Raw genomic sequence first — 115,343 nt, forward strand, 5'->3', positions numbered from 1 at the left:
GCGCAGTACGCCTCGATCAAGCCGTGGATCCGCACGCAGACCCCGGCGCCGCCGGACCGCGAGCGCCTGCAGTCGCCGGAAGACCGCAAGAAGCTCGACGGTCTGTACGAGTGCATCCTCTGCGCCTGTTGCTCGACCAGCTGCCCGAGCTACTGGTGGAACGGCGAACGCTACCTCGGCCCGGCAATCCTGCTGCAGGCCTACCGCTGGATCATCGACTCGCGCGACGAAGACACCGGTGCTCGCCTGGACGACCTGGAAGATCCGTTCAAGCTGTACCGCTGCCACACCATCATGAACTGCGCGCGCACCTGCCCGAAGGGCCTGAACCCGGCGCTGGCGATCGCCGAGATCAAGAAGCTGATGATGGCGCGTCGCGCCTGATCGCATGACCGGCGCACCTGCCACGGCGATCCTCTGGCCCGCGGTGGCCATGGCCAGCCTGACCTTCCTCGTGTGGGTCAGGCTGTACCACCTGCGGCTGGGTGAAATGGCACGCAAGCGCATCGACGCACAGGCGCTCGCCAGTGCTGCCGATTCGGCCCGCCTGCTGCTCGACACCCGTGCTTCCGACAACTTCCGCAACCTGTTCGAGCTGCCGGTCCTGTTCTACGCCGGTGTGCTGCTGGCCGCGCAACTGGGCGTATCGGATAGCGCATCGCTCGCGCTGGCATGGGCCTTCGTCGGCCTGCGCGTGGTGCACAGCGTGGTCCACTGCACCTTCAATCATGTGATGACCCGCTTCATCGCCTATGCGCTGGCGACGCTGGTGCTGATCGCGTTCTGGATGCGGCTCGCCATCGCCCTGGCCGCCGCATGACGGACGATCCCGAACTCAAGCGCATCCGCTGGCGCTGCCGGCGCGGCATGCGCGAACTGGACCAGTTGTTCGGACGCTATCTCGACCGAAGCTGGCCGACGGAATCCGAGGCGCAGCGCGTGGTTTTCCTACGCCTGCTCGATTGCGAGGACGATAAGCTCTGGCGCTGGTTCATGGGCTATGAGCAGTGTCCCGATGCCGAACTCGCCGCGCTGGTCGAACGGATCCGTCAACTGCCGGCTTGAGTGGCAGCCGTCGCGCCTGCTGCAGGCGTTGCTGATCCTGCTGGGACTGCTGGGCGCGATGTCGGTGCTGGCCAGCGAGATGCCGCGCATGTTCGCCTGGCCGCTGGCCCTGGCGGCGCTTGCCTACGGTGTGTGGCGCGCCTGCCGCGAAAGCCGAAGCCCCCGCCTCGCGTTCTGGTTTCCCGGAAACGGACGCATGCCCACGGTCGATCGCGTGCCCCTGCATCAGGCCCGCCTGCATTGGCGCGGGCCCCTGGCGTTCCTGCGGTGGCGCGAGGCCCCCGGCGGCCGCTGGCGGCACGTGTCGTGGTGGCCCGACACGCTGCCGGCGGCATCGCGGCGTGAACTGCGCCTTGCTGCGGACGTGGAGGGCGCTGGGCGGCGTCAGGGGGATCGGGCACCATAGGGTCCTATGTTCAAGCCCATTCCTGTCGCCATCGGCCTGCGCTATCTCCGCGCCAAGCGCCGCAACGGTTTCATTTCCTTCATCTCGCTGGCCTCGGTCGTCGGCATTGCGCTGGGCGTGATGATCCTGATCACCACGCTGTCGGTGATGAGCGGATTCCAGCGCGAGATCCGCGACCGCCTGCTGCAGGCCACCGCGCACGCTACCGTGATGGGGGCGGGCGAGGCGATGCAGGACTGGCCGCACGCCACCCGGATCGCAATGGACGATCCGCGCGTGGCCGGGGCCGCGCCCTTCATCCACGTGCAGGCCATGTTGACCGGCAATGCCGATCCGCAGGGCGCCCTGGTCACCGGCATCCTTCCGGGCGAAGAGCCGAAGGTCTCGGTGATCGGCGACAAGATGAAGGCCGGAACGCTGGAATCGCTGCAGCCGGGCGAGTTCCACATCCTGCTGGGGCAGGAACTGGCCGCATGGCTTCGCGTGGGCGTGGGCGACAGCGTGGTCGTCACCGCGGGTGATTTCCAGGGTACGCCGATGGGGGCGATGCCCAAGATCAAGCGGTTCATTGTCACCGGCATCTTCTCCGTCGGCCACAACGACGTCGACCGCAACCTGGCGCTGGTCCACATGGGCGATCTGCAGCGCGTGTTGCGGATGGGCGAGGGTGTCACCGGCGTACGCATGAAGCTGCACGACATGTATCAGTCCTGGGAAGTGGCGCGCGACCTGGCGTTGCGTCTGCAGGGCCCGTACCGCATCAGCGACTGGACCAGCGAGAACGCCAATCTCTATCACTCGCTGAAGATGGAAAAGACGGTGATGGGCATCCTGCTGTCCTTCATCATCCTGATGGGCGCCTTCTCGCTGGTGAACTCCCAGGTCATGCTGGTGACCGACAAGCAGGCCGACATCGCCATCCTGCGCACCCTGGGCCTCACCCCGCGCGGTGTCATGCAGGTGTTCATGGTGCAGGGCGTCCTGATCGGCGTGATGGGCACGGTGCTGGGCGTGGTCGGCGGCATTCTGCTGACCATCAATCTGGAATACATCCTTGCCGCCATCGAAGCGGTGTTCAAGGTGACGTTGCTGCCTCCCGACGTGTACTACATCACCGGCCTGCCGTATGAGCTCGATGCGGGCGAGGTCGTGCTGATCGCCGCCGTCGCCCTCACCATGAGCTTCCTGGCCACGCTGTATCCCGCATGGCGCGCCGCCCGCACGCAACCGGCGGAGGCGCTTCGCTATGAGTGAACCGAACCGCATGAACGATGCCATCCGCACCGCCGTCATCCACGCCGAGGCCCTCGGCAAGACCTACGCGGAAGGCAAGCTGCGCACACCCGTGTTCGATGGGCTGGAGCTCAACGTGCAGCCCGGCGAGACCGTGGCGATCGTCGGGGCATCCGGTGCCGGCAAGAGCACCTTGCTGCATCTGCTCGGCGGACTGGATACGCCCACCTCGGGCGAGGTGTACGTGGCCGGCCAGAAGATGTCTTCATTGTCCGATGCCGCGCGTGGCCAGCTGCGCAACAGGGCATTGGGCTTCGTCTACCAGTTCCATCATCTCCTGCCTGAATTCACTGCGCTGGAGAACGTCATGATGCCGGTGATGCTCGGCGGTGCCGCTACGGACGACGCGGGCAGCAAGGCCAGGTCGCTGCTCGAAGCGGTGGGGCTTGGTCATCGTCTGGCGCACAAGCCGGGTGAGCTGTCAGGCGGCGAGCGCCAGCGTGCGGCGGTGGCGCGGGCGCTGGTGAACCAGCCCGCCTGCGTGCTGGGCGACGAGCCGACCGGCAATCTTGATGAAAAGACAGCCGCGACGGTGTTCGACCTGATGCTTGAACTCAACCGTGCGCAGAAGACCAGTCTCGTGCTGGTGACCCATGACCGCCGGCTGGCACGCCGGCTGGACCGTGTGCTGGAACTGCACGAGGGCAAACTGCGCGAACTGGCCCACGACGCGATCTGACCTGTGCAGAAACCGTTGGGTCATTCCATCTGACCGCTGGCTGGAAGACAGTTGCTGAATTAAGCCGACCCGCGAAGCGGGTCCGGCTTGAATGAATTGTTAGGCGATAGTGCCGCCCAATCTGCGACGAGACACTACTCCAGCCATGCAGAGCGCAAGCCCTGCCGCGAGAATGACATAGGGCGGGTAAACGTCGTCCTGAGGCTCGGCGGGGACCGCGCGCCAGTATCGAGAGCTCTGGCTGTCGAGCGGCGAAACGAGGTCAGCCGGCAGCAGATATTGGATGAAAGGCACGCTGAGTAGGCCATGAGCTGCGAGGGCTATGCCAAGAACTAGAGCTAAGTTCGCGAGAAGTTTCTTCATGCAGCCTGGCGCCTGAGTTAAACCGGCCCGCCCGATGCGGTCCGGTTACGCCCGAGACCGCGAAGCGGGCCCGGCTTGAGCGAATTGTTAGGTGTCGCTCTGAGGAAACGTATCAAATTCCTGGATGGAAGCGAGGTTCTTGTCCCAAGCGGCTTTGCTGCCAGAAAAAATATGTGCGTCAGGCGTCATGGTGAGATCCGTGTCGAGGCAACCAGCCGGTACGACAATGAACTCGTGCCCGACGTGGGGCATTGCAGAACCGCAAACAGAACAGAAGCAGCGTGTATGGCGGGTGCTTGGAAGGTTGTACGTCTGCACGTTCTCCCCACCAGAGAGCCATTCGAGCTTGGCGACCGATGAGAACAGGTTTGCGGCATGCGCTGATCCGGTGTCTTTGCGGCAATGAGAGCAATGGCAAAGGAAAAAACGTTCAAACGCGCCGTCTATCTTGAAGGTGACGGTTCGACAAAGGCAGGAGCCGGTGTGTTGTTGGTTCATGTTCTTCCTTGCGTAGGCGAGATAACTTGATGGCACCTAACACCGGAATTAAGCCGACCCGCGCAGCGGGTTCGGCTTGAATGAATTGTTAGCCCGCACGCGACGCACAATCGTCACCGGGATCAGTGCAGACAAACTCAACATTCGCCATGCCGTGGATCGTTGGAACAGCAACAAACGAAATTGGGGTGGGGAGCGTTGTCTCTTGCACCCCAATCCATGTGTCGCCCTCCCAGATGGAGATTGCCTCAAGTTGATCGCTCTGTGAGTTGTAGCTGGCAGAGCCAATGATGTTGCTGCCCTTGACCATGAGGGCAATGACCGGCTCAGTCATCGCTTCAGAGACATCTGATGTTTCAAGAACAGGGCATTGCCAAGTCTCATCGTCGGCCTCTCCCTCTAACCCAGCCTCCCAGACCCAGAGCCAAATGGGATGCGTCTGCACGTCTTGTGCAGAGATATCATCGAGTGCTTTTGGGGTTCCTACCTTGAACGCCATGAAGGCTCCTATGCGGGCTAACACCAGAATTAAGCCGACCCGCGAAGCGGGTTCGGCTTGAATGAATTGTTAGGCCGCTCACCGATAAGAGTGAATTGCCACCTTGGAGCCATATACAGTCTCTCCACTCGCAACTCTCTCAGCAATGATGTCGATCTGTCCAAGTATGCTGCGGTAGTGCCTCCACCAACGAATAACAACTAAGGCGCCAAGCACGAGAAACAGTGAAGCGACAAAGATTGAGGCGGAGACGCTATTGAATTTGAAGTAGTACGCAGCAAGTCCGATAACGACTGTGGCGACTAGGGAGGCTGCCGCAGTCCCGAGGAGAACTCTACGACGAATTTGCAGAACTGCGATTCGCACATAGGCAACATCCTCTGATCTCAGAACATCATCATTGTCCATAGCGGCCTAACACCTGAATTAAGCCGACCCGCGAAGCGGGTTCGGCTTGAATGAATTGTTAGGCCCCGTACTTGAAGAACGATAGGCCGACGATGACAACGATGCAGCCCAATACCAGCCGGTTGATCCACTTGATCTCAGTGGCGCCAGGCTTTGAAACCAGAGCTGAAAGTGCGGCTATGGCTAGAAGTATGAATGACGCGATGGTGTGAAATCGGCTGTACTGAAAGATGGCGGCGCTGACCTCGGTTAGCTTGCCATGCCACGAGAGGTAGTAGTGCTCATCAGCTACATGGCCATTCAATGCATCGCCGCCCAAGAAGACCATGCCAAGTACGAGTGCTGTGAAATTGAGAACAGCCAGATAGCGAACGGCGACTGCAAGACGCGTCATAGAAGTCTCTTTAGGGGCCTAACACCAGAATTAAGCCGACCCGCGAAGCGGGTTCGGCTTGAATGAATTGTTAGGCTGTGGCGCGATAGTACGAACGGCGCGAAAGAATGTTGATGCGACCAACAGGAGTAACAAGCCAGGAACAATGATCTCGGAAGAAATTACTACCCAGTTGTTCAGCATGGTTGGTTTGCCAGGCATCTCGGGACTGCTGTAAGTAAGCACTAGAAACGTCACGATCGACGAAACGAAAGGCAATATCAGCAAGGCAAACACAGACAGAAGAAAGTGAAGGCTGCTGCGATTGCGCAAGCGCCTATGAAAGAGCCAAGCCGCTACTGCAAATATGAAGAATGAGAGCAGAGCAGCTATAGCCAGCCAAGTGTTTGGATTGGTCAACAAAGAACTTTCTCCACAGCCTAACACCAGAATTAAGCTGAGCCGCGAAGCGGCTTCGGCTTGAATGACTTGTTAGGCCCTATGTCCATCAAACCAAGGCACGGCGTGGTCTTTGACGACTCTCTCAAGATCTTGTAAGCAGCGATCATAGGTGCTCCACGTCAGTGCATTGAATCGTAAGTGATAGTGGTAGCCGTTAGAGTTTTTTAGCTTGTCGCTATCCAGCCATGCCTTTGATGAGGGGCTATCCGGTGCCTTAATAATGAACTCTGCCCTGATGCTTACAGAATTGTTGATTGGGGCACCATAGCTGCTGCCAGATCGGTGGAGATGAACTATCTCTACAAGCGCTCCATGTGGCCGGTGCCAAGATCTACTGCCAGAGCGCGTGCGAGTAAACCCAAGAGCTTCAGCTACAGGGTTGAAGTCCTTGCATAGGCGCTGCATCCCGGCCTTGACGAGTTGAGATGAGGATGGCTCTGTACTGTCCATAGGGCCTAACGCCTGAATTAAGCCGCGCCGCGAAGCGGTGTCGGCTTGAATGAATTGTTAGCCCCCGTGGCGATTATTTGCGATTGCATGCCGGGTAAGCCCCATGCTGCTGAACATACGACCAAAGTAGAGCGCGCTCAGCGTAGCGTATGAACGCTGAGGTGTGAGGTTCTTCTAGGTCAACGGCCATTACCGATATGAAAAGCCAAGCCGGATCAGATTTGGCATTGTAGGTGCGGGCGAATGTTGCGCCGCCAGAGTGTCCAAGCTTGCCGAGAAAGCCAGAGCGATTGAATTGGTAGAGGCGGCCGTGCAGAGATTGGCCGCAAGTCTCACCGATGTAGATGAGTTTTGTAGATAGCTCGGGCTTGCCTTTGGGCGCTTGATCCTTGAACTCGGAGAGCATGTATACGCCGGGCAATTCCAGTGGCAGGTTTGCACGCTGCGACCAAGGCGTCCATGCGGTGAACTTGGCGAGAATGTCGGTCAAGGGGGCTAACGCCTGAATTAAGCCGCGCCCCGAAGGGGCGTCGGCTTGAATGAATTGTTAGGCCCCGCTCCGATACAGAATGCAATGCCAGCCGCAAGTCCGAAACCGGCTCCATACAGCAGTTGCGCCAGTTCAAATTGGTGACCCCAACGAATGGCTATTGTGAGCAGCGTGAAGGAGGCTGCTCCGATTAGTACGGAGCCAATGCATACGGACAGGATGTTTAGCATGTTGTGCGAGCGGAGCCAAAGCACAAAGGGCAGGCCGAGTGTCAGCATTGCGACGAGCGCAATGGGAAATGCGACTAGGTAAGCCAAGGACACCGTGCTGAGCACTTCGGTGAAAGAAGGGAGATCGGTGCCAGTGAAGAGAATGATGCCAATTAAACAAACTGGAGGGGCGAGAGATGCTAAGAGCATGCCAAGCCAGAGAGGTCGTTTGTGTTGTGAAACTTCCATAAGGGGCCTAACGCCTGAATTAAGCCGACCCGCGAAGCGGGTTCGGCTTGAATGAATTGTTAGGGGCAGCTCCGCGAGAGTTCGGCATATTGGTCCCTAGAGATGTCGCTGATCTTAGATGAGCTCTCTCCGGAACTGCCCTCTGGAACGAGTGTAACCGTTGCCTGGTATGAGCCAGGAACAGCCTCGGTGATGATGGGCTTATAGCCCGGAGCCGAGACGCCAAACTCGAACGGGAGTGCATCAGATCCACCAATCGAGAAGCAGCCGGACTGAGCCGTGCGGATCTCGTGGTTATAGAGGCGAATGGAGACATTCTGGACTGGTTGATGCGACACCGCGTCAGTAACTGTTCCCGAAATGTACGTGCCGAGATGACATGGCGTGAAGTGGCAGCAGCCGCTGAGGAGTAGCGGGATGCCAACGAAAAGTACCTTTGAGAACGATGATTTCACTAGCGGCCCCTAACACCAGAATTAAGCCGACCCGCGAAGCGGGTTCGGCTTGAATGAATTGTTAGGCCGCTCACCGATAAGAGTGAATTGCCACCTTGGAGCCATATACAGTCTCTCCACTCGCAACTCTCTCAGCAATGATGTCGATCTGTCCAAGTATGCTGCGGTAGTGCCTCCACCAACGAATAACAACTAAGGCGCCAAGCACGAGAAACACTGAAGCGACAAAGATTGAGGCGGAGACGCTATTGAATTTGAAGTAGTACGCAGCAAGTCCGATCACGACTGTGGCGACTAGGGAAGATGCCGCAGTCCCGAGGAGAACTCTACGACGAATTTGCAGAACTGCGATTCGCACATAGGCAACATCCTCTGATCTCAGAACATCATCATTGTCCATAGCGGCCTAACGCCTGAATTAAGCCGCGCCGCGAAGCGGCGTCGGCTTGAATGAATTGTTAGGCACCGCCCCGCAGACCGGAAAAGCCTGCGCCCAACAGAGCGATGCCTACGGCAAGATGCAAAAGCAGCAGGGTCCAGTCTCGGCGGTCCCAGGCGGATAGGTAAGTAAGGCTGAAACTAAAGTCATCAGCCGTACCCAGCCTGGTCCGCACGCGAGTCCGAACTCTGTAGCCACCGACCACAATCATAGTGAACCCCGCCAGCACTAGTGCGGTGGTGAGCACTGACTCGCCGGAGGCAAGCATCATGCCGCCGGTGAGAAGGCAGAACATGAGGATGAGTGCGGTGCGTGCAGCCTTGATCACAGGAAACTCCGTGTCACTTGCATAGGTGCCTAACACCAGAATTAAGCCGACCCGCGAAGCGGGTTCGGCTTGAATGAATTGTTAGCTGCCATTGGGGCGCCAATGGAGCAAGAGTTTTTGGATTGGATGGATTGCAGCGTGCTCCCCGGGCCCACAGGAGAACAATTGCCAGCCACTGCCGGAGGAAAGGTCAGCCGGCCACCAATCCCTATCAAACGGAGCAGTTGGAACCGAAGCGACTGCTTGGCATGGAGGGCGCCACGATGCGTCCCCGAAACTGGCGGCAAGCATGCTCTGGTTTGTGTCCATGTCATGCGCCTCGCGGATGTCGCGTGATGAGGCGGGTAGCCAGGATGGAAACCAGCCGCTTTGAAGAGCGTCGCGCTGCACTAGCTCGTCGTATGTTTTGAAGGATTGGCTAGTGCGATCGCAGCTCGCAAGAGCCAAGAATGAAACGGCAACGAGTAGAAAAACTCTCATGGCAGCTAACGCCTGAATTAAGCCGACCCGCGAAGCGGGTTCGGCTTGAATGAATTGTTAGGCCGCTCACCGCAGGAGTGCGGCAACGGCCTGTCGGAACTGACTAATCTTGGCATGGTTTTGCGGAACACTCTCGAGATCTCCCTCAGTTAGGAAGTCTGTGGCGTCTGCCCAATTCCCGTCAGCGCGATGCTGCTGCACGAAGCCCCAGCCATCTTTACCATCCCAAACAAGTCGGATGAGATTGCTGCCGTTGGCATAGGTCGCTACATAGCTACCAAACACGTCTGGCCGCAAATCTTCAGAGGTCAGCTGGGCACCAAGCTCTTGCAGCAACTCTTTGAGCATTGTGTAAGGGTGCATGAGCGGCCTAACACCGGAATTAAGCCGACCCGCGAAGCGGGTTCGGCTTGAATGAATTGTTAGGCCGCAGCCAACATTTTCTGCTACTCATGCTCAAAGCAGACCCCCGCGACTTATGTGCAATTGGCCCACAGCAATGAACGCTAAGGTAAACCATACAACGGAAAAGGCTACTCCGACCAAGATGCCTCGCGACACTGAGACTCCTGACCGTCTAGATAGCTGAGCATTGAGAGCTGCAAAAAGCAGGAGCGCGAGTCCAGCAAAAGCGAGATGGAAAGGCCAATAGAGCAATAGGCTCAGACCAACACCAGGACCTTGATCAAGACCAGCTGCCACTAGCTCAGCTAGCACGGGAACGAACAAGAGGCCGATACCAAGGGCTACATTTGCTCGGAGCATCTGCATGTCTCGATCTGCGGCCTAACACCAGAATTAAGCCGACCCGCGAAGCGGGTTCGGCTTGAATGATTTGTTAGGCCTCATGGCTAGTAGCCTCCGAGAGCCTCGCCTGAAAATTGGTTGCCAGCATCCGATCTACTGCGCTAAGAGCCTCGGCGGCCTGCTGCGGATCAAACGTGCCACCGTGCAGAACAGCATCAGCCTGATTGTGAAGCGAATATGCAAGATGCGCTGCAGCGCGAACGGCCGGATCAAGAGTGTCACCGCTACCTAAGTGGTGTGCGAGCAACAGCCGAATCTCGTAGACGGCGAACGCCAGTACTTGGTCCTGTGTGAGGGTCATTCGGATGTCGCTCCTTGAGGCCTAACACCTGAATTAAGCCGACCCGCGAAGCGGGTTCGGCTTGAATGAATTGTTATACCTCGAGCAATGATGCATCAAACCACACATCCTCGTAGTCAGCCCCGTCAACCAGGAACCGATAGCCGGGTGGTAGAGCAAGGTACTCGATTGCCGCGGGAAGATACTCGGCGAGATGCTGAACATGCAGCGGAGAGAAGAAGTCATCCGCCTCGGATAGCTCTCCGCACCAGATATACCAGCCACTCGCTCCATCCGAGGGTGGATGGCGTAGCCCATGGATGGGGCCCGTCGTCAGACTCCCGACGGCAAGGCCGAGTTTGGAGCCGAGAGCTGGAGGTGACGGCTCTGCTCCGATCCACTCACATACGGTTTGATGCTTGGCTATGCGCATGCCGGGCTGAGGTATAACACCTGAATTAAGCCGACCCGCGAAGCGGGTTCGGCTTGAATGAATTGTTAGGCCGCGCCCGATAAGTCATACGGCCACTCCGATTGCGCGCAACCGCTCAACAACCTGCGCCAATGCCTGCGGATGAGGCTGAAGCTTACGTAGAAAACGGGCACGCCACTTGGACCAGTTTGCAGCAACTGATGGATCTGCCTCTGCCGAGGCGCCTGGATCGTCGTCGAACCCGAACTCAAAGCCACAGCTACACATAGCGAATGAGGGGCTACTGTCGCTGTAGTAGGGCTGCTCGGTCAGCTCAACACTGCCGCAAATAGGGCACGCCCAGAGCCCAAACTCCGAGCGGTACAAGTCAGCCGAGGTGCCGTCTCTGAGAGTTACGCGATGAGCTTCCATAGCGGCCTAACACCAGAATTAAGCCGACCCGCGAAGCGGGTTCGGCTTGAATGACTTGTTAGGCCCCGGTACCGTAGGGGCCCGGTGGGGATTGTGCTGCTACAGCCCTGGTTGACTCAAGGAAGTCGTGGATGGCAGCCGGATCGGTTGTTTGGCCGGGAGCAGTAAGGCCCGCGTAGCAGAACAGAAAGTCCGACACCGACGTATCGCCGCGCGCGAGATATGCGCTGACGAAGTGCTCCATGACTCGGTATGCATCTTGGACCGAGATCACTTGTCGTAATGAGTTCTCCAGATCGGGAAGATCTTTCATACGGGGCCTAACACCTAGTAGACCCCATTCCAGGGTAATAGCGCGGAGTATTCAGGCTTGCCTCGTGGGCGTCAATCGGGGTTTTCCTATGCTGGATCAATCGCTTGGCTGATGGCCTTGGTGCAGCTCGGATGCGACGTTGCCTGCGTTAGTCGCATGGAATGCAGGGGCTATGGAATATCAGTCGGGAGACGGGGCGGTATCGGGTTCGGGGGCGGTGGGGCGTGTGGGGTTGATGGAGGAAGTCACGCGAAGGTTGCGCGTGGGTCATTACAGCTTGCGCACCGAGCGGGCTTACCTGGGATGGATCCGCCGGTTCATTCTGGCCAATGGCAAACGTCATCCGCGCGAGCTCGGGGCGGTGCAGGTCGAGGCATTCCTGACGAATCTGGCAGTCGAGGGCAAGGTGGCGGCGAGTACGCAGAACCAGGCGCTGTCCGCAGTGCTGTTCCTGTATCGCGAGGTCCTGGGCCTGAAGCTCGCATGGATGGACGATGTGGTGCGTGCCAAGCGGCCGCTGCGGGTCCCCACGGTGCTGTCGCACTTGGAGGTAAGGGCCTTGCTGGCCCACATGGACGGACGCATGGCGCTGCTCGCCCGGCTGCTGTATGGCAGCGGCATGCGATTGATGGAAGGCGTGCGTGTGCGTGTGAAGGACGTCGATTTCGCCCGCAACGAGATCACTGTGCGGGAGGGCAAGGGTGGAAAGGATCGCCGGACGGTGTTGCCGGCGTCCCTGGTGCCGACGTTGCAGGCGGAGGTGGAGCGCGTGCACGTCCTGCACCAGCAGGACCTGGCGCAGGGTGCGGGAGAGGTCTGGCTGCCGCATGCGCTTTCGCGCAAGTATCCGAGCGCCGGGCGCGAACTGGGGTGGCAGTACGTGTTCCCCGCGCGGAACCTCAGTCTGGATCCGCGCGATGACCGGTGGCGACGCCACCACCTGGACGAGGCGATGCTGGCGCGGGCGCTCAAGCGGGCGCGGGTGTCGGCGGGCATCACCAAGCCGGTGACTGCGCACACGCTGCGCCACTCCTTCGCCACCCATCTGATCGAAAGCGGCTACGACATCCGCACCGTGCAGGAACTGCTCGGCCACAAGGACGTCGCGACTACCCAGATATACACACACGTCCTCAATCGGGGCGCTGGTGCGGTGCTCAGTCCCCTGGACCGCTGACATGGAACCGACGCGCATGCGGAAGCTGCCGTTGCCGCCGTTCGGGATGGCGTGCACGGCTGCCTTGCTGCTCGGCATGGTCGTCATGCTCTGGCGTCCTGCGCTGCCCACGATGACGATCCTGTGGTGCGCGCTCGCGCTCGCGCTCGCGCTCGGGCTCGTCGGTTGGTTGTCTCCCTCCCGGTGGCGTTGGCTGGGCGCCGCGTTGGCGGGTATCGGTTGGGCAGGACTGCATGCGGCGTGGAGCCTGGGTTCACAGCTGCCTGCGGCATGGGAAGGGCGTGACGTGGTAGTTAGCGGGCAGGTGGTCGGCCTGCCTGACCCACAGGCGCGGCGAACCCGCTTCCTGCTGCGCGTTGATGACGGGGAACGCCAACCCGCGCCATTGCGCGGCAGGCAGATCCGGTTGGCGTGGTACGACGATTTCGGTGCGACGAAGCCTGGACCACGCATGCAACTGGGTGCGGGCGAGCGTTGGCAGTTCGAGGTTCGCGTGCGAGCACCGCGCGGGCTGGCCAACCCCGGCGGCGTGGATGCGGAACGCCATGCGGCGGCCCAGCGCATCAGCGCCATGGGCTATGTGCGCGATGCCACGCGTGCGCGTCGGCTGTCGCCGGGAGGGGGTATTGATGCGTGGCGCAGCGACATGGCCGACAGGATCGGACGTGCGACGCCCGGTCCGTCGGCGCGCTTCGTGCGGGCGCTGGCACTGGGAGACACGCGGGCGCTGGAGGATGCCGACTGGCAGGTGCTGCGCGCCACGGGCCTGACCCACCTGATCGCCATCTCCGGATTCCACGTGGGGCTGGTGGCGGGATTCTGTGCCTTGGGTGGGGCGGGGGTGTGGAGCTTGTTTTCCGCGCTGTCGAGGAGGATTCCGCGTCCGCAGGCGGCAGGCGCATTGGCGTTGTCCGGCGCGCTGGGATACGCCGCCGTCGCCGGCTTCGCGCTGCCGACGGTACGCACCGTGCTGATGATCGCGGTGGTGGTGATCGCGCGGCTGGCACGGCGCCATGTGCGGCTGGTCGATGCCTTGGCGCTGGCGATGCTGGCGGTGCTGGTGTTCGACCCCTTGTCGCTGCTGGCGGCAGGTTTCTGGCTGAGCTTCGGCGGTGTGGCGTGGCTGGCATGGTGCCTGCCGGCCTCACAGCATTGGGCGAAGGCGTTCCTGCCGGCCCAGGGTGTGGCCACGGTGGGTCTGCTGCCCTTCACCGCCGTGTTGTTCGGCCAGGCTTCGCTCGCAGGCCCGGTGGCCAACCTGATTGCTATTCCATGGTGGAGTCTGGTGGTGGTGCCGCTGTCATTGCTCGGGACAGGGCTGGAAACGGTGCACGTGGGTGCGGGCGCATGGGCATGGCGTGCCGCTGCGGCGTGCTTCGAGTGGAGCTGGGTGCTCTTCGACGGCATGGCGAAACAGCCCTATGCGTTGTGGTGGCTGCCCGAAAGCCGCGCCTGGGCGCTTTGGCTGGCGCTGGGGGGCGGGTTCTGGCTGCTGCTGCCGCGTGGCGTACCGGGGAAAGCGCTTGCGTTGCTGTTGTGGTTGCCACTGCTGTGGCCGGATCGCGAGTTGCCGCGCGAGGGTGAAGTCGAACTGGTGGTGATCGATGTGGGGCAAGGGCTGGCGGTGCTGGTACGCACGGCACACCACGCCTTGCTGTTCGACGCAGGGCCTGCCGTCGAGGAAGGTTTCGATGCGGGCGAACGGGCCGTTGTACCGGCTCTGCGTGCGCTGGGGGTGTCGCGCCTGCACGCGATGGTGATCAGCCATGCCGACAACGATCATGCCGGCGGCGCCGATGCCGTCCGCGATGCCTTTCCGGTGCAGGCGGTGTTGGCGCCGCCGGGCAGCCCGCTGGATGCGCGGGCGCCTTGCGTGGCGGGCGCGTCGTGGATGTGGGATGGCGTGCGCTTCAGCTTCCTGCATCCGGGCCTCCACTTTCCGTACCTGGGCAACGAGGCGAGCTGCGTACTGAAGATGGACACGCCGCATGGGGGCGTCCTGCTGCCGGGCGACATCGGCACCATCGTCGAGCGCGGACTGGTCCATCGCCATGCGGGCTCGCTCAGGTCGGAGGTCGTCGTGCTGCCGCATCACGGCAGCGCCGGCTCCTCCGATCCGGCATTCGTGGCCGCCACATCGCCCCGGCTTGCCGTGAATTCCAGCGGGGCAGGCAACCGCTTCGGGCATCCACGGGCCCAGGTGGTGGCTCGCTGGCAGTCGCGGGGCGGTGAATTGCTTGACACGCAGTCCGGTGGCGCGTTGCGCGTATGGCTGGGTGGCGATGGACTGCGCGTACGTGAACGGCGTCACGACCGGCCACGCTGGTGGGATGCCGTGCGGCGCCAGCGGGCCGGTGGGCTATCCTATCGGCTGGAAGAAGGACGGCCCGATGTGCCGGAGGACTGAACGTGCTGGAACTGGTGAAGGCCGGCGGTTGGCCGATGATCCCGCTGCTGCTGCTCGGCATACTGGCCCTGGCCATCGTGGTGGAACGCTTCTGGTCGCTGCGCCGCAAGGAAATCCTGCCGCCCGGCCTGGGTGAGGAAGTGCGCGCGTGGGCCGGCCGCGGGCAACTGGAGGCGGCGCACATCGATTCGCTGCGCCGCAACTCGCCCCTGGGTGAAGTGCTGGCGGCGGCGCTGGATGTGCGCAACAAGCCGCGCGAGCAGATCCGCGAGCGCATCGAGGACACCGGCCGGCATGTCGTCCACCGGATGGAGAAATTCCTCAACGCCCTCGGCAGCATCGCCTCCGCCGGTCCGCTGCTGGGCCTGCTGGGCACCGTAGTGGGCATGATCCAGATGTTCCTGGGCATCCAGGACAGTGGCGTGGGCGACGTCAACGCGCTGGCGGGGGGTATCGGCAAGGCACTCGTGTGCGCCGCCGCGGGCATGATCGTGGCCATCCCCGCGCTGCTGTTCCATCGCTATTTCCGCGGCAAGGTCACGGGTTACGTGATGGAGATGGAGAAGGAAGCCACGGCGCTGGTCGACGCGCTGGAAGCCCGCCATCCCCGCCCGGTGGCGCGCCCGTCCGGCGTGGTCGCGCCGGCACCCGCCAGCGCCTGAGGCCAACCGCATGCGCATCCGCGACGACCGCGCGCAGGAAGAACCCGAGATCAACCTCGTGCCGTTGATCGACGTGATCCTGGTGCTGATCATCTTCTTCGTCATCACCACCACGTTCGACGCTCGCTCGATGCTGCAGCTCCAACTGCCCAGCGCCCATGGCGAGCCGGTGGCGGCGCAGGTCAAGGCGCTGAGCGTGCTGGTCAATGCGGACGGGCGCTACTTCGTGGACGAGCATGAAGTCCTCCGCCCCGACATCGACGCCCTGAAGCAGACGCTGCAGCAGGTGGCGGGCAGTGACCGCAGCCGCCCCGTGCTGTTGCGCGCCGATGCGCGCACGCCGCACCAAGCGGTGGTGACGGCGCTGGATGCGCTGGGCCAGCTGGGTTTCCGGAAAATCAACATCGCCACCGCGCCGGAGGCGAAGAAGTGAGCCGCGACGGCTCTGCGTGGCAGGTCTACAAGCGGCTGATGGGCTTTGCCAGGCCGTACCGCGGGCTGCTGGCGCTGGCCGCTGTCGGCATGCTGATCGAGGCAGCGGCGGGTGGCGCGTTCAGCAAGCTGATGGAACCGGTGGTCAACGAGACCTTCATCGATCGCGACAAGGCCAAGAGCCTGTTGCTGCCGTTGGCCATCGTGGGTCTGTTCGTCATCCGCGGCATCGCCGGCTACATCACCGACATGGGCATGGGCAAGGCAGCGCGCAGCATCGCCCGCGACGTGCGCGTGAACGTGCTGGGCAAGTACCTGCGGTTGCCGGGCCTGCGTTTCGATACCGAACCCGTGCCTGCCATGCTGGTGCGCCTGGGGTCCGATGCCGACCAGATGGCGCAGGCCGCCGTCGATGCGATGAAGGTCATGCTGCAGCAGGTGCTGCAGATCATCGCGGCACTGGTGGTGATGTTCATCACCAGCTGGCAGGTCACGCTGGCCATCCTGGTCATGGCGCCGCCGCTGGCCTGGATCATGGACAAGGTGGCCAAGCGCTACCGGCGCATCAGCCATCGCATCCAGGAAAGCGGCGCCGAGATGATGCAGGCCGCCGACCAGACCCTGTCCAACCAGCAGGAGGTCAAGGTCTACGGCGCGCAGCAGAGCGAGTTGACGCGATATGCCGGCCTGGCCAACGCGAACCTGAGGCTGGCGATGAAGGTGGAAGCCACCCGCAGCATATCGTCGGCGATGGTGCAGTTGATGGGCTCGGTCGGACTGGCCCTGCTGCTGTTCTTCGCCGGGCGCGAGGCGATGGCCGGGCGCTTGACCGCAGGTGGGTTCGTCACGCTGATGATTTCCATGATGGCCATCATCCCGGCCCTCAAGCAGCTGACCAACGTGCAGAACATGCTGCAGCGGGGCGTCGCCTCGGCACAGCGCCTGTTCTCCGTGCTCGATGCCGAGGACGAGCGGGATGGGGGCAGCCGCGCGCTCGAGCGCTCGAAGGGACTGCTCGAATTCCGCGACATCACCACGCGCTATCCCGGCCAGAGCCGGCCGGCGCTGGAGGGCATCAGTTTCACCGCGCGCCCGGGTACCGTCACCGCCATCGTCGGGCGTTCCGGCAGCGGCAAGTCGACGCTGATCAAGCTGATCCCGCGCTTCTACGAGGCCGAATCCGGCCAGATCCTGCTCGACGGCCATCCGCTGCAGGACTACCGCCTCGCGGACCTGCGCCGGCAGATCGCGCTGGTGGGGCAACAGGTGATGCTGTTCGACGGTACGGTCGCCGCGAACGTGGCGTATGGCGAACTGCAGGGAGCCGAGGCCACGGCCATGGAAGAGGCCGTGCGTGGCGCCAACGCGATGGAATTCGTGCAGGAGATGCCCGAGCGCATGCAGGCGCCGATCGGCAACAAGGGGGGCCGCCTGTCCGGTGGCCAGCGCCAACGCCTGGCGATCGCCCGCGCGATGTTGAAGGATGCGCCGATCCTGATCCTCGACGAGGCCACGGCCGCGCTCGACAACGAATCCGAGCGGCTGGTGCAGAACGCCCTGCAGAAGTTGATGCCGGACCGCACGACGCTCGTCATCGCACATCGCCTGTCGACCATCGAGCACGCCGACCAGGTGCTCGTGCTGGACCAGGGCCGCCTGGTCGAGCAGGGCACGCACGCGGAACTGCTGGCACGAGGCGGGCTCTACGCACATCTTCACCAGATGCAGTTCCGCGAGGGTGAGGCGGGGTGAGCCAGCGCGCGATGCCGCAACCGCCGGATTACTGGTTTGGCAACGGGCGGGTGCCCCTGTGGGCCCGTGCGCTCGCGGGCGTGTACGGGATGCTGGTTGCCCTGCGCAGCTGGCTGTACGGGGTCGGTCTGCTGCGTCAGCAACGGGTGGGCGCGCCGGTCATCGTGGTGGGCAACATCACGGCCGGCGGCACCGGCAAGACGCCGCTGACCATCGCGCTGATGGAGCGATTGCGCGCGGCGGGTTTCAGGCCGGGCGTGGCGAGCCGCGGTTACGGCCGTCGCGACGAGGCGCAGGCGCGCTGGGTGGATGCGGCGACCCCGCCGGACGAGGGGGGGGACGAGCCCGTCCTCATTGCGCGGCATACCGGCACGCGGGTGCGCGTGGACCGTGATCGTGTCGCAGCCGCCAAGGCCCTGGTGGCCGCAGGTTGCGACGTGGTGATCTGCGACGACGGACTGCAGCACTACCGCCTGCAGCGCGACGTGGAGATCGAGGTGATCGATGGCGCGCGCCGCTACGGCAATGGACGGCTCATGCCCGCCGGCCCGCTGCGCGAGCCCGTGGCGCGCGCGGCGACGTGCGGGTTCCGGGTGGTGAACCTGCCGTCATCCGAAGACACGGCCGCCTTCGGTGAATGGCCGATGCAGTTGCAGGCCGATGACGCGCTGCCGTTGCGTGGCGGCCGGCCGAAGCCGCTGGCGGGTTTCGCCGGCCAGCGCGTGCATGCGGTGGCGGGCATCGGCAATCCGGCCCGCTTCTTCGCCATGTTGCGGAGGCAGGGCCTGGGCGTGGTGCCGCATGCGTTCGCGGACCATCATGCGTACCGCGCGGAAGATTTCGCGTTCGGCAGCGAACTGCCGGTCCTCATGACCGAGAAGGATGCGGTGAAGTGCGCCGCATTCGCCAACAACTGGTTCTACAGCGTGCCGGTGGCGGCGAAGCTGCCGGAGGCGTTCTGGGTCGCATTGCTGGACCGGTTGGGTCGCGCGCGTCCGCCAGCGGCCGATCCGAAGTAGATCGTTCCCTTCATCCCTGACCCGAGCCGGATCCCGATGACCGATTTCATCGTCGCCATTCCCGCCCGCTATGCCGCGTCGCGGCTGCCCGGCAAACCGCTGCGCCTCCTTGGCGGCACGCCGCTGGTCGTCCATGTGGCGCGCCGTGCGCTGGCCGCCGGTGCGCGCGAAGTCTGGGTCGCCACGGATGACGCCCGCATCCGTGACGCATTGGTGGCCACCGAGGTGCGTGTGGCGATGACATCCGAACGACATGCCTCAGGCAGCGACCGCCTGGCCGAGTGTGCCGACATCGCCGGATGGGCCGACGACGCGCTGGTGGTGAATCTCCAGGGCGACGAACCGTTCGCACCGCCGGCCGGCATCCGGGCGGTTGCCGACACGCTGGCGTCCAGTGGCGCGGAGATGGCGACGCTGGCGGTACCCGTGGACGACGCGGCCACCTTGTTCGACCCGAACGCGGTCAAGCTGGTGCGTGCCGCCAATGGCGATGCGCTGTACTTCAGTCGCGCGCCGATTCCCTGGCACCGCGATGCCTTCGCGCAGTCGCGCGATGCCCTCCCGCCCGGCCAGTGGTTGCGCCACATCGGCATCTACGCCTATCGTGCCGGCTTCCTGCGCCGGTTCTCGCAGATGCCGCCCGGCCGGCTGGAGCAGGTCGAGTCGCTGGAGCAGTTGCGGGCACTCGAAGCCGGCCACCGCATCGCCGTGGCGCTGGCGCCCGAGCCGTTTCCGCCGGGCGTGGATACCCCCGAAGACCTTGCCCGCGCGGAGTCCATCCTGCGGGGCGCGGACCAGTGAAGCTGCTGGTCGTCTGCCTGGGCAACATCTGCCGCTCTCCGATGGCCGAAGGCGCGTTGCGCGCCCGGCTGGAGGCATCGTCCCTGGCCGGTCAGGTGGAGGTGGATTCGGCCGGCACCGGTGGCTGGCATGCCGGTGAATCGCCGGATCGCCGCGCCATCGCCTGCGCCCGCAGCCATGGTGTCGATATCGGCATGCAGCGCGCACGCCAGCTGTCCGCACGTGATTTCGATGCCTTCGACTGGCTGCTCTGCGCCGACCGCGCGAACCTGCGCGACGTGTTGCGGATCGCGCCTGCAACCCGACGCGACCGGGTGGCGCTGCTGCTGGAATGGGCCGGCGTGCAGGCCGGAGGCGAAGTGCCGGACCCCTATACGGGCGGGCCGGAGGACTTCCAGCGGGTCTGGCGACTGGTCGATTCCGCCGCACAGGCGGTCGTGGCCCGGCTCTCCCCGGAATGAGACTTGGGCATAATCAGGGAAGATGACGGACATGACCTTGGCCCCCGAACTGCCGCGTGCCCTGCAGTGGCTGAATGCACCAGCGACCACGCTGCACGAGCAGCGGGGTCGCATCGTGGCGCTGGCCTTCGTCAACAGTGCCTCGGCCTGGTGCGCGCAGCGGCTCAATGACCTGGCCGTACTGCAGGCCCGCCACCTGGGCCGGCTGCAGGCATTGGCCATCCACGTGCCGCGCTTCGACAGCGAGCGCGACCCGCAAAGCGCCCTCAAACGCCTGCGCCGGCACGGCAACGTGCTGCCGCTCGCGCACGACGCGGACTGGGTGGCGTGGCAGCGCTTCGGGGTGGAATCGTGGCCGACGGTCCTGCTCATCGATGGCGAAGGCCAGGTCCAGCACCGGATCGTGGGTGCGGATGGACTGGCCGAACTGGAGCGGCACATCGCGCGCCTGTGCGACGGATTGCATGTGCCACCGGACGACGACCTGCGGGCGTTCCGCGAAGCCCACCCGGAACCCCGGATGCCGCTGTGCTTCCCTGCCGGACTGGTGGCCACGCCTGATCGCCTGTTCGTCGCCGACAGCGGCCACCACCGCGTGCTGGAGTGCAATCACCTGGGGCGGGTGATCCGGCAGTTCGGCATGGGGACACCCGACCTGGCCGATGGCGAGCTCAACCACGCCGCGTTCCGCCGGCCGCAGGGTCTGGCCCTGGTGCGCGAGTCGCTGTACGTGGCGGACACCGGAAACCATGCCCTGCGGCGCATCAATCTGCCCACCAGCACCGTGGATACGCTCTGCGGCAACGGCCGTGCAGGCGAACCGACCGAGGGCGTGGTCGCCGCGCCCCGCAACGTGGCGCTCAACCAGCCGCAGGCGCTGGTGGTGAACAACAACCATATATTCCTCGCGATGGCGGGCGACAACCGCGTGTGGAGCTACGACCTGGGCACGCGCGAGATCCGCCCGCGGGCCGGCTCCGGGCAACTCGATGTCCGCGATGGCAGCGGGCCGATGGCGGCCTTCGCGCAGCCGGCCGGGCTGGCTGCGGTGCTGCAGACGCTCTACGTCTGCGATGCGGTCGGTTCGGCGGTGCGTTCGATGCAATTGCGTGGCGATACCGTGCAGACACTGATCGGGCAGGGCGCGTGGACGTTCGGTGCCGAGGATGGTCCACGTGACCGCGCGCGCCTCCAGCATCCGCAGGCCATCGCATTGAGTCCCGATGCACCGGTCATGTGGATTGCCGACAGCGGCAACGGCAGCCTGCGCACCCTGCGCCTGGGTGGCGGCGAACTGACCACGGTGGCGCTGCCCCGGACCCTGCATGGTCCGGCGGGTCTTTCCGTCGCCGCAGGCGCGGTATGGATCGCGGAGACGGATGCACACGCAGTGCTGCGCTACGATATCGCCACCGGCGAATTGAGCCACGTTCCGATCGACGAATGAGCGGCAGTCCCCAGGCGGAATTCGACGGCAAGGCGTTCGCTGCCGGCTTGAGCACGGCGCCCGGCGTGTATCGCATGTACGCCGCGGACGACGCCCTGCTGTACGTCGGCAAGGCCGGCGCGCTGCGCAAGCGCGTCGCCAGCTACTTCAACAGTTCGCCCAAGTCGCCGCGCATCCTGTCGATGCTGTCGCAGGTCCTGCGGATGGACGTGACCGTCACCCGCACGGAAGCCGAAGCGCTGCTGCTGGAGAACCAGCTGATCAAGTCGCTGACGCCGCGCTACAACGTGCTGCTGCGCGACGACAAGAGTTATCCCTACGTGCTGCTCACGCGCGAGGAATGGCCCCGTATCGCATTCCATCGTGGCGCCCGTGCGGTGCCGGGGCGCTATTTCGGCCCGTACCCCAGCGTGATCGCGGTTCGCGAAACGCTGAACCTGATGCAGAAGCTGTTCCGCATCCGCAACTGCGAGGACAGCGTGTTCCGCAACCGCTCGCGCCCGTGCCTGCAGTACCAGATCGGGCGCTGCAGCGGGCCGTGCGTGGGGCTGGTGGAAGAGGCGGACTACGCGGAATCGGTACGCCGCGCGGCATTGTTCCTGGACGGGCGCAGCGACGAACTCACGCGCGAGCTCGGCACGGCGATGGAGCAGGCGAGCGCGGAACTCGAATTCGAGAAGGCGGCCCGCCTGCGCGACCTGGTGGCGTCGATCCGCACATTGCAGGCGCGCCAGTACGTGGATGGGCATGCCGCCGACCTGGACGTGCTCGCCTGCGCCATGCAGGGCAGCCACGCCTGTGTGCTGCTGCTGGCCTTCCGCGACGGTCGCAACCTGGGCACGCGCACGTTCTTCCCGAAAACCAACGGCGAGGACAGCGCGGAAGAGGTGCTGGGTGCGTTCGTGTCGCAGTACTACGCCGAGCAGCCCGCGCCGCAGGAAATCGTCCTCGATCGCGAGATTCCGGAAGCGGAACTGATCGAGCATGCGCTGGCCTCGGCGGCGGGTCGCAAGGTCCAGTTGAAGTGGAGCGTCCGCAGCGAACGCGCCGGTTACCTGGATCTCGCGAAGCGCAACGCCGAAATCGCCCTGGTGACCGAGCTGGGCAGCCGCAACGCCCAGACCGCGCGCAGCGAAGCGCTGAAGGAGCTGCTCGCGTTGCCCGACGTCGCCAAGCGCATCGAGTGCTTCGACATCAGCCACACGATGGGTGAAGCCACGGTCGCTTCATGTGTGGTCTTCGATGCCAACGGTGCGGTGCGTTCCCAGTACCGGCGCTACAACATCACCGGCATCACGCCGGGGGATGATTTCGCGGCCATGCACCAGGCCATCGAGCGCCGTTTCCGGCGTGCGGTGGAGGAGGGCGGGGTACTGCCCGATGTCCTGCTCATCGACGGCGGAGCGGGTCAGCTGGCCCAGGCCCAGGCCGCGCTCGCCGACCTGGGTGTGGACGGGGTGGTGCTGGTGGGCGTTGCCAAGGGCGTCGAGCGTCGGGCCGGCCACGAGACGCTAGTGCTGCCTGACGGCCGGGAAGTACGGCCAGGCGCCGCGTCGCCGGCGTTGCAGCTGATCCAGCAGGTGCGCGACGAGGCGCACCGTTTCGCGATCATCGGTCATCGCGGCAAGCGACAGAAGGCGCGCATGACCAGCAAGCTGGAAGACATTCCCGGCATCGGTCCGCGGCGGCGCGCCAGCCTGCTCAAGCATTTCGGAGGATTGGCGGGCCTCAAGGCCGCCGGTGCCGACGAGATCGCGCGCGTGGAAGGCGTGAATGCCGCACTGGCCGAGCGAATCTACGCTAACCTGCACGGGCTGCCGATGCCCGAGGCCGGAACCGAGTAAGCCTGCGATGAAGTTGACCGTCCCCACCTGGCTCACGTTGCTGCGGATCGTGCTGATCCCGGTGCTGGTGCTGGTGTTCTACCTGCCGTATTCGTGGACCAATTTCGCGGCTGCGTTCATCTTCGTCCTGGCGGCGGTCACCGACTGGCTGGATGGCTGGATCGCGCGCCGCTACCACCTGTACTCGGCCTTTGGCGCATTCCTCGATCCGGTGGCCGACAAGCTGATGGTGGCGGTGTCGCTGTTCCTGATCGTGCAGGACAATCCGACCATGTGGATGGCCATCTGGGCTGCCGTCATCGTCGGCCGCGAGATCGCGGTGTCCGCGTTGCGTGAATGGATGGCCGAACTCGGCCAGCGCGCCACGGTGAAGGTGGCTGCCCTCGGCAAGATCAAGACCATCGTGCAGATGGTGGCGTTGTCCTGCCTGCTGTATGCGTCCACCCCCGGCAAGCAGGTGCTGGGCGACATCTGGATGGGCCGCTGGGTGTTCCTGCTGGGCGACTGGTTGCTCGCCATCGCGGCCCTGCTGACACTGTGGTCGGGCATTCAATACCTGCTCGCGGCGTGGCCCATCCTGCGCGACGGCGAGGAAAAGAGTGTTGACATGCCGAAACAAGACGCTACAATTTCGACCTTCTCGACGCGGGAATAGCTCAGTTGGTAGAGCACGACCTTGCCAAGGTCGGGGTCGAGGGTTCGAGTCCCTTTTCCCGCTCCAGATTTCGTCCTGAGAAGGATGGTTCCCAAAGCCCCGTTCGCGGGGCTTTGTGTTGCAGGACGCTTGAAAAGGCGTCGTGATTGCGCCAGTCTGGCGCGGTCGCCACCGGCCTGGTGGCAGAGTGGTTATGCAGCGGACTGCAAATCCGCGTACGCCGGTTCAATTCCGACCCAGGCCTCCAAATCCGGGGATCGCCACGATCTCCCAACGCGGGAATAGCTCAGTTGGTAGAGCACGACCTTGCCAAGGTCGGGGTCGAGGGTTCGAGTCCCTTTTCCCGCTCCATATACGCTCCCTGGTGAGCACGGAAGAAGCCCCGCATGCGGGGCTTCTTCTTTTCCGGTCTGTCCATCGGCACATTCAGGCGCTTTCCAATGCGGCGTGACTGAGGCAGGCTATCCGCATGCCCGGATGGCGAAACTGGTAGACGCATCGGACTTAAAATCCGCCGGCCGCGAGGCCATGCCGGTTCGATTCCGGCTCCGGGCACCATCGCGCTGCTGTTGCCTCAGCGCTGCCGCTTCTTCTCTTCCTCGCGCACCTTGCGGCGCACGAACAGCGCCACGAAGACGCTGATGCCCACCATGATGATGCTGCCGCCGATGGCCAGCCAGCCCACCGGCTCCATCAGGATCTCGCGCAGGATCGGATGCATGTCGTGTTCTCCCCGGTTGTGGTGGCGCCAACGTCGCACCGTGCGTTTCGGCCGGCATTGATCCGGATCAACCCTGCGCGGTGGCTGCGGCATGCGGTCGCAGGGCATGGCATAGAATCGTGGCTGGCCCACGGGAGACTGCCGGATGCAGCGTTACCTCGCCTTTGCTGTCTGCGTGTTGCTGGCTGCCGCTTCACTGGCGTTCGCGTCGATGTGGCCGGGAGCGTGGTGGGGTGTCGCGGTGTTCGGTGCGCTGGCACTGCTGGGCACGTGGGACGTCCTGCAGACGCGCAGCACGCTGCGGCGCAACTATCCGGTACTGGCGCACTTCCGTTACGGGCTGGAATCGGTCGGTCCCGAGATCCGCCAGTACTTCATCGAGGGCGACACGGCGGAAGTGCCGTTCTCGCGCCAACAACGCGCACTGGTCTACCAGCGCGCGAAAGGCGTCAGTGACGTGGTGCCGTTCGGCAGCCAGCAGGACGTCTACGGCGTCGACTATGAATGGATCAACCATTCGATGGCGCCGGCGCACGTGGATTCCCACGACTTCCGCGTGGTGATCGGCGCCGGCACCGCGCAACCGTATTCGGCCAGCGTGTTCAATATTTCGGCGATGAGTTTCGGTTCGTTGTCGGCCAATGCCGTGCGCGCGCTGAACGAAGGCGCGCGACGCGGCAATTTCTACCACGACACCGGCGAAGGTTCGATCTCGCCCTATCACCGCGAGAAGGGCGGGGACCTGGTGTGGGAAATCGGCTCGGGCTACTTCGGTTGCCGCGACGAGCAGGGGCGCTTCAGCGAGGCGCGCTTCATCGAGAACGCGCATTCGCCGCAGGTGAAGATGATCGAGCTGAAGCTGTCCCAGGGCGCCAAGCCGGGTCACGGTGGCGTATTGCCGGCGGCCAAGGTCAGCGCGGAGATCTCTGCGACACGCGGGGTGCCGATGGGGCACGACTGCGTCTCGCCAGCGAAGCACTCCGCGTTCTCCACGCCGGTCGAGCTGCTGCAGTTCGTCGCCCGCCTGCGCGAACTTTCGGGCGGCAAGCCGACGGGTTTCAAGCTGGCGATCGGCCACCCGTGGGAATGGTTCGGCATCGCCAAGGCCATGCACGAGACCGGGCTGCTCCCGGATTTCATCGTCGTGGACGGTGCGGAAGGCGGTACCGGCGCGGCCCCCGCGGAGTTCATCGACCACGTTGGCGTGCCGATGCACGAGGCGCTGCTGCTGGTGCACAACACGCTGGTCGGGCTGAACCTGCGTGACCGCATCCGGATCGGCGCGGCAGGCAAGATCATCAGTGCCTTCGACATCGCCCGCACCATGGCGATGGGCGCGGACTGGTGCAACGCCGCGCGCGGCTTCATGTTCGCGCTGGGCTGCATCCAGTCGCAGAGCTGCCACAACGATCGCTGTCCGACCGGCGTAGCCACCCAGGATCCCGCGCGCTGGAAGCACCTGGACGTGGGCGACAAGTCGGTGCGCGTGCAGCAGTTCCACGACAATACCTTGAAGGCGTTGCGCGACATGCTGTGCGCGGCGGGGCTGGAGCACCCCCAGCAGCTGGGGCCGGAGCACATCCTGCGGCGGGTGTCGCCGATCGAAGTGCGGTCGCTGGCGGCGCTGTACCGCTTCCTGGAGCCGGGCGAACTGCTGGACCGCGTGCCGTCCCACGCGGTGTTCCGCGATTTCTGGCCGGAGGCGCGCAGCGACGCCTTCGCGCCGCCCAGGCGGGTCAGTGCGCTGTGCGATACCAAGGATCGCTGAAGGCGGGCGCGTTGACCGGGCGCCCGGTCCGCGCTTATCATTCGCGCCCCGATGATTTCGGGCGGTTAGCTCAGCGGTAGAGCACTGCTTTCACACGGCAGGGGTCACAAGTTCGAAACTTGTACCGCCCACCAGTTCCATCGGAAAAGCCCGGCCTTGGCCGGGCTTTTCCGTTTCCGGTCCGCCACGGTCCGGGCAGTCGTCGCCCCGGCGCTCCCGCGCGCTGGCAGGTGCAGCCATAAGTGCTTGTTTCTCTGGGTGAAACGGTCCGCTGGATGGGGTGTCTGTGATACACTCCGCAGGCTGCAGAACCTGCCGGAATCCCCGCCCGATCCTGCCCCGCCGGACTTGTCCCGGCCGGGAAGGTGTGGGCCCGGATTCGGGCCCGAGACAACCAAAGAAACACGGAACCCGAATGGCCGATACCGCCAAGGAAATCATCCCCGTCAACCTCGAAGACGAGATGCGACGCAGCTATCTCGATTACGCGATGAGCGTGATCGTGGGGCGCGCGCTTCCGGATGTCCGCGACGGTCTCAAGCCTGTCCACCGGCGCGTCCTGTTCGCGATGAACGAACTGGGCAACCACGCCAACAAGCCGCACGTGAAGTCCGCCCGTATCGTCGGCGACGTGATCGGCAAGTACCACCCGCACGGCGACCAGTCGGTCTACGACACGCTGGTGCGCATGGCGCAACCGTTCTCGCTGCGCTACATGCTGGTCGATGGCCAGGGCAACTTCGGTTCGGTCGACGGCGACTCCGCGGCCGCCATGCGTTACACCGAAGCCCGCATGGCCAAGCTTACCCATGAGCTGCTGGCCGACATCGACAAGGAAACCGTCGATTTCCAGCCCAACTACGACGAGAAGGAACAGGAGCCGACGGTCCTGCCGACGCGCTTCCCGAACCTGCTGGTCAATGGCTCGGCCGGTATCGCGGTGGGCATGGCGACCAACATCCCGCCGCACAACCTGTCGGAAGTGGTCAACGGCCTGATCGCGCTGATCGACAATCCGGAACTGGATGTCGACGGCCTGATGCAGTACATCCCCGGCCCGGATTTCCCCACCGGCGGCATCATCAATGGCACCGCCGGCATCATCGCCGGCTACCGCACCGGCCGTGGCCGCGTGCGCATGCGCGCCAAGGCCGATATCGAGGTCAACGACGACAACGGCCGCGAGTCGATCATCGTTACCGAGATCCCGTACCAGGTGAACAAGGCACGGCTGATCGAGAAGATCGCCGAGCTGGTGAAGGAAAAGAAGCTCGAAGGCATCAGCGAGCTGCGCGACGAGTCCGACAAGGACGGCATGCGCATCTACATCGAGGTCAAGCGCGGCGAGTCGGCCGAGGTCGTCCTCAACAACCTGTACCTGCAGACGCCGATGGAATCGGTGTTCGGCATCAACATGGTCGCGCTGGTCGATGGCCGCCCGCAGCTGCTCAATCTGAAGCAGATGCTGGAAGCGTTCGTGCGCCACCGTCGCGAAGTGGTGACCCGTCGGACCATCTTCGAACTGCGCAAGGCGCGCAACCGCGCCCACATCCTGGAAGGCCTGACGGTCGCGCTCGCCAACATCGACGAGATGATCGAGCTGATCAAGACGTCGGCCAACCCGCAGGAAGCGCGCGAGCGCATGCTGGCCAAGACCTGGGAGCCGGGCCTGGTGGGCTCGCTGCTCGCCGCTGCAGGCGCGGAAGCGTCGCGTCCGGAAGACCTGCCCGCCGCCATTGGCTTCGTCGACGGCCGCTACCAGCTCAGCGAGGCGCAGGCCACGCAGATCCTGGAAATGCGCCTGCACCGCCTGACCGGCCTGGAGCAGGAAAAGCTGACCGAGGAATATCGCCAGTTGCTGGAGGTCATCGCCGGCCTGATCCGCATCCTCGAGAACCCGGACGTGCTGCTGCAGGTGATCCGCGACGAACTGCTGAACGTCAAGGCCGAGTTCGGCGACGAGCGCCGCAGCGAGATCCGCCACAGCGAAGAAGACCTGGACATCCTCGACCTGATCGCGCCGGAAGACATGGTGGTCACGCTGTCGCATGCGGGTTACGCCAAGCGCCAGCCGGCCAGTGCCTATCGCGCGCAGAAGCGTGGCGGCCGTGGCCGCAGCGCGGCGGCGACCAAGGAAGAGGATTTCATCGACCAGCTGTGGCTGGTCAATACGCATGACACGCTGCTGACCTTCACCAGCAGCGGCAAGGTGTTCTGGCTGCCGGTGTACCAGTTGCCGGAAGCCGGCTCCAACGCGCGTGGCCGTCCGATCATCAACTGGATCCCACTGGAAGCAGGCGAGAAGGTGCAGGCGGTGGTGCCGGTGCGCGCCTATGAAGAAGGCCGCTACGTCTTCTTCGCCACCAGGAACGGCACGGTCAAGAAGACCCCGTTGACGGAATTCGCCTTCAAGCTGGCGCGCGGCAAGATCGCGATCAACCTCGACGAAGGGGACGCGCTGGTCGGCGTGGCCCTGACCGACGGCGAGCGCGACGTGATGCTGTTCGCGTCCAACGGCCGTGCCGTGCGCTTCTCCGAGTCGCTGGTCCGCGCGATGGGCCGCACTGCGACCGGCGTGCGTGGCATGCGCCTTGCCGCGGGCGTCGATGCCGAAATCGAGGGTGAGCAGGACGAGGGAGAGGCGGGCGATGCCGATGGCGTGCCAGCGTTGCCGGAGGCCGGCTCCGAGGTCGTCAGCCTGGTCGTGGTCGATGGCGAAGGCGATATCCTGACCGCCAGCGAGCGCGGCTATGGCAAGCGCACCCCGGTGGCCGACTACCCGCGCAAGGGGCGTGGTACCCGCGGCGTGATTGCGCTGAAGACCACCGAGCGCAACGGCCGCCTGGTCGGTGCCATCCAGCTGTCCGACCACCACGAAGTCCTGCTGATCTCCGATGGCGGCACGCTGGTGCGTACCCGTGCGGCGGAAATCTCGCAGGTCGGACGCAATACCCAGGGCGTTACCCTGATCCGCCTGTCCGATGGCGAGACGTTGCAGGCGGTGGAACGCCTGGATGCCTCGCTCGACGAGGATGAGGTCATCGACGGCGTCGGCATCACATCTGCCGCGCCGGACGCCACCGAGGCGCCGCCGGAAGCATGATCCGGCGGTGAGTCATGGAGACGCGCGGCATTGACCCCGCCGTCTCCATTCCCGCGTTCTATACTGCCTGTACGACCAAGGCAGGGAATGGCACATGGGATCGCTCTATCGGAACTGGACGAACGCGCGCGGCCACTGGGTGCGCGCGTTTTTTGTTGTCTTGCTGGCGGCAGCGGCGTTGGCTGGCTGCAAGCGCAACGAGACCGGGCAACTTCCCGACATCAGTGGCGAACCCATCAAGGCGAAGGCCGAGAAGGTGGAAGGCTTCGCGCTGGTCGGCGCGTATCCAGACCAGCATGACGGTGACCTGGCCATCGCGCTGGAGTTCAGCCGGCCGCTGGTGAGCTCGCAGGATTTCGACACGCTGCTGGTGGTGAAGGACGCCAACGGCGCGGCCGTCAAGGGCAGCTGGGTGCTGGACGACAAGGGCCTCGTCCTGCGCTTCCCCTCGGTGGAAGCCGCGAAGGACTACGAGGTCACGCTGAAAGCGGGTCTTTCCGCCGCGGACGGTACGCGACTTGGCAAGGACGACACGCGCAAGGTGCATACCGGTGAACTCGACCCGGCGGTGGGCTTCGCCTCGCAGGGCAGCGTGTTGCCGGCGCGCGAGAGTCGCGGCTTGCCGGTGGTGTCGATCAACGTCCCGGAAGTGGACGTGGAGTTCCTCCGGGTCAGCGAGAAGCAGCTGCCCAAGTTCTTCGCCGAGTACCAGCGCGGCGGTCGCCGTGGCAGCTGGGACCTGGACAGCGACTACGGCGACAGCACGCCGCTGGGCCAGCTGGCCGAACCGGTCTATCTCAACCGCTTCGTGCTGGGCGGCAAGCCCAACGAGCGCGTGCTGACCTACCTGCCGATCCAGGACATCCGCGAACTGCAGGATCCGGGCCTCTACTTCGCGGTGATGAAGCGTACCGGCAAGTTCGCGGGCGAGTTCGAGACCGCCTTCTTCACCGTCAGCGACATCGGCCTGCATACGCGCGCCTATAAGGACAAGCTGTTCGTCCACACCGCGTCGCTGCAGGACGGCACCGCCACCGGCAGCGTCGAATTGAAGGTGCTGGATGCGCGCGGCGAAAGCATCCTGGCCGGCAAGACCGACGGCAATGGCAATGCACTGCTGAACTACACGCTGGACGCCGGACACGTGCTGGTCGCCACGCGCGGCAAGGACGTGTCGATGCTGCCGTTCAACCAGCCGGCGCTCGACCTGTCGGAGTTCGCCGTCGCCGGTCGCGAACAGGCGTGGTTCGACGTGTTCGCGTGGTCCGGGCGCGACCTGTACCGTCCCGGTGAAACGGTGCGGATCTCCGCGCTGCTGCGCGACAACGACGGCAAGCCCGTGCCTGCACCGAAGCAGGGCGGCGGACAACCCGTGTTCCTGCGCCTGAAGCAGCCGGACGGCAAGGTGTTCCGCGAGACGCGCCTGCAGCCAGGCGCGCAGGGCTACTTCAACTTCGAACAGGTGATCCCGGTGGAAGCGCCGACGGGGCGCTGGCAGGTGGAGTTCCGTACCGACCCGGCCAGCAAGGAAGCCGTGCAGGGCATGACGCTGCGCATCGAGGAGTTCCTGCCCGAGCGCATGAAGCTGGACCTGGACACCGCGCAGTCCGTGCTGAAGCCGGGAGAGCCGTTCAAGCTGAAGGCGACGGCCGCCTACCTGTACGGGGCGCCAGCCAGCGGCAACCGTTTCACCGCCAAGCTGGCGGTGGCGGTGGAACAGCACCCGCTGGAGCAATTGCCCGGTTACTTCTTTGGCGACCCGACGCTGGAACTGCCGAAGGAGGCCAAGGACGTCATCGATACCACGCTGCCCGAGAGCGGCGTGGTGCAGGAAGACATCGCATTGCCGGCCGAGGCCAAGCCGCGCAGCACCATCGCCGCCATCGTATCGGGCAGCGTGTACGAGACCGGTGGTCGCACGGTGAACCGCACGCTCAAGCGCGTGCTGTGGCCGGCCAACGCACTGGTCGGCATCCGCCCACTGTTCGACGACAAGGACGGTGCCGATGCCAACGCCAACGCCGGATTCGAACTGGTGCGCGTGGATGCCGCCGGCAAACCGCAGCCCGGCAAGGGCCTGAAGGCGACGTTGGTTCGCGAGCTGCGCGACTACCACTGGAACTACGACGAGGATGGCGGCTGGGACTACGACTTCACCCGTCGGTTCGAGAACAAGGACACGCGCACGCTGGACGTGGGCGCGGGCGCGTCGAAGATCGATTTCCCGGTGGAATGGGGCGAGTACCGGCTGGATGTGTTCGATCCGGCCACCGGCCTGACCACGCGCTATCCGTTCCGTGCCGGCTGGAGCTGGGACGACCAGAACCGCGGCCTGGATGCGCGCCCCGACAAGGTCAAACTGGCGCTGGACAAGACCGGTTACAAAGTCGGCGATACGCTGCAGGTCACCATCACCCCGCCGCATGCGGGCAAGGGCCTGCTGATGGTGGAGAGCGACCGCATGCTGTACGTGCAGGCGATCGACGCCAAGCCGGGCAGCACGTTCTCCATCCCGGTGACCAAGGACTGGGAGCGGCATGACGTCTACATCACCGCGCTGGTCTTCCGCGGAGGATCGGCACCCAGCAAGATCACGCCGGCGCGCGCCGTGGGCGTGGCCCACGTGCCGATGGACCGCCGCGAGCGTCGCGTCGCCGTCGGGTTGTCGGTGCCGAAACAGATGCGCCCCGAGCAGAACCTGCCGGTAACGGTCAGTGTTCCCGAGCTCGCGGGACAGGCCGCGCACGTCACCGTGTCGGCGGTGGATGTCGGCATCCTCAACATCACCCGCTTCCCCGTGCCCGACGCGAACGCGCAGTTCTTCGCCCAGCGCCGCTTCGGCGTGGACGCCTATGACATCTACGGCCGCGTGATCGAGAGCTTCGAAGGCGGCAGTGCGAAGATGCGCTTCGGTGGCGACATGGCGCTGGCGGCCTTGCCGCAGGCCAAGCGGCCGACCTCGCGCGTGCAGACCGTGGACCTGTTCTCCGGTCCGGTGAAGCTGGACGGCAAGGGCAATGCACGCATCGCGCTGAAGGTGCCGGACTTCAACGGCACGCTGCGCGTGTCGGCGCTGGTCTACTCGGACACGCGCTACGGCAACCGCGATCGCGAGACCGTGGTGCGCGCGCCCATCGTGGCCGAAGCCAGCCTGCCGCGCGTGCTGGCGCCGGGCGACAGGAGTACCGTGACCCTCGACGTGCAGAACTTCACCGGCAAGACGGGCGCCTTCAAGGTGCTGGTGAGCGGTGAAGGGCCGCTCGCCATCGGCGAGGGCAGCAGGACGGCCGATCTTCCGGTTGATGCCAAGCGCACCCTGACGTTCCCGATCACCGCGGGTGAGGGCTACACCACGGCGCAGGTGCGCGTGCGCGTGGAAGGCAATGGCTTCAAGGTCGATCGCCGTTACGACGTGCCGGTGCGCGCAGGTTGGCCCGCGGTACTGCGCTCGCGCACGCAGGTGCTGGACAGCCTGGGGCCGGTGGAAATGGGCGCGGGCTTCGCGGATGGACTGATGCCCGGCTCGGTCACGGCGCGCATGACGGTCAGTGCGCTGCCGCCGATCCCGTTCGCAAGTGCCCTGAAGGGCGCGCTGGAGTACCCGTATGGCTGTGCCGAGCAGACTACCAGCAAGGGCTACGCTGCGCTGGAGCTGGATGATGCGACGGCCAGGCTGTTGGGCATCGATGGGCTGGAGGCGAAGAAGCGCCGCGAGCGCATGGAGGGCGCCTTCGGGCGGTTGGCGTCGATGCAGGTGGCGAACGGCCACTTCTCGATGTGGGGCGACGACGACTACGTCAACCCGGGCCTGACGCCCTACATCGCCGAGTTCCTGCTGGATGCGCGCGAAGGCGGCTTCGCGGTCCCGGATGCGGTGCTGCAGAAGGCGCTGGCGCGCCTCAACGAAGACCTGCTGGCCGGCGGCGCGCAGTTCTACGGCTACGACCGGCGCGATCACCTCAAATTCGCCAACCAGGCCTATGCAGGTTACGTGCTGGCACGCGTGAACCGGGCGCCGCTGGGTACGCTGCGTGCGTTGTACGACAACGAGCGCGGCAAGAGCCTGACCGGCCTGCCGCTGGTGCACCTGGGTATCGCGTTGTCGCTGCAGGGCGACAAGAACCGTGGCGCCAAGGCGATCACCGAAGGGTTCGCCAAGACGGGCGACCGCCCGGAATACCTGGGCGACTACGGGACGAAACTGCGCGACGACGCCTTGATGATCGCGCTGGTACACGAGCGCAAGCTGGCCAAGCCGGAGTTCGACCGTCGCGCCATCTCGCTGGGACGCGAACTGGACGCGCGCCGCAACAGTGGCTGGCTGTGGTTGAGTACCCAGGAGCAGGTGGCGCTGGCAAGGCTGGGCAAGGCGCTGATGGTCGACCAGAAGAAACTGGTCTCGGGCCAATGGAGCATCGGCGGCGATGCGCAGGCGGTGGCGCCCGTGCGCCTGTTCGGGCGCAGCGTGGACCATGCCGCGCTGGCGCGCGGCGTGCGTTTCGTACCCGAGGGTTCGCCGCCGCTGTACGCATCGCTCGACGTGGCCGGCATCCCGCGCAGTGCGCCAGCGCCGGACAACCGCCAGATCGGCATCGAGCGTCGCTACTACACGACCGATGGAAAGGAATGGAAAGGCGGCACGCTGAAGGAGGGCGAAGCCTTGATCGTGCGCGTCGGCATCACCGCCAATGTCGCCATGCCGGATGCATTGTTCACCGACCTGTTGCCGGCGGGGCTGGAGATCGAGAACTTCAACCTCGGCGATGCCAAGCAATGGGCCGAAGTGGTGGTGGATGGCATCTCGATCAGCGACCGTGGTGGCGCGGCCGACGTGAAGCACGAGGAGTTCCGCGACGACCGCTACGTGGCCGCACTGAAACTGGATCGCGGCGATACCGCCAAGGTGTTCTACCTGGTGCGCGCGGTGACGCCGGGCACGTACACCGTGCCGCCCTCGCTGGTGGAGGACATGTACCGTCCGGACATCCGCGGTGTCGGCAAGGCGTCACCGGCGACGATCACGGTGGTGCAGCCGTAGCGCGGACGGTCTTCTTTCTTCATCCCGGCGCGAGCCGGGATTCCTCCTGGTCTTCAGTCGTTTCCGGTCAATGACGCTGCGGACCGGTACCAAAAAAGATTCCACTATGCGCTGGACTGACGGTGTGGATCGAGCGGGAGTTCGTCCGACCGTCATCCCGGCGAACGCCGGGATCCATCTTGATCTTCAGCCATCTACGGCCAATGACACTGCGGATCAAAAGCAGAATGGATTCCAGCATGCGCTGGAATGACGGGGTTGGAGTTGGCGAGAAGTATCCCGGACGTCATCCCGGCAAACGCCGGGATCCATCTTGATCTTCCAGCCATCTACGGCCAATGACACAGCGGATCAGAAGCGAAATGGATTCCAGCATGCGCTGGAATGACGAAGGTCGGAAACGACGCTGGTTGTCCTGCCTGCGATGGTCGACGGTGGTCCTGCTCGTCGCGCTGCTGGTGGCGGATCTTGCATTCCCACCGCCGCTGCCAAAGACCCGTGACACCAGCACGCTGGTGGTCGCACGCGACGGCACGCCGCTGCGCGCCTTCGCGGACCGCGACGGCGTCTGGCGCTATCCCGCATCACCCGACACGGTATCGCCGCTCTACCTGCAGGCGCTACTGAACTACGAGGATCGCTGGTTCTGGAGGCATCCCGGCATCAATCCGTGGGCCCTGGTGCGCGCGGCAGGCCAGTTCGTGAGGCATGGACGCGTGGTCTCCGGCGGCTCCACGCTGACCATGCAGGTCGCGCGCATGCTGGACCGGCATTCGCGCACGCCATGGGGCAAAGCCAAGCAGATGCTGCGCGCGCTACAGCTGGAAGCGCACCTGTCCAAGCGCGAGATCCTGACGCTCTATCTCGAGCGCGCGCCGTTCGGCGGCACCATCGAAGGCGTGGATGCGGCGAGCTGGGCCTACCTCGGCAAGCCTGCAGCACGGCTTTCGCATGCCGAGGCAGCACTGCTCGCGGTGCTGCCGCAGTCGCCCAGCCGGCTGCGCCCGGACCGCCATCCTGAGGCGGCACGGGTGGCACGCGACAAGGTGCTGCAGCGCATGGCCGATCTCGGCGTCTGGTCGAAGGCCGAGGTCGATGATGCGCGTGTCGAGCCCGTCGTCGCCCGTAGCCTGCAGGCGCCGTTGAGCGCCGCACTGCTGGCCGAACGTCTGCGCCGCCAGCAACCGCGAGCATCGCGTATCACGTCCACCTTGGATGCCGGCCTGCAGCGCACACTGGAAGAGCGCGTACAGAGCTACTTCTCCACGCTGCCTGCACGGACATCCGCGGCGCTGCTGGTGATCGACAACGCCACGATGGAAGCGCGCGCCTATGTGGGCTCGGTGGCGTTCGGTGACCGCGAACGGCTGGGACATGTCGACATGGTGCAGGCATGGCGTTCGCCTGGTTCGACACTAAAGCCGTTCCTGTACGGCCTGGCGTTGGACGACGGACTGATCCATTCCGAGAGCCTGCTGATCGACGCGCCGCAGTCCTTCGGTGGCTACCGGCCCGGCAACTTCGACGCGGCCTTCAATGGACCCGTCAGTGCCGCTGATGCGCTGCGCCTGTCGCTCAACGTGCCCGCAGTGGACCTGCTGGACCGCGTCGGACCGGCGCGTTTCTCAGCGCGTCTGGCGAACAATGGTCTCGTGCTGCGCTATCCGCGTGGTGCGCAGCCCAACCTGTCGCTGATCCTCGGCGGCACGGGTGCGCGCCTGGAGGATCTGGTGGGCGCATACGCAGGATTGAACCGTGGCGGACTGTCGGGCCGCGTGCGTTACACCGCAGAGGACCCAGCCTCCGATCGGCGCCTGCTGTCGCCCGGCGCGGCATGGATCATTCGCGAAGTACTGGAGGCGCATCCGCGTCCCGGTTACGGCAGTGGCGTGCTCGACACCGCGAACCGCCCGCGCGTAGCGTGGAAAACCGGCACCAGCTATGGCTTCCGCGATGCGTGGGCGCTGGGCAGCACCCGGCGTTACACGGTCGGCGTGTGGGTCGGGCGGCCCGACGGTACGCCCTTGCCCGGCCAGTACGGCGCCGTCACGGCGCTGCCGTTGATGTTCGAAGTGATCGACAGCCTGCCGCGTGCGCAGGGCGATGCGGGTCCGATGCCGCCACCTGCCGACGTGGCGGAACAGGCGATCTGCTGGCCGCTGGGCACCCAGGCGGAAGCTGAGGCGCCGCAGCTCTGCCAGCGCAGGCGCGATGCGTGGACGCTGGGCGGAAACGTGCCGCCGACATTCGCCGAACGCGATGCTCGCCTGTGGAATGCAGGCCGCGAACGTTTCGAGGTGGACGCGCGCACCGGTCTCCGGCTGTCGAGTGAATGTGCCCGTGCACATGAAGCACGAAGCACGGAGATCGCACGCTGGCCCGCGTTGGCTTCGCCCTGGCTGCCTGCACGCGAGCGGATCGCTTCACGGCTGCCGCCGCTGTCGCCCGATTGCCAGCCCGACGGCCGTGATGCCGCCGAGGAACTACGCATCGACGGCCTCAATGACCTCGCCACGCTGGCCCGCGCTCCCGGCAGTCAACATGGCGTCCGGTTGCAGTTGCGCGCACTGGGCACGGATACCCGCGTGCAGTGGCTGCTCGACGGTCGCTGGATCGCGGAAACGCACGGCACGCAGGCGTTCCAACAGGATTTCACCGAGACGGGGGAGCACCAGCTCACCGCACTGGCCGACAGCGGCGCGTGGGCAAGGGTGCGGTTCAACGTACTGAGGTGACTGCGATGCCTGCAGGAGGGGCTGAAGCCCCTCCTGCACCGGTGTCAGGGCATCCGTCAGCCGATGTGTTCCAGCACATGCTCCGCGCCGGAGACCTTGTACTCGCCGGGCGCTTCCACGAACACGTTCTTCACCACGCCGTCTTCCACATACAGTGCGAAGCGCTTGGCGCGGATGCCCATGCCGTAGGCGCTGGCGTCCATCTCCAGGCCCAGTGCCTTGGCCAGGTCGGCATTGCCGTCGGCGAGCATCTGCAGGCCATCCGGCACGTGCTGGGTCTTGCCCCAGGCCTGCATGACGAAGGGATCGTTGACCGACACGCAGAAGACCTCGATGCCGCGGCTGCGGAAATCGTCGAAGTGCTGCACGTAGCTGGGCAGGTGCTTCTCCGAGCAGGTCGGGGTGAAGGCGCCGGGGACAGCGAACAGCACGGCCTTGCGGCCATCGAACAGGGTGACGGTGTCGACCGTCTCCACGCCCTCGCGGATCCGCTTGAGGGTTACTTCGGGAACGCGCTCGCCAACCTGGATGCTCATGGAAATGCCTTGTGTGGAGGGAAACTGAATGCAGTTTAGCGTGTCGGTGTGGTGTGGCCGTGACGGTCTTGAAATGACCGGGCAAGCGCCTATTTCCGGGGCATCGGCGCCCGGCAGGACCGGCGCCACTTCCAGAGGAGCTACCGACATGAGCATCGTGCAGTACAACCCTTGGGGCAATGCCCGCGGCCTGCAGGACGAGATCAAGCAGGTCTTCGACCGTTTCCTGGGCGAGGCCGACGCCGACCAGTCCAACGTGGTAACCAGCCAGTGGGCGCCGCGCGTGGACATCCGCGAGGACAACGACCGTTTCGTGATCCTGGCCGACATTCCGGGCGTGGACCCCAAGGACATCGAGATCCACATGGACAAGGGCATCCTGACCTTGCGGGGCGAACGGGTGTCGGAGAAGGAAGAGGGGGCGCGCTATTCCCGCATGGAACGCGTCCACGGCACCTTCTACCGCCGCTTCTCGCTGCCGGACAGCGCCAACGCCGACGGCATCACCGCCACCGGCAGGCATGGCGTCCTGCAGATCGACATCCCCAAGAAGCCTGAAACCACGCCACGCCGCATCCAGGTGCAGTAAGCCGTGCCGGGGCCCCGCCGGTCGACACGGCGGGGCAGCGGGCGGAGCGATAGAATCGGCCCGTGGCGCCCGCGTCGCGGGCCTTTTCTTTTTTCCGGATGCCTCCCCGCCATGGTGGATGGCATTCCGCGTGATCGTGCGGAGATTCCATGCAGTTCAAGGACTATTACGCGGTACTGGGCGTCGAGCCCACGGCCGGCGACGCCGAGATCAAGACGGCGTACCGTCGTCTGGCCCGCAAGTACCACCCGGACGTCAGCAAGGAGTCCGGCGCCGAGGATCAGTTCAAGGCCGTCAACGAGGCTTACGAGGCGCTGCGCGACCCGCAGAAGCGGGCAGCCTACGACCAGCTGCGCGCGCGCGGCTATCGGCCCGGAGAGGAGTTTCGCCCGCCGCCTGATTTCGGGCGCGGCGGGCCGGGATCGCAGGACTTCGACTATGAGGAGATCTTCGGTGGTGCGGGCGGTGGCACTGGCGGGTTCAGTGATTTCTTCGAGGGGTTGTTCGGCAGGCGCGCCCGCGCGGAGCAGGCGCAGTCGCGCGGACCGCAGCCGATGCGGGATTCGCGCGCGAAGCTGTCGGTGCCGTTGCAGGCGGTGCATGACGGCGGCAGCGTGCGGGTGAACGTCAACGGACGGCAGCTCGATGTCCGCGTGCCGACAGGGGTGAAGCCGGGGCAGGTGATCCGGCTGGCCGGGCAGGGTACGCAAGGCGGAAACCTGCTGCTGGAAGTGGAGTACGCGCCGCACCCGCAGTTCGAGGTGGACGGCCGCAACATCATCCATGTGCTGTCGTTGACGCCCTGGCAAGCGGCGCTCGGCGCAACCGTCAGTGTCCCCACGCTGGGTGGCGCAGTGGACCTGAAGATCCCGGCGGACTCGGATTCCGGCCGCAAGCTGCGCCTGCGCGGGCGCGGCCTGCCCGGCACGCCACCCGGTGACCAGATCGTGGAACTGGAGATCACGGCGCCGCGTGCGGAGACCGATGAGCAGCGTCAGGCCTACGCGGCACTGGGCAAGGCCTTCGACGCCTGATCCCATCCGCGAAACGTAGGGTGCGCCCTGGCGCGCCACGCTCTCGATCAACCTCAAGGCATCGAGGGCGCCGTGATGGTGCGCCAGGGCACATCCGATGTTCGGCAGTGCGGAATGGCGAAATTTTCGCCACCCGTCTTGACATGTCCGCCGCACAAGGCGGCTAGAGGGTTATCCACAGTTTCGTGCGGGTTCCATCCACACGCATTGTGGAAAACCCTGCGCATCACCCGTGGATTCCAGCCCCCTGAAAGCACCACGCCACCCGAAGGTGGCGTGGGAAACATCATGCAACCTGGCAGGTCCGCTTACTTGACCTGCTTGGCCGCCGGCGCAGCGCTGGCGGGTGCCGTCAGGCCGCGCTTCTCCAGCAAGGGCTCGATCCTGGGATCGTGGCCGGCGAAGTCGCGGAACAGCTTCATCGCATCCTGGCTGCCGCCCTGCGACAGCAACGTCTTGCGGAAGTGGTCGCCGTTCTCGCGCTTCAGGCCGCCGTTGTTCTTGAACCATTCCACGCTGTTGGCGTCCAGCACTTCCGACCAGATGTAGGCGTAGTAGCCGGCGGAGTAGCCGCCCATGATGTGGCTGAAGTACGGGGTCTTGTAGCGCGGCGGCACCGGCTTGTAGTTGATGCCGTCGGCGGTCAGCGCGGCGGCCTCGAACTTCATCACGCCGGCGGCGTCCGGCACCTGGTCGGCGGTGATCTGGTGCCAGCGCTGGTCCAGCATGGCGGCGCCCAGGTACTCGGTCGTGGCGAAGCCCTGGTTGAACTTGGACGCGGCGATCACCTTGTCCAGCAGTGCCTGCGGCATCGCCTCGCCGGTCTTGTGGTGCTTGGCGTAGTTGGCCAGGATCGACGGCCAGTCGGCCCACATCTCGTTGACCTGCGACGGGTATTCCACGAAATCGCGCGGCACGCTGGTACCGCTGAAGTACGGATACTTCACGTCGGAGAACATGCCGTGCAGCGCATGCCCGAACTCGTGGAACGTGGTGGTGACTTCATCCCACGTCATCAGCGTGGGCTCGCCGGCCGGCGGCTTCGGTACGTTCAGGTGGTTGGCGACCACCGGCTTGTCGCCGGTCAGGCCGGACTGCGACACGTACGAGTTCATCCACGCGCCGCCGCGCTTGGAGTCGCGCGCATACGGATCGAAGATGAAGATCGCCAGCTGCGAACCGTCGGCGTTGAACACGTCGTAGGTCCAGGTGTCGGCGTGGTACTTCGGCAGGTCGGTGCGTTCCTTGAACGTCAGGCCGTACAGCTGCGTCGCGGCGTAGAACACGCCGTTTTCCAGCACGTTCTTCATCTCGAAGTACGGCTTGAGCTGCGACTCGTCGAAGTTGTACTTCGCCGCGCGTACCTTCTCGGTGTAGAACGCCCAGTCCCACGGCTCAAGCGCGAAGGTCGGCTCGCCCTTGGCCTTCTGCTCCTGGTCGATCATCGCCTGCAGGTCGGCGGCCTCGCGCTTGGCGTTGGCCACGGCGGCCGGCGCCAGCTTGCCGAGCATCGCGTTGACGGCTTCCGGCGTGCGCGCGGTCTGGTCTTCCAGGCCGTACGCGGCGTGGTTGGGGTAGCCCAGCAGTTTCGCGCGATCGGCGCGCAGCTTCATGATGCGCGAGACCAGCGCGGTGGTATCGAACTCGCCACCACGGCTGCCGCGCACGACGGAGGCTTCGTGCAGGCGCTGGCGCAGGGCGCGGTTGGTCAGCTGCGACTCCGGCGGCTGGCCCGTGGTGTTGAGCAGGGTCAGGACGTACTTGCCCTCGAGGCCACGCTTCTTGGCGGCTTCGGCAGCGGTGGCGATCTGGCCATCGGTCAGGCCGTCGAGTTGCTTCACGTCGTCAACAATGACGGCCGAGGCGTTGACTTCCTTCAGCACGTTGTCGCTGAAGGTGGTGCCCAGCGACGCCAGTTCACCGTTCATTTTCTTCAGCGTCGCCTTGTCGGCTTCGTTGAGGTTGGCGCCGGAGCGCACGAAGCTGGTGTGGTAGCGCTCGATCAGGCGCACGCCCTGCGCGTCCAGGCCCAGGTCGTTGCGCTTGTCGAACAGCGCCTTGATGCGGGCGAACAGCTTCGGATTCAGGCTGATGGCGTCGCCATGCGCGGCGAACTTCGCCGAGTAATCGGCGCGCAGCTTGTTGCGCGCATCGTTGGTGTCGGTGCCCACCAGGTTGAAGAACACGGTGGTGGCGCGGTCCAGCACCTGGCCGGATTTCTCCATCGCGATGATGGTGTTCTCGAAGGTGGGCGCGGCCGGGTCGTTGGCGATGGCATCCATCTCCTTCAGCTGCTCGGCCATGCCGGCGTCGAAGGCGGGGGCGAAGTCGCTGTCCTTGATCTTGTCGAACTGCGGGTAATGCAGCGGCAGCGGGCTTTCGGCGAAGAAGGGATTGGCGACCTGGGCGGTCTGGGTGGCCGGGGTGGCGGCCTGGCTGTAGGCGGGCATGGCGAGTCCGAGGGTCGCGGCGAGCGCGATGGCGAGGCGGGTGGTCATGTAGCGCAACGTCCTGACAGAGTGGATTCCCAAGGGTAACCCAGGGGGGCGGACCGGACCCATGACGAAAGGCATGGGCGACGGACCCGGCGGGGCCTCAATCTGCGGGAGAATCGCATCGTGCGTCCCTTGCCGGAGAGTCCCGTGAAGCCTGTCCTTGCGTTCTGCTGTGCGCTGCTGCTGGCCCCGTCGGCGCTGGCCGCCGAGACCCTGAAGTACATCGCGCTGGTCGATGGCGGCAAGAAGGCCGGGGAACAGACCGTGACGGTCGGGAATGACGGCGTCACTCGGGTGGACTTCATCTTCAAGGACAACGGGCGCGGGCCGGAGCTGAAGGAAGAGTACCGGCTCGCGGCCGACGGTACATTCGAGCGTTACCAGGTGAAAGGCGTATCCACGTTCGGTGCGCCGGTGGACGAGACGTTCACCCGTGACGGCGACCGTGGCCAATGGAAGAGCACCTCCGACGCAGGCACGCATACCTTCACCGGCACGGCGCTGTACACGCCGCTCGGTGGCACGCCGGCCACGACATCGGTGGCGCTGGCGGCGCTGGCCAGGCAGGCGGATGGCAAGCTGCCGCTGGTTCCCAGCGGCACGCTGACGCAACGCAAGCTCGCGTCGATGGACATCCGCACTGGCACGCAGTCGCGCACGGTCGACCTGCTGGCGCTGACCGGCATAGGCTTCACGCCGAGCTTCGTATGGGTAACGCGTGATGCCGAGCCGCGCTTGTTCGCTTACATCTACCCGGGCTTCCTGCAGCTCATCGAAGACGGCTGGCAGGGCACGGCCGACACGCTGGAAGCCCGCCAGAAGATCGCCGAGCGCGAGGCGCTGGTGGCACTGCAGCAGCGCCTGGCGCATCCGTTGCCGGGTACCACGCTCATCCGGAATGCGCGCGTCTTCGACAGCGAAAAGGCCGTGCTCGGGGCTTCCTCCGACGTGGTCGTGCGCGATGGCAGGATCGTGTCGGTGTCGCCGGCCGGACAGGTGACGGTGGAGGCACAACAGGTCGTCGACGCCGGCAACCGCGTGCTGCTGCCGGGGCTTTACGACATGCATGTGCACGCCGGCAGCTGGGAAGGCGGCCTGCACCTGGCGGCGGGCGTCACCAGCGCACGCGACATGGGCAACGACAACGCGACGCTGCAACAGCTGATGGCCGAGGAGAAGGCCGGCACGCTGATGCATCCGCGCGTGATTCCCGCCGGCTACATCGAAGGCCAGAGCCCGCATTCCTCGCAGGGCGGCTTCGTGGTGAAGGACCTGCCCGGCGCGAAGCAGGCGATCGACTGGTACGCCGACCATGGTTACCCGCAGATCAAGATCTACAATTCCTTCCCGAAAGAGATCCTGCGCGACACCGCCGCCTACGCCCACCAGCGCGGCATCCGCGTCAGCGGCCACGTGCCTGCCTTCATGCGGGCGCAGGACGTGGTGGAACAGGGCTATGACGAGATCCAGCACATCAACCAGGTGATGCTGAACTTCTTCGTCACCCCGGAGACCGACACGCGCACGCTGGCGCGTTTCTACCTGGTCGCCGACAAGACCGACGGGCTGGATTTCGACAGCAAGCCGGTACAGGACTTCATCGCCGAACTGGCGGAGAAGCAGGTCGTCGTCGATCCGACGCTGGCGACGTTCGAGTTCCTGCACCAGCGCGAGGGCCAGTTGTCGCCGATCGTCGCCGACGTGGCCGATCACCTCCCGCCGGACGTGCAACGCGGCCGCCGCGCTGCGGAACTGAACATTCCTGACGACGTCACCGGCGCCCGCTACAAGCGCAGCTTCGACAAGCTGGTCGACTTCACCGGGCGCATGTATCGCGCAGGTGTCCCGCTGGTCGCGGGCACGGACGAACTGCCCGGCTTCACCCTGCAGCGCGAGCTGGAACTGTATGTGCAGGCGGGGCTGACGCCCTCGCAGGTGCTGCAGGTGGCGACCTGGAACGGCGCGAAGTACAGCCGCACGCTGGACGACGCCGGCTCCATCGCGCCCGGCAAGCGCGCCGACCTGGTACTTGTGGATGGCGACCCGACGGAGAACATCAGCGACATCCGCAAGCTCGCGCTGGTGATCAAGGACGGGCGTGCGTACTACCCGGCCGAGATCCACGAAGCGCTGGGGATCAGGCCGTTTGCGCCGGCACTGAAAGTGCAATCCGCTCGCTGACCCAGCTGTTGTAGGAGCGACGTCAGTCGCGACCGCATACCTTGAGAATTCCCAGTCTGCGGTCGCGACTGACGTCGCTCCTACAGGAGGACTGGGCTACGTCAGGATCTCGTAGCGCCGCCAGATCCACGACAACTCGTACAGCAGTGCCATCACCGCGAACGTGCCGTGGAAGCGCGGGTTGCGCGTGGCGATGGCCACCAGGCTGCCGGCGACATACACCGTGTTGCGCACCCAGTACTCCGGTCCCAACTGCTGGGCATAGGCCGCGCCCTTGATCAGGGTGTCGCCGATATCGACGACGAACATCAACGCCAGCAGACCGAAGAACCAGTGCCGTCGCCCGTAGTAGTACTCGCGGTAGCCACCGCCGTCCGGCAGCGATTCCGGGAAGACCAGCGCGCACAGCAGGTACAGCAGCAGCGCGTACAGCGTGACGTACAGGTAGAGGTTGAAGTTCCAGTGTGCCTGGTGGGAAAGGCTGAATTCCCACCACCAGAAGTGCAGGAGGTAGACGAACATGAAGGCGGCCCAGACAAGGTGGACGCCATGGATGCGGTGTGCGTTCGGTCGCTCCACCAGACGCGCGACGTGGCGCAGCAGGTGGGTCAGGCCCAGGCCCACGATCATGCCCAGCAGGATGCGGACATGGATATAGAGGCTGGCGTGGCTGGCGGGATCGGCAGCTTCTTGCATGGGCAGCATCCTGGACCGGGTGCGCGGCCACGTTAGCTGATCATCGGAGGCTTGGACAGCCGCCGGGCGCATGCCTTGCCCTGCGCGCGCGCGCGGTGTCTGATAGCGTCTTTCCCGGAGCGCGCGCATGACCACCGCCTACGACTTTTCCGCCCAGGACCTCGATGGCCAGGAGCGTTCCCTGTCCGAGTACCAGGGCAAGGCCCTGCTGATCGTCAATGTGGCCTCCAAGTGCGGCTTCACGCCGCAATACACCGGCCTGGAGGCGCTGTGGCGCGAGTTCGGACCGCAGGGGCTGGTGATACTGGGATTCCCGTGCGACCAGTTCGGCCACCAGGAACCGGGCGATGAAGCCGAGATCCGCAGCTTCTGTTCGTTGAACTACGACGTGACGTTCCCCATGTTCGCCAAGATCGACGTCAACGGCGAGGGTGCGCATCCGCTGTGGAAGTGGCTGAAGCAGGAGAAGAGCGGGCTGCTCGGCATCAGCGCGATCAAGTGGAATTTCAGCAAGTTCCTCGTGGGCCGCGACGGCAAGGCGATCAAGCGTTATGCGCCGACCGATGCGCCGGCGTCGCTGGCGGGCGACGTCCGCGCTGCATTGGCCTGAAACAGCGGGCGAGGGCGTGGACAGCCGGCTGTTCCATATCGAGTTCGCCACCACCGACTACGGATTGCGCGCGTGGGTGACCGGCGTCAATGGCACGCTCGAGACCACGCTGGCCTATTGGCAGGTCATCGCGGGAGAGATCCGCCGGTTGACGCCACGTGCACTGCTGGTGGTGGATGACATGGAAGGCGAGCCACCGCCGCCGGGACAACTGCTGGAGTTCGTGCAGGCGATGCAGGGGCAGGGCATGGAGGCCGTGCGTATCGCCTACGTTGAACGGCATGCGGACCAGCTGCCGCAGGTGGAATTCGCGGGCCTGCTGGCCAACGAACACGGGTTCAACGCGCAGGTGTTCGCGGATGAGGCGGCGGCCGTGATCTGGCTGCGCTACGGGGGAGGCTGAGAGGGGACGCGCCGTTGCAGCGCCTCTTCGGGCAGCAGCGCGAGCAACTCGCGGGAGAAGGATTCCAGCACGGCCTCCGAGTAACCTCGATGGGTGCGCACGATGAGGCCATCCTGGCCGATGACGAACATGTTCGGCAGCGCAGTCACGCCGTAACGGTCCGTCACCACACCGCGGACGTCGTGGACGAAGGTCAGGTCCAGATCCTTGTTGGCACGAAGGACGCCGAGATAGTCGCTGCGCGGTTCCTTCATGTTGATGGCGATGACTTCCAGGTGCTCCCGGCCGACGATCTTCTGCATGTGGCCCAGCATCGGCAGCTCGCGCCGGCAGGGGCCGCACCACGATGCCCAGAACGTCACCACGACCACTTTGCCCTTGAGGGCATCCAGATCGACGGGATTGCCCTGGCGATCCTTCAGTGTGATGGGGGGCGGCACGTCGCCCACGCCAGGCTGCCGGACGGCATCGGCGGCGTGCACATGCGGGACAGCGGCCAAGAGCATGGCCAGCAACAGATTCCGGATCACGGCTCGTCCTCCCCAGGACCTCGTGTCGGCAGCGTAGCAGCTGACGGCGCGATCGTCCCGCGTGGCCTGTTCCCGATGCGCGCCGGGCGTGGCCCCGGCGCGCGCCTCGCGCCTATCTCTCGACGAAGGCGCGCTCGAACACATACTGCCCGGCGGTGCCGATGCGTGGTGCGGCGGTGAAGCCGCGACTGTCCAGCAGGGTGCGGAAATCGGCCAGCATCTGCGGGCTGCCGCAGATCATCGCGCGGTCGTGCTCCGCATCCAGTGCGTCGATGCCGAGGCTCTCCATCATCCTGCCGCTGGCCATCAGGTCGGTCAGGCGGCCCTGGTGGGGGAAGTCCTCGCGGGTGACGGCGGGGTAGTACAGCAGCTTCTCGCGGATGGTCTCGCCGAGGAATTCGTGCTGCGGCAATTCCTTCTCGAAATAGTCGCGATAGGCCAGGTCTTCCGCATGGCGCACGCCATGGGTCAGGATGACCTTGTCGAAGCGCTCGTAGGTCGCCGGGTCCTTGATGATCGACAGCCACGGCGCCAGTCCGGTCCCCGTGCCCAGCAGATAGAGATTGCGGCCGGGGTGCAGGTCGCTGATCAGCAGTGTGCCGGTGGGCTTGCGCCCGATCAGCACGCTGTCGCCCGGCTTGATGTGCTGCAGCCGCGAGGTCAGCGGACCGTTCTGCACCTTGATGCTGAAGAACTCGAGCTGTTCTTCCCAGTTCGCACTGGCGATCGAGTAGGCGCGCAACAGCGGCTTGCCTTCGACTTCCAGCCCGATCATGACGAACTGGCCGTTCTCGAAGCGGAAACCGTCGTCGCGGGTGGTGGTGAAGCTGAAGTAGGCGTCCGTCCAGTGACGGACGTCGAGCACCGTCTCGGTGCCGAACGCAGAGGACATGGGGGAGTCTGGGCTATCGAATCAACGGCGCATTGTAGCCGACCGCCGCGATGCGGCCTTGATCGTGCTCAATCCGCGCGCTCCGGGTCGGGCATCGGACCGCCACGCCGATGGAAGCAGAGTTGCTCCACCATGCGACGCATGGGGCGCGCGGTCAGCAGCAGGTTCACCGGGGCATCGAACTGCGCGTGGTCGAAGGCCCATCGCAGCATGCGCTTGAAGGCGAAGGCGGGTACGGCAGGCGTGGCGGGGGGCATGGGCATGGCATCGTCCTGCAGCCGATGGGCGAGCATGCGCCCGATCGTCGCACCGTGCCGCAGGCCCGCGTGTATGCCACCGGCCGAAAGCGGGGACACCATGCCGGCCGCGTCGCCCGCCAGCAGCACGCCATCGCGCTGCCAGGGCTGCACGGGGCCGCCGCAGGGGATCAATCCAGCGCGAATGCTGTCCGGTCGACGTCCGCCCGGCAGTCCCGTCATCGGAGCGACATGCCGCAGGAAGCCTTCGATGTCGGGCGGTGAGCGCGTGCCGGCATGGTGCCGCACGGCGAGTCCGGCCTGTACGCCGGTGGGCGTCTGCGCCACCCAACCCAGGTAGCCAGGCGCGAACCGTTTGCTGAGGAAGCAGTGCAGGGCATCGGGTTCGCGCAGGGCGACACCATCGAATTCGTGTTCGACGCCGTAAAGGAACTGGCGTGCGCGACCCAGCCCCATGCGTTCTGCGACCCGTGAACGCGCGCCATCCGCGCCGACAAGAAAGCGCGCGTGTCCGATACCCGGCACGTGCCACCCACGGGCGGTCCGCACGGCATCGCGGAAGGCCCGTCCCAGCCGCAGGTCGATGCCGGCAGCCCGCGCTTGTTCGCCCATCCAGCGCATCAGGGCGGGCGTGTCGGTGGTGTAGAACCGGTAGTCTTTCGCGCCAAGCCGCACGCTGCGCAAGTTCGGTGCGTACAGCCGGATGTGCGGTACGGCGCGCACCAGCGCCGCTGGCAGGCCGTCGAGCAGGGGGGATTCGCAGGCCTCCTTCACCAGGACGCCTGTCGTATGCAGGCGTTCGCCGAGATCGTGCTTGCGATCGATCACGCACACACGGAAGCCGCCGGAGGCCAGCTCGCGCGCGCACGCAAGGCCGGCGAATCCCGCCCCCACCACGATCACGTCATAGCGGTTGTCCTGCATGGTGGGGCAAGCGCTCCGTCATCGGTCTGGAGGCGCAGCGTGCAGACCGAGCAGGGAGTGACGATGAAGTCGCGATGAAGTCGTCTGGTCGCGAACCGGCAACCGGAAAAGAAGAAGGCGCCGAGGGCGCCTTCTCCGTGTTGCTTCAACCGTGGCCGCCGCCGCCGCGGGGACCGCGCTGCCCGCCACCACCGGGCCGGCCACCGGGCCCACGCCCGCCGGCCGGGCGACCACCGGGGCGCGGACCCGCCTGCTGCGGACGGTTGCCACCGCCACCGGGACGTCCCTGCGGACGCGGACCGCGCGGCTGCTGGCCGTAGGGACTGAACCCTGGATTGGCGTGATCGGAGGGGAAGCTAGGTGCGCTGGCGGGGTGGCCGTACGGGCGCGCTGCGCGCTGCGGCTTGCCCGCACCTTGCGCACCGCGCGGACCACGTTCGGCACCCGGGCCGGCGCGGTCACTGCCGAAGCGGTCGCCACCGAAGCCACCGGGACCACCGCCCGGGCCGCGCTTGCCCATGCCGCCACCCGGCTTGCCACCGGCACCCGGACGACCGCCCGGCTTGCCGCCGTAAGGCTTCTTCGGGCCACCGGGGCCGGCGTTGCGGTGTCCGGCCGGGCCGGTATCCACGCCGTCCGGCACGTACCAGCTGCGGAACGCCGCCGGATTGCCGTCCGGCAACGGCTTGGGGCCCTTCTGCGTACGCTGCTTGAACGGCCGTTGCGACTGCTTCGCGGCTTGCTCGCCACTGACGGTCAGCCCGCCATGCGGCTTCTTGCCGCGACCACCGCGGCCACGGTCTTCACGGACATGATCGAAGCGGCGCAGTTCGCGGCCTTCGTCGGCGCTGTTGTGGCCGTTGACGTAGGCGCTGCCGCTGCGTCCCCCGCCCACGTGCACGGTGGACTTGGATGCCTTGCGCTGGCCGATGACAGGCTGCAGCGTCAGCGCGGCGGGCGTGCCGTCTTCAAGGCCCAGTTCCTTGCGCAACGCCAGCACCTGCGCGTCGGGCAGTTCCTGCGACTGGCCGCGCAGCAACGGCTGCGGCAGGCTGACCTTGCCGTAGCGCACGCGCTTCAGGCGGCTGACCTGGCAGCCCTGCGATTCCCACAGGCGGCGCACTTCGCGGTTGCGGCCTTCCTTGACCACCACGCTGAACCAGTCGTGCGAGTCGGTGCCACCGATCCGCTCGATGCTGTCGAACTTGGCCGGGCCGTCTTCCAGCGCCACGCCGCGGCGCAGGCGATCGACGACGTTGTCAGGCACGCTCTCCTGGCCTTCCGGCGCACGCACGCGTACCACGTACTCGCGTTCGACTTCGTAGGACGGATGCATCATCGCGTTGGCGAGTTCGCCATCGGTGGTCAGCAGCAGCAGGCCGGTGGTGTTGATGTCCAGGCGGCCGATGGCGATCCAGCGCGCGCCCTTCAGGGCCGGCAGCGCTTCGAAGATCGTCGGGCGGCCTTCGGGGTCTTCGCGGGTGGTCACTTCGCCTTCCGGCTTGTTGTAGATCAGTACGCGGGAAGGCTCGGTCAGCGCGCTGGCAACGAAAGTCTTGCCGTCGAGCTCGATGCGGTCGCCGCCCTTGACCGACATGCCGGTCTGCGCGATTTCGCCGTTGACCTTGACCAGGCCGTCGGCGATGCGCTGTTCCAGCGCACGGCGCGAACCCAGGCCGGCCTGCGCCAGTACCTTGTGCAGTCGCTCTTCAAGGCGTTGGGTGTCGGGGGTTTCGGCGCCTTCGCCGCGCTTCAGCGACAGCTTGCCGAGGGAGGGTTTTTTCGGGGTGTTGCTCATTGTTTCTGCTCCGACGGTGCCTGGTGTTCCTCGTCGGAAACTGCGGCGTCGTCATCTTGGGGTTGAGGTTCATCGCTGGAAGCGTGTGCGGCGTCATGGCCGGCTTCCGTCGGGGTGTCGTCATTGGCGGCATCGTCCTGCGACGCGTCCGCGTGGTCCTGCGTATCGGTATCCGTTCCGTCGTCCCTGTCGCCTGCGTCGTCGTCCGACGGCGTGGCCTGCTGGTGTTCGTCCTGTGCCTCATCCACGGCATCGCCGCTTGCGATGCTGACCGGCAGCGGCGCGCCGTCCAGCGGCAGTTGCGGCTCCAGTTCGCCGATGTCCTTGAGTTCGGACAGGGGCGGCAGTTCGTCCAGGCGCTTCAGGCCGAAATAATCGAGGAAGCCCTTGGTGGTGCCGAACAGCGCCGGTTTGCCCGGCACGTCGCGGTGGCCCACCACGCGGATCCATTCACGCTCTTCCAGGGCCTGGATGATGTTGCTGCTCACCGCGACGCCACGGACCTGCTCGATCTCGCCACGCGTGATCGGCTGGCGGTAGGCGATCAACGCCAGGGTTTCCAGCGTGGCGCGGGTGTACTTGGTCTTGCGTTCCGTCCACAGCCGGGCGACCCAGGCATGCACGTCGGCCTTGACCTGGTAGCGGTAGCCGGAGGCGACTTCGACCAGTTCCACGCCGCGGTCGGCGCAGGCGTCGGCAAGCTGTTGCAGTGCCTGCTCGACACTGCCTTCCGGTGCCGGCTCGTCCTCGGGGAACAGGCCGTGCAGCTGCGCGAGTGTCAGCGGCTGGGTCGCCGCCAGCAGGGCGGCTTCCACGATGCGGTTGATGAGCGATTGATCCATGCGGTCCTGTCGTTCGGGCATGCGGCGCGGGCGGGTCGGCCCGGCTGCGTCAGGGGGTGTCGTTGGCAGCGTCGCTGTCGTCGAACTCGCTGTTGAACTGCAGCGGTTCGTTGGTGTTGTTCAGCGCCAGCGACTTGATGTAGATCGGTGCCAGCGGGGCTTCCTGCACGATGTCCAGCAACTGTTCCTTGGCCAGTTCCAGCATGGCCAGGAACGTCACCAGCACGCCCAGCTTGCCTTCCTCCGGCGTGAACATGCTTTCGAAGCGGTGGAACTTGCCGTCCTCCAGCCGCGTCAGCACATCGCCCATGCGCTGGCGCACGCTGAGCGCCTCGCGCTTGATCGCGTGGCCGCTGAACAGCTCGGCGCGCTTGAGCACATCGTGCAGCGCCAGCAGCATTTCCTTCAGTTCCACCGGCGGCGGCAGCCTGACCGCCGCCCGGTCCGGAACGTCCGCGCTGACCGGCGTGGTGTCGCGGTCCTGGCGTGGCAGGGCGTCCAGGTCCTCGGCCGCCTGCTTGAAGCGTTCGTACTCCTGCAGGCGACGCACCAGCTCGGCGCGCGGATCGCCTTCCTCGCCATCCTCGCTCACCGGCCGGGGCAACAGCATGCGGGACTTGATCTCGGCCAGGATGGCCGCCATCAGCAGGTACTCGGCGGCCAGTTCGAACCGCAGCTCCTGCATCACATTGATGTAGTCCACGTACTGCCGGGTGATCTCGGCGACGGGGATGTCCAGGATGTCCAGGTTCTGCCGGCGGATCAGGTACAGCAGCAGGTCCAGCGGCCCCTCGAACGCGTCCAGGATGACTTCCAGCGCATCCGGCGGGATGTACAGGTCCTGCGGGATCTGCAGTACCGGCTGGCCATGCACCATCGCCAGCGGCATTTCCTGCTGCTGCGGATGCGTGGACGGGGATTGTGGGTTCGCGTCGGACGCGAGTTCTGGGCTCATCAAGAAACAGTCATCGTGCTAACCACCGATCCATCCTGCACGCGGCAGGGCCGGCTTGGTGCCGTCATTCCGCAAACCAACATCATGCGTCGCAGGGCGAACGCTTCCCTTGAAGCAACCAGCAAAGCACACCGCAGGACGCGGCGGTGGACAGCGAGAGGTCGTCGGGCGCGGGCGGGTATCGGCAGCGAATCGAACGTCCCGGTGGTCCCCGTGCCGGGGATCGGGGAGGGCGGCGTGGCCGGGTCTTCCCCTGGACGGGCCGCTGCTTCCGGCCGTGCAATGAACGACAGGGTAAGGCTTGGCCGGGAGCGTGTCCAGCACCCGCCCAGAGGAGGGCACGTACAATTCAGGCCCAGCCCCAGGAGTGAACAGCATGTGGTATGCCATTGAAGGGCATGACGCCCCCGACGCCCTTCCCAAGCGCCTGGCTTCGCGGCCTGCGCACCTGGCCCGCCTGACCGCGTTGCGCGACGAGGGTCGCCTGCTGCTGGCGGGCCCGTGTCCGGCCATTGATGCGGAGGATCCGGGTCCGGCCGGCTTCAGCGGCAGTATCGTGATCGCCGAGTTCGACTCGCTGGAAGACGCCCGCGCCTGGGCCGATGCCGATCCCTACGCAACCGCCGGCGTGTATGCGCGCACGGACGTCCGGCCCTTCCGCAAGGTCCTGCCGTGAACCGGATCGAGCGCATCCGGGCAGCCCTCGAGTCCACCCTGCAGCCGGTGTCGCTGGATGTTCTGGACGACAGCCACAAGCACGCGGGCCATGAGGGGGCCCGTGATGGGCGAGGGCACTTCACGGTTCGCATCACCAGCGCCGCCTTCGCCGGCAAGCCCCCGCTGGCCCGCCATCGTGCCGTCTACGCCGCCCTGGGCGAGATGATGCAGACCGATATCCACGCCTTGGCCATCGACGCGCGGACACCCGACGAGGCCCGCTGAGCACCGCCGGCCTTTCCGGCGCTGCCGCATGCAGTCGCCACTGAAAGCGTTTACATTCGCGCCCTTCGCTATGCCGGGAGGGCGCCATGAAGCATCACAATCCCCGAATCCCCCACGCACTGCTGGCCGGACTGGTGGCTACCCTGCTGGCCGGGACCGCCGCCGCCAGGCCGCCGGTCTACGCGACGCCGGCCGAAAAAACGTTCGTTGACGCCCTGCTGGCGAAGATGACGGTGGAGGAGAAGCTCGGCCAGCTGAACCAGCCGCCCGGCGTGGGCAACAACACGGGGCCGGCCGCGATGGCGGGCAGCGAGGACCAGATCCGTCGTGGCGAGATCGGCTCCTACCTCGGCACCCAGGGCGCGGTGCTGACCTGCCGCCTGCAGCGCATCGCCGTGGAGCAGTCGCGGCTCGGCATCCCCCTGCTGTTCGGGTACGACGTCATCCACGGACATCGCACGGTATTCCCGGTGCCGCTGGGCGAATCGGCGAGTTTCGACCCGGCCGAAGTGCAGCGCGCTGCCCGCGTCGCGGCGATCGAGGCGTCGGCGCACGGCATCCACTGGACCTACGCTCCGATGGTCGACATTTCGCGCGATCCACGCTGGGGCCGCGTCGTGGAAGGCGCTGGCGAAGACCCGTACCTGGGCTCCGTGCTGGCTGCGGCACGGGTGCGGGGCTTCCAGGGCGAAGACCTGCGCGCACCGGATGCGGTGCTCGCCACCGCCAAGCATTTCGTCGCCTACGGTGCAGCGGAGGCGGGACGCGACTACAACGTCGCCGACATCTCCGAGCGCACGCTGCACGAACTCTACCTGCCGCCGTTCAAGGCTGCCGTCGATGCGGGCGCGCAATCGATCATGGCCGCGTTCAACGAGATCGCCGGCGTGCCGATGCACGCGCACCAGCCGCTGATCGAGGATCTGCTGCGCAAGCAATGGGGCTGGGACGGCCTGCTGGTCAGCGACTACACCGGCGTGATGGAACTCATGCCGCATGGCGTGGCCGCCGACCGCGAACAGGCCGGCATCCTCGGCCTGCGCGCGGGCGTGGATGTCGACATGGTCAGCCAGATCTACGTGAAGGATCTTCCGGCAGCGGTGAAAGCGGGGCGTATCCCGATGGCGCAGCTGGATGCATCGGTGCGTCGCGTGCTCAACGCGAAGTATCGCCTCGGCCTGTTCGATGATCCCTATCGCTCCTGCACCGACGACGGCGCCCGTGAGCGCGCGCTGACCCTGACGCCGCAGCACCGTGCCGACGCACGCCGGATGGCGCAGAAGTCGCTGGTGCTGCTGGAGAACGACAACCAGGTGCTGCCGCTCTCCAAGTCGGTGCGAACGCTGGCGGTGATCGGGCCGCTGGCCGACCATCGCCGCGCCATGCTGGGCAACTGGGCGGTGGCGGGTCGCGAGGAAGATGCGATCACGCCGCTCGAAGGCTTGAAGGCCGCGCTCGGCGACAGGACGCGCCTTGTCGTGGCGAAGGGTGCCGACATCGACAGCCAGGACACCCGTGGTATCGCCGATGCGGTCGCCGCCGCGAAACAGGCCGACGCGGTGGTGATGTTCCTCGGCGAACACCCGGACATGAGCGCGGAGGCGAACAACCGCACCTCGCTGGACCTGCCGGGCGTGCAGGAGCATCTCGCGCTTGCGGTCGCGGCCACCGGCAAGCCCGTGGTGGTCGTGCTGTTGAATGGCCGGCCGCTGTCGATCGGCGGGCTGAAAGGCAAGGTACCGGCGATCCTGGAGGCGTGGTTCCCGGGCATCGAGGGCGGGCACGCGATCGCCGACGTGCTGTTCGGCGACGTGAATCCCTCCGCGAAATTGCCGATCACCTTCCCGCACAACGTGGGCCAGGTGCCGATCTACTACGCACACAAGAACACTGGCCGCCCGCCCCGCACGGAAGAGAAGTACACCAGCAAGTACCTCGACGTCCCGTGGACGCCTTTGTACGCCTTCGGCCACGGCCTGAGCTACACCACGTTCCGCTATGACGTACCGGTCGTGTCATCGGCGACGCTGAAGCCGGATGCCCTGGAGCAGCAGGTCAGCGTGCGCGTCACCAATACCGGCAAGCGCGCAGGCGACGAAGTGGTGCAGCTCTACGTGCGCGACGACGTGGCCAGCATCACCCGGCCGGTGAAGCAGTTGCGCGGGTTCCAGCGCGTGTCGCTGCAGCCGGGTGAATCGAAGACCGTGACGTTCACGCTCGGCTTCGATGACCTGGCCATGTACGACGCGCGCATGCGGCAGGTGGTGGAGCCTGGAACATTCACCGTATTCGTCGGCGGAAGCTCCGACCGCACGCAACAGACCGCCTTTCGCGTTGCCGGACCATGACGCCGGCCGTGAACCTCATGCCGGGCATTTGCCTGGCGTGAGGGGCGGTGCGACGTAGCCCGGCGGATCCACGTCGCCGATGTCGCCCCGCAGTTGCACGATGCGTTGCTTCAACGCCGCGATCCGGTCGGCGTGCTCCGGCCGGCCGATGAGATTGACCCGCTCGTCGGGATCGTTGGACAGGTCGTACAGTGCCCATTCTTCGGGCTGCTCCCAGAAGTGGATCAGCTTCCAGCGTTCGGTTCGTACGCCCCGATGCTTGCGCGCGCAATGCACTGCCGGGTACTCGTACCATTCGTAGAGGAAGTCCTCGCGCCAGTCGGTCCTGCTTTCTTCCAGCAGGGGTTTCCAACTGCGTCCCTGCATCCAGTCCGGGGGTGCCACGCCCGCGAGTTCCAGCAGGGTGGGTGCCACGTCGATGTTCAACACCATGTGGTCGTCCACCCGGCCTGGCTTGATGCGCTTCGGCCAGCGCATCAGCGTCGGCACGCGGATGGAGGGCTCGAGCATCAGGCGCTTGTCGTAGAAGCCATGTTCGCCCATGAACATGCCGTTGTCCGAGGTGTAGACCACGATGGTGTTGTCGGCAAGGCCGTTCTGGTCGAGGTAGTCCAGCACGCGGCCCACGTTCTCATCCACGCCCAGCAGGACCTGGTAGTAGTTGCGGATGTAGGCCTGCAGCACGGCGCGCAGGCGTTCCTCTTCGGGAAGATTCGGGTCCACCTGCGCCTTGCGGCGTTCCTTGTCGCGGAAGAAGTCGCCCATGTGGGCGATCTCCTGCGTGGTCTTCGAGAAGGCTTCCGGCGCGCCCTCGGGCTGCGGCAGTCCGAAACCGGGCGGCAGAGGAATGTCTACATCCTTGAACGCATCGTAGAAACGCGGGTCGGGTTCCCATGGGCCATGCGGCGCCTTGAACTGGTAGCACAGGCAGAAGGGTCGGTCCTTCGGTCGTTGTTGCAGATAGGCGATGGCCTGGTCGCCGATCACGTCGTCGGTATGGCCGCGGAAGCGAATGGACGCATCGTTGACGATGAACTGCGGATCGAAATAGCTGCCCTGGCCTCGCAGGATGGCCCAGTGGTCGAAGCCGGTGGGCATCGACTTGATATGCCATTTGCCGACGATTGCCGTGTGGTAGCCAGCCCGCTGCAGCAGTATCGGGTAGGTGATCTGGTCGTGGCGCAAACCCATCTGCTCGTACCAGCCCGGTTCCTCGCCGTTGCTGGTCACGCCATGCGTGTGTGCGTACAGACCGGTGAGATAGCTGGCGCGGCTGGGCGCGCAGACCGAGGTGGTGACGAAGGACTGGTCGAAACGGATGCCTTCGTTGCCGATGCGATCCATGTTCGGTGTCTTGAGGATCGTGTTGCCATAGATGCTCAGCGCATTCCGTGCCTGGTCGTCGGTCATGATGAAGATGATGTTCGGCGCATCCCGCTGCGGTGTCGCGGCACGCGAGTCGCGCGGCTTGGCCGCCAACGCCTGCAGCAAAGCCAGGCTCGATGCACCTCCACCCAGCAGTTGCAGGGCGCGGCGACGATTGATCCCATTCATGGCGGCCTCCGGTTTCTGTTCGTTTCGCGGACACCGTAACGCAGGATGGAAACGATTTCAGGCTGTGCATGCCATGCTCGCAGAGCATGGGTGTGTCGCCGCTTTTGCGCTGCAATGCAGCATCTTCCGGGCGTGTTGAAAGCCAAGCTATCTCTTTGATTCAAAAGTTTTTTTAAGGCTTCATAACAAGTGCTTTACACGTTTCCGTGAAAACGGTTACAGTCCGCGCCACCAACAGCAGTCATCACCGCGGAGGGGCGGGGAATGGCGCGAACCTCGGTCACTATCAAGGACGTCGCACGTGAGGCTCGGGTATCCGTGGCCACCGTGTCGCGTGCCTTGAACGGGCACGAGAACGTGGCCGAATCCGTGCGCCAGCAGGTCCTGGCCACGGCTGATCGCCTGCGCTACCAGCCGCATGCCGCCGCGCGCAGCCTCAGCAGCCGCCGCACCCAGACCATCGGCGTGGTGCTGCCCGACCTGTATGGCGAGTTCTTCTCCGAACTGATCCGTGGCGTCGACCAGATCGCCCGCGCGCGCCGCCAGCACCTGCTGGTGTCCAGCTATCACGGCCACCCGGAAGAGCAGGGCGAAGCCCTGCGTGCGATGCGCGGCCGCGTGGACGGACTGCTGGTGCTGTCTCCCTACACCGACCAGCCGGGTTTCCTGGTGGACAACCTGCCGTCGTCGTTGCCTGTCGTGCTCATCAACAGCGACGTGCAGGACGCGACATATCCCACGCTGACCATCGACAACTACAGCGCCGCCGTGGCGATGGTGGAACACCTGGCACAGGCTGGTCACGCCAGGATCGCGTTCATCGGCGGCCCGGAAGGCAACTTCGACGCGCGCGAACGCCTGCGGGGGTATCGCGATGCATTGGCGCGTTTCGTGCCGGATGCGTCGCCCTTGGAGTTCCGCGGTGATTTCAGTGAATCCACCGGCTATGAGGCCGGCAAGCGCATCGCGCAGATGGCCGAGAAGCCGCAAGCCGTGTTCGCGGCCAACGACATGATGGCGCTGGGTTGCCTGTATGCCTTCAACGAGGCCGGCGTGCGTGTACCGCAGGACGTCGCGCTGGCGGGCTTCGACGACATCCCGCTGGCGCGATTCGTTCACCCGACCTTGACCACGATGCGCGTCAGTATTGCCGAGTTGGGTGGTCAGGCCATGAGCCGCCTGCTGGATGCCATCGACTCGGATGGCGCGCGCGTGGCGCCATCGGCGATGTTGACCCCCGAATTGATCGTCAGGGCTTCGAGTGTGGGAGAGGGCCGCCACGCGAAAAGATAGGCAATGTTCGACCGCTTTTTTTTGAGCGGAGATGTAATCGATTACAAGCGGCACCAATGCCGATATGCAGTACATCAATCTTTGGAGGGAGAGCCAATGAAACATCGCAACCGCACCACGTTCCAACCCAATCGCAAGTTGTTGTCCTGCGCCCTGGCCAGCTGCCTGGCCATGGCAGCACCGCACGTGATGGCGCAGTCCACGTCGGCCACGCTGCGTGGTGCTGTGACGGCGGACTCGACCATCACCGTCACCAACGTGGATACCGGCCTGACCCGTACTGCGAAGGCGGCGAACGGCAGCTACAACATCGGCGGCCTGCCGCCGGGCACGTACCGGATCGAGGTCAACGCCGGTGGACAGACCAGCAGCCGTGCGGTGACCCTGGCCGTTGGCCAGACCGCCACGCTGAACCTGCAGGACGCACCGCCGGTCTCCGCACCGACGGGTGACGCGACCACGCTGGATACCGTGCGCGTGACCGCGCCGATGCTGGTGGAAACCAAGACGTCGGAAGTGGCGACGTACGTGTCGAACAAGCAGATCGAACTGCTGCCGCAGAACTCGCGCAACTTCCTGGCGTTCGCCGATATCGTGCCGGGCATGGCGCTGCAGACGCCGGTCAATGGTCAGGAGACCCAGATCCGCAGCGGTGCGCAGGGCGCGAATGCCATCAACGTGTACATCGACGGCGTTGGCCAAAAGAACTATGTCACGCCCGGCGGCGTTACGAGCCAGGACGACAGCGAAGGCAATCCGTTCCCGCAGTCCGCGATCGGCGAATACAAGGTCATCACCTCGAACTACAAGGCAGAGTACGACCAGATCAGCAGTGCAGCCATCACGGCCGTCACCAAGTCCGGTACCAATGAATTCGAGGGCAGCTTCTTCGTCGATCGCACGTCGGAGGCCTGGACACAGTCCACGCCGCAGGAGCTGCGGGATGGCGAGAACGAGGAGAAGGTGGAGCAGTACGGCATCACGTTTGGCGGCCCGATCCTGCGCGACAAGCTGCACTTCTTCGTGTCGTACGAAGCGAAGGACATCGTACGCCCGGCTCCGATCCTGCCGCCGACGGAGGTACTGAACAACAACGTGGTCCTGCCGTCCGAGATCACCCAGTACTACGGACCTGCGAGCCGGCCGTTCAACCAGGACGTCTATTTCGGCAAGCTGAGCCTGCAGGCCAGTGATGCGCACCTGATCGAGCTGATCGGACGGGTCCGCAAGGAAACCGGTGTGTTGGGCATTGGCGGCGTCAACGTTCCGAGTGCCGGCACGGCGCTCAACAACGATGAAACCCGCGTTGACCTGCGTTGGCAGTACTCCTCGCAGGATTGGCTGGCCGACAGCCACCTGACGTTCGAGGAGGCGGCCTACAATCCGAGTCCGGTCAACCCGATCAACTCGGCCCGCTACACCATCGTCAATCCGCAGAACCCGAACCAGCGCGATTTGCAGGTCCTGAATCTCGGCGGCGGCCCGAACTTCCAGGACAAGGGTCAGAAGGGCGTCGGTATCCAGAGCGATGTGACGTTCTATGGTTGGGAAAATCACACCATCAAGATGGGCGTGAAGTACAAGCAGGTGGATCTGAAGGCCTTCCAGCAATTCCCGCCATTCCCGCGCTACTGGTATGACGTCAACGAGAGCCTGACCCAGCCGTGGCGCATCGAATTCACCGCGCCGCGCACCGGCCGCGACCCCTTCGTAAGCTCGGAGAACAAGCAGTTCGGCATCTACATCCAGGACGACTGGCAGGTCAACGAGAAGCTGACGCTGAACCTCGGCATCCGCTGGGATTACGAACAGAATCCGGCCTACACCGACAATCGCCTCGACCCGGCTATCGAGGCCGCGCTGCGTGGTTGGACGAACATCCAGAACACCGACTACAACATCGACAACTACATCCCCGGTCCGGGCAAGCGCGACAACTTCAAGGACGCCATCCAGCCGCGCCTTGGCTTCTCGTACGACCTGACCGGTGACCAGCGTCATGTGATTTTCGGCGGTGCCGGGCGCGCCTATGACCGCACGCTGTTCGACTACCTGGCGCGTGAGTACTACGCGGGTGCCTTCACCACCTACACGATCAACTTCCCCACCGCGTTCCATCCCTGCTCGGGCACCAACTGCATACCGTTCAATCCGGCGCTGATGACCGACGCTGGACTCGATGCCTATCGTGCGGCGAACCCTGTGGCGGGCGGCGAGATCCAACTGGTCAACAACGACTTCAAGACGCCGTACTCCGACCAGTTCAGCCTGGGCATGCGCAACGCGGTGACGCTGTGGGGGCACGACTGGAACACGGCGGTGACCCTGCAGCACATCCGCGCGCGTGATGGTTTCTATGGCCGCCTCGGAAGCCGTCGCCCGGATGGCAGCTTCCATCAGTTCCAGTCGCAGGGACAGACGTTTGGCGGTTCGCCGTTCATCGCAGTGCCTGGCTACGGCAACCTGATCCTGTTGGACAATGGGTTCTCTTTCAACCAGAACTCGCTGCTGCTGTCGGCGGACAAGCCGTTCACGCAGGCATCGCCGTGGGGCGTCAACATCGCCTACACGTACATGGATGCGGAGGAGAATCGTCCGGAAGCCTCGCTCGGCGAGACGTTCCTGTTCGATTATCCGTACGTCACGGATGATTACTACGTGTCCGTCGGCGTGCCGAAGCATCGCCTGGTCCTTTCCGGCATTTATTCGCCGGGCTGGGATCTGACCTTCAGTGGCAAGTTGATTTTGGAGACGCCGAAGCCGAAATCCGCCGTGAATCGACTCAATTCACCGGCTGACGGCACGTGCCAGCCCATCACCGGAGCTGCGAACTGCGGTGACCTGCGTGCGTTCTATGCGCCCGTCACACCGGAGGGCACGATTGGGTACAAGCGCTTCGATCTGGCGGTGCAGAAGCGCTGGAATCCCAGCGAAGACCTGTCAGTCTGGGTGCGTGGCGACATGATCAATGTCTTCAACTGGGAGAACTGGAACCAGTTCAACACCAACTGGGGCTCGCCGGGTGGTCCGCAGAACCCGAACCTCGGCACGCGTAGCGGCATCGAAGTGTACGAACCCATGCGCACATTCAAGCTGTCTTTCGGCTTCGACTGGTAATACTCACCCGCCCTCAGGCGGCGCCTCGTGCGCCGTCTGACCGGCGGGTTTGTTTCATGTGGTCCTGTAAACGATTACAACGGAACGACGTTTTGAAGAAGATCACCCAAGCCTCGCGTTCGTCCTGGTTCACCGGCGTAGCGCTGACTCTGTTGATCGCGGGCTGCCAGAAGGCACCCGAGCAGGTTGCGGCGCCTGTCGCCAAGCCTGCCGCGCCTGCGGTCGCCGCCAAGCCCGAGCCACCCGCGAAGCCGGAACTGCCCCCGCTGTTCCGCGACATCGAACGCCGCACGTTCCAGTTCTTCTGGGACACCACCAACGAAGTGAACGGTCTCACGCCGGACCGCTATCCATCGCGTCCGTTCGCGAGCATCGCGTCGATGGGTTACGCGCTGACCGCGTATCCGATCGGCATCGAGAATGGCTGGGTGAGCCGTACCCAGGCAGTGGACCGCACGCTGACCACCCTGAAGTTCCTGCGCGACGTGCCGCAAGGTCCGCAGAAGGAAGGCAAAGGTGGCCACAAGGGCTTCTACTACCACTTCCTCGACATGCAGAATGGCCACCGCTTCGACAGCTGGGTCGAGCTGTCCAGCGTGGACACGTCGCTGCTGTTGATGGGCGTGCTGTTCGCGCAGTCGTACTACGACCGGGACGACGCGCGCGAGAAGGAGATCCGCGACATCGCCGACATGCTGTACCGGCGCGTGGACTGGCCGTTCCTGCAGAAGAACAAGCCGCTCATCTCGATGGGCTGGTTCCCCGAAAGCGGCATCATCCCGCATGACTGGAAGGGCTACAACGAAGCCATGCTGGTGTACGTACTGGCGATGGCGTCGCCCACGCACCCGGTGGGACCCGAGGCGTGGGAAGTGTGGACGCGCAGCTATGGTGAGCTGTGGGGCGTGTTCCAGGGCCAGGAGTACCTGACGTTCGCACCGCATTTCGGCCACCAGTACAGCCATGTCTGGATCGACTTCCGCGGCATCCAGGATGCCTACATGCGCGAGCGCGGCATGGACTACTTCGAGAACAGCCGGCGCGCCACGTACGCACAGCGCGCGTATGCGATCGAAAACCCAATGAAGTGGAAGGACTACGGCGAGAACGTGTGGGGCCTGACCGCGTCCGACGGTCCGCAGCAGACCACGCAGGAGTATCGCGGCGAACAGCGCCAGTTCCGCCACTACTCCGCACGCGGGGCCGGCTTCCGTGAAAACTTCGACGACGGCACCATCGCGCCGACCGCTGCCGTGGCCTCGCTGCCGTTCGCACCGGAGATCGTCATCCCGGCCACCGAGGAAATGCACCGTCGCTACGGCGACTACCTGTATTCGAGCTACGGCTTCCTGGATTCGTTCAATCCGAGCTTCGACTACGACATCCCGCTGAAGACCGGACGCATCGTGCCGGGCAAGGGCTGGGTCTCCAGCGACTACATCGGCATCGACCAGGGTCCGATCCTGGCGATGATCGCGAACTACCGCAGCGATTTCGTCTGGAGCGTGATGAAGAAGAACCCCTACATCCGCGAGGGCTTGCGGAAGGCGGGGTTCCAGGGCGGCTGGCTGGAGGCGAAGACCGACAAGGCGGTTGCCGCCGCCACCACAGAACCGGCAGCGCCGGCGGATCCCGACGCTGCGGCCGCACGTGCGCTGGGCTCGGCGGAGTCGCGTGCCAACCAGGCCGCACAGCCTGAGGCGGCGCGTCCGCAGCAGCCAGAGTAAGCTGCGCACATGGATGAGCGTGCGCCAGCATGGGTCTCTCCAGCACGCATCAGGGTCTTCTCCGGTGGAAGGAGGGCCCTGGTGCGCTGCTGTTCTCTGGCGTTCCTGCTGTTCGCGATGACCGTCGCCGGCTGCGCGGACACGCGGGACGAGCGCACGGTGGTGCGCTTCTGGGTGATGGGGTACGAGGGCGAGGTGGTGGCGAAGCTGCTGCCGGAGTTCGAACGCCAGCACCCCGATGTCCATGTCGACCTGCAGATCGTGCCCTGGCTGTCCGCTCATGAAAAGCTGCTGACGGCTTTCGCGGGCGAATCGCTGCCGGATGTCAGCCCGATCGGTAACACCTGGATACCCGAATTCGCCGCGCTCGGTGCACTGGAGCCGCTGGACGACGAGATCGCCGCGACACCGGGTTTCGATCAGGGCGATTTCTTCCCCGGTGTCTGGGATACCGGCGTGATCGAAGGCCGCGCGTACGCAGTGCCGTGGTATGTGGAGACGCGCCTGCCGTTCTATCGGCGCGACATGCTGGCCAAGGCCGGCGTGGAGACCTTGCCGGCGAGCTGGGATGAGTGGCGCGTGGCGCTGCGGCAGGTGGAGCAGGTCGCGGGGCAGGGTAACTACTCGATCCTGCTGCCGCTCAACGAATTCGAGCCGCTGCTCAGCCTCGCCATCCAGCAGCCCGAACCGCTGCTGCGCGATGGCGGCCGTTACGGCAACTTCCGCAGCGAGGGCTTCCGCCAGGCGCTCGGTTTCTACCAAGAGATGTTCGAACAGGGATGGGCGCCGATCGTCACCAACAACCAGATCTCCAATGTCTGGGACGAGTTCGGCAAGGGGTTCTATTCGTTCTACATCTCGGGCCCCTGGAACATCGCCAAGTTCAAGGAGCGTCTGCCTGCCGCGCAGCAGGACGACTGGATGACGATGCCGCTGCCGGGTCCCGAAGGTCCCGGTGCCTCGCTGGCCAATGGCACCAGCTTCGTCGTGTTCAAGGATTCGCCGAACAAGGCGGCGGCGTGGAAGCTGATCGCATGGTTGTCGTCGCCGTCGGTGCAGGCGGAATTCCATGCGCTGACCGGAGATCTGCCGCCGCGTCGCTCCCCGTGGCAGACACCGGCGCTTGCGGGTGATCCGTATGCCCGTGCATTCCGCGAGCAGCTGGAACGTGCCGTCTCCACTCCCAAGGTGCCGGAGTGGGAGCGCATCGCCACCGAGATGCGGCTGGTCGGCGAGCAGGTGGCGAACGGCCGCATGACCGTGGACCAGGCGGCCGAGGAACTGGACCGCCGCGCCGACCGCATCCTCGAGAAGCGTCGCTGGATGCTGGATCAGGCCGCGAAGTCCGGAGCGGCACCATGAGGTCGTCGCATTCGCTTGCGGGCTGGCTGTTCGTCGCTCCCGCCATCATCGTGATCGTGGTGTTCTTCGGTCTGCCGGTGCTGGCCGCGCTCGCGCTCAGCCTGACCGATTTCGACATCTATGCATTGGCCGATCTCGACAACCTGCGCTTCGTCGGCGTGGACAACTATGTCGGCCTGCTGCAGAACCCGCTGTTCTGGAAGTCGCTCGGCAATACGGTGTACTTCGTCGCCGCAGGCGTGCCGTTGTCGGTGGCGCTGTCGCTCGGTGCCGCGCTGCTGCTGCATTCGAAGCTTGGCCGCTTCAAGGGCTTCTTCCGTACCGCCTTCTTTGCGCCGGTGGTCACGACCGTGGTCGCCGTCGCGGTGATCTGGCGCTACCTGTTCCACACCCGATACGGGCTGGTGAACTGGGTCCTGTCCTGGGTGGGCATCGATCCGGTCGACTGGCTGGGCGATCCGGCGTGGGCCATGCCGACGATCATCCTGTTCGCGGTCTGGAAGAACTTCGGCTACAACATGATCATCTTCCTCGCCGGCCTGCAGAGCATTCCGGAAGACCTGTACGAAGCCGCACGCATCGATGGCGCCTCGCGCTGGGCGCAGTTCCGCCACATCACCCTGCCGCAGCTGGGCCCGGTGTTGCTGCTGGTCGGCATCCTGACCATGGCCGGCTACTTCCAGCTGTTCGCCGAACCCTACGTGATGACGCAGGGTGGCCCGCTGGAGAGCACCAAGAGCGTGCTGTACCTGATGTATGACGAAGGCTTCAAGTGGTGGAACCTGGGCAACGCGTCCGCCGTGGCATTCCTGCTGTTCGTGCTGATGACGGCGGTCACCAGCGGGCTGCTGTGGTTCGCACGCAGGCGGGGTGTCGAATGAACACGCGCGTCGCCGCCGTGGCCGTCAATGCGCTGCTGGTCGCGCTGGCCATCGTCAGCCTCGGCCCGCTGCTGTGGATGCTGTCGGTGTCGTTCATGCAGACCGGCGAGGCGGGGCATTTCCCGCCGCCGTTGCTGCCGGCGGCCCCCACGCTCGACAACTATCGCGAACTGTTCGTGCGCGCGGGCATGGGGCGTTACCTGGTCAACAGCTTCATCGTCTCCACCTGCGTGATGCTGCTGTCGCTGCTGTTCAACACCATGGCCGGCTACGCCTTCGCCAAGTTGCGCTTCAAGGGGCGCGACCGCACGTTCCGCGCGCTGCTCGCGGCGCTGGTCATCCCGGCGCAGGTGGCGATGATGCCGCTGTTCCTGCTGTTGAAGCAGATGGGGCTGGTGAACACCTATGCCGGCGCCATCGTGCCGGGCATGGCGGCGATCTTCGGCATTTTCCTGGTGCGGCAGTACGCGCGCTCGATCCCGGACGAACTGCTCGAGGCCGCACGCATCGATGGCGCCGGCGAGGCCCGCATCTTCTTCCAGATCGTGCTGCCGGGCCTCAAGCCGATCCTCGTGACGCTGGCCATCTTCAGTTTCCTGGGCGCCTGGAACGATTTCATGTGGCCGCTGATCGTGCTGAGCGATGACGCACTGCAGACCCTGCCGGTGGCACTGGCAGGACTTTCACGCGAGCACGTGATGGATTACGAACTGATGATGGCGGGCTCGGTCGTCACCATCCTGCCCGTGCTGCTGCTGTTCCTCGCATTGCAGCGCTACTACATCCAGGGCTTGTTGCTGGGCAGCGTGAAAGGCTGAGCCTGTCGCCTTGCAGCCCCTTGTCGGAGACGAAAACATGATGTCGACCCATTTCCGCGCTGCGGCCGGTTTCCTGCTGCTTTCCTTGGTCGCGTTCAGTGCCGCAGCTGCCGAACCGGTGCGCGTGCTGGACGGTTTCGACGACGTCGCGACCTGGCGGGTGGTCACGTCGAACCAGGTGAGTGCCGCCGTTCGGCTCGTCGATGGCGTGGAAGGCAAGGCGCTCTGCCTGGACTACGATTTCAATGGCGTGTCCGGGCATGCGGGCATCCAGCGCGACCTGCCGCTGGACTACCCGGCGAACTACCGGTTCGGCTTCCAGTTGCGCGGCGATTCCCCACGCAACGACCTGCAGTTCAAGGTCATCGACGCGAGTGGCGACAACGTCTGGTGGGTCAACCGGCCGAAGTACGACTACCCGACGACCTGGACACCGGTGCGCTACAAGCAGCGCCACATCGACAAGGCGTGGGGACCGGACCCCGACCGCGTGCTGCGTCGGAGCGCGAAGCTTGAGTTCACGGTCTACAACAATGCAGGCGGCAAGGGCGCGATCTGCTTCGACCAGCTGACATTCCAACCCTTGCCGGTGGATGACGGTGCCCCACTGACAGGCAAGGCAAGCGCCACCGTGGCGTTTCCTGCAGGGACGCCGACGATGGCCGTGGACGGCAGGCGGGAGACGGCGTGGTCGGCCGATCTGCATGGCGACACGGATCCCCAGCTGACGCTGGACCTGGGCAAGGTACGCGAGTTCGGGGGCCTGGTACTGCGCTGGAAATCCGGGCAGCACGCTTCGGACTATCTGGTGCAACTGTCCGACGATGGCATGCGCTGGCGTGACGTCCGCACGGTGGTGGGCGGCAATGGTGGCAACGACTATCTGGCGCTGCCGGAATCGGAGGCGCGCTATGTGCGCGTCAATATCGGCGATGGTCCTGGACGCTCGTTCTCGCTGGCCGAGCTGGAGGTGAAGCCGCTGGCGTTCGCCGCGCACCCCAACGACCTGATCAAGGCGATGGCGGCCGAATCGCCGAAGGGCTGGTTCCCGCGCGGATTCAGCGGCGAGCAGCCGTACTGGACCATCGTGGGCCTGGATGGCGGGCGCGAGCAGGGATTGATCGGTGAGGACGGGGCGATCGAGATCGCGAAGGGCGGCATCAGCGTCGAGCCGTTCGTGCAGGTCGATGGCCGCTGGATCGGCTGGGCGGACGTGCAGGCGACCCAGTCGCTGCAGGATGGCTATCTGCCGATGCCGACCGTCGCCTGGAAGCATGCCGCCTTCGCGCTTTCCACCACGGCTTTTGCCGCAGGCAGACCCGGCGACTCGCGCGTCGTCGCCCGCCATCGCCTGACCAACACGGGTGTCGCCCCGCGCGACTATGTGCTGGCATTGGCCGTACAGCCTTGGCAGGTGAATCCCCCCAGCCAGTTCCTCAACACGACGGGCGGCTTCACCTCCGTCAACGCGCTGGTGCTGCGTGACGGCGTGGCCACCGTCAATGGGCGCGACAGCGTGCGGTTCGCGCAGCCGGACGCGGTGCTGGCCTCCCGGTTCGATGAAGGGCTGGTTCGCGAGCGGCTTGACGTCGTCAATGCCGGGGGCGAACAGGGCAGCGCGCACGTGACGGGCGACGCGACCGGCCTCGCGTCGGGCGCGATGCTGTACCGGTTCACCCTGGCGCCGGGCGAGAGCCGCGACATCGACTGGGTCGCGCCGCTGGAAGGCGATCTGCCGACGCGTATCGATGCCACGCGCGACCGCGATGCGACGGCCGCCATGTGGCGCGGCAAGCTCGGTGAAATGAAGCTGCAGGTGCCCATGGAAGGACAGCCCGTCGCCGACACCCTGCGCACCGCACTGGCCCACATGCTGATCTCGCGCATCGGGCCGCGCCTCCAGCCGGGTACGCGCTCCTACTCGCGCAGCTGGATCCGCGACGGCGCGATGATCTCGGAAGGGCTGTTGCGCCTCGGTCGTCCGGAAGTGGTGAAGGAGTACGTCGAGTACTACGCGCCGTACCAGTTCGAGAACGGCAAGGTGCCGTGTTGCGTCGACGACCGCGGCAGCGACCCCGTGCCGGAGAACGACAGCCATGGCGAGCTGATCTTCAACATCGCCGAGTACTACCGCTATACCGGCGACAAGGCCTTCCTGCGCAGGATGTGGCCGCACGTGCAGGGCGCGTTCGCCTACATGGAGGAGCTGCGCCTGAGCGAGCGCACCGAGGCCAACCGCGCGGTGAATGCGGCGTTCTACGGCATGATGCCTGCCTCGATCAGCCACGAAGGCTACTCGGCCAAGCCGATGCACTCGTACTGGGACAACTTCTGGGCGTTGCGGGGTTACAAGGATGCCGTCGAGGTCGCCGATGCGCTGGGCGAAACCGCAGCGTCCGAGCGCATGGCGGCGTCGCGCGACCAGTTCCGCGATGACCTGTACGCGTCGCTGCGCGCGGCGACGCGCCTGCACGGCATCACGTACCTGCCGGGTGCGGCGGAGATCGGCGATTTCGACCCCACCTCGACCACCATCGCGCTGGCACCGGGCGGGGAACAGGGCAAGCTGCCGGCCGACCTGCTGCACGGGACGTTCGAGCGCTACTGGACCGAGTTCGTGCAGCGCCGCGATGGCAAGCGCGAGTGGAAGGATTACACGCCCTACGAATGGCGCAACGTGGCGGCCTTCGTCAGACTGGGCTGGCGCGACCGTGCCTGGGACGTGCTGGACTACTTCTTCAAGGATCGCGCACCGCAATCCTGGAACCAGTGGGCGGAGGTGGTGTCGCGCACGCCGCGCAAACCGTTCTTCGTCGGTGACCTGCCGCATGCGTGGGTGGCGTCGGATTTCGTGCGCTCGGCGCTGGACATGTTCGCCTACACGCGTGAACTGGATGACAGCATCGTACTGGCGTCAGGCGTTCCCTCCCGTTGGCTGGATGGCGAGGGCATCGCCATCGATGGCCTGCGGACACCGAGTGGCGTGCTGGGCTACTCGCTGCGTCACGCTGGGAACGAGGTCGTGCTGGAAGCGAAGGCCGGGCTGAGATTGCCGGCGGGCGGACTGGTGCTGCCGTGGCCCTACGGAACGACGCCGGGCGAGACCCGCATCAACGGCAAGCCGGCGCAGTGGAAGGATGGTGAACTGCGCATCACCTCGCTGCCCGCCCGCGTGGTGGTGAAGATGCCCTGACCGGAGCAGCGCAGCTTGCTCCGCTGCCCTGCTGTTGAGCGGAGATCCGCACGGCGGCCTGCACGGGCCGGGCAAACTCCAGCGCTCTGCGCCGCATCGCGGGTCGGAGTACATTGCCTATGTGACGTATCGTCCCGTCGCCGCCATGCCCGCCGACACCACCCGCATCCCGCTCTGGCCGCTCCCGTTGCTGATCGCGCTGTTGTTCGTGGTCGCCGCACACGCCGCTTACCTGTTGTCGATCCAGGGCGGCCATGTGCCTGCCTGCATGCCCTACACGGAAGGTTGCGTCTCGATCAGTCGTGCGGCTCGGCACGGACTGGGCAATCACCTGTTCCGCCTGATGGTGATCCCCTGCGCGGTGCTGCATGCGCTGGTGTGGTGGCTGTCGGTGCGCTGGTTGCACGGCGGGCGTGCGATGCTGCTGCTGGGTGTCCTGTCCGCGTTCGCACTGGCGGTCTACGCCACCTTCCTTGGCACCGAAGGCGAGACCTACCGTTTCCTGAGGCGCTACGGCGTGGTCGTCTACTTCGGATTCGGCTATCTGGCGCAGTTGGCGCTGATGCGGCGTGCCTCACTCTCGCATGCACTGCCGGCAAGCACGCTCGCAGGAATGTCGTGGATCGCGCTGGCGATGCTGTTGCTCGGTGTGGCGAATGTCGCCGCCGGTTTGTTCGTCGCCGACCCGGCAGCGAAGGACCGGTGGGAGAACGTCTTCGAGTGGTGGCTCGGACTGCTGATGGTCGGCTGGTACGCCATGCTCGCCTGGGGATGGAGACGGCAGGGCGTGTCAGTGGACCTCAAGCCTCATGCTCCCATGTAGGAGCGACGTAAGTCGCGACCGCACGGCACAGCCACCTGTAGCACCTCGGCAAGCACGACACCTTCCTGGCCCTGGCGAGCGGGCTGCGTTCCGATATCAGGACGCCTCATTCTTACGGTCGCGACTCACGTCGCTCCTACACACGCCGGAGATGTCAGCCGCGCACGCGCTGCACGATGCCGGCGGCCTTGGCCGAACTCTCGGTGACCTTGTCCCACTCGCCCTTGTCCAGCCAGCCTTTCGGAACCATCCACGAGCCGCCGATGCAGACCACGTTGGGCTGCGACAGGTAGTCGGCGGCGGTGTCCTCGGTGATGCCGCCGGTGGGACAGATCTTCAGTTCCGACATGGGGCCGGCGAGCCCTTTCAGCATCGCCAGACCGCCCACGGCGGTGGCGGGGAACAGCTTGCACACGCGGAAGCCGCGCGCCATCAGCGACAGCAGTTCGGTCGGCGTGGCGGCGCCGGGCACCACCGGGATGTCCGCGGCGGCCAGCGCTTCCGCCATGTGCGGCGGCGTGCCGGGCGTCACCAGGAAATCCGCGCCTGCCGCGATGGACTGCTCCATCTGTTCGACGGTCAGCACCGTGCCCGCGCCGATCACGATGTCCGGCAGCTCCTGCTTCAGCATCGCCAGCGCTTCCATCGCCACCGGCGTGCGCAGTGTCAGCTCGATCGCGGGCAGGCCGCCTTTCAGCAATGCTTCGGACACCTTGCGCGCTTCATCCAGCGTGTGGACGGTGACGACCGGCAGGATGCCGGCGGCGCGGAGGAGGGATTCGGCTTTCTGCTGGCGGGCTTCGATGGTCATTTATGTCGGCTTGTTGGGTTGAGTCCCTCTCCCATCGGGAGAGGGGTTGGGGAGAGGGCGACGCAGGTCAGGGTAGTGCACCATCACCATGACACCCACCCTCATCCGCCCTTCGGGCACCTTCTCCCGAGGGGAGAAGGGGAAAGCTCATGCATCCTTGGCTTCATGCGGCGCTTCGGCGGCATGCGCGGCGTCGCCCAGTTCGTACTCGGCATCGTATTCCCAGGTGCCGTCGTGGTACGGCAGGCCGCAGGAAATCGACATCGCGCCGCGATCCGCAGGGGTGACCACGTCGCGACTGACCGCGAACAGGTTGCGGCCCATGTCCAGCGCGGCGGGCGAGGTGTTCGGCGCGATCTCGCGCGCCTCCCACTCCGCCGCATCGACCAGGGCTTCCAGCGTGCCGGCTTCCGCATCGAGACGCACGATGTCGCCTTCGCGCAGCTTGGCCAGCGGACCACCGCGGGCGGCTTCCGGGGTCAGGTGGATGGCGGCGGGAATCTTGCCCGAGGCGCCGGACAGGCGGCCGTCGGTCACCAGTGCCACGCGCCGGCCCTGGTTCTGCAGCAGGCCCAGCAGCGGTGCCAGCGAATGCAGTTCCGGCATGCCATTGGCGCGAGGGCCCTGGTAGCGGACCACGGCCACGAAGTCCTGCGGCAACACGCCGGCAGCGTGCAGCTTGTTCAATGCGCGCGGATCATCGACGACCACCGCTGGCGCTTCGATGTAGCGGTACTCCGCCTTCACTGCCGATGTCTTGATCAGCGAACGGCCCAGGTTTCCGCGCAGCAGGCGAAGCCCACCCTGCGGCTCGAACGCACGCGAGACGGGACGCGCGACCTCCTCGTCGGCACTCTCGGCTACGCCGGGTGCGTAGGCCAGCTTGCCGTCCTGCAGGCGCGGTTCATCGCAGAACGCGCGCAGCCCGCCCGGCACGATGGTGGTGATGTCGTGCATCAGGCCGGCATCCAGCAGTTCGCGGAACACGAACTGCGTGCCACCGGCTGCCGCGAAGCGGTTCACATCGGCTTCGCCATTGGGATAGACGCGGGCCAGCAACGGCACGGTCTGCGCGATCAGGTCCATGTCGTCCCAGGTCAGCACGATCCCGGCCGAACGCGCCACCGCGATCCAGTGGATCGTGTGGTTGGTGGAGCCGCCGGTCGCCATCAAGGCCGCCATCGCGTTGACGATGGCGCGCTCGTCGATCAGGCGGCCGATCGGACGGTAGTCGTCGCCCAGCGCGGTGATGGCCAGCGCGCGTTCGGCGGCGGCGCGCGTCAGCACGTCGCGCAGGGGCTGGTCGGGATTGACGAACGAGGTGCCCGGCAACTGCAGGCCCATCGCTTCCAGCAATACCTGGTTGGAGTTGGCGGTGCCGTAGAACGTGCAGGTGCCGGCGGCGTGATAGCTGGCGGCCTCGGCTTCCAGCAGTTCCTCGCGCGAGGCTTCGCCGGCGGCGTAGCGCTCGCGTACCGCCGCTTTTTCCTTGTTGGGGATGCCCGGCGACATCGGGCCGGCCGGCACGAACACCGCCGGCAGATGGCCGAACGCCAGTGCGCCCATCAGCAGGCCGGGCACGATCTTGTCGCACACGCCCAGGTAGAGCGCGGCGTCGAACATGTCGTGGCTGAGCGAAATCGCCGTGGCCTGCGCGATCACGTCGCGCGAGAACAGCGACAGTTCCATGCCGGGGCGACCCTGGGTCACGCCATCGCACATGGCGGGCACGCCGCCGGCGACCTGCGCGGTGGCACCGAGATCGCGCGCCACCTTGCGGATGATCTCCGGGTAGTGCTCGAACGGCTGGTGCGCCGACAGCATGTCGTTGTAGGCGTTGATGATGCCGAGGTTCGGCGTCACGTCGGCGCGCAGCCGGCCCTTGTCGGTGGGCCCGCAGGCGGCAAAGGCATGCGCCAGGTTGCCGCAGCTCAGGCGCGAGCGTTGCGGCCCGTCGCGGTGCGCGGCATCGATGCCGTCGAGATAGGCACGGCGCAGGGGGGCGCTGCGCTGGCGGATGCGTTCGGTGACTTCCTGGATGCGGGGGTGCAGGCTCATGGGCGTAGGGCTAGGCTGCAGAGGGATGCATTCTGCATGGCGTGGCGAGATGAGGCCGTGAGGCGCAGCCTTCCGGCATCTCCAGCGCGTGGAGGGGAAGGGCGGGGAACGACGGCGACGGCATGATGCTTTCTACCGCCTTTGACGCAGGTGCGAAAGCGACCAAAGGCAGACCAGTCCCTGCATCGAAGCATTGCGCGTGTTGCATTGCAGCGCGCATCTGCGCAAAACCTCAGGTGCGCGCGGGTGTCTTGGGGCCGAACAGTTCGACCGCGTACGCCGCCGCACCCAGCAGGCCCGGACGCGGATGCACGTTCGCGAGCGTCGGCACGCGTCCCATCGCGGGCGAGAAGCGTCCCTTGTGCTCGAAGCGCTGGCGGAAGCCGGAATGCTGCAGCGACGCCAACAGTTTCGGTACCAGTCCGCCGGTGAGGAACACGCCATCCCACGCGCCCGTGGTCAGCACGAGATCGCCGGCGATGGCGCCGAACACCGCACAGAACACATCCAGCGTACGCACGCAGCGCGGATCGCCTGCCGCGGCGCGCGCAGTGACATCCTTCGGTTCCAGCGGGCCGCCCGGATCCTCGCCCGCGATCTCGCTGAGCGCGCGATACAGGTTCACCAGGCCGGGGCCGCAGATCAGGCGCTCGTTCGATACCCGGCCGAACTGCGCGGACAGGATCTCCAGGATGCGGATTTCTTCCGGCGTGCCGGGCGGGAAGCTGACGTGCCCGCCTTCTGTTTCCAGCGGATACGCACGGCCGTCGCGGATCACCAGCGCCGCGACGCCCAGGCCCGTGCCGGGCCCGATGACGGCGTAGGTGCGCGGCACCGACAACGGCGCAGGCTGCCACTGCGCGGCGCCGATGGCGACCACGTCGCGTGGCGTCAGCAGTGACACCGCCATCGCCTGCGCGGCGAAGTCGTTGACCAGTTTCAGGCCCTGGAATCCCAGTGCCTGGCGCGTGCGGTTCACCGAGATCACCCACGGATGATTGGTGATGCGGGCTTCATCGCCATCGACGCGCCCGGCAACGGCGAAGACACCGTTCTGCGCCGTGGCGCCGGTTTCATCGAGGTAATGCTGCGCGGCCTCGGCGAGCGAGGGGAAGTCGGCGACCACGAACTCGCGCACGCTGTCGTCCAGCAGCGGAACGGCAGCGGCCGCATCGGCAAGCGCGAAGCGCGCATTGGTGCCGCCGATATCGGCGAGAAGGACGCGCTCGGCGTTGCTCATGCGGCAAACATCCTGTTCGATGCGGGGTGGCTTCCAAAACGGGTCCGCTGCATTCGCCTGGTCGATCCTGTGCTGCCGGAGAAGGGCCACATCGCGTGGGCGGCGCATGATAGCGCGCACCTGCACCGACGGGATGCCGGCATGCAGCTCCATGCGGCATCCGTATACGTATGCGCCATTCCGGAATAGGAGGACGTGCGGTCGGAGGCGCAGGGAGGCGTGACGGACATGGCGTGCGTGGGCAGTGCGACCCGCCCGCGCACACCAGCATGCAGGGGACGGCTTGCGTTGTGAAAACGGTTACATGGCAGAATAGCCGAACTTCCCCGCCTGCGGAAAGGGAAGCCGAACGCATCGCCCGCGAGGGCATGCCTGCCATCGGGAGGGCCCGGTCGCAGCGAATACAACCCATGGGCGTCGCCCGACCGGAGCAATGATGGCCAGTGTCCAACTCGACCGCGTGCGCAAGGTGTACGACAACGGCCAGGTGGCCGTGCACGGGGCCAGTTTCGAGATCGCCGATGGCGAGCTCATGGTGCTGGTCGGCCCGTCCGGCTGCGGCAAGTCCACGCTGCTGCGGATGATCGCCGGCCTGGAGGAGATCTCCGACGGCAACCTGCTGATCGGCGAACGGCGCGTCAACGACGTGGCGCCGAAAGACCGCGATATCGCGATGGTGTTCCAGAGCTACGCGCTGTACCCGCACATGACGGTGGCCGAGAACCTGGCCTTCGGCTTGAAGCTGCGCGGGGCGCCGCGTGCCGAGATCGACCGGCGCGTCAACGCCGCTGCCGAGACCCTGGGCATGACGCACATGCTGGGCAAGCTGCCGCGCGAAATGTCCGGTGGCCAGCGCCAGCGCGTGGCGCTCGGGCGTGCGCTGGTGCGCGAGCCTTCGGTGTTCCTGCTCGATGAGCCGCTGTCGAACCTGGACGCCAAGCTGCGCCATTCGGTGCGTACCGAGATCGGCCGCCTGCATCGCCAGCTGGGCGCGACCATGATCTACGTGACGCACGACCAGGTGGAGGCGATGACCCTGGGCCAGCGCATCGTGGTGCTCAAGGATGGCGAGATCCAGCAGATCGACACACCGATGGCCTTGTACGAACGGCCAGCCAATCTGTTCGTCGCCGGTTTCCTGGGCAGCCCGGCGATGAACGTGCTGCATGGCACGCTCGACCAGGCCGACGGCCTGCATCTGTCACTCGACGACGGGACACGGCTGCCGCTAGGCAACGCACCGGTCGCCGATGCATGGAAAGGACGCCGCGTGGCGATGGGCGTGCGGCCGGAGCACCTGCAGCCGGCAAGCATCGGCAAACCGGCCTTCGAGGCGCAGGTGGAATTGATCGAGCCGGTGGGCAACGAGGTTTTCGTCAACCTTGCGTACGCGGGCCAGGCGCTGGTCGCGCGCGTGCCGCCGCAGCGCCTGCCGGAACCGGGCCAGGCGTTGCGCGTGACCGTCGAAGGGGCTGCGCTGCATTTCTTCGACCCCGACAGCGGGCTGCGCCTGTAAACACTGCGCCCGGGGGCGCTCATGCAAAGACGCTTTGAGAAAGGGAGGCCGCAGCCTCCCTTTTTTCTTCATGCGGCTGGAAGCGCGGCCTCAGCCGCGACTGACCGTGCGGACCGCTTCCGCCACGTAGCCCAGGTTCTGCTGGTTCAGCGCGGCCACGCAGATGCGGCCGGTGCCCACGGCATAGATGCCGAACTCGTCGCGCAGTCGATCCACCTGTGCCTTGCCGAGCCCCGAGTAGGAGAACATGCCGGCCTGCTGCTGGATGAAGGCGAACTCGGGCGCGCCGAGGGCGGCCAGCTTGTCCACCAGTCCGGCGCGCAGGGCATGGATGCGCTCGCGCATGCCGCCCAGCTCGCTTTCCCAGACCGCACGCAGTTCGCTGCTCGCCAGCACGCCGGCCACCAGCGCGGCACCGTGCGTGGATGGACTGGAGTAGATCGTGCGGATGATGCGCTTGACCTGCGACTGCACCGCCTTGGTGGCGTTGGCGTCCGGCCCGACCACCGACAGCGCGCCGACGCGCTCGCCGTACAGTGAGAACGACTTGGAGTACGAATTGGCGACGATGAAGCTGTCGATGCCGGCCTCGGCGACGATGCGTACCGCGGCGCCATCTTCAATGATGCCCTTGTCGAAGCCCTGGTAGGCCATGTCGATGAAGGGGAACAGGCCACGATCCTTCATCAATGCAGCGACCTGCTTCCACTGCTCGACCGTCAGATCGGCGCCGGTGGGGTTGTGGCAGCAGGCGTGCAGCAGGACGACGGTGCCCGGCTTCAGCTGGCCCAGGTCGGCCAGCAGGCCGGTGAAGTCCAGGCCGTGCGTGGCGGCATCGAAGTAGGTGTAGTCGACGATGTCGAAGCCCGCCGCGCCGAACACCGCGCGGTGGTTTTCCCAGCTCGGGTTGCTGATCGCGATGGTGGCGTGCGGCAGCAGCTTCTTCAGCAGGTCCGCGCCCACGCGCAGCGCGCCGCTGCCGCCGACAGTCTGGGTGGTGGCGACGCGGCCGGCGGCCACCAGTACCGAGTCCTTGCCGAACACCAGCTCGCGGGTGGCGGCGTCGTAGGCAGCCAGGCCATCGATCGGCAGATAACCGCGCGGTTTGGCGGCGTCGGCCAGCGCCTGTTCCACCTGGCGGACGCAGTCGAGCAGGGGGATGCGGCCCTGTTCGTCGTAATAGATGCCGACGCCCAGGTTGACCTTCTGGGTGCGGGGATCGGCGTTGTAAGCCTCGGTCAGCCCCAGGATGGGGTCGCCGGGCACCAGTTCGACGGATGCAAAAAGAGACACGGAGTGGGGACCGTTGATGAGTGAGGGAGGAGGGGTGAAGCGGCCTGCGATGCTAACAGGCGCCGGCCTCTCCGTACGCCCGCAGTGGTCGGGAGTACGGCGCCGGAAGGCCCGGGCATCCCATGGCAGGGGCGGCTATACTCATGCGTTGGCACGCCTTCGGGCGGGTCGGATTGTCATACGAATCAACAGGTTGGCAGTCCTAGCTGATCCCACTTCACACTTGCGGCAGCGCGCCGGCCCGGTCCGGTCGCGGTGCCCGGAAGACACCGCCGCATGCGCCTTTCCACCATCAAGCTGTCCGGTTTCAAGTCCTTCGTCGACCCCACGGTGCTGCACCTGCCGACCAACATGACCGGCGTGGTCGGTCCGAACGGCTGTGGCAAGTCGAACATCATCGATGCGGTGCGCTGGGTCATGGGCGAGAGTTCGGCCAGCCGCCTGCGCGGTGATTCGCTGACCGACGTGATCTTCTCCGGCTCGGCGGCGCGCAAGCCCGTCTCGCAGGCCTCGGTCGAACTGATCTTCGACAACAGCGACCACACCATCAGCGGCGAGTTCGCCGCCTTCAACGAAATCTCGGTCCGGCGCCTGGTCAGCCGCGACGGCCAGAGCAACTACTACCTCAACGGCACCAAGTGCCGCCGCCGCGACATCACCGACCTGTTCCTTGGCACCGGCCTGGGCCCGCGCAGCTACTCGATCATCGAGCAGGGCATGATCAGCCAGATCATCGAGGCGCGGCCGGAAGACCTGCGCGTGTATCTGGAAGAGGCGGCCGGCATCTCCAAGTACAAGGAGCGCCGCAAGGAAACCGAGACCCGCATCCGCCATACCCGCGAGAACCTCGACCGACTCAACGACCTGCGCGAGGAAATCGGCAAGCAGCTCGAGCACCTCAAGCGCCAGGCCAAGCAGGCCGAGCAGTACAAGGCGCTGCAGGAAGAGCGCCGGGTGAAGGACGCCGAGTGGAAGGCGCTGGAGTACCGCGGCCTGGACGGCAAGCTGCAGGGCTTGCGCGAGGCGCTGTCGCAGGAAGAAACCAGGCTGCAGCAGCTGATCGCCGAACAGCGCGAAGCCGAGCGCCTGCTCGAGACCGACCGCGTGCGCCGCGAGGAAGCCGCCGACGCCCTCAACAAGGCGCAGGGCGAGGTCTACCAGGTCGGCAGCACGCTGGCCCGCATCGAACAGCAGATCCAGCACCAGCGCGAGCTCGGCGACCGCCTGAAGAAGGCCCGCGACGAAGCCCACAACGCGCTGCAGGAACTCGGCCAGCACATCAGCGGCGACGAGACCCGCCTCAATGTGCTGCGCGAGTCGGTCGCCGATGCCGAACCGCAGCTGGAGCAGTTGCGCGAGGAGGATGTGTTCCGCCAGGACGCGCTGCGCGAAGCCGAGACACGGTTGTCCGACTGGCAGCAGCGCTGGGAAACCCACAGCCGCGAATCGGCGGAAGCCTCGCGTGCCGGCGATGTCGAGCGCACGCGCGTGGACTACCTCGACCGCCAGTCGCTGGAAGCCGAACGCCGTCGCGAGGCGTTGGCCAACGAACGCCTCGGGCTGGACCTGGACGCACTGGCGTCCGCCTTCGAACAACTGCAGCTGCAGCACGACACCCAGAAGGAATCGCTGGACACGCTGGCCGAGCAGGTCGAGGCGCGCAAGCAGGGCGCCGCCGACATGCAGGAACAGCAGCGTGGCACCCAGACCGAACTGTCCGACGTGCGCAAGCGCACGCAGGAAGCGCGTGGCCGCCTGTCCTCACTGGAAACCCTGCAGCACGCCGCGCTGGGCCAGGAACAGGGTGCCGCGATGAGCTGGTTGAAGGCGCGCGGCCTGGACAGCGCTTCGCGCGTCGGCGAGAAGCTGACCGTCGAGCCGGGCTGGGAGAACGCCGTCGAAGGCGCGCTCGGCCAGCTGATCGAAGGCGTGCTGGTCGATGCGCCCGAAGCCCTGGTCGATGCGCTGGGTGAACTGGGCGACGGCCGCATCGCCCTGGTGTCGGACGACCGTGGCGATGTCGCGTTCGCACCGACCTCGCTGGCCGCGAAGGTGCAGGGGCCGGCGGCGATCCGTCGCCTGCTGGCCCGTCTGCACGTGGCCGAGGACCTGGGGGAAGCCCGCCGCCTGCAATCGCAGCTGGGCGAGGGCGATTCCGTCATCACCCGCAATGGCGAACGCCTCGGCGCAGGCTGGGTGCGCGTGCTGCGCTCCGGCGCGGCCAAGCAGGGCGCGTTGCTGCGCGAGCGCGAGATCCAGTCGCTGCGCGGCGAGATTGAAACCCTGCAGGCGCGCGAAGCCGAACTCGAAGAGCGCCTGGCCCACCTGCGCGACCAGCTGCTCGCCGCCGAGCAGCAGCGCGAGGATGCGCAGCGCACGCTCTACATGGCGCATCGCGGTGTCTCCGAACTGGCCGGCCAGCTGCAGAGCCAGCAGGGCAAGGTGGAGGCCACCCGCACCCGCCTGGAACGCATCGACGGCGAGATCGCGCAACTGGTCGAAACGCTGGATGCCAGCCGCGAACAGGCACGCGAAGCCCGCGCCAAGCTCGAGGATGCGGTTACCCGCATGGGCGACCTGGAGTCCGCACGGCAGGCCCTGGAAGGCGAACGCCGCCAGCTGGTCGAGGCCCGCGACCAGGCCCGCGAAGCGGCCCGCAGTTCGCGCGACACCGTGCACGCGCTGGCACTGACGCTGGAGTCGCAGCGCGCCCAGATCGTGTCGCTCAGCCAGGCGCTGGACCGCATGGGCGGGCAGCGCGGGCAGCTCGATTCGCGACTGGAGGAGCTCACCCTGCAGTTGAACGAAGGCGATTCGCCGGTCCAGGAGCTGGAAACCCAGCGCCAGGTCGCGCTGGAACACCGCGTCACCGCCGACCGCCAACTGGCGGAAGCGCGTTCGCTGCTGGAGGGCATCGACAACGAGCTGCGCCAGTACGAGCAGACGCGCCAGCAGCGCGACGAACAGGCACTGGCCCAGCGCGAGCGCATCTCGCAGCGCAAGCTCGACCAGCAGGCACTCGCGCTGAAGGCCGAGCAGCTGTCCGAGGCCGTGGTCGCGGGCGGTTTCGTGCTGGACGACGTCATCAACACGCTGCCCGAGTTCGCCGACCTGCGCGAATGGGAGCAGACCGTCACCCAGATCGACGGTCGCATGCGCCGGCTGGAGCCGGTCAATCTGGCCGCCATCCACGAATACGGCGAAGCCAGCCAGCGTTCGGAGTATCTGGATGCGCAGAACGTCGACCTGACCACCGCGCTGGAAACGCTGGAAGAAGCCATCCGCAAGATCGATCGCGAGACCCGTGGCCGCTTCAAGGACACTTTCGACCGCGTCAATGCCGGCGTGCAGCAGCTGTACCCGCGCCTGTTCGGCGGCGGCCACGCCTATCTGGAACTCACCGGCGAAGACCTGCTCGATACCGGCGTGGCCATCATGGCGCGTCCGCCCGGCAAGCGCGTGTCCAACATCTCGCTGCTGTCCGGCGGCGAGAAGGCGATGACCGCCGTGGCGCTGGTGTTCGCCATCTTCCAGCTCAATCCCGCGCCGTTCTGCCTGCTGGACGAAGTCGATGCGCCGCTCGACGAGGCCAACGTGGGCCGCTTCACCAACATGGTGAAGGAGATGAGCGAGAAGGTGCAGTTCCTGTTCGTGTCGCACAACAAGGCCACGATGGAAGCCGCACACCAGCTCAGTGGCGTTACCATGCGGGAACCCGGTGTCAGCCGGCTGGTGTCGGTGGACCTCGAAGAGGCCGCCCGCCTGGCCGGCGCCGCCTGACCCTGATCGATCCCACCCTGCCGGAGAAACCCCTGTGTCCGACATGGCCATGCTTCGTATCGGAATCGTTGTTGCCGGCGTCCTGCTGGTGGCGGCGATCTTCCTGTTCGGTCGTCCCAAGAAACCCAGCCAGGGTCGCCGGCTGGAACCCGCCGAGCGCGACACCGCGCGCGTCGAGCCCAGTATTGCCGGCGACGACACCAGCGAGCAGGTGCAGGACTACAGCGACGATCGCGTCAGCCAGCCCGAGTTGGGCCTGCCCGGCGGCACCCCGGTGGCGGGCGTCGAAAGCGACCTGGGCAAGCGGCCCAGCCAGGATTTCGACAAGATCGTCTCGTTGTATGTCGCGGCGAAGGCTGGCCACGTGCTGCGCGGCGAGGACATCGTGGTCGCGGCCGAGAAGACCGGCCTGACCTTCGGCCACATGAACGTGTTCCACCGTCTCGTGGAAGGACACCCCGAGCGCGGCCCGGTCTTCAGCATGGCCAACATCATGCAGCCCGGCAGTTTCGACATGGCCAACATCCGCACGCTGGAAACCCCGGCCATCGCGTTCTTCCTGACCCTGCCGGCACCGATGACCGCACTGGAAGCGTGGGAGAAGCTGCTGCCCAACGTCGAACGCATGGCCGAACTGCTCGGCGGCGTGGTCCTCGACGACAGCCGCAACACCCTCGGCCGCCAGCGCATCCAGCACATTCGCGAAGAACTGCGCGCGTACGACCGGCAGCATGAGGCGCCGCCGTTGACTAAGGCGCCGCGGTGGTGACAAGCCTTCCCCGACACTGATGCCGTGTCCATCTGACGCTCAGTTGGATGTGTATGTCGGACTCGCTCGCACGACCTTGTATCGCAAGCTTGGCAAGCCTGATTGGACCAATCCGTGGAACTTGCGGGACTGGTACAAGCTTACACATCCCATTTCAAAGAACTGGCGGGGCGGCGGCTACTGCTCCATTGGATTCCTATTGAATGACAAAGATGTGGTTGAGGACGTGTCTGTCTCAATTGCGATGTAGCGCACAGGTTGGTGCGAGCGTAGCGAAGGCCATTGCGCGAGCCGATCCGGGTTCTGCAAGCCTGTAGGATGAGTTGAGCCGAAGGCGAAACCCATCGCTCATAGACCATAAGCCAGCTCGCGCGCCGAAGGTGACCATGAAGCTACATGCCACGCTGACATCCGCTCTTCTCTCGCTTGTCGCTGCTATCACGGGGGCTTCGGAAGCCCACCGTGACCCCTCGTTCACGCCGGCGCAGGGATGGATCCTGGTTCGACATGGATCACTTGAGGCTGTGCGGGCGGCCATCGTCGATTACGACGGACTCGCGCGCGAGGTTCGCCCCGGGAATTTCCGAGTGGAACTTCATCCGCAGCGAGACGGTGGCGTGGCGATCCTGCTGCCGGACGGACTGCCTGCTTACGACATGGCCAACCTTGCGGGTTGGCTTGATGCGCCGCCAGGGCGGGAGGAAGAGGTCCACCGCGCCACCGCCTGGATCGTGTCGCCGAGCAGCGGAGTCAAGTTCAGCCTTGTTCCGGAGGCCGCGAACAAATGGGGCGATACAATGCTGGGCGCATCCAGTGAAGGCGTCTCGATACGCGTGGCCCAGCCCGAAGGTCGCGTGTCTGTCATCGCGCAGCATGTCGCCTATCAAGCGGAGCCTGACATCGACGTCATGCCCGATCCGGTTCGGATGGAAGTGACGCTCGACACGAACACGGGATTCGGGAATCCAGGCTTCATCATCGATAACTAGCACGTAGGATGGGTTGAGCGAAGCGATACCCATCGCTTGCCGCCGAAAGATCCTGATGGGTATCGCCTCCGGCTCAACCCATCCTACGATGACTTCAGATGACGTTGTCCCGGTCTACTGGAGTGCTCACGATGTCCGCTCACCGCATCTTCACCACCTCCTTCGCCAGCGTTTACCCGCTGTACGTGCAGAAAGCCGAGCGCAAAGGACGGACGCAGGTGGAAGTCGACGAGATCATCCGCTGGCTGACCGGCTACGACGCGGCCGGGCTGCAGCGGCAGATCCGCGACAAGGTCGATTTCGACACGTTCTTCGCTCAGGCGCCGGCGCTCCATCCCAACGCCTCGTTGATCACCGGCGTGGTCTGCGGCGTGCGCGTGGAAGACGTCGAAGACCCGCTGATGCAGAAGATCCGCTACCTCGACAAGCTGGTCGACGAACTGGCGAAGGGGAAGGCGATGGAGAAGATCCTGCGATGAGCGGACCCGGAGTCCATGCGTAGGCTTCGCGCTCGCCGGACACGGCGATGATCCGGGTGGCAGGCCATGATCGTTGCCTTACCATCTCCTCCCATGGACAGAGACCTCCACACGCCCGCTGCCGCAGGCATCATCCGCCGAGGCGACATTTTCTGGGTGACTGCCGACGAATCCCGTGGCTCGGTCCCCGGCGTGCCGCATCCGCATGTCGTCGTGCAGGACGACGTGTTCAACCAATCCCGGATCGGCACGGTCGTGGTCTGCGCGCTCAGCTCCAACCTCAATCGCATTTCGGAACCCGGCGTGGTGCTGCTGGATGCCGGCGAAGGCGGGCTCGCCAAACAGAGCGTGGTGATCGCGTCGCAGATATCCTCCCTCTACAGGCACCGCCTGCAGGACCACATCGGCCGCCTGAGCGACGCGCGTGTCGACCAGGTAATCGCCGCGCTCCGGTTCCTGCAGGTGTCCTATCACCGCTGACCACCATGCCCCGCCACGTCCTCTTCATCTGCACCCAGAACCGCCTGCGCAGCCCCACGGCGGAGTAGGTGTTCGCCGACTGGCCGGGAATCGAGACGGCCTCGGCGGGACTGGGTCATGAAGCCGAGGTGCCGGTGTCGCCCGAGCTGCTGGCATGGGCGGACCTGGTCTTCGTGATGGAGAAGGTCCACCGGGCCCGCCTGTCAGCGAAGTTCGCCCGCCACCTCGGCGGCAAGCGCGTGGTCTGCCTGGACATTCCAGACAACTACGACTTCATGGATCCGGCACTCATCCAGCGGTTGAAGGAGAAGGTGGTGCGGTTCCTGCCCACCGGAGCGGCGCACCCGGGTTGAGCTTCCCCGTGTTGCGCGTGTGCAGTACCTTGCGCTGGGTCGCCCCTTGCAGGATCCACCATGCCATTGCCCGTCAAGATCGGCTTGTTCCTCGCGCTGTGTGGCGCATTGTGGCTGTTCATCCGGTGGCGTTCGCCGCGTCCCGAGTTTCCGCCGTTGCAGACGGACCCGGACGATCCCCTGCTGCTGGCTGCGATGGAGCGCGCCACCGCCACCCTGGAGGCATTCCGCTCGCACCTGGCCGGGCCGCGCGAGAGCGCCCTGGTCAAGCTGCGCTTCGTCAGCAGTTCCGGGCAGGTTGAGCACCTGTGGGCAGAGGTCGTTGAAGTGCTCAGGCCAGGCGAACTGGGCGTGCGCCTGGTCACGCCGCCCGTGACCCACACCGGCACGCTGGACCGCCTGCATCGCTGCGCCTTCGAGGACATCGAGGACTGGCAGGTGCGGGACAGCGCCGGAAAGATCCATGGCGGCTTCACCCAGCGTGCGATGTTCGCGATTGCGCGACGCGACGGCATCGCATTGCCCGAGCAGCTCAGGGCGCACGAAGCCGAGTACGCCGACACCTGATCACGCGGCCCGGCGTACACGCAGCACAAACGAATCCTCTGCTTGAGACACCAGGATATGCCCACGCTCGACCTCTGCGTCACCGATGTCCGCCCCTTCATCGGTGCGAAGGACTTCGACATCTCCCGTGCCTTCTACGAAGCCCTCGGCTGGACGACGGACTACCTCGACGACCAGCTTGCCCTGATGACGAACGGCGCGCACCGCTTCTACCTGCAGCGCTACTACCAGAAGGACTGGCTGGAGAACACGATGCTGCACCTCACCGTGGCCGATGCCGCGGCCTGCCACGCGCAGATCGCCGCGGTGCTGGCGAGTGGGGCGTACGGCGATGCCCGCGTGGCGCCCCCGAAGCATGAGGACTACGGCGCCCGGGTGACCTATGTCTGGGACCCGGCGGGCGTGCTGCTGCATCTTGCGGAATGGAGGGGTTGACGATGAGCCGCTACGCACTCGCACTCGGGGTCGCGCTGTTGGCATGGTCTGGCATTGCGGCGGGGCAGCAGGTGTCGGGATCGGTCGACACGGAGGCCTACGTTCGTGCACGGTTGATCCTGGTCGAGCGACAGCCGCCTTGCGGCTTCATCTATGCAGGCTCACGCGCGCTTTATATGGTCCAGGAAGGGCCGGATGAGCTACAGGGTGAACCGTTGGAGGTCATTGTCGGCTGCATCGAGATGCCAATGACCGAGTGGGACGGCATGGGAGATTTGGAAACGTTCGTTCCCGGTGATACCCATTACCTACGCATCAGCCGTGACAACCTCCGCGGGGTAGGGTTGTTTGACGACAAGGGCGGACGCGCATGGCATATGCTTGCCGCATCGCTCACGCCTCTGGTGGCCATGGAGGTCTCTCCAAAGCCCTGAGCGGATTTGGTCGTCTAGCTTGAGCCCCGTCAGGACAGCACACTCCATGTCGTCACGCCCCCTGCAGACCCACACTGGCCGCTGCCACTGCGGCGCCATCCGCTTCGAGATCGACACCGACTTCCCCGAGCTGACGCAGTGCGATTGTTCGATCTGCCGCAAGAAGAACGCGCTGATGGTGAAGGTGCACGAGAGCGCCTTCCGCCTGCTGGCCGGGACGGAGGCACTGGCCGAATACCAGTTCCACACCCACACCGCGCGCCACCACTTCTGCAAGGTGTGCGGCATCTATCCGTTCCACCGCAAGCGCGTCACCCCGGATTACTACGGCGTCAACGTGTTCTGCCTGGAAGGCTTCGATCCGGCGGGCATCCCGGTGCGGATGACGGTCGGGGCGGGCATGCCGTGACCAACGGAGTGGTGCTCAGCCGCCGGGACAGCTGTCACATTGGAGGCCGGGGATCGGGCTCGGAGCCCCATCGATGGCCCTCCGAGCGTTGCGTGCAAGGCTCGGATTCCCAACGGTGGGGCACGGAAGGCCATCGGATGGCTTTCGGAGAGCCATCGATCGCACTCAAAGACCCATCGATCGCTTTCTGAAACCCATCGACGGAGCACCCGAGCCCCAGCGATCACATTCCGGGAGCCATCGATGGCTTTCCGGATCCCATCGATGGCTCCCGGACACCCATCGATGGCTTTCAACGGGCGATCGATGGGGCTCTGAATGCCATCGATGGGGCAGGTGAGCCTTGCGCCTGGGATTCGGAGCCTTGCGGATGGGGCGTCGAGGGCGATGGGCTGCTGGCGGCCGCCACGACGCGACGAGATGGAGGGCAGGGGGCGGCCCTCAAGGCGCCGCCACTGCACCTCCCGTCACGGCGCCCGGCCTTAGAATTCACGTATGACGACCCCTGCCGCCCGCATCGCCGACCTCCGCCGCCAGCTGGAGGACGCCAACCACCGCTACCACGTGCTCGACGAGCCCAACATCCCGGACGCCGAGTACGACCGCCTGCTGCGCGAACTGGATGAACTGGAAACTGCCCACCCCGAGCTGGTCACCGCCGATTCGCCCACCCAGCGCGTGGGCAACGCCCCGGCCGGCAGGTTCGCCGAGGTGCGCCACGCCATCCCCATGCTGTCGCTGGGCAACGCCTTCAGCGACGAAGAGGTGGAGGACTTCGTCCGCCGCATCGCCGAGCGGTTGAAGCGCCCCACGCTGCTGTTCTCCGCCGAGCCCAAGCTGGACGGGCTGGCCATCAGCCTGCGCTACGAAGGCGGTGCGTTCGTGCAGGGCGCCACGCGGGGCGATGGCGCCACCGGCGAGGACGTCACCCTCAACCTGCGCACAGTCAAGGCCATTCCGCTCAGGCTGCGGGGGAAGGGCTGGCCGGATGTGCTGGAAGTGCGCGGCGAGGTGTACATGCCGCGCGCGGATTTCGAGAAGTACAACGAACACGCCCGCCTGCACGGCGGCAAGGTGCTGGCCAATCCCCGCAACGGCGCCGCCGGTTCGCTGCGCCAGCTGGACCCGCGCATCACCGCGCAGCGGCCGCTGGCGTTCTTCGCCTACGGCACCGGCCTGGTGGAAGGCGGCGAACTGCCGGATTCGCATTCGGCCACGCTGAAGCAGCTGCGCGCGTGGGGCTTCCCGGTCAGCAGCCTCAGCGAGACGGTGGAAGGCGTGGACGGGCTGCTTGACTACTACCGCCGCATCGGCGAACGCCGCGACGCATTGCCGTTCGACATCGACGGCGTGGTCTACAAGCTGGACGACGGCGAAGGGCAGCGCACGATGGGGTTCGTCTCGCGTGCGCCGCGCTGGGCCATCGCGCACAAGTTCCCGGCGCAGGAACAGATGACCGTGCTGGATTCCATCGAGGTCAACGTGGGCCGCACCGGCGCGGTGACGCCGTGGGCGCTGATGCAGCCGGTGCACGTGGGCGGCGTGACGGTGACGCGCGCCACGCTGCACAACGCCGACCAGGTGGCGCGCCTGGACGTGCGCAACGGCGACACCGTGATCATCCGCCGCGCCGGCGATGTCATCCCCGAAGTGGTGGGTGTGGTGCTGGAACGCCGCCCCGCCGGCACGCAGCCATGGCAGATGCCGACGGCGTGCCCGGTCTGCGGCTCGGAGATCGTGCGCGAGGAAGGCGCGGCGGTGTGGCGCTGCAGCGGCGAGTTGACCTGCCCGGCGCAGCGCAAGGAGACGATCATCCATTTCGCCTCGCGCCGCGCGATGGACATCGAAGGCCTGGGCGAGCGGTTCGTCGAAGACCTGAGCGACCTCGGCATCGTGCAGCGCATCGCCGACCTGTACACGCTGACCGTGGACGACCTGCTGGAGATGAAGCGGCGCGTGGACGAGCGCGATGGCACCACGCCTGAGACCGTCAAGTCCGGCAAGGTCGCGACGAAGTGGGCCGAAAACCTGATCGAGGCCATCGACCGCAGCCGGCACACCACGCTGGAACGCTTCCTGTTCGGACTGGGCATCCAGCATGTGGGCGAGAGCACGGCCAAGGCGCTGGCGCAGTGGTTCGGCGACCTGCAGCTGATCCGCCGCCTGCCGTGGCCGCTGTTCAAGCAGGTGCCGGACATCGGCGGCGAGGTGGCGCGTTCGCTGGGCCATTTCCTCGACCAGCCCGGCAACCAGCAGGCCATCGACGATCTGCTGGCGCGCGGCGTGGTGATCGGCGACACGCACCCGCCCTCGGGCAAGCTGCGCGCCGGCCTGGAACTGGCCACGCTGCTGGTGGATCTGGAAATTCCCAAGGTCACCCGCGTGCGTGCCGAACAGCTGGCTTCGGCGTTCCCGTCGGCGCAGGCGCTGCTGGATGCGCCGGTGCACAACTTCGTCACTGCCGGCCTGCCGAGCGATTCGGCCAATGCCTTCGCCGCGTGGCTGGAAGAGGACGCCAACGCGCAGCTGCTGACGCGCAGTGGCGCGGCGCTGGAGGAACTGCTGCAGGTCACGCCGGAAGACGTCGCCCTCTCCGCCGGTCCGCTGGATGGCAAGACCGTGGTGCTCACCGGCGGACTGGCCGCGATGAGTCGCGACGAAGCCGGTGAGAAGCTGGAAGCCCTCGGCGCCAAGATCGCCGGCAGCGTGTCGAAGAAGACCCACCTGGTGGTGGCCGGCGAAGCCGCCGGGTCCAAGCTGGCCAAGGCGCAGGAACTGGGCATCGAGATCTGGGACGAAGCCCAGCTGCTGGCGTTCCTGGAGCAGCATGCATGAGGTGCTGCCCGCCCCCCTGTAGGAGCGACGTAAGTCGCGACCGCACGCCGACAGTGCCATGGACCTTCAACAGAAACGCGGTGAGGACGCTGCACGGGAGGCGAGGTCTTCCGGTCGCGACTTACGTCGCTCCTACAAGGTGCATGCGATGAACTGGCAACCTTCCGCGTCGATGGACGCGCTGCGCCGGCGTGCGTCGCTCAACCGCCTCGTCCGCGAGTTCTTCCATGCGCGCCATGTGCTGGAGGTCGAGACGCCGATGATGTCGCGGGCCGGCAACACCGACCCGAACATCGCTTCGTTCGCGCTTGAATTCTCCGGGCGGATCGAGGGTGGGTCGCGTACGCGCTGGCTGCGGACCTCGCCCGAGTTTCCATTGAAGCGCCTGCTGGCGGCCGGCGTGGGCGACTGCTACGAGCTGGGCCGCGTGTTCCGCGACGGCGAAGCGGGCGGGCGGCACAACCCTGAATTCACCATGCTGGAGTGGTACCGCGTGGGCTGGACGCTGGCGCCGTTGATCGATGAAACCGTCGCGCTGGTGCAGTCGGCGCTGGCACTGGTCGGCCGCACGGCCACGGCATCGCACATCGGTTTCCGCAACCTGTACCTGCAACGGCTGGGATTCGACCCGATGACCGCCGACCTGGACACGGTGCGCAATGCGGCCAGCGGCATCGCCATCGACGGCGAGGGCCTGACCCGCGACGACTGGCTGGACCTGCTGATGACGCACCGGATCCAGCCGAACTTCCCGCGCGACCAGTTGCTGGCCGTGTACGACTACCCGGCCTCGCAGTGCGCGCTGGCGCGCATCCGCCACGACGCCGTGCCGGTGGCGGAGCGTTTCGAGCTTTACCTGGGCCCTCTGGAACTGGCCAACGGTTACCACGAACTGGCCGACGGCGCCGAACAGGCACAGCGCTTCCAGCGCGACGTGGCCACGCGTGCCGCACGCGGCGTGCCGTCGCCGGCGATCGACGCGCACCTGCTGGCGGCGTTGTCCCATGGCTTTCCCGATTGCTCGGGCGTGGCGCTGGGCGTGGACCGGTTGTTGATGGCCCTGCAGGACACCCCGCGCATCGCCGATGTGCTGGCGTTCGATTTCGCGCGCGCCTGAAAGCCAGCCAAACACGTCATGAGCGGATTGATTCCTGCAAACGGTTTCGTGGGTTCACGTTCATGATGGCTGCGTAGATTTCAATGCAACACACACGAGGATGCATGCCATGGAACGTCGACTTCTTGCTTCGCTGACGCTGGGCGCCGCCGCGCTGCTCGGCACCGCCGCTGCCGACGCCGCGCCGCAGTACGGCAGTGATGGCTACGGCCGCGACGGTCAGGTGATCCGCTGCGAATCCAACGATGGCCGTTACCGGGAATGCCGCATGGACACGCGTGGCCGCGTGCAGGTGGTGAGGCAGTTGTCGAAGACGCGCTGCGATGAAGGCAGCACCTGGGGCCAGACCCTCGATGGCGTGTGGGTGAATCGCGGTTGCCGTGCGGAGTTCGCTAGCGGTCGTGGCGGATGGAATGGCGGCAACAGCGCACAGCGCATCCGCTGTGAATCCGACAGTGGCCGCACGCGTACCTGCGCGATCTCCACGCGTGGCGATGTGCGCCTGGTGCGCCAGCTTTCGAGCGCGCGCTGCGTTGAAGGGCAGAGCTGGGGCCAGGACCGCAACGGGATCTGGGTGTCGCTGGGCTGCCGGGCGGAGTTCGAGGTCCAGGGTCGCGGCAATGGGTGGGGCGGTGGCGGCTGGAACAACGGAGGGGGCTATGGCCAGGTGTTCCGTTGCGAGTCCGACCGCGACCGCACCCGTGTATGCGACGTGGACGGCCGGGGCGGTGTGCAGCTGGTACGCCAGCTGTCCAACGCACCCTGCATCGAAGGCCGCACCTGGGGCCGCGATGGCCGTGGCGTGTGGGTCACGGCAGGCTGCCGGGCGGAGTTCCGCAGCCGCTGATATCGCGGCCGGGAGGGGCTTTCACGGCGGGCCGTTACAATGGCGGCATGACCAACGCCATCGACTACGCCCGTTACGACCACGTCCGCCCGATCCGCTGGACCGGCAGCGCCCTGGAGCTGCTGGACCAGCGCAAGTTGCCTTTCGTGGTGGAGTACCTGAGCTGCACCACCAGCGACGAAGTGGCCACTGCCATCCACGCATTGGCGGTGCGGGGTGCACCGGCCATCGGCATTGCCGCGGCGTGGGGCGTGGTGCTGGCGTCGCGTGACGTCATGGCGGCTACGCCCGCCGACGCACTCGGGAAGCTCGAGCCCGCGTTGCAGCGCCTGAACGATGCGCGTCCCACCGCCGTCAACCTCGCGTGGGCACTGGCCCGCATGCGCGCGGCGCTGAAGACGGCGGGCACCGACTGGCGCGGCGTACTGGAACTGGAAGCCCTGGCCATCGCCGAGGAAGACCTGGCCGCCAACCGGCACATGGGCGAACTGGGGGCTGCACTGATTCCCGCGGGCAGTGGCGTGTTGACCCATTGCAACACCGGCTCGCTGGCCACGGCCGGCTTCGGCACCGCGTTGGGTGTGATCCGTGCCGGCGTGGCGCAGGGCCGCATCGGCAAGGTGTATGCCGGCGAGACGCGGCCCTGGCAGCAGGGCGCGCGGCTGACCGCATGGGAACTGCTGCAGGATGGCATCCCGGCCACGCTGATCGCCGACTCCGCCGCCGCCCACCTGATGAAAACCGGTGCCGTGCAATGGGTGGTCGTGGGAGCGGACCGCATCTGCGCCAATGGCGATACCGCCAACAAGATCGGCACCTACCAGCTGGCCATCGCGGCACGCCACCACGGCGTGGGCTTCATGGTGGTGGCACCCTCGTCCACCGTGGACATGGCCACGCCGAACGGTGATGCCATCCACATCGAGGAACGCGACCCGGCCGAACTGCTGGGGATCGGCGGTACGCGGACGGTGGCCGAGGGCGTGCCGGCGTGGAACCCCGTCTTCGACGTGACCCCGGCGACGCTGATCGATGCCATCGTCACCGAGAAAGGCGTGATCGAACAGCCGGATGAAGCACGCATGCGGGCCGCGTTCGGCGGATGAAGCGGGTCACGCGCATGCGCTGGCCGGCGGAAAGCGCCCCCGTGCGTCAGTCCGGCAGGCCTGCGGGCAGGGGCGGGGCGCGCGCTGCGTGAGACGTTGCAGGCGGCGGCCCCGCGCTGAACAGGCGGTGGCACGGGAGTTGCATCGTGATGGTCATTCCGTCCAGGAACCGAGCATGCGCGCCCGACTCCTCAACGCTCCGATCGCCGCCCCGGGCTTGCTGCACAGCCTGCGCGGACTGCTGTCGCGCCATTCCACCCGCGCGCTCAGCACCGAGGAACGGGAAGACCTGACGCTGGCGCAACTGCGGGCCACCCGGCCCATCGTCAGTGGCGTGCTGCTGTGCGGTGCCGTGCTGCTGGCGATTACCGCGCTGTTCGACATGGCGGGCGTCACGCCGTCGATCGGGTATCCGGTGTGGTCGCAGTTGCTGGCATCCACCGTTGTCGCGGGCTGCGCGGCAGGCGTATCGCGGATGGTGAGCTGGCAGCACCGTCTGCTACTGATGCTGCTGGCCACGCTGATCACCGGCATCTTCATGAGCATGCCGCTGCCCGGATCGACCGGCCAGTTGGCGCTGCGTACGGGTCTTTTCCAGCTGTTGCCGCTGGCCTTGATGGCGCTGATGGTGCGCCCGGTATCGCTGTTCGCGCTTGCCCTGCTGATCGTGGTGATGGCGCTGCTGCGCATCGTGCTGTACGGGGCCCCGGGCACCGGCAGCGCGCTGTACTGGCTGTACACGCTGACCACGATCGGCTTCGGCCTGGTGCTGGCGGGTTATCGCACGGACTTCGCGGTGTCCGCGTGGCAGATGCGTCGCCGGCTGGTACGGCAGGCGCATACCGATGAGTTGACCGGCCTGCTCAATCGCAACGGATGGAACGAGCACGCCGTGTCCGCGCACGCGCGTGCGGTCGCGGCGGGCGTCCCGGTGGCGGTTGCGGTTCTGGACATCGATTACTTCAAACGCATCAACGACCGCCACGGCCACGACGGCGGCGATGCCGTGCTGCAGCGGCTGGGCGACATCATGCGTGCGCGCGTCGGTGCCAACGGATGCGCGGCACGCATTGGTGGCGAGGAGTTCGCGGTACTGCTGGAGGGCGAGGATGCGCTGTCGGCGCGCGCATTCGCCGAGCGCGTGCGCGGCGAATTCGGCAAGGAGCAGGGGGGTGTTGTCGCCACGCTGTCCGCCGGCATCGCCGAGCACCGGCCCGGCGAAACCCTGCGCGACCAGATGCGTCGTGCCGACGGAGCGCTGTACGACGCCAAGCGTGAAGGGCGTGATCGCGTGAACGTTGCGGACGTTTCCTGAACGCCTGAATTTCATTCCAAATGTGACATGGCTGCGATAGCATCTTCGGATGCCGACGTGGCAGGGCGCGCGATACGCGGCTCCGCCCGTCACCCATGGATGCCCGGGGATCATGAACGACGACGACAGTGCCCGTACCAGCTGGGGTGGATGGCGACTGCCGCTGTTGGGTTTGGCCATCCTGCTGATCGTGGTCGGGCCCGTGGTGCTGCTGCAGCGCCTGTCGCGGGCCAACCTGGAAGCCGCCGATGCCGTGGCGCATACGCACCAGGTGGAAGCGGCCGTGATGGCGATGGCCGTCGAGGTCCGCGAGATCGAATCCTCCGGCATGATGATCGCGCTGGGCGCGGACCATCCCCTGGCCCGCGAGCGACTGGTCTCCGGGCGGAAGGCGCTGCCAGGACGGTTCGAGACGCTGGCCGAATTCACGGCCGACAACCCGGAGCAGCTCGTGCTGATCGGCCGCCTGCGTGAACTGGTCGAGGCGCGCGTTGAAGTCATCGATCAGTTGATCGAGGCTCCCGAAGCCTACCGGGGTTCCGTGGTGGCGCCGTTGGCCACGCGTTTCCCCATCCGCGGTCTCCTGACCCAGATCCTGGACAACGAGCGCCAACTGCTGGCCCAGCGCAACTACGACGCACAGCGCCAACGCCAGCGCGCGGAGTGGTTGGCGCTGGTGGCCATGGGTGCCCAATTGCTGCTGCTGGCGCTGGTACTGCTGTCGCTGGGGCGCCAGGTGGCGCGCCGGCTGAATGCGGAGAAGCGGATCGCACAGGCCAGCCAGCGCGCGCTGGTCATGCTGGATACCGTGCGCGAACCCATCGTGCTGCTGGATGGCGAGCAGCACATCAAGATGCACAACATCGCCTTCGGCGAGCTGTACGGCATGGGCAAGGACACGAAGGCGGGCAGCCTCGATGAACTGGGCATGGCCTGGCAGGACAAGGTGATGCGGCAGCGCCTGGACGATGTGCTCGCGCGCGGGCGCGAACTCTGGGACTACGAACTGCAGCAGGACACCGTCGATGGCGTGCGGCGTACCGTGCTGCTCAATGCGCGCCGCATGCCGCTGCCGGGTGAGGACGAGCATGCCGTGCTGATGACGGTCAGCGACATCTCGCTGCAGAAGACCGCGCAGCAGGAAATCGCGGCGCTGAACCGCCAGCTGGAAGGCAAGGTGGAGCAGGTGTCGGAAGTGAATCGCGAGCTGGAAGCCTTCAGCTACTCGGTATCGCACGATCTGCGTGCGCCGCTGCGGCACGTGGCCGGCTTCTCGGACAAGCTGGGCCGCCACCTTGGCGAGGACATCGACGACAAGAGCCGCCATTACCTCGACGTGATCGGCAATTCCGCGCGCCGCATGTCGCAGTTGATCGACGACCTGCTGGTGTACTCGCGCCTGGGCCGGAACGCGTTGCGCCTTCAGGCCGTGGACATGCAGTCGCTGGTAGCCGAAGCGCGCGCCATGCTGGATGCCAACGAGGCGAACGAAGGCCGCGCCGACCGGGTGGAATGGCGCATCGCGCCGCAGCCCATCGTGCTGGCCGACGAGAACATGATGCGGCAGGTATGGAGCAATCTGCTGGGCAACGCGCTGAAGTACAGCAGCCAGCGCGAGCGCTCCATCGTCGAGGTGGGCCATCAGCTGCAGAGTGATGGCAGCCACCTGTTCAGCGTACGTGACAACGGCGCAGGGTTCGATATGGCGTACGCCGGCAAGCTGTTCGGCGTGTTCCAGCGCCTGCACAAGGCCAGCGACTTCCCCGGCACGGGCATTGGCCTGGCCAGTGTCCGGCGTGTGCTCGGCCGGCATGGTGGCCGTATCTGGGCCGAGTCGATGCCCGACCAGGGCGCCACGTTCTATTTCACCCTTCCCGCGGCGCTCGACGCTCCGCTTTCCAGAGAGAGAGACGCATGAGCGCCATCCGCACCATCCTGTTGGCCGAAGACAGCCTGGCCGACGCCGAAATGGCGATCGACGCGCTGCGCGAGGCCAACCTGGCCAACCCCATCGTGCACGTCGAGGACGGCGTGGAAGCACTGGACTACCTGCTGCGCCGCGGCGCGCACGCCCAGCGTGAAGACGGCCTTCCGTCGGTGCTGCTGCTGGACATCAAGATGCCGCGCATGGACGGGCTCGAGGTGCTGAAGACCATCCGCGGCGACGAGAAGCTCAAGCACCTGCCGGTGGTGATCCTGTCGTCCTCGCGCGAGGAAAGCGACCTGGCGCGCAGCTGGGACCTGGGCGCGAACGCCTACGTGGTCAAGCCGGTGGACATCGACCAGTTCTTCCAGGCGGTCAAGACGCTGGGCACGTTCTGGGCGGTCATCAACGAAACCCTGCCGCGAGACTGATCCGTGCCGCAATCGGGAACACCGCTGGGACCTGTCCGCATCCTGCTGGTCGAGGATTCCGAACTCGATGCCGAACTGCTGATGGAGCAGTTGCACGAGGCCGGACTGGATGCCGAATTCGTGCGCGTGGATGCAGCCGAGGACCTGCGCACGGCGCTGGCGGGTGCGCCATTCGACCTGGTGCTCTCGGACATGGAGCTGCCCGGCTTCTCCGGTTACCAGGCCCTGGAAATCCTGCGCGCGCATGATCCGCGGCTGCCGTTCGTGTTCTTCTCCGGCACCATCGGCGAGGAAGCCGCGGTCAAGGCGTTGCAGGAAGGCGCCAGCGACTACGTGCTGAAGCACACGCCCGCACGGCTGCCGTCGGCGGTGGCGCGCGCCATCCGCGAGGCGCGCAGCGAGCGCGAACGCGAACATGCCGAGCGCGAACTGATGCGCTCGCAGCGGCTGGACTGCCTGGCCATGCTGGCGGCGGGCCTGAGCCACGATCTTCGCAACATCCTGCAGCCGCTGCTGATCGTGCCCGACCTGCTGTCGACCTACAGCGACGATCCGAAGATTCTGCGCCTGGGCGCGGTGATCTCCGAAAGCGGCAAGCGCGGGCACGAGATGGCCGATTCGATGCTGTCGTTCGTGCGCGGTTCGCGCAAGGCCAGCGAGACCATCAGCGTGGCGGCGCTGTTCAGCGCGGTGCAACTGCTGCTGCAGGGCAGCCTGTCGCGGCAGGTCCGGCTGACGGTGGAACTGCCGCCGGAGGACCTGCTGATCGAAGGCAACTACACCGAATTCCAGCAGTGCCTGATCAACCTCTGCTTGAACGGCATCCAGGCCATGGCCGAACGCGGCGGGCAGTTGACCCTGTCGGCGACGCAGACGGTGGGCACCGACGGGCAGGACTACGTGGTGCTGCGTGTCTCCGATGAAGGCAGTGGCATGGACGAGGCCACCCGCCAGCAGCTGTTCACGCCGTTCTTCACCACCAAGGCCAGCGGCACGGGCCTGGGCCTGATGTCGTGCAAGCGCATCGTCGAATCGGTGCGCGGGCGCATCGAGGTGAACAGCACGCATGGGCAGGGCACCGCGTTCGAGCTGCACCTGCCGGCTCCGGCTGTCGACGACTGGTCGGGAACGGAAGACGCGGCGTTCCGGGATGGCGAGGGTCGCCGCATCCTGTTGGTCGATGGCGACGCCACGCGCCTCTCACTGCTGGGCAACGCACTGGCCAGCCAGGGCTACGATCCGATCATGGCGCCTGACGGTGCGAATGCATTGCAGCAGATTGCGCGTGACGGGTTGCCGCAGCTGGCGATCATCGACGACGACATCCTGCTGCTGTCCGCCGCGGACGTGCTGGCGGTATTGCAGGAAGCCGGCTTCGACGGTCCGGTGATCCGCCTGCGCGAGCCGGGCACGCCGGACGGCGGCCACGACTGCGCGGTGACACTGACAAAGCCGGTGCAGATCCAGGCCTTGTTCAACGCGATCGAGCACGCGCTGGGCCTGGGCAGCTAGGCGCCCCTGCCCATGGGCAGGGGCGTGTCGAGGATCAGGCGTGGCCCATCGCGACGGCAGGCTTCAGCCGTTGCCATACCGCGCGCATGATCGGCTGCGCACGGTACCAGCCGATCGGCGTATCCGGGCAGTAGCGCTGCAGGCGGTCGCGCAGCGAGGGCGCGATGTCGTCGAAGTCCTGGCGATGGTGCAGCAGATAGGCGTCATAGCCGACCTTCAGGCACTGCTCCAGGTCACCCACCGTGGCTCCGACCACCTGGAACGTGTCTTCGTTGAGACGCGTCTTCCAGTAGGCGAGTTCGGCGTCGATGTCGACGATCTGAGCGGTGGCGTGGGCGTTGCGATGATGCAGGCTGGCCATTGGTGATCCCCGGTCGGCGTGGTGGTGGCGACGAGGATTTTTTGTTCCGCACGGTGATGCTTAAGTGAAATAAAGAGCGTTTTAACCCGTGTTTAACCGCACAACGTCTTTTACGTTCACCTTTGCATTCGCTGCGTGATGGTACGGGTGCCCGCTTTGTTCATCGCCTCTGCCAACAAGGCGCGCTCATCCACGACGGTTGTCGGTGGCGGGGCGAACAGCGGCGCATCTTCTTTCAGCGGCGCATTGAGCCGCTCCCATACGCGTGCGATGACCGCATGCGCCAACGGCCAGTCCAGCCGGACGCCACGCACGATGCCCGCCTCATAGCGGGAGGGCAGCGAAGGCAGCAGTTCTTCGAGCGATCGTCCGTGCGACAGCAGGTAGATGTCGTAGGCGAATTTCAGCGTGGGCACGTAATGGCGGAACGGGGTCCCCGGGCGGTGGAAGCTCTGGCGCGCGTAGGTTTCTTCCCAGAAGCGCAGTTCCGATTGGATGTCGATGACGGCACAGGGCATCGCATCATCTATCCACGCGGGCGCGGACGGATCAGGCAGGCAAGACATGAGGTCCCCTCCATGGCGCAAGACCATGGCCGAGCGTGGACCTTGTGGATGAAACGCGGCTTACCTGTACATGACAGCCGTCTGCGCGACCCCGTCGCGACAGTCCCTGACTGCGCGCGGCCCCTGTGGCAACGTGTCACCCCATTCCCCGAAGGAGATGCGTGGGTCCACGACCCTGCCGGATCTTGTCGTTATTGTGCCCCTGCGTTGTTGAAGACGGCGGGTCGTGCCATGGCCGGCCTACCGTTCGTCGTCTCCTGCCATGCGGGGGATGATTCAATGCATGCGGATCGCACCCGCGCCGTGTTCATCGAGCCAGCGCCACGTCTCGCGCAACAGCGTACGCGCGACCGGCCAGTCGGGACCGGCATCGCCACGCAGGCGTTCCCAGTGGTCCTCGAGTTCGAGTTCCGTGTCCAGGTCGAGCTGCCCGGCATGGTCCGCATGCGAGGCCGCCGCGAACGCGTAGGCACGGCAGGCATCTTCCCACGCGACATCCGGATGCAGGCGGCGGCGACGGCCGTAGTCGTAGGCCGTGAATGCGGTGAATGCATCGTCGGCCATGGTGCTGGCATGACGGGGTGCCTGCCGAAGCGTGTCGAGCTGTTCGCGATAGAGGTGGCGGTTCATGGGCGTCTCCGGTTCACGGTGACGTGGTATCGCGGGAGACGTTACCCACGGGTGAGAAATGCCTTCAAACTCCGATCACAAAGCTGAGGTAGGGGCCACCTGTCAGCAGGCAGTCAGTCTCAGGGATTGAGACGCGGCGCGGTTCTGATGGCGCACACGCCGCCGAGAGACCGCCATGCCCGCCCAGACATCCCTGATCCGCCAGCACGCCACCGATGCAGCGCTGCTGCCGGTGAACGCAGCCGATGGCCGTGCCCTGGCAGAGCGGCTCGCGGGCAAGTACCACGATCGCGTGACCGGGCAGTTCGTCATTCCGGGGCGTGAAGGGCGTTACGAGCCGCTGCCGCCGGATCTGCCCGTGGAACTGGCCGAGGCGCTGCGCGCGCGCGGCATCGGGCGTCTGTATTCGCACCAGGCCGAGGCATGGCGACACGTGCAGGCGGGTGGACATCTGGCGGTCGTGACGCCGACGGCATCGGGAAAATCGCTGTGCTACACGCTGCCGGTGGTGGCCTCGGCGCTGGAGCGCAGGGGCAAGGCGCTGTACCTGTTCCCGACCAAGGCGCTGGCGCAGGACCAGGTGGCGGAACTGCTGGACCTGAGCAGGGCCGGCGATCTTGGCCTGAAAGCCTTCACCTTCGACGGCGACACGCCGGGCGATGCGCGCCAGGCGATCCGCCTGCATGGCGATATCGTGGTCAGCAATCCCGACATGCTGCACCAGGCCATCCTGCCGCACCACACCAAGTGGGCGCAGTTCTTCGAGAACCTGCGCTACGTGGTGATCGACGAAGTGCACACGTACCGCGGTGTGTTCGGCAGCCACGTGGCCAATGTGCTGCGGCGTCTGAAGCGGGTGTGCGCGTTCTACGGCACCACGCCGCAGTTCATCGTCTGCTCGGCCACCATCGGCAATCCGCAGGCGCACGCGGAGGCGTTGCTGGAGCTGCCGGTGCATGCGATCACCGAATCCGGCGCGCCGACCGGCGAGAAGCACGTACTGTTGTGGAATCCGCCGGTGGTCAATCCGGACCTGGGCCTGCGGGCATCCGCGCGCTCGCAGAGCAACCGCATCGCGCGGCTGGCGATCAAGGCGGGCCTGAAGACGCTGGTGTTCGCGCAATCGCGCACGATGGTGGAAGTGCTGACCAAGTACCTGAAGGACGTGTTCGACCACGACCCGCGCAAGCCGGCACGCATCCGTGCGTATCGCGGCGGCTACCTGCCTACCGAGCGCCGCGACGCGGAACGCGCGATGCGTGATGGTCGCGTGGACGGCATCATCTCCACGTCCGCGCTGGAACTGGGTGTGGACATCGGCAGCCTGGATGCGGTGGTGCTGAACGGCTATCCGGGCTCCATCGCGGCGACCTGGCAACGCTTCGGGCGCGCCGGGCGACGCCAGCAGGCCTCGCTGGGCATCCTGGTGGCCAGTTCGCAGCCGCTGGACCAGTACGTGGTGCGGCATCCGGAGTTCTTCGCCGACAGCCCGCCGGAGCACGCGCGCATCGCGCCGGACCAGCCGATGATCCTGCTGGACCACGTGCGCTGCGCCGCATTCGAACTGCCGTTCCTCGCGGGCGAGCCATTCGGGCCGGTCGATCCGTCACCGTTCCTGCAGCTGCTGGACGAGGACAGCGTGGTGCATCGTGAAGGCGACCGCTACGAGTGGATCGCCGACAGCTACCCGGCCAACGCGGTCAGCCTGCGCTCGGTGGCGGACGGCAACTTCGTGGTGGTGGACCGCACCGATGGGCGCCAGGTGATCATTGCCGAAGTGGATTTCAGCGCCGCGCCGCTGACGCTGTACGAAGGCGCCATCCACATGATCCAGTCAACGCCGTACCAGGTGGAGCGACTGGACTGGGAAGGGCGCAAGGCCTACGTCACCCGTACGCACGTGGACTACTACACCGATGCGATCGATTACACGAAATTGAAGGTGCTTGAGCGTTTCGATGGAAGCATCGCGGGGCAGGGCACCTGCCACCACGGCGAAGTGCACGTGGTGCGGCGCGTGGCCGGCTACAAGAAGATCCGCTACTACACCCACGAGAACATCGGCTACGGGCCGGTGAACCTGCCGGACCAGGAGATGCACACCACCAGCCTGTGGTGGCAGCTGCCGCCGGCACTGCTGGAGTCGGCGTTCGAATCGAGGCAGGAAGCGCTGGATGGCTTCCTCGGTGCCGCCTACGCCTTGCACATCGCCGCCACCGTCGCCGTGATGGCCGAAGGCCGCGACCTGCAGAAGGCGGTAGGCGATGGCGACGGTGCGTGGTTCGCCTTGCCCGACACGCAGGGCCGCGGACAGTTGCGGGGAACGGAAAGCCAGGTGCTGTCGCCAGTGTCGGGCGAACGTTTCGTGCCCACCGTGTATCTGTACGACAACTATCCCGGCGGCATCGGACTGAGCGAACCGCTGTGGCGGCGACAGCGCGAGCTGGTCCAGCGTGCCTCGCAGCTGGTGGCGGCTTGCGACTGCAGGGCCGGCTGTCCCGCCTGCGTGGGGCCGGTACTGGCGAACGACGAGCACGCCGAAACCACGCCGCGCGCGCTGGCGGCACGCGTGCTGCGGATGCTGGATGCCGCATGAGCGTCAGCCGGGAGAAGCTGCAGCGGCTGCGACGGCAGGCCGGGCATGACAGCCCCGGGGCGCAGTCCAGCAAGGCGCCGCCGGTGCACGATCCCTTGCCTGGGTTGCGCCGCATGCTGGGCATTCGCGAACGCACACGTCCGCCGATCGGCGTAGGTGCATGCGATCGCGCCTTGCCGGGCGAGGAGATCGCGCCCGGGTTGCTGCGACTCGAACAGATCCTGCCCTTCGACGGCGTGATGCCCCATGTCGACGGTACGTTCGCGCGGACCGGCCCCCTGTCGACGCATGGCATGCTGTTCTTCGACACTGAAACCACCGGCCTGTCCGGTGGTACAGGCACGCGAGCCTTCATGATCGGTGCGTCGGATTTCGTGCCCGGGGGATTGCGTATCCGCCAGATGCTGATCACCCATCTGTCCGCCGAGCCGGCGATGCTGCGCGCGTTCGCCGGCTGGCTGGGCGAAGAGACACGACTGGTCAGTTACAACGGCCGCTGCTACGACGCACCGCTGCTGGCCACGCGCTACCGGCTGGCGCGACTGGGCGCGCCGCTCGCCGGCATCGAGCATCTCGACCTGCTGTTCCCCACGCGTCGCCGCTATCGCGGGGTGTGGGAGAACTGCCGGCTGGCCACCATCGAGCGCAATGCGCTGGGCATCGTGCGGGAGGACGACCTGCCGGGCTCGGAAGCACCGGCCGCTTGGCTGCAGTACCTGCGCGGTGGCGACGCGGGCCTGCTCAGGCGCGTGCTGCTGCACAACTTCCAGGACGTGGTGACACTGGCACACCTGCTGCTGCATCTCGCGCAGCCGGATGCCGGGACACCGGCCGTGGGGCCACCGTTCGCCTGCGATCCTCCGTGATCGCCCCCTCGCCGGACGGATGCTGGCAGGGTCGGCGTGTCGGCGATGACGCCATGCCTGTCCGCTTTGCCGCAGGAGCCGCCCCATGCGCCATCCCTTTTGTCCTCTGCTTGCTGGTCTGCGCAGGATCGGCTTTCTGCGGTGGATCGCTTTTCCAGGGACGAATGGCCCCATGCTGCGCGTCGAGTATGCGCGGTCGCTGTCGGGACACGGGCGACGGGCGACGCGCTGGCGTACACAGGGAAGGACAGTGGCAACGTCACCGGCGGCGCGCTGGAAGCGCAGGTGGAAGTGGAGTACTTCCCCTGGGAGTATTTCGGCTTCTTGTAGCGCTACAACGACAACGACGTGGACTCGATTTCGAGCGCACGCGTTTCGATGGCAACCTCAATCTCGACAATCGCGGGCCGCAGCGCTGGGCACGTTCCGCTTCCGAGTCGCAGCGCTGTCGGGAATCCACCGACAGCGGAATGTGAAGGACTGCGCATTCTCCGCATCGCGATTCAAGAACTCCCGGCCGCGGCCGACATCCTTGCTAGATTTCATCCGGTCCGCGCCTCCGCAAGCAGGGGGTGCGCGTTGAAGCTTGCAAGAACGATCCAAGGGGAAGTGCTTTGCGCATTCTGTATGTTGGCGACACCGCCTGCCTGCCTGACGACCTGGCCGATTACATCGGCGACATGGGGGACGAATGGACCGTGGAGGTCGTCGCCGACGCCAAGTCGGCGATGTATACCGTCGCCAATGGCCCGGTGGACGTGGTGATGGCGGGCCCGGCGCTCGCCGACCTGCCACCGGCCACGCTGCTCGGCCAGATCCGCACGCTGCGTCCGGAGACCATCCGCATCGCGCTGCTGGAAGGCGCTGCGGAGAGCCTGGCGGCGCCGATCAAGCTGATCGGCGTGGCACACCGCTTCCTGCCGCTGCCGCTGTCGTCGGAAACCGTGCTTGAGGCGATCCACAGCCTGGAAGAACTGCGCGACCTGCTGGACAGCCCGCGCCTGCGCCGCGCCATCGGCCGCGTCGAACACCTGCCATCGCCGCCGCACCTGTATTTCGCGCTGACGCGTGCGCTGGAAGAGGACGAAGGGACCGCCAACGACATCGCCACGCTGGTGGCCGGCGATCCCGCCATCGCAGCCAAGGTGCTGCAGCTGTGCAACTCGGCCTATTTTTCCAACGGCCGTTCCATCACCGACCTGCGCGCTGCGGTCACCCGGCTGGGCCTGGGCACACTGCGTGACCTGGTGCTGGCCAGCGAGGTGTTCTCGATGAAGACCGCCTCCAACGTCGATCGCAGTGTCCTTCAGCAACGCGCTTTGCTGGCTTCGCGGCTGGCGGCGAAGATCCTGCCGCGCACCAGTTCCGAGCTCGGCGCAACGGCGGCCTTGCTCGCCGACATCGGCCTGTTGCTGCCGGGCGTGCGCGACGAACGCGATACGCCGGCCGCCGAAGACGACGACCGCCCCGGCCACACCGAGGCCGGTGCCTACCTGTTGGGCCTGTGGGGCCTGCCGATGCCGATCGTGGAAGCGGTGGCCTTCCATCGCCAGCCGCAGCGCTCCAGCCTGCGCAGCTTCTGGGTGCCGGGCGCCGTGCATGTGGCCGGTGCCCTGGCCAGCAACGAGCCGGTGGACGAGGGTTACCTGAAGTCGCTGGGCGTGCTCGACCAGCTGCCCAGTTGGCGGCAGATGGCCGAGACCATGGTCGAGCGTGCCGAAGAGCAGGCTGCCTGACGTTTCATCCGATGCCACGTGCGCTCCTGCGCACGACATGACCGCCTGCGACTCCATGTGTCCGTCACGTGGAACGCGGCCGTTTGGAGGTCTTGGCCGTCCTTTCAGCGCAAGCTGGAATCCATTGCCCCTCAGTGATGTCCGTCCTTCCCGCACGTCCGGGAAGGCAACGGCAAGGTGGGTCCCAGCTTTCGCTGGGACGACGGCGAGTGTGCGTCGCCGTCAGGGGCTGTAGGCGGGAGAGGGCTCCTGCACTTTGCCTGGGGATCTGGCGATGATCCGCGGACGCAGCCACGCGGCGAATTCGTCCTCGCCGAGGCTGCCTTCGGACAAGCCGAGGTACTGCGGATACAGCTCGTGGTCTTCGGCCGATAGGGTGGCGCCATTGAGCACGATGAAGACTTCGCAGGCCACGGCCGCCATGCGTTTGTTGCCGTCCAGGAAGGGATGGTTGCGCGCCAGGCCGAAGGCAGTGGCGGCCGCCAGATCGGCCAGGTCCGGCACAGGCTGCCCGTAGGCGTGCAACTGCTTGGGGCGTGCGAGCGCCGATTCCAGCAATCCCTCGTCGCGTATGCCGGTGGCGCCGCCATGCTCGGCCAACTGGCGGTCATGGATGGCCAGGGCCAAGGCCCGGCTGATCCAGACGATCATGAGCGCCGCGTCACTGGGCCAGCTTGTTGAGCAGGGTGCGGCGGCGACGCATCACCTGCTCGGCCACGTCCATCTGCTCGGCCAGGGTGGGGTCGTAGACGGTCAGGCGGATGCCGTCGGGCGTCTCGAGCGCGTGGAGTTCATCGCCTTTGTCCAAGCGGAGGCGCGACAGGAGCTCCTTGGGCAGAATGACACCGGCAGAGTTGCCGACCGTGGTGATCTTGAGCTTCATGGCTGCCTCCTTGACGTTATAACTGGAGTTATATTGAGGCGTATGAGGCTTGCAGGCAAGCCGCACCTCTTTCTCGCCATGTGAGACTGTAAGGTGTACAAATGTACACCCATGAACCCCGTCGACCTGCCTCCCCAACGTGCCGCCGTCCTGGCCTTCCTGCGCCGGGAACTGGCGGCCGGGCGTGCGCCCAGCCTGGCGGACATCGCCGAGACCTTCGGCTTCGCCTCGCGCAATGCCGCGCAGAAGCACGTGCAGGCGCTGGTGGCCGATGGGCTGCTGGAGCAGGCGCCCGGCCAGAAGCGCGGCCTGCGCCTGCCCGGCGGCACCGCCGACCTGCTGCCGCTGCCCGTGCTGGGCCGGGTGGCCGCGGGCCAGCCGATCGGCGCCGACATCGGCCTGGATGAGCAGCTCTGGCTGGACCGCCGGCTGTTCTCGCCGCAGCCGGATTACCTGCTGAAGGTGCAGGGCGATTCGATGATCGACGACGGCATCGTCGACGGCGACCTGGTCGGCGTGCACCGCACCCCCGACGCGCGCGACGGGCAGACCGTCGTGGCCCGCATCGACGGCGAACTGACCATCAAGCGCCTGCAGCGCGAACGCCGCCGCATCCGCCTGCTGCCGCGCAATCCCGCGCATGCGCCCATCGACGTGCAGCCCGGGCAGGACTTCGCCATCGAAGGCGTGTACTGCGGCCTGGTAAGGCGCGGCTGACATGGGCGCGGTGGTCGCCCTCGACACGCTGCTGGCCGCGCGCACGCTGTGGCATGCCGGGCGCAGCGCGGCCATCGCCGCCGATGGCGAACCCACCGGCCACGCAGCGCTCGATGCCTTGCTGCCGCAGGGCGGCTGGCCACGCCGCGCGTTGACCGAACTGCTGCTGCCCGCCGACGGGGTGGGCGAACTGGCATTGCTGCTGCCCACACTGGCGCGAATGACGCAGGCGGGCAGCACCGTGGCGGTGATCGCGCCGCCGTATATCCCGTATGCGCCCGCATGGCAGGCCGCGGGCGTGGATCTGGCCTTGCTGGAGATCGTCGAGGCAGCGCCGCGCGATGCGCTGTGGGCGTTCGAACAATGCCTGCGCAGCGGCGCCTGCGCGGCCGTGCTGGGCTGGCCGGTGCAGGCGGATGGACCGGCGTTGCGCCGCCTGCAGGTGGCCGCCGACAGCGGCGAATGCCTGGGCTTCGCGCTGCGAGACCGCCGCCATGCGGCCAATCCGTCGGCGGCCGCGTTGCGCGTGGAGGCCATCCGCGACGCGCAGGGCGGCACGCACTGGCAGGTGCGCAAATGCCGCGGCGGCCCGGCGCCCGCGCAGTCGTTCGCGCTGGTCGCGCATTGAGGCGCGCGCATGCTCTGGGCCTGTGTACTGCTGCCGCAGCTGGCGCTGGACGCCGTCCTCCGGCGTCTGCCTGATCCCGGTGCGCCGCTGGCGCTGGTCGGTGGCGCCGCGCAACTGCGTACCCTGCATGCCGTGAATGCGTCGGCCGCGCAGGCGGGCCTGCGGGCCGGCATGCGCCTGACCGCCGCACATGCGCTGCTGCCGGATTTCGCGATGGTCGAACACGACCCGCCGGCCGAAGCGCGCTGGCAGCGTTTCCTCGCCGCATGGGCGTACCGCCACAGTTCGCTGGTCAGTGCGGAGTGGCCGGGTTGCCTGGTGCTGGAGGTGCGTGCCAGCTTTCGCCTGCTGGGACCATGGCCACGCATCGAGGCGCGGTTGCGCGAGGAACTGGGCCTGCTGGGTTTCCAGCATCGCCTCGCGTTGGCACCCACGCCGCGCGCGGCGCATGTGCTCGCCGGCCTGCGTGATGGCCTGGCGGTGATGCAGCCCGCGGCGATGGCCGAGATGCTGGACCGCGTGCCGGTGCGGCGCGCGCGCCTGCCGGACGACGCCGGCGAGCGCCTGCACCGCATGGGCATCCGCGACCTGCGCACGCTGCGCGGGTTGCCGCGCGACAGCCTGCGCCGCCGCTTCGGCCTGCCGGTGCTGGAACACCTGGACCGCCTGTATGGCCAGACCGACGATCCGCTGGCGTACTACGCGCCGCCGGACCACTTCGATGCGCGCATCGAACTCGGCTACGAGGTCGAGAACCACATGGCGTTGCTGTTCCCGCTGCGCCGGCTGATCGGGGACCTGTGCACCTATCTGTCCATCCGCGATGGTGGCGTGCAGCGTTTCGTCCTGCGGCTGGAGCATGAGGAAGGGCATACCGATGTCGAGGTGGGCCTGCTGGCCGCCGAACGCGAACCGGCGATGCTGTTCGAGCTGACCCGCAATCGGCTGGAGCGCGTGCAGATCGCGCACCCGGTGGTGGGCGTGCGCCTGCTCGCGCGCGAGCTGCCGCCGTTCGTGCCGGCGGCGCGCGATCTGTTCGATACGCGACCGCAGCAGCAGTTGCCATGGCCGCAACTGCGCGAACGCCTGCGCGCGCGCCTGGGCGACGAGGCGGTGCATCGCGTGGCGCCTGCCGGCGATCCGCGCCCGGAGCGTGCGTGGCGGCATGTGCAGGGCGATGGCGGCCGCATCGAACAGGCGCCGGTACGTCCGCCACGTCCGGCCTGGTTGCTGCCGCAGCCGGTGCCGCTGCGCGATCCGCATCCGCGCATCGTGTCCGGTCCGGAGCGGCTGGAAAGCGGCTGGTGGGATGGCGAGGACGCGCGCCGCGACTACTACGTGCTGGAAACCTCGCAGGGCCAGCGTGCCTGGGCGTTCGCGCCGCCGGGCGAGCAGGGCGGGTGGATGCTGCACGGGTGGTTCGCGTGAGCCGCGACGAAGAGCGCGGCGACTACCCGGGCGCGCATGTGCCGCGCGCCTGGGAGACCGCGCATCGGCTGCGGGCGCATGCGGCCGCCAATGACGACGCGCTGGTCGACGACGGCCTGCCGGCTTACGCCGAACTGCACTGCCTGTCGGATTTCTCTTTCCTGCGCGGCGCATCCAGCGCGGAAGACCTGTTCGTCCGCGCGAAGCACTGTGGCTACGAGGCCCTGGCGATCACCGACGAGTGCTCGCTGGCCGGCATCGTGCGCGGACTGGAGGCATCGCGCGCCACCGGGCTGAAGCTGATCGTCGGCAGCGAATTCACCCTGGCGTGTGGACTGAAGTGCGCGCTGCTTGTGGAAACCCTGCACGGATACACGCGCCTGTGCGAACTGATCACCACCGCACGCCGTGCCGCACCCAAGGGCACGTACCGGCTGACGCGTCAGGATGTGGAACGGGTATTGGGGAACGAGGAACCGGAGGCCGGCGGCCTGTTCGCGCTGTGGTTGCCGTGCCGCACGCCGGACGATGCGCAAGGGCGTTGGCTGCAGCAGGTGCTGGGTGCGCGCGTGCACCTGGCGGTGGAACTGCACCGTGAGCAGGACGACGCGGCGCGCCTGCAGCAGTTGCTGGATCTGGCCGGGCGGATGTCGATGACGACCATCGCCAGCGGCGACGTGCACATGGATGTGCGTCGACAACGGGTGCTGCAGGACACGATGACGGCGATCCGCCATACCTTGCCGCTGGCGGAGTGCGGAGAACATCTGTTCCGCAACGGCGAGCGCCACCTGCGCACGCGACGGGCACTGGGCAACATCTATCCCGCAGCATTGCTGGAAAACGCCGTCGCCCTGGCGCAGCGCTGCACGTTCTCGATGGAGGAGGTGAAGTACCGCTATCCGGCCGAACTGGTGCCGGCCGGTCATACGCCGGCCAGCTGGCTGCGCGCGCTGACCGAGCAGGGCATGCGGGAGCGCTGGAAGGACGGCGTCCCGCCGGCCATCGTTGTGCAGATCGACGAGGAACTCGCCCTCATCGCCAAGCTCAACTACGAGGCATTCTTCCTGACGGTCGAAGACATCGTCCGCTTCGCCAAGTCGCGGGACATCCTGTGCCAGGGGCGCGGCTCCTCGGCCAACTCGGCCGTCTGCTTCGCGCTGGGCATCACCGTGGTGGATCCTACCGAAAGCCGGCTGCTGATGGCGCGCTTCCTGTCCGAAGAGCGGGGCGAGCCGCCGGACATCGACGTGGACTTCGAGCATGCGCGGCGCGAGGAAGTGCTGCAGTACGTCTATGGCAAGTACGGACGCCGCCGCGCGGCGCTGGCCGCGACCGTCATCCGCTACCGCGGCAAGAGCGCCGTGCGCGACGTGGCCAAGGCGTTCGGCCTGCCGCCGGACCAGATCGGCCTGCTGGCCGAGTGCTTCGGCTGGGGCAATGGCGAGACGCCGATGGAACAGCGCCTGCGCGAGGCCGGCTTCGATCCGGAGAATCCGCTGATCCACCGCGTGCTGGCGGTCACCACCCAGTTGCGCGGCCATCCGCGTCACCTGTCGCAGCATGTCGGTGGCTTCGTCATCAACGACGGGCCGCTGTCCGAGGTGGTGCCGGTGGAAAACGCCGCGATGGATGACCGCACCATCATCCAGTGGGACAAGGATGACCTGGAGACGATGAAGCTGCTGAAGGTCGACTGCCTGGCACTGGGCATGCTGACCTGCATCAAGAAGGCCGTGGACCTGGTGACGAAGCACCGTGGCTACACGATCGACCTGGCCGGACTGCCGCCGGGAGACAAGCGGACCTACGCGATGATCCAGGCCGCCGACACCGTCGGCGTGTTCCAGATCGAATCGCGCGCGCAGATGAGCATGCTGCCGCGGCTGAAACCGAAGAATTTCTACGACCTGGTGATCGAAGTGGCCATCGTCCGCCCCGGTCCCATCCAGGGTGGCATGGTGCACCCGTACCTGCGGCGCCGGCAGAAGAAAGAAGCGGTGACCTATCCGTCCGAGGGTATCGAAGCCATCCTGGGCAATACGCTGGGTATCCCGTTGTTCCAGGAACAAGTGATGGAACTGGTGATCCATGCCGGCTACACGCCGTCGGAAGCCGATGGCCTGCGTCGCTCGATGGCGGCGTGGGGCAGGGGCGGCGACATGGCGCCGCACCGCGACAAGATCCGTCGGCTGATGGAGGAGAAAAAATATTCCTCCGAGTTCATCGACCAGATCTTCGAGCAGATCAAGGGTTTCGGTTCCTACGGTTTCCCGCAAAGCCACGCCGCCTCGTTCGCCAAGCTGGTCTACATCAGCTGCTGGCTGAAGCGGCATGAGCCGGCGGCATTCGTGTGCGCGCTGCTCAATGCGCAGCCGATGGGTTTCTATTCGCCCAGCCAGATCGTGCAGGACGCGCGGCGGGGCCATTCGGCGGGACGGCCGCGTATTGAAGTCCGTGCCGTGGATGTGGCCTGCAGTGACTGGGACAACACGTTGGAAGGCGGCCGGATGCGAAGCGATGCCGTTCGGGGAGGGCAAGCCGCGGTGCGTCTCGGTTTTCGCCAGGTCAGCGGGTTATCGGAAACGGTGGGCAAGGCGATCATGTCCGCTCGCGCGCAGCGACCCTTTACCGACGTACGCGACCTGTGCCTGCGCGCCAGCCTCGACGAGAAGGCACGCAGTGCGCTGGCAGAAGCGGGCGCACTGCAGTCGCTTGCCGGCCATCGCCACGCTGCACGTTGGGCGGCGGCCGGCATCGAGCGCCAGCGCCCGCTGTTGCCGGGAAGTCCCGACGAGGACGACATCGTGCTCCCCGCGCCGAGCCAGGTCGAAGACGTGCTGTCGGATTACCGCGTCACCGGACTGACGCTGGGCGTGCATCCGCTGGCGTTGCTGCGGGAGCGCCTGCGCCAGCAGCGCGTGGTCGATTCGCGCCAGCTGCAGGACCTGCCGCACGGGCGTGGTGTGCATGTGGCCGGCATCGTCACCCAGCGCCAGCGGCCCGGTACGGCCAGCGGCGTCATCTTCGTCACCCTGGAAGACGAGCATGGCGTGGTCAATGTCGTGGTCTGGGCACGCATCGCCGAACGCCGGCGCAAGGCCCTGCTGGGTGCGCGCCTGCTGGGTGTGCGTGGTCGCTGGGAACATGTCGATGGCGTGCGCCATCTGATCGCCCACGACCTTCACGACTTCAGCCATCTGCTGGGTGAACTGCAGACCTCTTCGCGCGATTTCCACTGAGGCCGCCATGCACGCTCTGTCCACGTTGACCGACGATCTGTTCGCACCCGGCGTAGTGCCGCTGGTGGACGACGCCGAGGGCGGCATCCGCTACTGGCCCGGGGTGATCGATCCCGTCACGGCAGGACGCTGGTTCGACATCCTCCTCGCCCAGGCCGCGTGGACGCACCTCCAGCGCCCGATGTACGACCGCATCGTCGACGTGCCGCGTTTGCTGGCGAACTATCCCGTGGACGCGCTGCCGGACGACCTACCGCTGGCGGCGCTGCTGGCGTGCGTACAGGCGAAGGCGCCGGCACCGTACTCGCGCATCGGCATGAACCTCTACCGCAACGGCGAGGACAGCGTCGCCATGCATGGCGACAAGCTGCACACCGTGGCGGCCGGTCATCCGATCACTCTGGTCTCGCTGGGCGCGCCGCGGCGCATGCTGATTCGTGCCCGTGCGGGCAGGCGCGAGACGCTGGCGGTCGACCTCGCGCCTGGCAGCGTGCTGTCGATGAGCCATGCGTCGCAGAGCACGCACGAGCACGGCATCCCCAAGACCCGGCGAGCGCAGGGGCCGCGGATCAGCGTGGTGTTCCGGGTGCGGCCGACGAGTTCCCCTCTCCCTGCGCAGCGGGGAGAGGGTGCCGAAGGCGGGTGAGGGGCGAACGGAAAAGTGAAGGTGGAGCGCCCGATGGCTTACAGCGCTCGACCCCTCATCCGCCCTCCGGGCACCTTCTCCCCGCAGGCGGGGAGAAGGGGATATACAAAAAAATCGCCGCGAGGGCGTCGCGGCGGGAGGCCGACGAGTTCCCCTCTCCCTGCGCAGCGGGGAGAGGGTGCCGAAGGCGGGTGAGGGGCGAACGGAGAAGTGAAGGTGGAGCGCTCGATGGCTTACAGCGCTCGACCCCTCATCCGCCCTCCGGGCCCCTTCTCCCCGCAGGCGGGGAGAAGGTGGCATATAAAAAATCGCCGCGAGGGATCGCGGCGGGAGGGTCAAGGACTGCTTGAAAAGGGTTCGTGCGCCGCCGTCAGCCCATCAGCTTGAACAACGACAGCGATTGCATCTGCATGAAGACCGTCTGCGCGGCCTGCAGGGCGGTGTTTTCCATCTGGTAGCGGCCGATGGCTTCGGCCCAGTCCAGGTCGCGCAGGGTGGACAGCGTGCCCTGCAAGGTGACGTTGTTCGCCTCGCGCAGCGCAGCGGCGTCGTCGATGGCCGACAGCTGCGCACCGCCGCTGGCGCGCGCGTCGATCATCCTGCTCTGCGCAGTGGCGATATCGCGCATGGCCGCCTGCAGGCTGTTCTGCATGACGGCACGCTGGGTGTCGGTGGTGGGGCTGGTCTCCAGCGTGTCGATCAGGCCCTGCACGGTGGCGAAGATGTCGCGCGAGCCGGCCGGCCCCAGCGTGAAACTGTCGCCATTGGCGGGCTGGCCGTCGATCTTCATCTGCACACCGGCAAAGGCGATGCTCTCACCCTTGGCGTACGCACCCGTGGCGACCACGGCGCCGCCGCCATCGACCACCTGGTAGGTATTGCTCGCGCCGAAGCTGAGCGTGTAGGTGTCACCGTCCCAGGCCGTGGAATCGGTCACGCTGAAGCCCATCAGCAAGCCGGTGCCGGTGTTGCCGGCGGCCGGCTGACCGTCGATGCGGCCATCGCCGGTGCGCAGGCGCAGGAACACCTCGCTGCCGGGCAGGGTGTCGGCGACGAACATGTCCGGCGCCACTTCCACCTGCCGCTGGGTCTGGTCGCCGCTGTAGATCACGTTGCCACCGGCGATGGCGAACGGCGCGCTGCCGTCGCTGGTGCCGCCGAACAGGTAGCGGCCCGCGCCGTCGGTGCTGTTGGCCAGATCCAGCAGACCGGCGTAGATCGATTTCAGCTCAGTGCTGATCGCCTGGCGACTGTCGTCGCCCATGGCCGCATTGTTGGCCTGGATGACGAGCTCGTTGACGCGCGCCATCGCATCGCCAACCTGGGTCAGCGCGTTCTCCTGCAGGCCCAGGCGGTTCTGCACGGCGCTGGCGTTCATGCCGAAGCGTTCGAGTTCGGCCACCGCACGGTCCAGCCCCACGGCGGTGCCGGCGGCGACCGGATCGTCCTTGGCGGTGACCAGGCGCTGTCCGCTGGAGAGCTGTTGCTGTGTATGCGCCAGCTTCGCCTGCTTGGCCAGCATCGTGTTGATCGACTGCTGGTACATCATCCCGGTGGAGATACGGTAGTTCATCGGCGTGTGGCTCCCAGCAGCGCCTGGAACAGGGTGTCGGCGGTGGCGATGATCTGCGACGCGGCCTGGTACGCCTGCTGCAGGCGCATCAGGTCGGCGGCTTCTTCGTCCAGGTTGACGCCGGAAACCGCATCGCGTGCGGCCTGCGCCTGGTCATGGATGACCTGCTGCGCCTGCGCGGAATAGTCCGCCTGGCGCGCCGCCGAGCCGACCTGCGTGGTCAGCCCGCCAATGGCGCCATTGAGCGTCAGCGTGCCGCCGTTGAGCGCGCGTGCATCGTCCAGGTTCGACAGCAGCTTGGCGTTGCCGTTGTCGCTGGAGTTGGCGCCGGTGGGGCCGACACTGAAGGTGTCACCTGCCGCAGGCGCGCCATCCAGCACCAGGCTCCAGCCGTTCGATGCGATCGTCTGCCCCGGCGTGTAGGGGAACGGGCCAGTGCCATTGATGGTGTATTGCGTGGCGTCGATGAACTCGATGTCCACCGGCGCCAGCAGGCCTGCGTTGGCCGCGTCGGTCACCTTCAGTCCGCTCAGCTTGCCGCTGCCGGTGTTGGCCATGTCGGTCGTGGCCTTGACCGGCGTGGCGGCGGCGATGCGGCCGGGATCGGTGATCGCGACCCCCAGGTTGCCGGCGGCGCCGGCCGTGGGCTGCAGCAGGAAACGGTCGTTGGTCGCCGGCGCGCCGGACGCCAGCACCACTTCGATGCCGTTCACCACCAGCGGATCGGCGGCGGTGCCGGTGCCGGTGGTGGCGATGGCCGCGCCGGTTTCCGGATGCGTCGCCACCCACGCGCCGCCATCGAAGCGCAACAACACGTTCTGCGCATTCAGCGCCGATACGCTGCCGACCGATGTCTGCAGCACCGCGTTGCCGGCATTGCCCGCATGCGACGAAATGCGCGGTGCGGGCAGGCTGAAGAAATCGCCTCCGATCTGCCCGTACTGGTCCATGCCGGCGCGATGTCCTTCATTGAAGGTCTGCGCCAACGAGGTGGCCACGCGCCCCAGTTCGGCCACGGCCGGGTCAAGCACGGTGGTACGGAATTCGATCAGGCCGCCGATCTGGCCACCGAGGGCGCGCTTGTCCAGGGTGATGCGCTGGCCGTTGGTTTCCAGCGCCACCTGCAGGCGCTCGGGACGGTACGCATCGGGCACGGTGACCAGCGTGCTGGCGCTCGCACCGACCACCAGCGGTTGACCACCGGCGCTGAATACGTTGACCAGTCCACCGTCCTGCGTCACCGCGTTGCCGCCGGTGAAGGCGACCAGTTCGCTGATGAGCTGGTCGCGGCGGTCCAGCAGGTCGCCGGAGGGATTCGTATTGCCGCCGATCTGGCCGTTGAGCTGGGCGATCTCCTTCGCCAGGCGGTTCACTTCGCCCGTGGCGGCGGTCAGGCCCGCATTGACTTCGGTATCCAGGCCGTCGAGATGCTGGTCGATCTGGCGGAAGCGGGTGACCAGCGCATTCGCCTGCGCCAGCACGCTTTCGCGGTCGGCGGAGCCGGCGGCGTTGGAGGACAGCGCGCTGACCGAATCGAAGAAGCTGGACCACGGCGCACTGATGCCGGTCGCTTTCTCGGAGAACAGCTGGTCGAGCCGGGTGGAGAGGACCGACAACTGCTGCAGGCGCGAGAGTTCGCCGCCACTGTCGAGCAGTCGCGAGGTGGCCAGCGAGTCGGCCATGCGGCGCACGTCGACGATCTGCACGCCGTTGCCCTGGTAGCCCTGGCCGAAGAAGGTGCCGTCGCGCGCTTCGAATTCGGCACGCTGGCGCGAGTAGCCCGGCGTGTTGATGTTGGCGACGTTGTGGCTGACCGTGGACAGGGCGCGCTGGAAAGCGAGGAGGGCGCTGCTGCCGGTGGCGAGAAGGTTGGACATGCGTGCTCCCTGGATCAGCGCTGCAATGCGTTGCCGATGGCGTTGCCGACGAGGCCGCCGACCCTGCCGCCGACGGTGTCGCCGATCGCCGACAACACCTTGCCCAGCGTGGGCCCGTTGGCGATCGACGCGATCTTGTTGGCGTAGGTGGGGTCGGTGGCGTAGCCGGCGCGCTGCAGGCCGCGGGCGAAACCGGCGATGTCCTTGCCAGCGGCGAGGGCCTGCTGGTAGCGCGGATTGTTCTTCAACAGCCGCACGTAGTCGGCGAAGCTCTCGGCGGGCGAAGCGTACGCGCGGAAATCCGCCGTCTCGCTGCGCTTCACGCCGTTGCTGTACTCGTGCGTGGCGGTACGGGCGCGCTCGCCCTTCCAGCCGGTAGCCTTGATACCGAACAGGTTGTGCGCGCTGTCGCCGTCGCCGGTCCTGATCTGGCGCTTGCCCCAGCCGGTTTCCAGCGCGGCCTGCGCGACCAGGGCGCGCGGATCCACGCCCAGCTCCTTCGCGGCCTGCTTGGCGTGGTCCCATATCTCGGCGACGAAGCGTTCCGGTGTGTTGCGCGCGTATTTCGACGGGTCGGCCGACGCCACGCTCTCGACTTCGTCGCAGGCCGCATCGGGACGCACGGTGATGGTGTCCAGCGTGATCGTGGCCGGCATGCCGGCATCGTTGCGCACGGTGCTGC

The 115,343-nt window shown here is 66.2% G+C and carries 94 protein-coding genes, 5 tRNA genes and 3 pseudogenes (2 of these 102 only partly in view); 70 read left to right on the plus strand and 32 right to left on the minus strand.

All coding sequences use genetic code 11. The features are described from left to right. The 6 genes in view from AC3DET_RS09880 to lolD are tightly spaced (at most 6 nt apart) and all read left to right on the plus strand, a layout consistent with a single transcriptional unit that may run on beyond the window. Positions 1-384, plus strand: partial view of a succinate dehydrogenase iron-sulfur subunit gene (locus AC3DET_RS09880; RefSeq protein ID WP_337730910.1) — the 3' portion only. It extends 399 nt beyond the left edge of the window; the window shows 384 of its 783 coding nt (coding positions 400-783); the start codon falls outside the window, past its left edge; it ends in the stop codon at positions 382-384. A gap of 4 nt (positions 385-388) precedes the next feature. After that, on the plus strand, positions 389-820 hold the full coding sequence (locus AC3DET_RS09885) for an MAPEG family protein (protein WP_488391483.1): 432 nt from the start codon (positions 389-391) through the stop codon (positions 818-820). Next, positions 817-1,065, plus strand: a complete 249-nt coding sequence (locus tag AC3DET_RS09890; protein ID WP_446538467.1) for an FAD assembly factor SdhE — start codon at positions 817-819, stop codon at positions 1,063-1,065. The genes AC3DET_RS09885 and AC3DET_RS09890 overlap by 4 nt, the downstream gene beginning before the upstream one ends. Further along, positions 1,016-1,471, plus strand: coding sequence for a hypothetical protein (locus AC3DET_RS09895; RefSeq protein WP_488391484.1), 456 nt, complete (start codon positions 1,016-1,018; stop codon positions 1,469-1,471). Before AC3DET_RS09890 ends, AC3DET_RS09895 begins: the two co-directional genes overlap by 50 nt. A gap of 6 nt (positions 1,472-1,477) precedes the next feature. Further along, positions 1,478-2,725 carry a lipoprotein-releasing ABC transporter permease subunit gene (locus AC3DET_RS09900; protein ID WP_488391485.1) on the plus strand — a complete coding sequence of 416 codons (1,248 nt, stop codon included), beginning with the start codon at positions 1,478-1,480 and terminating at the stop codon, positions 2,723-2,725. Next, entirely contained in the window at positions 2,718-3,443 is a 726-nt protein-coding gene (gene lolD / locus AC3DET_RS09905; protein ID WP_488391486.1) for a lipoprotein-releasing ABC transporter ATP-binding protein LolD, read from the plus strand. The genes AC3DET_RS09900 and lolD overlap by 8 nt, the downstream gene beginning before the upstream one ends. A 450-nt stretch (positions 3,444-3,893) precedes the next feature. On the opposite strand, the gene AC3DET_RS09910 is transcribed toward lolD, so the two are convergent. The 9 genes from AC3DET_RS09910 to AC3DET_RS09950 all read right to left on the minus strand — a co-directional run bounded on the left by AC3DET_RS09910 (position 3,894) and on the right by AC3DET_RS09950 (position 10,666). After that, on the minus strand, positions 3,894-4,304 hold the full coding sequence (locus AC3DET_RS09910; protein ID WP_488391487.1) for a GFA family protein: 411 nt from the start codon (positions 4,302-4,304) through the stop codon (positions 3,894-3,896). Positions 4,305-4,392: 88 nt separating this feature from the next. Further along, positions 4,393-4,803 (minus strand): hypothetical protein, encoded by a 411-nt coding sequence (locus AC3DET_RS09915; RefSeq protein ID WP_488391488.1) that lies wholly within the window; start codon positions 4,801-4,803, stop codon positions 4,393-4,395. A gap of 466 nt (positions 4,804-5,269) precedes the next feature. Further along, complete coding sequence (locus AC3DET_RS09920) at positions 5,270-5,605, minus strand: hypothetical protein (RefSeq protein ID WP_337732210.1); 336 nt, start codon at positions 5,603-5,605, stop codon at positions 5,270-5,272. Between the two features lie 964 nt (positions 5,606-6,569). After that, the gene (locus AC3DET_RS09925; RefSeq protein ID WP_488391489.1) at positions 6,570-6,986 is read right to left on the minus strand and encodes a hypothetical protein; all 417 of its coding nucleotides are present in this window, start codon (positions 6,984-6,986) and stop codon (positions 6,570-6,572) included. Between the two features lie 517 nt (positions 6,987-7,503). Further along, positions 7,504-7,899 carry a carboxypeptidase-like regulatory domain-containing protein gene (locus AC3DET_RS09930; protein ID WP_488391490.1) on the minus strand — a complete coding sequence of 132 codons (396 nt, stop codon included), beginning with the start codon at positions 7,897-7,899 and terminating at the stop codon, positions 7,504-7,506. 848 nt (positions 7,900-8,747) lie between these two features. Then, positions 8,748-9,146, minus strand: coding sequence for a YbbD-related protein (locus AC3DET_RS09935; RefSeq protein WP_488391491.1), 399 nt, complete (start codon positions 9,144-9,146; stop codon positions 8,748-8,750). A gap of 66 nt (positions 9,147-9,212) precedes the next feature. Further along, complete coding sequence (locus AC3DET_RS09940) at positions 9,213-9,494, minus strand: hypothetical protein (RefSeq protein WP_488391492.1); 282 nt, start codon at positions 9,492-9,494, stop codon at positions 9,213-9,215. A gap of 490 nt (positions 9,495-9,984) precedes the next feature. Beyond that, positions 9,985-10,254 carry a hypothetical protein gene (locus AC3DET_RS09945; RefSeq protein ID WP_488391493.1) on the minus strand — a complete coding sequence of 90 codons (270 nt, stop codon included), beginning with the start codon at positions 10,252-10,254 and terminating at the stop codon, positions 9,985-9,987. Positions 10,255-10,327: 73 nt separating this feature from the next. Beyond that, positions 10,328-10,666: an immunity protein Imm33 domain-containing protein gene (locus AC3DET_RS09950; protein ID WP_488391494.1), complete on the minus strand. Its 339-nt coding sequence runs from the start codon at positions 10,664-10,666 to the stop codon at positions 10,328-10,330. Between the two features lie 896 nt (positions 10,667-11,562). Here AC3DET_RS09950 and AC3DET_RS09955 point away from each other — a divergent pair. The 15 genes from AC3DET_RS09955 (at position 11,563) to AC3DET_RS10025 (ending at position 24,605) form a co-directional block, all read left to right on the plus strand. Next, positions 11,563-12,567 carry an integron integrase gene (locus AC3DET_RS09955; protein ID WP_488391495.1) on the plus strand — a complete coding sequence of 335 codons (1,005 nt, stop codon included), beginning with the start codon at positions 11,563-11,565 and terminating at the stop codon, positions 12,565-12,567. 1 nt (position 12,568) lies between these two features. Next, positions 12,569-14,974 (plus strand): DNA internalization-related competence protein ComEC/Rec2, encoded by a 2,406-nt coding sequence (locus AC3DET_RS09960; RefSeq protein ID WP_488391496.1) that lies wholly within the window; start codon positions 12,569-12,571, stop codon positions 14,972-14,974. A 2-nt stretch (positions 14,975-14,976) separates the two neighbouring features. Then, positions 14,977-15,636 (plus strand): MotA/TolQ/ExbB proton channel family protein, encoded by a 660-nt coding sequence (locus AC3DET_RS09965; protein ID WP_192202767.1) that lies wholly within the window; start codon positions 14,977-14,979, stop codon positions 15,634-15,636. A gap of 10 nt (positions 15,637-15,646) precedes the next feature. Then, positions 15,647-16,069 carry an ExbD/TolR family protein gene (locus AC3DET_RS09970; protein ID WP_337732201.1) on the plus strand — a complete coding sequence of 141 codons (423 nt, stop codon included), beginning with the start codon at positions 15,647-15,649 and terminating at the stop codon, positions 16,067-16,069. Positions 16,070-16,107: 38 nt separating this feature from the next. After that, positions 16,108-17,820: a lipid A export permease/ATP-binding protein MsbA gene (gene msbA, locus AC3DET_RS09975; RefSeq protein WP_488391726.1), complete on the plus strand. Its 1,713-nt coding sequence runs from the start codon at positions 16,108-16,110 to the stop codon at positions 17,818-17,820. After that, positions 17,817-18,839: a tetraacyldisaccharide 4'-kinase gene (gene lpxK, locus AC3DET_RS09980; RefSeq protein WP_488391497.1), complete on the plus strand. Its 1,023-nt coding sequence runs from the start codon at positions 17,817-17,819 to the stop codon at positions 18,837-18,839. The genes msbA and lpxK overlap by 4 nt, the downstream gene beginning before the upstream one ends. 36 nt (positions 18,840-18,875) lie before the next feature. Further along, positions 18,876-19,640: a 3-deoxy-manno-octulosonate cytidylyltransferase gene (gene kdsB, locus AC3DET_RS09985; RefSeq protein WP_488391498.1), complete on the plus strand. Its 765-nt coding sequence runs from the start codon at positions 18,876-18,878 to the stop codon at positions 19,638-19,640. Continuing rightward, positions 19,637-20,101 carry a low molecular weight protein-tyrosine-phosphatase gene (locus tag AC3DET_RS09990; protein WP_337732198.1) on the plus strand — a complete coding sequence of 155 codons (465 nt, stop codon included), beginning with the start codon at positions 19,637-19,639 and terminating at the stop codon, positions 20,099-20,101. The genes kdsB and AC3DET_RS09990 overlap by 4 nt, the downstream gene beginning before the upstream one ends. Before the next feature lie 31 nt (positions 20,102-20,132). Beyond that, positions 20,133-21,548 (plus strand): NHL repeat-containing thioredoxin family protein, encoded by a 1,416-nt coding sequence (locus AC3DET_RS09995; RefSeq protein ID WP_488391499.1) that lies wholly within the window; start codon positions 20,133-20,135, stop codon positions 21,546-21,548. Further along, a complete protein-coding gene (gene uvrC / locus AC3DET_RS10000) occupies positions 21,545-23,392 on the plus strand; it encodes an excinuclease ABC subunit UvrC (RefSeq protein WP_488391500.1) in 1,848 nt (615 codons plus the stop codon). Before AC3DET_RS09995 ends, uvrC begins: the two co-directional genes overlap by 4 nt. Positions 23,393-23,399: 7 nt before the next feature. After that, on the plus strand, positions 23,400-24,047 hold the full coding sequence (gene pgsA / locus AC3DET_RS10005) for a CDP-diacylglycerol--glycerol-3-phosphate 3-phosphatidyltransferase (RefSeq protein ID WP_192202760.1): 648 nt from the start codon (positions 23,400-23,402) through the stop codon (positions 24,045-24,047). Then, positions 24,038-24,113: transfer RNA gene (locus tag AC3DET_RS10010), tRNA-Gly, on the plus strand. Before pgsA ends, AC3DET_RS10010 begins: the two co-directional genes overlap by 10 nt. 107 nt (positions 24,114-24,220) lie before the next feature. Beyond that, positions 24,221-24,294 (plus strand) — tRNA-Cys (locus AC3DET_RS10015). Positions 24,295-24,322: 28 nt separating this feature from the next. Then, positions 24,323-24,398: transfer RNA gene (locus AC3DET_RS10020), tRNA-Gly, on the plus strand. A gap of 120 nt (positions 24,399-24,518) precedes the next feature. Further along, a tRNA-Leu gene (locus AC3DET_RS10025) sits at positions 24,519-24,605 on the plus strand. Positions 24,606-24,621: 16 nt separating this feature from the next. Here AC3DET_RS10025 and AC3DET_RS10030 read toward each other — a convergent pair. Next, entirely contained in the window at positions 24,622-24,768 is a 147-nt protein-coding gene (locus AC3DET_RS10030; RefSeq protein WP_192202759.1) for a hypothetical protein, read from the minus strand. A 145-nt stretch (positions 24,769-24,913) separates the two neighbouring features. On the opposite strand from AC3DET_RS10030, the gene AC3DET_RS10035 reads away from it, so the two are divergent. The 5 genes from AC3DET_RS10035 to pbpC all read left to right on the plus strand — a co-directional run bounded on the left by AC3DET_RS10035 (position 24,914) and on the right by pbpC (position 37,412). Beyond that, entirely contained in the window at positions 24,914-26,536 is a 1,623-nt protein-coding gene (locus AC3DET_RS10035; RefSeq protein WP_488391501.1) for an FMN-binding glutamate synthase family protein, read from the plus strand. Positions 26,537-26,595: 59 nt separating this feature from the next. Next, a tRNA-Val gene (locus AC3DET_RS10040) sits at positions 26,596-26,670 on the plus strand. Positions 26,671-26,951: 281 nt separating this feature from the next. Beyond that, positions 26,952-29,639 carry a DNA gyrase subunit A gene (gene gyrA, locus AC3DET_RS10045; RefSeq protein WP_488391502.1) on the plus strand — a complete coding sequence of 896 codons (2,688 nt, stop codon included), beginning with the start codon at positions 26,952-26,954 and terminating at the stop codon, positions 29,637-29,639. A gap of 94 nt (positions 29,640-29,733) precedes the next feature. Continuing rightward, positions 29,734-34,677 carry an alpha-2-macroglobulin family protein gene (locus tag AC3DET_RS10050; RefSeq protein WP_488391503.1) on the plus strand — a complete coding sequence of 1,648 codons (4,944 nt, stop codon included), beginning with the start codon at positions 29,734-29,736 and terminating at the stop codon, positions 34,675-34,677. 374 nt (positions 34,678-35,051) lie between these two features. Then, entirely contained in the window at positions 35,052-37,412 is a 2,361-nt protein-coding gene (gene pbpC / locus AC3DET_RS10055) for a penicillin-binding protein 1C (protein ID WP_488391504.1), read from the plus strand. Between the two features lie 56 nt (positions 37,413-37,468). On the opposite strand, the gene AC3DET_RS10060 is transcribed toward pbpC, so the two are convergent. Continuing rightward, the gene (locus tag AC3DET_RS10060; RefSeq protein WP_337732191.1) at positions 37,469-37,948 is read right to left on the minus strand and encodes a peroxiredoxin; all 480 of its coding nucleotides are present in this window, start codon (positions 37,946-37,948) and stop codon (positions 37,469-37,471) included. 148 nt (positions 37,949-38,096) lie between these two features. Between AC3DET_RS10060 and AC3DET_RS10065 the strand changes: the two genes are divergently transcribed. Both AC3DET_RS10065 and AC3DET_RS10070 read left to right on the plus strand, forming a co-directional pair. Then, entirely contained in the window at positions 38,097-38,537 is a 441-nt protein-coding gene (locus AC3DET_RS10065) for an Hsp20/alpha crystallin family protein (protein ID WP_142125015.1), read from the plus strand. A gap of 149 nt (positions 38,538-38,686) precedes the next feature. Further along, complete coding sequence (locus tag AC3DET_RS10070) at positions 38,687-39,571, plus strand: DnaJ C-terminal domain-containing protein (protein WP_337732190.1); 885 nt, start codon at positions 38,687-38,689, stop codon at positions 39,569-39,571. Positions 39,572-39,879: 308 nt separating this feature from the next. Here AC3DET_RS10070 and AC3DET_RS10075 read toward each other — a convergent pair whose 3' ends face one another. Further along, complete coding sequence (locus tag AC3DET_RS10075) at positions 39,880-42,069, minus strand: M3 family metallopeptidase (RefSeq protein ID WP_488391505.1); 2,190 nt, start codon at positions 42,067-42,069, stop codon at positions 39,880-39,882. A gap of 144 nt (positions 42,070-42,213) precedes the next feature. Here AC3DET_RS10075 and AC3DET_RS10080 point away from each other — a divergent pair, with 144 nt between their 5' ends. Continuing rightward, positions 42,214-44,247: an amidohydrolase family protein gene (locus AC3DET_RS10080; RefSeq protein WP_488391506.1), complete on the plus strand. Its 2,034-nt coding sequence runs from the start codon at positions 42,214-42,216 to the stop codon at positions 44,245-44,247. Between the two features lie 96 nt (positions 44,248-44,343). On the opposite strand, the gene AC3DET_RS10085 is transcribed toward AC3DET_RS10080, so the two are convergent. Further along, positions 44,344-44,943, minus strand: coding sequence for a hypothetical protein (locus AC3DET_RS10085; RefSeq protein WP_337732187.1), 600 nt, complete (start codon positions 44,941-44,943; stop codon positions 44,344-44,346). Positions 44,944-45,070: 127 nt separating this feature from the next. Between AC3DET_RS10085 and AC3DET_RS10090 the strand changes: the two genes are divergently transcribed. Both AC3DET_RS10090 and AC3DET_RS10095 read left to right on the plus strand, forming a co-directional pair. Then, entirely contained in the window at positions 45,071-45,553 is a 483-nt protein-coding gene (locus tag AC3DET_RS10090; protein ID WP_488391507.1) for a glutathione peroxidase, read from the plus strand. Between the two features lie 16 nt (positions 45,554-45,569). Next, positions 45,570-45,956, plus strand: a complete 387-nt coding sequence (locus AC3DET_RS10095) for a hypothetical protein (RefSeq protein ID WP_337732185.1) — start codon at positions 45,570-45,572, stop codon at positions 45,954-45,956. On the opposite strand, the gene AC3DET_RS10100 is transcribed toward AC3DET_RS10095, so the two are convergent. From AC3DET_RS10100 to AC3DET_RS10125, 6 genes and pseudogenes are all read right to left on the minus strand, one after another. Beyond that, complete coding sequence (locus tag AC3DET_RS10100; protein WP_488391508.1) at positions 45,941-46,486, minus strand: TlpA disulfide reductase family protein; 546 nt, start codon at positions 46,484-46,486, stop codon at positions 45,941-45,943. The two genes, AC3DET_RS10095 and AC3DET_RS10100, sit on opposite strands and share 16 nt — an antisense overlap. Before the next feature lie 112 nt (positions 46,487-46,598). Further along, complete coding sequence (locus tag AC3DET_RS10105) at positions 46,599-47,378, minus strand: ferredoxin--NADP reductase (RefSeq protein ID WP_488391509.1); 780 nt, start codon at positions 47,376-47,378, stop codon at positions 46,599-46,601. 68 nt (positions 47,379-47,446) lie between these two features. Next, positions 47,447-48,559 (minus strand): NAD(P)/FAD-dependent oxidoreductase, encoded by a 1,113-nt coding sequence (locus AC3DET_RS10110; RefSeq protein ID WP_488391510.1) that lies wholly within the window; start codon positions 48,557-48,559, stop codon positions 47,447-47,449. A gap of 145 nt (positions 48,560-48,704) precedes the next feature. Then, positions 48,705-50,357 carry a pseudouridine synthase gene (locus tag AC3DET_RS10115; RefSeq protein ID WP_488391511.1) on the minus strand — a complete coding sequence of 551 codons (1,653 nt, stop codon included), beginning with the start codon at positions 50,355-50,357 and terminating at the stop codon, positions 48,705-48,707. Between the two features lie 8 nt (positions 50,358-50,365). Continuing rightward, positions 50,366-51,199 (minus strand): annotated as a pseudogene (scpB, locus tag AC3DET_RS10120) (SMC-Scp complex subunit ScpB); the annotation flags it as partial. 49 nt (positions 51,200-51,248) lie between these two features. Beyond that, entirely contained in the window at positions 51,249-52,154 is a 906-nt protein-coding gene (locus tag AC3DET_RS10125) for a segregation and condensation protein A (protein WP_337732180.1), read from the minus strand. A 376-nt stretch (positions 52,155-52,530) separates the two neighbouring features. On the opposite strand from AC3DET_RS10125, the gene AC3DET_RS10130 reads away from it, so the two are divergent. From AC3DET_RS10130 to bglX, 3 genes are all read left to right on the plus strand, one after another. Next, positions 52,531-52,830, plus strand: a complete 300-nt coding sequence (locus AC3DET_RS10130; RefSeq protein ID WP_142125003.1) for a YciI family protein — start codon at positions 52,531-52,533, stop codon at positions 52,828-52,830. Further along, positions 52,827-53,096, plus strand: a complete 270-nt coding sequence (locus tag AC3DET_RS10135) for a BolA family protein (protein ID WP_488391512.1) — start codon at positions 52,827-52,829, stop codon at positions 53,094-53,096. Before AC3DET_RS10130 ends, AC3DET_RS10135 begins: the two co-directional genes overlap by 4 nt. Before the next feature lie 227 nt (positions 53,097-53,323). Then, positions 53,324-55,444 carry a beta-glucosidase BglX gene (bglX, locus tag AC3DET_RS10140; RefSeq protein WP_488391727.1) on the plus strand — a complete coding sequence of 707 codons (2,121 nt, stop codon included), beginning with the start codon at positions 53,324-53,326 and terminating at the stop codon, positions 55,442-55,444. 15 nt (positions 55,445-55,459) lie between these two features. Here the strand turns inward: bglX and AC3DET_RS10145 are convergent, their stop codons facing one another. Beyond that, on the minus strand, positions 55,460-56,998 hold the full coding sequence (locus AC3DET_RS10145) for a sulfatase family protein (RefSeq protein ID WP_488391513.1): 1,539 nt from the start codon (positions 56,996-56,998) through the stop codon (positions 55,460-55,462). 264 nt (positions 56,999-57,262) lie between these two features. On the opposite strand from AC3DET_RS10145, the gene AC3DET_RS10150 reads away from it, so the two are divergent. The 8 genes from AC3DET_RS10150 (at position 57,263) to AC3DET_RS10185 (ending at position 70,212) form a co-directional block, all read left to right on the plus strand. After that, positions 57,263-58,291 carry a LacI family DNA-binding transcriptional regulator gene (locus tag AC3DET_RS10150; protein ID WP_337732178.1) on the plus strand — a complete coding sequence of 343 codons (1,029 nt, stop codon included), beginning with the start codon at positions 57,263-57,265 and terminating at the stop codon, positions 58,289-58,291. 96 nt (positions 58,292-58,387) lie between these two features. Beyond that, positions 58,388-61,408, plus strand: coding sequence for a TonB-dependent receptor (locus AC3DET_RS10155; RefSeq protein WP_488391514.1), 3,021 nt, complete (start codon positions 58,388-58,390; stop codon positions 61,406-61,408). A 56-nt stretch (positions 61,409-61,464) separates the two neighbouring features. Beyond that, positions 61,465-63,135 (plus strand): glucoamylase family protein, encoded by a 1,671-nt coding sequence (locus tag AC3DET_RS10160; RefSeq protein WP_488391515.1) that lies wholly within the window; start codon positions 61,465-61,467, stop codon positions 63,133-63,135. A gap of 117 nt (positions 63,136-63,252) precedes the next feature. After that, on the plus strand, positions 63,253-64,497 hold the full coding sequence (locus AC3DET_RS10165) for a sugar ABC transporter substrate-binding protein (protein WP_488391728.1): 1,245 nt from the start codon (positions 63,253-63,255) through the stop codon (positions 64,495-64,497). Beyond that, complete coding sequence (locus AC3DET_RS10170) at positions 64,494-65,378, plus strand: carbohydrate ABC transporter permease (RefSeq protein ID WP_488391516.1); 885 nt, start codon at positions 64,494-64,496, stop codon at positions 65,376-65,378. Before AC3DET_RS10165 ends, AC3DET_RS10170 begins: the two co-directional genes overlap by 4 nt. Beyond that, positions 65,375-66,196 (plus strand): carbohydrate ABC transporter permease, encoded by an 822-nt coding sequence (locus AC3DET_RS10175; protein ID WP_192202735.1) that lies wholly within the window; start codon positions 65,375-65,377, stop codon positions 66,194-66,196. Before AC3DET_RS10170 ends, AC3DET_RS10175 begins: the two co-directional genes overlap by 4 nt. Before the next feature lie 37 nt (positions 66,197-66,233). Next, positions 66,234-69,389, plus strand: coding sequence for a discoidin domain-containing protein (locus AC3DET_RS10180; RefSeq protein ID WP_488391517.1), 3,156 nt, complete (start codon positions 66,234-66,236; stop codon positions 69,387-69,389). A gap of 121 nt (positions 69,390-69,510) precedes the next feature. Further along, positions 69,511-70,212, plus strand: coding sequence for a hypothetical protein (locus tag AC3DET_RS10185; RefSeq protein ID WP_488391518.1), 702 nt, complete (start codon positions 69,511-69,513; stop codon positions 70,210-70,212). 154 nt (positions 70,213-70,366) lie between these two features. Here the strand turns inward: AC3DET_RS10185 and AC3DET_RS10190 are convergent, their stop codons facing one another. The 3 genes from AC3DET_RS10190 to glk form a co-directional block, all read right to left on the minus strand. After that, entirely contained in the window at positions 70,367-71,023 is a 657-nt protein-coding gene (locus AC3DET_RS10190; protein ID WP_488391519.1) for a bifunctional 4-hydroxy-2-oxoglutarate aldolase/2-dehydro-3-deoxy-phosphogluconate aldolase, read from the minus strand. A gap of 147 nt (positions 71,024-71,170) precedes the next feature. After that, positions 71,171-73,081, minus strand: coding sequence for a phosphogluconate dehydratase (gene edd / locus AC3DET_RS10195; protein WP_488391520.1), 1,911 nt, complete (start codon positions 73,079-73,081; stop codon positions 71,171-71,173). Between the two features lie 232 nt (positions 73,082-73,313). After that, complete coding sequence (gene glk, locus AC3DET_RS10200; RefSeq protein ID WP_192202731.1) at positions 73,314-74,321, minus strand: glucokinase; 1,008 nt, start codon at positions 74,319-74,321, stop codon at positions 73,314-73,316. A 436-nt stretch (positions 74,322-74,757) separates the two neighbouring features. Here glk and AC3DET_RS10205 point away from each other — a divergent pair, with 436 nt between their 5' ends. Beyond that, entirely contained in the window at positions 74,758-75,837 is a 1,080-nt protein-coding gene (locus AC3DET_RS10205; protein WP_446539451.1) for an ABC transporter ATP-binding protein, read from the plus strand. Positions 75,838-75,927: 90 nt separating this feature from the next. Here the strand turns inward: AC3DET_RS10205 and AC3DET_RS10210 are convergent, their stop codons facing one another. Next, positions 75,928-77,130 carry an amino acid aminotransferase gene (locus AC3DET_RS10210; protein WP_488391521.1) on the minus strand — a complete coding sequence of 401 codons (1,203 nt, stop codon included), beginning with the start codon at positions 77,128-77,130 and terminating at the stop codon, positions 75,928-75,930. 276 nt (positions 77,131-77,406) lie between these two features. Between AC3DET_RS10210 and smc the strand changes: the two genes are divergently transcribed. The 19 genes and pseudogenes from smc (at position 77,407) to AC3DET_RS10305 (ending at position 96,912) form a co-directional block, all read left to right on the plus strand. Next, the gene (smc, locus tag AC3DET_RS10215) at positions 77,407-80,910 is read left to right on the plus strand and encodes a chromosome segregation protein SMC (RefSeq protein WP_488391522.1); all 3,504 of its coding nucleotides are present in this window, start codon (positions 77,407-77,409) and stop codon (positions 80,908-80,910) included. A gap of 34 nt (positions 80,911-80,944) precedes the next feature. Next, positions 80,945-81,679 (plus strand): cell division protein ZipA, encoded by a 735-nt coding sequence (gene zipA / locus AC3DET_RS10220; RefSeq protein ID WP_337732165.1) that lies wholly within the window; start codon positions 80,945-80,947, stop codon positions 81,677-81,679. Between the two features lie 386 nt (positions 81,680-82,065). Beyond that, positions 82,066-82,668 carry a hypothetical protein gene (locus AC3DET_RS10225; protein WP_488391523.1) on the plus strand — a complete coding sequence of 201 codons (603 nt, stop codon included), beginning with the start codon at positions 82,066-82,068 and terminating at the stop codon, positions 82,666-82,668. A gap of 131 nt (positions 82,669-82,799) precedes the next feature. Beyond that, positions 82,800-83,147, plus strand: a complete 348-nt coding sequence (locus tag AC3DET_RS10230; RefSeq protein ID WP_488391524.1) for a DUF2200 domain-containing protein — start codon at positions 82,800-82,802, stop codon at positions 83,145-83,147. A 93-nt stretch (positions 83,148-83,240) separates the two neighbouring features. After that, positions 83,241-83,627 carry a type II toxin-antitoxin system PemK/MazF family toxin gene (locus tag AC3DET_RS10235; RefSeq protein WP_488391525.1) on the plus strand — a complete coding sequence of 129 codons (387 nt, stop codon included), beginning with the start codon at positions 83,241-83,243 and terminating at the stop codon, positions 83,625-83,627. Between the two features lie 68 nt (positions 83,628-83,695). Then, entirely contained in the window at positions 83,696-83,980 is a 285-nt protein-coding gene (locus AC3DET_RS10240; protein ID WP_488391526.1) for a low molecular weight protein tyrosine phosphatase family protein, read from the plus strand. 60 nt (positions 83,981-84,040) lie between these two features. After that, positions 84,041-84,547 carry a DUF2314 domain-containing protein gene (locus tag AC3DET_RS10245; RefSeq protein ID WP_488391527.1) on the plus strand — a complete coding sequence of 169 codons (507 nt, stop codon included), beginning with the start codon at positions 84,041-84,043 and terminating at the stop codon, positions 84,545-84,547. Positions 84,548-84,604: 57 nt separating this feature from the next. After that, entirely contained in the window at positions 84,605-84,982 is a 378-nt protein-coding gene (locus AC3DET_RS10250) for a VOC family protein (RefSeq protein WP_337732159.1), read from the plus strand. Between the two features lie 2 nt (positions 84,983-84,984). Then, positions 84,985-85,416, plus strand: coding sequence for a hypothetical protein (locus AC3DET_RS10255; RefSeq protein WP_337732158.1), 432 nt, complete (start codon positions 84,985-84,987; stop codon positions 85,414-85,416). Positions 85,417-85,462: 46 nt separating this feature from the next. Beyond that, positions 85,463-85,825: a GFA family protein gene (locus AC3DET_RS10260; protein WP_488391528.1), complete on the plus strand. Its 363-nt coding sequence runs from the start codon at positions 85,463-85,465 to the stop codon at positions 85,823-85,825. A 495-nt stretch (positions 85,826-86,320) separates the two neighbouring features. Beyond that, positions 86,321-88,238 (plus strand): annotated as a pseudogene (gene ligA / locus AC3DET_RS10265) (NAD-dependent DNA ligase LigA); the annotation flags it as partial. 173 nt (positions 88,239-88,411) lie between these two features. Continuing rightward, a pseudogene (locus AC3DET_RS10270) lies at positions 88,412-88,660 on the plus strand (BRCT domain-containing protein); the annotation flags it as partial. 148 nt (positions 88,661-88,808) lie between these two features. Then, positions 88,809-89,777 (plus strand): EF-P lysine aminoacylase EpmA, encoded by a 969-nt coding sequence (gene epmA / locus AC3DET_RS10275; RefSeq protein ID WP_488391529.1) that lies wholly within the window; start codon positions 88,809-88,811, stop codon positions 89,775-89,777. A 109-nt stretch (positions 89,778-89,886) separates the two neighbouring features. After that, positions 89,887-90,624: a DUF3011 domain-containing protein gene (locus tag AC3DET_RS10280; protein WP_488391530.1), complete on the plus strand. Its 738-nt coding sequence runs from the start codon at positions 89,887-89,889 to the stop codon at positions 90,622-90,624. A gap of 47 nt (positions 90,625-90,671) precedes the next feature. Beyond that, entirely contained in the window at positions 90,672-91,730 is a 1,059-nt protein-coding gene (gene mtnA, locus AC3DET_RS10285) for an S-methyl-5-thioribose-1-phosphate isomerase (RefSeq protein ID WP_337732153.1), read from the plus strand. 175 nt (positions 91,731-91,905) lie between these two features. Beyond that, a complete protein-coding gene (locus AC3DET_RS10290; RefSeq protein ID WP_488391531.1) occupies positions 91,906-93,045 on the plus strand; it encodes a GGDEF domain-containing protein in 1,140 nt (379 codons plus the stop codon). Positions 93,046-93,157: 112 nt separating this feature from the next. Further along, a complete protein-coding gene (locus AC3DET_RS10295) occupies positions 93,158-94,963 on the plus strand; it encodes a sensor histidine kinase (protein WP_488391532.1) in 1,806 nt (601 codons plus the stop codon). Then, positions 94,960-95,400 (plus strand): response regulator, encoded by a 441-nt coding sequence (locus AC3DET_RS10300; protein WP_192202713.1) that lies wholly within the window; start codon positions 94,960-94,962, stop codon positions 95,398-95,400. Before AC3DET_RS10295 ends, AC3DET_RS10300 begins: the two co-directional genes overlap by 4 nt. 3 nt (positions 95,401-95,403) lie before the next feature. After that, positions 95,404-96,912 (plus strand): sensor histidine kinase, encoded by a 1,509-nt coding sequence (locus AC3DET_RS10305; RefSeq protein ID WP_488391533.1) that lies wholly within the window; start codon positions 95,404-95,406, stop codon positions 96,910-96,912. A 34-nt stretch (positions 96,913-96,946) separates the two neighbouring features. On the opposite strand, the gene AC3DET_RS10310 is transcribed toward AC3DET_RS10305, so the two are convergent. The 3 genes from AC3DET_RS10310 to AC3DET_RS10320 form a co-directional block, all read right to left on the minus strand. Next, positions 96,947-97,273, minus strand: a complete 327-nt coding sequence (locus tag AC3DET_RS10310; protein WP_192202711.1) for a hypothetical protein — start codon at positions 97,271-97,273, stop codon at positions 96,947-96,949. Between the two features lie 116 nt (positions 97,274-97,389). Continuing rightward, positions 97,390-97,791 carry a hypothetical protein gene (locus tag AC3DET_RS10315; RefSeq protein ID WP_488391534.1) on the minus strand — a complete coding sequence of 134 codons (402 nt, stop codon included), beginning with the start codon at positions 97,789-97,791 and terminating at the stop codon, positions 97,390-97,392. A 324-nt stretch (positions 97,792-98,115) separates the two neighbouring features. Further along, positions 98,116-98,469 (minus strand): hypothetical protein, encoded by a 354-nt coding sequence (locus AC3DET_RS10320; RefSeq protein WP_488391535.1) that lies wholly within the window; start codon positions 98,467-98,469, stop codon positions 98,116-98,118. A gap of 175 nt (positions 98,470-98,644) precedes the next feature. On the opposite strand from AC3DET_RS10320, the gene AC3DET_RS10325 reads away from it, so the two are divergent. The 3 genes from AC3DET_RS10325 to AC3DET_RS10335 all read left to right on the plus strand — a co-directional run bounded on the left by AC3DET_RS10325 (position 98,645) and on the right by AC3DET_RS10335 (position 103,667). Beyond that, positions 98,645-101,065, plus strand: a complete 2,421-nt coding sequence (locus AC3DET_RS10325) for a DEAD/DEAH box helicase (protein ID WP_488391536.1) — start codon at positions 98,645-98,647, stop codon at positions 101,063-101,065. Further along, positions 101,062-101,931, plus strand: coding sequence for a ribonuclease H-like domain-containing protein (locus AC3DET_RS10330; RefSeq protein WP_488391537.1), 870 nt, complete (start codon positions 101,062-101,064; stop codon positions 101,929-101,931). Before AC3DET_RS10325 ends, AC3DET_RS10330 begins: the two co-directional genes overlap by 4 nt. Before the next feature lie 614 nt (positions 101,932-102,545). Then, on the plus strand, positions 102,546-103,667 hold the full coding sequence (locus AC3DET_RS10335) for an HDOD domain-containing protein (protein WP_225591127.1): 1,122 nt from the start codon (positions 102,546-102,548) through the stop codon (positions 103,665-103,667). A 222-nt stretch (positions 103,668-103,889) separates the two neighbouring features. On the opposite strand, the gene AC3DET_RS10340 is transcribed toward AC3DET_RS10335, so the two are convergent. Together AC3DET_RS10340 and AC3DET_RS10345 are read right to left on the minus strand one after the other, a co-directional pair. Continuing rightward, positions 103,890-104,318: a type II toxin-antitoxin system death-on-curing family toxin gene (locus tag AC3DET_RS10340; RefSeq protein ID WP_488391538.1), complete on the minus strand. Its 429-nt coding sequence runs from the start codon at positions 104,316-104,318 to the stop codon at positions 103,890-103,892. A gap of 10 nt (positions 104,319-104,328) precedes the next feature. Then, positions 104,329-104,550 (minus strand): AbrB/MazE/SpoVT family DNA-binding domain-containing protein, encoded by a 222-nt coding sequence (locus AC3DET_RS10345; protein ID WP_192202705.1) that lies wholly within the window; start codon positions 104,548-104,550, stop codon positions 104,329-104,331. Between the two features lie 111 nt (positions 104,551-104,661). Here AC3DET_RS10345 and lexA point away from each other — a divergent pair, with 111 nt between their 5' ends. The 5 genes from lexA to AC3DET_RS10370 are packed head-to-tail and all read left to right on the plus strand — an operon-like array spanning position 104,662 to position 111,211. Then, a complete protein-coding gene (gene lexA / locus AC3DET_RS10350) occupies positions 104,662-105,267 on the plus strand; it encodes a transcriptional repressor LexA (RefSeq protein ID WP_488391539.1) in 606 nt (201 codons plus the stop codon). 1 nt (position 105,268) lies between these two features. Then, positions 105,269-105,895, plus strand: a complete 627-nt coding sequence (imuA, locus tag AC3DET_RS10355) for a translesion DNA synthesis-associated protein ImuA (RefSeq protein ID WP_488391540.1) — start codon at positions 105,269-105,271, stop codon at positions 105,893-105,895. A 9-nt stretch (positions 105,896-105,904) separates the two neighbouring features. Then, positions 105,905-107,323: a Y-family DNA polymerase gene (locus AC3DET_RS10360; RefSeq protein ID WP_488391541.1), complete on the plus strand. Its 1,419-nt coding sequence runs from the start codon at positions 105,905-105,907 to the stop codon at positions 107,321-107,323. Beyond that, positions 107,320-110,565 carry an error-prone DNA polymerase gene (locus AC3DET_RS10365; protein ID WP_488391542.1) on the plus strand — a complete coding sequence of 1,082 codons (3,246 nt, stop codon included), beginning with the start codon at positions 107,320-107,322 and terminating at the stop codon, positions 110,563-110,565. The genes AC3DET_RS10360 and AC3DET_RS10365 overlap by 4 nt, the downstream gene beginning before the upstream one ends. 7 nt (positions 110,566-110,572) lie before the next feature. Continuing rightward, positions 110,573-111,211: an alpha-ketoglutarate-dependent dioxygenase AlkB gene (locus AC3DET_RS10370; RefSeq protein ID WP_488391543.1), complete on the plus strand. Its 639-nt coding sequence runs from the start codon at positions 110,573-110,575 to the stop codon at positions 111,209-111,211. Between the two features lie 370 nt (positions 111,212-111,581). On the opposite strand, the gene flgL is transcribed toward AC3DET_RS10370, so the two are convergent. The 3 genes in view from flgL to flgJ are tightly spaced (at most 14 nt apart) and all read right to left on the minus strand, a layout consistent with a single transcriptional unit that may run on beyond the window. Further along, positions 111,582-112,784 (minus strand): flagellar hook-associated protein FlgL, encoded by a 1,203-nt coding sequence (flgL, locus tag AC3DET_RS10375; RefSeq protein ID WP_488391544.1) that lies wholly within the window; start codon positions 112,782-112,784, stop codon positions 111,582-111,584. Further along, the gene (flgK, locus tag AC3DET_RS10380) at positions 112,781-114,661 is read right to left on the minus strand and encodes a flagellar hook-associated protein FlgK (RefSeq protein ID WP_337732140.1); all 1,881 of its coding nucleotides are present in this window, start codon (positions 114,659-114,661) and stop codon (positions 112,781-112,783) included. Before flgK ends, flgL begins: the two co-directional genes overlap by 4 nt. A gap of 14 nt (positions 114,662-114,675) precedes the next feature. After that, positions 114,676-115,343, minus strand: partial view of a flagellar assembly peptidoglycan hydrolase FlgJ gene (gene flgJ / locus AC3DET_RS10385; protein ID WP_488391545.1) — the 3' portion only. It continues 394 nt past the right edge of the window; 668 of the gene's 1,062 nt are visible here — the last part of the coding sequence; its start codon lies beyond the right edge, outside the window — the gene reads right to left on this strand; its stop codon occupies positions 114,676-114,678.

Source organism: Pseudoxanthomonas sp. 97-1-1, assembly GCF_057773125.1.

Bases quoted from the DNA above. Each gene is read 5' to 3' on its own strand.
- AC3DET_RS10145 (WP_488391513.1), bottom strand. From the start codon at position 56,998: ATGAATGGGATCAATCGTCGCCGCGCCCTGCAACTGCTGGGTGGAGGT.
- pbpC (WP_488391504.1), top strand. From the start codon at position 35,052: ATGCGCTGGAATGACGAAGGTCGGAAACGACGCTGGTTGTCCTGCCTG.
- AC3DET_RS09885 (WP_488391483.1), top strand. From the start codon at position 389: ATGACCGGCGCACCTGCCACGGCGATCCTCTGGCCCGCGGTGGCCATG.
- AC3DET_RS10310 (WP_192202711.1), bottom strand. From the start codon at position 97,273: ATGGCCAGCCTGCATCATCGCAACGCCCACGCCACCGCTCAGATCGTC.
- AC3DET_RS10170 (WP_488391516.1), top strand. From the start codon at position 64,494: ATGAGGTCGTCGCATTCGCTTGCGGGCTGGCTGTTCGTCGCTCCCGCC.
- bglX (WP_488391727.1), top strand. From the start codon at position 53,324: ATGACGGTGGAGGAGAAGCTCGGCCAGCTGAACCAGCCGCCCGGCGTG.
- AC3DET_RS10130 (WP_142125003.1), top strand. From the start codon at position 52,531: ATGTGGTATGCCATTGAAGGGCATGACGCCCCCGACGCCCTTCCCAAG.
- uvrC (WP_488391500.1), top strand. From the start codon at position 21,545: ATGAGCGGCAGTCCCCAGGCGGAATTCGACGGCAAGGCGTTCGCTGCC.
- AC3DET_RS10125 (WP_337732180.1), bottom strand. From the start codon at position 52,154: ATGAGCCCAGAACTCGCGTCCGACGCGAACCCACAATCCCCGTCCACG.
- AC3DET_RS10115 (WP_488391511.1), bottom strand. From the start codon at position 50,357: ATGAGCAACACCCCGAAAAAACCCTCCCTCGGCAAGCTGTCGCTGAAG.
- AC3DET_RS09970 (WP_337732201.1), top strand. From the start codon at position 15,647: ATGCGCATCCGCGACGACCGCGCGCAGGAAGAACCCGAGATCAACCTC.
- AC3DET_RS09915 (WP_488391488.1), bottom strand. From the start codon at position 4,803: ATGGCGTTCAAGGTAGGAACCCCAAAAGCACTCGATGATATCTCTGCA.
- mtnA (WP_337732153.1), top strand. From the start codon at position 90,672: ATGACCAACGCCATCGACTACGCCCGTTACGACCACGTCCGCCCGATC.
- AC3DET_RS10165 (WP_488391728.1), top strand. From the start codon at position 63,253: ATGACCGTCGCCGGCTGCGCGGACACGCGGGACGAGCGCACGGTGGTG.
- AC3DET_RS10155 (WP_488391514.1), top strand. From the start codon at position 58,388: ATGAAACATCGCAACCGCACCACGTTCCAACCCAATCGCAAGTTGTTG.
- flgL (WP_488391544.1), bottom strand. From the start codon at position 112,784: ATGAACTACCGTATCTCCACCGGGATGATGTACCAGCAGTCGATCAAC.
- AC3DET_RS10345 (WP_192202705.1), bottom strand. From the start codon at position 104,550: ATGAAGCTCAAGATCACCACGGTCGGCAACTCTGCCGGTGTCATTCTG.
- AC3DET_RS10110 (WP_488391510.1), bottom strand. From the start codon at position 48,559: ATGCAGGACAACCGCTATGACGTGATCGTGGTGGGGGCGGGATTCGCC.
- AC3DET_RS10050 (WP_488391503.1), top strand. From the start codon at position 29,734: ATGGGATCGCTCTATCGGAACTGGACGAACGCGCGCGGCCACTGGGTG.
- AC3DET_RS10295 (WP_488391532.1), top strand. From the start codon at position 93,158: ATGAACGACGACGACAGTGCCCGTACCAGCTGGGGTGGATGGCGACTG.
- pgsA (WP_192202760.1), top strand. From the start codon at position 23,400: ATGAAGTTGACCGTCCCCACCTGGCTCACGTTGCTGCGGATCGTGCTG.
- edd (WP_488391520.1), bottom strand. From the start codon at position 73,081: ATGAGCCTGCACCCCCGCATCCAGGAAGTCACCGAACGCATCCGCCAG.
- kdsB (WP_488391498.1), top strand. From the start codon at position 18,876: ATGACCGATTTCATCGTCGCCATTCCCGCCCGCTATGCCGCGTCGCGG.
- AC3DET_RS10090 (WP_488391507.1), top strand. From the start codon at position 45,071: ATGACCACCGCCTACGACTTTTCCGCCCAGGACCTCGATGGCCAGGAG.
- AC3DET_RS10105 (WP_488391509.1), bottom strand. From the start codon at position 47,378: ATGTCCTCTGCGTTCGGCACCGAGACGGTGCTCGACGTCCGTCACTGG.
- AC3DET_RS10070 (WP_337732190.1), top strand. From the start codon at position 38,687: ATGCAGTTCAAGGACTATTACGCGGTACTGGGCGTCGAGCCCACGGCC.
- lexA (WP_488391539.1), top strand. From the start codon at position 104,662: ATGAACCCCGTCGACCTGCCTCCCCAACGTGCCGCCGTCCTGGCCTTC.
- smc (WP_488391522.1), top strand. From the start codon at position 77,407: ATGCGCCTTTCCACCATCAAGCTGTCCGGTTTCAAGTCCTTCGTCGAC.
- AC3DET_RS10230 (WP_488391524.1), top strand. From the start codon at position 82,800: ATGTCCGCTCACCGCATCTTCACCACCTCCTTCGCCAGCGTTTACCCG.
- AC3DET_RS10260 (WP_488391528.1), top strand. From the start codon at position 85,463: ATGTCGTCACGCCCCCTGCAGACCCACACTGGCCGCTGCCACTGCGGC.
- AC3DET_RS10180 (WP_488391517.1), top strand. From the start codon at position 66,234: ATGATGTCGACCCATTTCCGCGCTGCGGCCGGTTTCCTGCTGCTTTCC.
- AC3DET_RS10315 (WP_488391534.1), bottom strand. From the start codon at position 97,791: ATGCCCTGTGCCGTCATCGACATCCAATCGGAACTGCGCTTCTGGGAA.
- AC3DET_RS10280 (WP_488391530.1), top strand. From the start codon at position 89,887: ATGGAACGTCGACTTCTTGCTTCGCTGACGCTGGGCGCCGCCGCGCTG.
- AC3DET_RS10035 (WP_488391501.1), top strand. From the start codon at position 24,914: ATGCAGCGTTACCTCGCCTTTGCTGTCTGCGTGTTGCTGGCTGCCGCT.
- AC3DET_RS10075 (WP_488391505.1), bottom strand. From the start codon at position 42,069: ATGACCACCCGCCTCGCCATCGCGCTCGCCGCGACCCTCGGACTCGCC.
- AC3DET_RS10225 (WP_488391523.1), top strand. From the start codon at position 82,066: ATGAAGCTACATGCCACGCTGACATCCGCTCTTCTCTCGCTTGTCGCT.
- AC3DET_RS09935 (WP_488391491.1), bottom strand. From the start codon at position 9,146: ATGAGAGTTTTTCTACTCGTTGCCGTTTCATTCTTGGCTCTTGCGAGC.
- AC3DET_RS10330 (WP_488391537.1), top strand. From the start codon at position 101,062: ATGAGCGTCAGCCGGGAGAAGCTGCAGCGGCTGCGACGGCAGGCCGGG.
- AC3DET_RS10060 (WP_337732191.1), bottom strand. From the start codon at position 37,948: ATGAGCATCCAGGTTGGCGAGCGCGTTCCCGAAGTAACCCTCAAGCGG.
- AC3DET_RS09920 (WP_337732210.1), bottom strand. From the start codon at position 5,605: ATGACGCGTCTTGCAGTCGCCGTTCGCTATCTGGCTGTTCTCAATTTC.
- AC3DET_RS09995 (WP_488391499.1), top strand. From the start codon at position 20,133: ATGACCTTGGCCCCCGAACTGCCGCGTGCCCTGCAGTGGCTGAATGCA.
- AC3DET_RS10150 (WP_337732178.1), top strand. From the start codon at position 57,263: ATGGCGCGAACCTCGGTCACTATCAAGGACGTCGCACGTGAGGCTCGG.
- AC3DET_RS10250 (WP_337732159.1), top strand. From the start codon at position 84,605: ATGCCCACGCTCGACCTCTGCGTCACCGATGTCCGCCCCTTCATCGGT.
- AC3DET_RS09955 (WP_488391495.1), top strand. From the start codon at position 11,563: ATGGAATATCAGTCGGGAGACGGGGCGGTATCGGGTTCGGGGGCGGTG.
- AC3DET_RS09950 (WP_488391494.1), bottom strand. From the start codon at position 10,666: ATGCGCATAGCCAAGCATCAAACCGTATGTGAGTGGATCGGAGCAGAG.
- AC3DET_RS10190 (WP_488391519.1), bottom strand. From the start codon at position 71,023: ATGACCATCGAAGCCCGCCAGCAGAAAGCCGAATCCCTCCTCCGCGCC.
- epmA (WP_488391529.1), top strand. From the start codon at position 88,809: ATGAACTGGCAACCTTCCGCGTCGATGGACGCGCTGCGCCGGCGTGCG.
- AC3DET_RS10160 (WP_488391515.1), top strand. From the start codon at position 61,465: ATGTGGTCCTGTAAACGATTACAACGGAACGACGTTTTGAAGAAGATC.
- AC3DET_RS10370 (WP_488391543.1), top strand. From the start codon at position 110,573: ATGCACGCTCTGTCCACGTTGACCGACGATCTGTTCGCACCCGGCGTA.
- imuA (WP_488391540.1), top strand. From the start codon at position 105,269: ATGGGCGCGGTGGTCGCCCTCGACACGCTGCTGGCCGCGCGCACGCTG.
- AC3DET_RS10255 (WP_337732158.1), top strand. From the start codon at position 84,985: ATGAGCCGCTACGCACTCGCACTCGGGGTCGCGCTGTTGGCATGGTCT.
- AC3DET_RS10300 (WP_192202713.1), top strand. From the start codon at position 94,960: ATGAGCGCCATCCGCACCATCCTGTTGGCCGAAGACAGCCTGGCCGAC.
- AC3DET_RS10320 (WP_488391535.1), bottom strand. From the start codon at position 98,469: ATGAACCGCCACCTCTATCGCGAACAGCTCGACACGCTTCGGCAGGCA.
- AC3DET_RS10085 (WP_337732187.1), bottom strand. From the start codon at position 44,943: ATGCAAGAAGCTGCCGATCCCGCCAGCCACGCCAGCCTCTATATCCAT.
- AC3DET_RS09940 (WP_488391492.1), bottom strand. From the start codon at position 9,494: ATGCTCAAAGAGTTGCTGCAAGAGCTTGGTGCCCAGCTGACCTCTGAA.
- AC3DET_RS10205 (WP_446539451.1), top strand. From the start codon at position 74,758: ATGGCCAGTGTCCAACTCGACCGCGTGCGCAAGGTGTACGACAACGGC.
- AC3DET_RS10290 (WP_488391531.1), top strand. From the start codon at position 91,906: ATGCGCGCCCGACTCCTCAACGCTCCGATCGCCGCCCCGGGCTTGCTG.
- AC3DET_RS10030 (WP_192202759.1), bottom strand. From the start codon at position 24,768: ATGCATCCGATCCTGCGCGAGATCCTGATGGAGCCGGTGGGCTGGCTG.
- AC3DET_RS09910 (WP_488391487.1), bottom strand. From the start codon at position 4,304: ATGAACCAACAACACACCGGCTCCTGCCTTTGTCGAACCGTCACCTTC.
- AC3DET_RS10065 (WP_142125015.1), top strand. From the start codon at position 38,097: ATGAGCATCGTGCAGTACAACCCTTGGGGCAATGCCCGCGGCCTGCAG.
- AC3DET_RS09890 (WP_446538467.1), top strand. From the start codon at position 817: ATGACGGACGATCCCGAACTCAAGCGCATCCGCTGGCGCTGCCGGCGC.
- AC3DET_RS10235 (WP_488391525.1), top strand. From the start codon at position 83,241: ATGGACAGAGACCTCCACACGCCCGCTGCCGCAGGCATCATCCGCCGA.
- AC3DET_RS10360 (WP_488391541.1), top strand. From the start codon at position 105,905: ATGCTCTGGGCCTGTGTACTGCTGCCGCAGCTGGCGCTGGACGCCGTC.
- AC3DET_RS10325 (WP_488391536.1), top strand. From the start codon at position 98,645: ATGCCCGCCCAGACATCCCTGATCCGCCAGCACGCCACCGATGCAGCG.
- lolD (WP_488391486.1), top strand. From the start codon at position 2,718: ATGAGTGAACCGAACCGCATGAACGATGCCATCCGCACCGCCGTCATC.
- AC3DET_RS09900 (WP_488391485.1), top strand. From the start codon at position 1,478: ATGTTCAAGCCCATTCCTGTCGCCATCGGCCTGCGCTATCTCCGCGCC.
- AC3DET_RS09960 (WP_488391496.1), top strand. From the start codon at position 12,569: ATGGAACCGACGCGCATGCGGAAGCTGCCGTTGCCGCCGTTCGGGATG.
- flgK (WP_337732140.1), bottom strand. From the start codon at position 114,661: ATGTCCAACCTTCTCGCCACCGGCAGCAGCGCCCTCCTCGCTTTCCAG.
- AC3DET_RS09945 (WP_488391493.1), bottom strand. From the start codon at position 10,254: ATGACCCTCACACAGGACCAAGTACTGGCGTTCGCCGTCTACGAGATT.
- AC3DET_RS10340 (WP_488391538.1), bottom strand. From the start codon at position 104,318: ATGATCGTCTGGATCAGCCGGGCCTTGGCCCTGGCCATCCATGACCGC.
- AC3DET_RS09895 (WP_488391484.1), top strand. From the start codon at position 1,016: ATGCCGAACTCGCCGCGCTGGTCGAACGGATCCGTCAACTGCCGGCTT.
- AC3DET_RS10245 (WP_488391527.1), top strand. From the start codon at position 84,041: ATGCCATTGCCCGTCAAGATCGGCTTGTTCCTCGCGCTGTGTGGCGCA.
- glk (WP_192202731.1), bottom strand. From the start codon at position 74,321: ATGAGCAACGCCGAGCGCGTCCTTCTCGCCGATATCGGCGGCACCAAT.
- AC3DET_RS10175 (WP_192202735.1), top strand. From the start codon at position 65,375: ATGAACACGCGCGTCGCCGCCGTGGCCGTCAATGCGCTGCTGGTCGCG.
- gyrA (WP_488391502.1), top strand. From the start codon at position 26,952: ATGGCCGATACCGCCAAGGAAATCATCCCCGTCAACCTCGAAGACGAG.
- msbA (WP_488391726.1), top strand. From the start codon at position 16,108: ATGGGCTTTGCCAGGCCGTACCGCGGGCTGCTGGCGCTGGCCGCTGTC.